This window comes from Streptomyces sp. NPDC017246, from assembly GCF_044331325.1.
Classification (GTDB): Bacteria; Actinomycetota; Actinomycetes; order Streptomycetales; family Streptomycetaceae; genus Streptomyces.
In genome coordinates this window covers 1-112,146 of the sequence record NZ_JBIRMW010000006.1, presented here as the reverse complement: position 1 = coordinate 112,146, position 112,146 = coordinate 1, and the positions used below count along the sequence as shown (strand labels likewise).

At 73.0% G+C, this 112,146-nt stretch carries 105 protein-coding genes and 1 riboswitch (1 of these 106 only partly in view); of the genes, 56 read left to right on the top strand and 49 right to left on the bottom strand.

The features are described from left to right. On the top strand, positions 1-445 hold the end of the coding sequence (locus tag ACH4MY_RS15810) for an AraC family transcriptional regulator (RefSeq protein WP_398003000.1). Its footprint begins 491 nt before the window's first position; only the last 445 of its 936 coding nucleotides appear in the window; the start codon falls outside the window, past its left edge; it ends in the stop codon at positions 443-445. Between the two features lie 295 nt (positions 446-740). Here the strand turns inward: ACH4MY_RS15810 and ACH4MY_RS15805 are convergent, their stop codons facing one another. Continuing rightward, complete coding sequence (locus tag ACH4MY_RS15805; RefSeq protein WP_398002998.1) at positions 741-1,550, bottom strand: NAD-dependent epimerase/dehydratase family protein; 810 nt, start codon at positions 1,548-1,550, stop codon at positions 741-743. Between the two features lie 240 nt (positions 1,551-1,790). Here ACH4MY_RS15805 and ACH4MY_RS15800 point away from each other — a divergent pair, with 240 nt between their 5' ends. Next, the gene (locus tag ACH4MY_RS15800; protein WP_398002995.1) at positions 1,791-2,723 is read left to right on the top strand and encodes a 5-dehydro-4-deoxyglucarate dehydratase; all 933 of its coding nucleotides are present in this window, start codon (positions 1,791-1,793) and stop codon (positions 2,721-2,723) included. 29 nt (positions 2,724-2,752) lie between these two features. Continuing rightward, positions 2,753-3,886: a hypothetical protein gene (locus ACH4MY_RS15795; protein ID WP_398003858.1), complete on the top strand. Its 1,134-nt coding sequence runs from the start codon at positions 2,753-2,755 to the stop codon at positions 3,884-3,886. Between the two features lie 58 nt (positions 3,887-3,944). On the opposite strand, the gene ACH4MY_RS15790 is transcribed toward ACH4MY_RS15795, so the two are convergent. The 9 genes from ACH4MY_RS15790 to ACH4MY_RS15750 form a co-directional block, all read right to left on the bottom strand. Continuing rightward, complete coding sequence (locus ACH4MY_RS15790) at positions 3,945-4,367, bottom strand: GntR family transcriptional regulator (RefSeq protein ID WP_398003855.1); 423 nt, start codon at positions 4,365-4,367, stop codon at positions 3,945-3,947. Positions 4,368-4,422: 55 nt separating this feature from the next. After that, complete coding sequence (locus ACH4MY_RS15785) at positions 4,423-7,194, bottom strand: SpoIIE family protein phosphatase (RefSeq protein ID WP_398002992.1); 2,772 nt, start codon at positions 7,192-7,194, stop codon at positions 4,423-4,425. Then, positions 7,191-9,281 (bottom strand): SpoIIE family protein phosphatase, encoded by a 2,091-nt coding sequence (locus ACH4MY_RS15780; RefSeq protein ID WP_398002991.1) that lies wholly within the window; start codon positions 9,279-9,281, stop codon positions 7,191-7,193. Before ACH4MY_RS15780 ends, ACH4MY_RS15785 begins: the two co-directional genes overlap by 4 nt. A gap of 118 nt (positions 9,282-9,399) precedes the next feature. Then, positions 9,400-10,593, bottom strand: a complete 1,194-nt coding sequence (locus ACH4MY_RS15775) for an MFS transporter (RefSeq protein WP_398002989.1) — start codon at positions 10,591-10,593, stop codon at positions 9,400-9,402. A gap of 129 nt (positions 10,594-10,722) precedes the next feature. Further along, on the bottom strand, positions 10,723-11,163 hold the full coding sequence (locus ACH4MY_RS15770) for a hypothetical protein (protein ID WP_398002986.1): 441 nt from the start codon (positions 11,161-11,163) through the stop codon (positions 10,723-10,725). A gap of 169 nt (positions 11,164-11,332) precedes the next feature. After that, positions 11,333-12,781, bottom strand: a complete 1,449-nt coding sequence (locus ACH4MY_RS15765; protein ID WP_398002983.1) for a peptidoglycan D,D-transpeptidase FtsI family protein — start codon at positions 12,779-12,781, stop codon at positions 11,333-11,335. Between the two features lie 92 nt (positions 12,782-12,873). Further along, complete coding sequence (locus ACH4MY_RS15760; protein WP_398002980.1) at positions 12,874-13,560, bottom strand: response regulator; 687 nt, start codon at positions 13,558-13,560, stop codon at positions 12,874-12,876. Next, positions 13,557-14,804: a sensor histidine kinase gene (locus ACH4MY_RS15755; RefSeq protein WP_398002977.1), complete on the bottom strand. Its 1,248-nt coding sequence runs from the start codon at positions 14,802-14,804 to the stop codon at positions 13,557-13,559. Before ACH4MY_RS15755 ends, ACH4MY_RS15760 begins: the two co-directional genes overlap by 4 nt. Continuing rightward, positions 14,801-15,829 (bottom strand): hypothetical protein, encoded by a 1,029-nt coding sequence (locus ACH4MY_RS15750; protein ID WP_398002975.1) that lies wholly within the window; start codon positions 15,827-15,829, stop codon positions 14,801-14,803. The genes ACH4MY_RS15755 and ACH4MY_RS15750 overlap by 4 nt, the downstream gene beginning before the upstream one ends. Positions 15,830-15,991: 162 nt before the next feature. On the opposite strand from ACH4MY_RS15750, the gene ACH4MY_RS15745 reads away from it, so the two are divergent. After that, entirely contained in the window at positions 15,992-16,489 is a 498-nt protein-coding gene (locus tag ACH4MY_RS15745) for a cupin domain-containing protein (RefSeq protein WP_398002972.1), read from the top strand. A 16-nt stretch (positions 16,490-16,505) separates the two neighbouring features. Here ACH4MY_RS15745 and ACH4MY_RS15740 read toward each other — a convergent pair whose 3' ends face one another. Continuing rightward, positions 16,506-17,276: an IclR family transcriptional regulator gene (locus tag ACH4MY_RS15740; RefSeq protein WP_398002970.1), complete on the bottom strand. Its 771-nt coding sequence runs from the start codon at positions 17,274-17,276 to the stop codon at positions 16,506-16,508. 150 nt (positions 17,277-17,426) lie between these two features. Between ACH4MY_RS15740 and ACH4MY_RS15735 the strand changes: the two genes are divergently transcribed. Continuing rightward, positions 17,427-18,944, top strand: a complete 1,518-nt coding sequence (locus ACH4MY_RS15735; protein ID WP_398002967.1) for an aldehyde dehydrogenase (NADP(+)) — start codon at positions 17,427-17,429, stop codon at positions 18,942-18,944. A 17-nt stretch (positions 18,945-18,961) separates the two neighbouring features. On the opposite strand, the gene ACH4MY_RS15730 is transcribed toward ACH4MY_RS15735, so the two are convergent. Continuing rightward, entirely contained in the window at positions 18,962-19,969 is a 1,008-nt protein-coding gene (locus ACH4MY_RS15730) for a zinc-dependent alcohol dehydrogenase family protein (protein ID WP_398002964.1), read from the bottom strand. Between the two features lie 101 nt (positions 19,970-20,070). On the opposite strand from ACH4MY_RS15730, the gene ACH4MY_RS15725 reads away from it, so the two are divergent. Further along, positions 20,071-20,985 carry an AraC family transcriptional regulator gene (locus ACH4MY_RS15725; RefSeq protein ID WP_398003852.1) on the top strand — a complete coding sequence of 305 codons (915 nt, stop codon included), beginning with the start codon at positions 20,071-20,073 and terminating at the stop codon, positions 20,983-20,985. Between the two features lie 52 nt (positions 20,986-21,037). Here ACH4MY_RS15725 and ACH4MY_RS15720 read toward each other — a convergent pair whose 3' ends face one another. Next, positions 21,038-22,417, bottom strand: coding sequence for an MFS transporter (locus ACH4MY_RS15720; RefSeq protein WP_398002962.1), 1,380 nt, complete (start codon positions 22,415-22,417; stop codon positions 21,038-21,040). Between the two features lie 70 nt (positions 22,418-22,487). On the opposite strand from ACH4MY_RS15720, the gene ACH4MY_RS15715 reads away from it, so the two are divergent. From ACH4MY_RS15715 to ACH4MY_RS15700, 4 genes are all read left to right on the top strand, one after another. Further along, positions 22,488-23,477: a GlxA family transcriptional regulator gene (locus ACH4MY_RS15715; RefSeq protein ID WP_398002959.1), complete on the top strand. Its 990-nt coding sequence runs from the start codon at positions 22,488-22,490 to the stop codon at positions 23,475-23,477. A 69-nt stretch (positions 23,478-23,546) separates the two neighbouring features. Continuing rightward, positions 23,547-24,023 carry a GNAT family N-acetyltransferase gene (locus tag ACH4MY_RS15710; RefSeq protein ID WP_398002957.1) on the top strand — a complete coding sequence of 159 codons (477 nt, stop codon included), beginning with the start codon at positions 23,547-23,549 and terminating at the stop codon, positions 24,021-24,023. A gap of 64 nt (positions 24,024-24,087) precedes the next feature. Next, positions 24,088-24,795, top strand: a complete 708-nt coding sequence (locus ACH4MY_RS15705; RefSeq protein ID WP_398002954.1) for a DsbA family oxidoreductase — start codon at positions 24,088-24,090, stop codon at positions 24,793-24,795. A 127-nt stretch (positions 24,796-24,922) separates the two neighbouring features. After that, entirely contained in the window at positions 24,923-25,981 is a 1,059-nt protein-coding gene (locus ACH4MY_RS15700; RefSeq protein WP_398002952.1) for an aminotransferase class V-fold PLP-dependent enzyme, read from the top strand. Positions 25,982-26,004: 23 nt separating this feature from the next. On the opposite strand, the gene ACH4MY_RS15695 is transcribed toward ACH4MY_RS15700, so the two are convergent. Then, positions 26,005-26,514: a MarR family winged helix-turn-helix transcriptional regulator gene (locus ACH4MY_RS15695; RefSeq protein ID WP_398002949.1), complete on the bottom strand. Its 510-nt coding sequence runs from the start codon at positions 26,512-26,514 to the stop codon at positions 26,005-26,007. Between the two features lie 116 nt (positions 26,515-26,630). On the opposite strand from ACH4MY_RS15695, the gene ACH4MY_RS15690 reads away from it, so the two are divergent. Next, entirely contained in the window at positions 26,631-27,698 is a 1,068-nt protein-coding gene (locus ACH4MY_RS15690; protein WP_398002946.1) for an alkene reductase, read from the top strand. A gap of 78 nt (positions 27,699-27,776) precedes the next feature. Here ACH4MY_RS15690 and ACH4MY_RS15685 read toward each other — a convergent pair whose 3' ends face one another. Then, positions 27,777-28,877, bottom strand: coding sequence for a pyridoxal-phosphate-dependent aminotransferase family protein (locus tag ACH4MY_RS15685; protein WP_398003849.1), 1,101 nt, complete (start codon positions 28,875-28,877; stop codon positions 27,777-27,779). A gap of 226 nt (positions 28,878-29,103) precedes the next feature. On the opposite strand from ACH4MY_RS15685, the gene ACH4MY_RS15680 reads away from it, so the two are divergent. Together ACH4MY_RS15680 and ACH4MY_RS15675 are read left to right on the top strand one after the other, a co-directional pair. Beyond that, positions 29,104-29,709: an integrin alpha gene (locus ACH4MY_RS15680; RefSeq protein ID WP_398002943.1), complete on the top strand. Its 606-nt coding sequence runs from the start codon at positions 29,104-29,106 to the stop codon at positions 29,707-29,709. Positions 29,710-30,024: 315 nt separating this feature from the next. Continuing rightward, on the top strand, positions 30,025-31,110 hold the full coding sequence (locus ACH4MY_RS15675) for an amidohydrolase family protein (RefSeq protein ID WP_398002940.1): 1,086 nt from the start codon (positions 30,025-30,027) through the stop codon (positions 31,108-31,110). A gap of 25 nt (positions 31,111-31,135) precedes the next feature. Here ACH4MY_RS15675 and ACH4MY_RS15670 read toward each other — a convergent pair whose 3' ends face one another. Both ACH4MY_RS15670 and ACH4MY_RS15665 read right to left on the bottom strand, forming a co-directional pair. Next, positions 31,136-31,699 carry a GNAT family N-acetyltransferase gene (locus tag ACH4MY_RS15670; RefSeq protein WP_398002939.1) on the bottom strand — a complete coding sequence of 188 codons (564 nt, stop codon included), beginning with the start codon at positions 31,697-31,699 and terminating at the stop codon, positions 31,136-31,138. Then, complete coding sequence (locus tag ACH4MY_RS15665; RefSeq protein ID WP_398002936.1) at positions 31,696-33,894, bottom strand: penicillin acylase family protein; 2,199 nt, start codon at positions 33,892-33,894, stop codon at positions 31,696-31,698. Before ACH4MY_RS15665 ends, ACH4MY_RS15670 begins: the two co-directional genes overlap by 4 nt. Before the next feature lie 113 nt (positions 33,895-34,007). Here ACH4MY_RS15665 and ACH4MY_RS15660 point away from each other — a divergent pair, with 113 nt between their 5' ends. Together ACH4MY_RS15660 and ACH4MY_RS15655 are read left to right on the top strand one after the other, a co-directional pair. Next, the gene (locus ACH4MY_RS15660; protein WP_398002934.1) at positions 34,008-34,727 is read left to right on the top strand and encodes a siderophore-interacting protein; all 720 of its coding nucleotides are present in this window, start codon (positions 34,008-34,010) and stop codon (positions 34,725-34,727) included. Between the two features lie 287 nt (positions 34,728-35,014). Continuing rightward, on the top strand, positions 35,015-36,004 hold the full coding sequence (locus ACH4MY_RS15655; protein ID WP_398002931.1) for an SCO1860 family LAETG-anchored protein: 990 nt from the start codon (positions 35,015-35,017) through the stop codon (positions 36,002-36,004). Positions 36,005-36,145: 141 nt separating this feature from the next. Here ACH4MY_RS15655 and cobC read toward each other — a convergent pair whose 3' ends face one another. Further along, entirely contained in the window at positions 36,146-37,828 is a 1,683-nt protein-coding gene (gene cobC, locus ACH4MY_RS15650; protein WP_398002929.1) for an Rv2231c family pyridoxal phosphate-dependent protein CobC, read from the bottom strand. A gap of 21 nt (positions 37,829-37,849) precedes the next feature. Here cobC and ACH4MY_RS15645 point away from each other — a divergent pair, with 21 nt between their 5' ends. After that, complete coding sequence (locus ACH4MY_RS15645; RefSeq protein WP_398002926.1) at positions 37,850-38,578, top strand: ZIP family metal transporter; 729 nt, start codon at positions 37,850-37,852, stop codon at positions 38,576-38,578. A 2-nt stretch (positions 38,579-38,580) separates the two neighbouring features. On the opposite strand, the gene ACH4MY_RS15640 is transcribed toward ACH4MY_RS15645, so the two are convergent. The 7 genes from ACH4MY_RS15640 to ACH4MY_RS15610 form a co-directional block, all read right to left on the bottom strand. Continuing rightward, positions 38,581-39,981 (bottom strand): cobyrinate a,c-diamide synthase, encoded by a 1,401-nt coding sequence (locus ACH4MY_RS15640; RefSeq protein WP_398002923.1) that lies wholly within the window; start codon positions 39,979-39,981, stop codon positions 38,581-38,583. After that, on the bottom strand, positions 39,975-40,583 hold the full coding sequence (gene cobO, locus ACH4MY_RS15635; RefSeq protein ID WP_398002921.1) for a cob(I)yrinic acid a,c-diamide adenosyltransferase: 609 nt from the start codon (positions 40,581-40,583) through the stop codon (positions 39,975-39,977). Before cobO ends, ACH4MY_RS15640 begins: the two co-directional genes overlap by 7 nt. After that, entirely contained in the window at positions 40,583-42,688 is a 2,106-nt protein-coding gene (locus ACH4MY_RS15630) for a putative cobaltochelatase (RefSeq protein ID WP_398002918.1), read from the bottom strand. Before ACH4MY_RS15630 ends, cobO begins: the two co-directional genes overlap by 1 nt. Before the next feature lie 55 nt (positions 42,689-42,743). Beyond that, positions 42,744-44,252 carry a cobyric acid synthase gene (locus tag ACH4MY_RS15625; RefSeq protein ID WP_398002916.1) on the bottom strand — a complete coding sequence of 503 codons (1,509 nt, stop codon included), beginning with the start codon at positions 44,250-44,252 and terminating at the stop codon, positions 42,744-42,746. Next, complete coding sequence (locus tag ACH4MY_RS15620) at positions 44,249-45,232, bottom strand: cobalamin biosynthesis protein (protein ID WP_398002913.1); 984 nt, start codon at positions 45,230-45,232, stop codon at positions 44,249-44,251. Before ACH4MY_RS15620 ends, ACH4MY_RS15625 begins: the two co-directional genes overlap by 4 nt. 34 nt (positions 45,233-45,266) lie before the next feature. Further along, positions 45,267-45,399, bottom strand: a riboswitch (cobalamin riboswitch). Positions 45,400-45,534: 135 nt separating this feature from the next. Further along, positions 45,535-45,756, bottom strand: coding sequence for a hypothetical protein (locus ACH4MY_RS15615; RefSeq protein ID WP_398002910.1), 222 nt, complete (start codon positions 45,754-45,756; stop codon positions 45,535-45,537). Positions 45,757-45,768: 12 nt separating this feature from the next. Continuing rightward, complete coding sequence (locus ACH4MY_RS15610; protein ID WP_398002907.1) at positions 45,769-47,037, bottom strand: anion permease; 1,269 nt, start codon at positions 47,035-47,037, stop codon at positions 45,769-45,771. A gap of 439 nt (positions 47,038-47,476) precedes the next feature. On the opposite strand from ACH4MY_RS15610, the gene ACH4MY_RS15605 reads away from it, so the two are divergent. Both ACH4MY_RS15605 and ACH4MY_RS15600 read left to right on the top strand, forming a co-directional pair. Continuing rightward, positions 47,477-48,607 (top strand): alpha/beta hydrolase, encoded by a 1,131-nt coding sequence (locus ACH4MY_RS15605; protein WP_398002905.1) that lies wholly within the window; start codon positions 47,477-47,479, stop codon positions 48,605-48,607. A gap of 100 nt (positions 48,608-48,707) precedes the next feature. After that, a complete protein-coding gene (locus tag ACH4MY_RS15600) occupies positions 48,708-50,129 on the top strand; it encodes a hypothetical protein (RefSeq protein ID WP_398002902.1) in 1,422 nt (473 codons plus the stop codon). A 31-nt stretch (positions 50,130-50,160) separates the two neighbouring features. On the opposite strand, the gene ACH4MY_RS15595 is transcribed toward ACH4MY_RS15600, so the two are convergent. Both ACH4MY_RS15595 and ACH4MY_RS15590 read right to left on the bottom strand, forming a co-directional pair. Further along, complete coding sequence (locus ACH4MY_RS15595; protein WP_398002899.1) at positions 50,161-50,562, bottom strand: VOC family protein; 402 nt, start codon at positions 50,560-50,562, stop codon at positions 50,161-50,163. A gap of 68 nt (positions 50,563-50,630) precedes the next feature. Then, positions 50,631-51,521, bottom strand: coding sequence for a neutral zinc metallopeptidase (locus ACH4MY_RS15590; RefSeq protein WP_398002897.1), 891 nt, complete (start codon positions 51,519-51,521; stop codon positions 50,631-50,633). A 265-nt stretch (positions 51,522-51,786) separates the two neighbouring features. On the opposite strand from ACH4MY_RS15590, the gene ACH4MY_RS15585 reads away from it, so the two are divergent. From ACH4MY_RS15585 to ACH4MY_RS15575, 3 genes are all read left to right on the top strand, one after another. Further along, positions 51,787-53,385: an ABC-F family ATP-binding cassette domain-containing protein gene (locus ACH4MY_RS15585; protein ID WP_398002896.1), complete on the top strand. Its 1,599-nt coding sequence runs from the start codon at positions 51,787-51,789 to the stop codon at positions 53,383-53,385. A 343-nt stretch (positions 53,386-53,728) separates the two neighbouring features. Next, complete coding sequence (locus tag ACH4MY_RS15580; RefSeq protein ID WP_005477683.1) at positions 53,729-53,950, top strand: helix-turn-helix domain-containing protein; 222 nt, start codon at positions 53,729-53,731, stop codon at positions 53,948-53,950. A 129-nt stretch (positions 53,951-54,079) separates the two neighbouring features. After that, positions 54,080-54,880 carry an enoyl-CoA hydratase/isomerase family protein gene (locus ACH4MY_RS15575; protein WP_398002893.1) on the top strand — a complete coding sequence of 267 codons (801 nt, stop codon included), beginning with the start codon at positions 54,080-54,082 and terminating at the stop codon, positions 54,878-54,880. 91 nt (positions 54,881-54,971) lie between these two features. On the opposite strand, the gene ACH4MY_RS15570 is transcribed toward ACH4MY_RS15575, so the two are convergent. Next, positions 54,972-55,691, bottom strand: a complete 720-nt coding sequence (locus ACH4MY_RS15570) for a hypothetical protein (protein ID WP_398002891.1) — start codon at positions 55,689-55,691, stop codon at positions 54,972-54,974. A 93-nt stretch (positions 55,692-55,784) separates the two neighbouring features. Here ACH4MY_RS15570 and ACH4MY_RS15565 point away from each other — a divergent pair, with 93 nt between their 5' ends. The 5 genes from ACH4MY_RS15565 (at position 55,785) to amaP (ending at position 58,219) form a co-directional block, all read left to right on the top strand. Beyond that, on the top strand, positions 55,785-56,261 hold the full coding sequence (locus ACH4MY_RS15565) for an Asp23/Gls24 family envelope stress response protein (RefSeq protein ID WP_398002888.1): 477 nt from the start codon (positions 55,785-55,787) through the stop codon (positions 56,259-56,261). Between the two features lie 52 nt (positions 56,262-56,313). Continuing rightward, on the top strand, positions 56,314-56,505 hold the full coding sequence (locus ACH4MY_RS15560) for a hypothetical protein (RefSeq protein WP_055602871.1): 192 nt from the start codon (positions 56,314-56,316) through the stop codon (positions 56,503-56,505). After that, the gene (locus ACH4MY_RS15555) at positions 56,502-56,870 is read left to right on the top strand and encodes an Asp23/Gls24 family envelope stress response protein (RefSeq protein WP_398002885.1); all 369 of its coding nucleotides are present in this window, start codon (positions 56,502-56,504) and stop codon (positions 56,868-56,870) included. Before ACH4MY_RS15560 ends, ACH4MY_RS15555 begins: the two co-directional genes overlap by 4 nt. Next, complete coding sequence (locus ACH4MY_RS15550) at positions 56,867-57,562, top strand: DUF6286 domain-containing protein (RefSeq protein WP_398002882.1); 696 nt, start codon at positions 56,867-56,869, stop codon at positions 57,560-57,562. The genes ACH4MY_RS15555 and ACH4MY_RS15550 overlap by 4 nt, the downstream gene beginning before the upstream one ends. A gap of 69 nt (positions 57,563-57,631) precedes the next feature. Then, on the top strand, positions 57,632-58,219 hold the full coding sequence (gene amaP / locus ACH4MY_RS15545) for an alkaline shock response membrane anchor protein AmaP (RefSeq protein ID WP_398002879.1): 588 nt from the start codon (positions 57,632-57,634) through the stop codon (positions 58,217-58,219). Positions 58,220-58,268: 49 nt separating this feature from the next. Here amaP and ACH4MY_RS15540 read toward each other — a convergent pair whose 3' ends face one another. The 6 genes from ACH4MY_RS15540 to ACH4MY_RS15515 form a co-directional block, all read right to left on the bottom strand. Next, positions 58,269-59,024, bottom strand: a complete 756-nt coding sequence (locus ACH4MY_RS15540) for an SDR family oxidoreductase (RefSeq protein ID WP_398002876.1) — start codon at positions 59,022-59,024, stop codon at positions 58,269-58,271. A gap of 4 nt (positions 59,025-59,028) precedes the next feature. Further along, entirely contained in the window at positions 59,029-60,819 is a 1,791-nt protein-coding gene (locus tag ACH4MY_RS15535) for a glycoside hydrolase family 15 protein (protein WP_398002875.1), read from the bottom strand. Between the two features lie 34 nt (positions 60,820-60,853). Then, a complete protein-coding gene (locus ACH4MY_RS15530) occupies positions 60,854-61,684 on the bottom strand; it encodes an SURF1 family protein (protein WP_398002873.1) in 831 nt (276 codons plus the stop codon). A gap of 107 nt (positions 61,685-61,791) precedes the next feature. Beyond that, positions 61,792-62,025 (bottom strand): hypothetical protein, encoded by a 234-nt coding sequence (locus ACH4MY_RS15525; protein ID WP_398002870.1) that lies wholly within the window; start codon positions 62,023-62,025, stop codon positions 61,792-61,794. 63 nt (positions 62,026-62,088) lie between these two features. Next, positions 62,089-63,075 carry a DEDDh family exonuclease gene (locus ACH4MY_RS15520; RefSeq protein ID WP_398002868.1) on the bottom strand — a complete coding sequence of 329 codons (987 nt, stop codon included), beginning with the start codon at positions 63,073-63,075 and terminating at the stop codon, positions 62,089-62,091. Further along, positions 63,072-63,740 carry a TetR/AcrR family transcriptional regulator gene (locus ACH4MY_RS15515; RefSeq protein WP_398002865.1) on the bottom strand — a complete coding sequence of 223 codons (669 nt, stop codon included), beginning with the start codon at positions 63,738-63,740 and terminating at the stop codon, positions 63,072-63,074. Before ACH4MY_RS15515 ends, ACH4MY_RS15520 begins: the two co-directional genes overlap by 4 nt. Positions 63,741-63,836: 96 nt before the next feature. Between ACH4MY_RS15515 and ACH4MY_RS15510 the strand changes: the two genes are divergently transcribed. The 8 genes from ACH4MY_RS15510 (at position 63,837) to ACH4MY_RS15475 (ending at position 71,552) form a co-directional block, all read left to right on the top strand. Further along, complete coding sequence (locus ACH4MY_RS15510; RefSeq protein ID WP_398002863.1) at positions 63,837-64,634, top strand: acetoacetate decarboxylase family protein; 798 nt, start codon at positions 63,837-63,839, stop codon at positions 64,632-64,634. Continuing rightward, positions 64,634-65,518, top strand: coding sequence for an SDR family NAD(P)-dependent oxidoreductase (locus ACH4MY_RS15505; protein WP_398002860.1), 885 nt, complete (start codon positions 64,634-64,636; stop codon positions 65,516-65,518). Before ACH4MY_RS15510 ends, ACH4MY_RS15505 begins: the two co-directional genes overlap by 1 nt. 10 nt (positions 65,519-65,528) lie before the next feature. Next, positions 65,529-66,815, top strand: a complete 1,287-nt coding sequence (locus ACH4MY_RS15500; protein ID WP_398002858.1) for an amidohydrolase family protein — start codon at positions 65,529-65,531, stop codon at positions 66,813-66,815. Then, positions 66,812-68,038: an amidohydrolase family protein gene (locus tag ACH4MY_RS15495; protein WP_398002855.1), complete on the top strand. Its 1,227-nt coding sequence runs from the start codon at positions 66,812-66,814 to the stop codon at positions 68,036-68,038. The genes ACH4MY_RS15500 and ACH4MY_RS15495 overlap by 4 nt, the downstream gene beginning before the upstream one ends. A gap of 24 nt (positions 68,039-68,062) precedes the next feature. Next, positions 68,063-68,800: a VIT family protein gene (locus ACH4MY_RS15490; protein WP_398002853.1), complete on the top strand. Its 738-nt coding sequence runs from the start codon at positions 68,063-68,065 to the stop codon at positions 68,798-68,800. 113 nt (positions 68,801-68,913) lie between these two features. After that, the gene (locus ACH4MY_RS15485; RefSeq protein ID WP_398002850.1) at positions 68,914-69,861 is read left to right on the top strand and encodes a sterol desaturase family protein; all 948 of its coding nucleotides are present in this window, start codon (positions 68,914-68,916) and stop codon (positions 69,859-69,861) included. Beyond that, positions 69,858-70,490: a lysoplasmalogenase gene (locus ACH4MY_RS15480; RefSeq protein ID WP_398002847.1), complete on the top strand. Its 633-nt coding sequence runs from the start codon at positions 69,858-69,860 to the stop codon at positions 70,488-70,490. The genes ACH4MY_RS15485 and ACH4MY_RS15480 overlap by 4 nt, the downstream gene beginning before the upstream one ends. A gap of 18 nt (positions 70,491-70,508) precedes the next feature. Next, entirely contained in the window at positions 70,509-71,552 is a 1,044-nt protein-coding gene (locus ACH4MY_RS15475) for a zinc-dependent alcohol dehydrogenase family protein (RefSeq protein ID WP_398002845.1), read from the top strand. Here the strand turns inward: ACH4MY_RS15475 and ACH4MY_RS15470 are convergent. Then, complete coding sequence (locus tag ACH4MY_RS15470; RefSeq protein WP_398002842.1) at positions 71,542-72,855, bottom strand: CoA transferase; 1,314 nt, start codon at positions 72,853-72,855, stop codon at positions 71,542-71,544. The two genes, ACH4MY_RS15475 and ACH4MY_RS15470, sit on opposite strands and share 11 nt — an antisense overlap. Before the next feature lie 95 nt (positions 72,856-72,950). Beyond that, the gene (locus ACH4MY_RS15465) at positions 72,951-74,492 is read right to left on the bottom strand and encodes a S8 family peptidase (RefSeq protein ID WP_398002839.1); all 1,542 of its coding nucleotides are present in this window, start codon (positions 74,490-74,492) and stop codon (positions 72,951-72,953) included. A gap of 273 nt (positions 74,493-74,765) precedes the next feature. On the opposite strand from ACH4MY_RS15465, the gene ACH4MY_RS15460 reads away from it, so the two are divergent. The 3 genes from ACH4MY_RS15460 to moaA all read left to right on the top strand — a co-directional run bounded on the left by ACH4MY_RS15460 (position 74,766) and on the right by moaA (position 77,932). Further along, the gene (locus ACH4MY_RS15460) at positions 74,766-75,140 is read left to right on the top strand and encodes a DUF485 domain-containing protein (protein WP_398002836.1); all 375 of its coding nucleotides are present in this window, start codon (positions 74,766-74,768) and stop codon (positions 75,138-75,140) included. Then, complete coding sequence (locus ACH4MY_RS15455; protein WP_398002833.1) at positions 75,137-76,777, top strand: cation acetate symporter; 1,641 nt, start codon at positions 75,137-75,139, stop codon at positions 76,775-76,777. The genes ACH4MY_RS15460 and ACH4MY_RS15455 overlap by 4 nt, the downstream gene beginning before the upstream one ends. A gap of 165 nt (positions 76,778-76,942) precedes the next feature. Beyond that, the gene (gene moaA / locus ACH4MY_RS15450; protein WP_055599884.1) at positions 76,943-77,932 is read left to right on the top strand and encodes a GTP 3',8-cyclase MoaA; all 990 of its coding nucleotides are present in this window, start codon (positions 76,943-76,945) and stop codon (positions 77,930-77,932) included. 43 nt (positions 77,933-77,975) lie between these two features. Here moaA and ACH4MY_RS15445 read toward each other — a convergent pair whose 3' ends face one another. Both ACH4MY_RS15445 and ACH4MY_RS15440 read right to left on the bottom strand, forming a co-directional pair. Next, positions 77,976-78,191, bottom strand: coding sequence for a hypothetical protein (locus tag ACH4MY_RS15445; protein ID WP_398002830.1), 216 nt, complete (start codon positions 78,189-78,191; stop codon positions 77,976-77,978). Between the two features lie 182 nt (positions 78,192-78,373). Further along, positions 78,374-78,718 (bottom strand): DUF3099 domain-containing protein, encoded by a 345-nt coding sequence (locus ACH4MY_RS15440; RefSeq protein ID WP_398002828.1) that lies wholly within the window; start codon positions 78,716-78,718, stop codon positions 78,374-78,376. Positions 78,719-78,888: 170 nt separating this feature from the next. Between ACH4MY_RS15440 and ACH4MY_RS15435 the strand changes: the two genes are divergently transcribed. Beyond that, positions 78,889-79,164 carry a GlsB/YeaQ/YmgE family stress response membrane protein gene (locus ACH4MY_RS15435; RefSeq protein WP_398002826.1) on the top strand — a complete coding sequence of 92 codons (276 nt, stop codon included), beginning with the start codon at positions 78,889-78,891 and terminating at the stop codon, positions 79,162-79,164. Between the two features lie 112 nt (positions 79,165-79,276). On the opposite strand, the gene tyrS is transcribed toward ACH4MY_RS15435, so the two are convergent. The 3 genes from tyrS to ACH4MY_RS15420 form a co-directional block, all read right to left on the bottom strand. Continuing rightward, positions 79,277-80,545 carry a tyrosine--tRNA ligase gene (gene tyrS, locus ACH4MY_RS15430; protein WP_398002823.1) on the bottom strand — a complete coding sequence of 423 codons (1,269 nt, stop codon included), beginning with the start codon at positions 80,543-80,545 and terminating at the stop codon, positions 79,277-79,279. A gap of 54 nt (positions 80,546-80,599) precedes the next feature. Continuing rightward, positions 80,600-81,991: a metallopeptidase TldD-related protein gene (locus tag ACH4MY_RS15425; RefSeq protein WP_398002820.1), complete on the bottom strand. Its 1,392-nt coding sequence runs from the start codon at positions 81,989-81,991 to the stop codon at positions 80,600-80,602. 82 nt (positions 81,992-82,073) lie between these two features. Continuing rightward, the gene (locus tag ACH4MY_RS15420) at positions 82,074-83,597 is read right to left on the bottom strand and encodes a TldD/PmbA family protein (protein WP_398002817.1); all 1,524 of its coding nucleotides are present in this window, start codon (positions 83,595-83,597) and stop codon (positions 82,074-82,076) included. A gap of 200 nt (positions 83,598-83,797) precedes the next feature. Here ACH4MY_RS15420 and ACH4MY_RS15415 point away from each other — a divergent pair, with 200 nt between their 5' ends. The 5 genes from ACH4MY_RS15415 to ACH4MY_RS15395 all read left to right on the top strand — a co-directional run bounded on the left by ACH4MY_RS15415 (position 83,798) and on the right by ACH4MY_RS15395 (position 93,898). After that, complete coding sequence (locus ACH4MY_RS15415) at positions 83,798-89,890, top strand: hypothetical protein (RefSeq protein ID WP_398002814.1); 6,093 nt, start codon at positions 83,798-83,800, stop codon at positions 89,888-89,890. 1 nt (position 89,891) lies between these two features. After that, positions 89,892-91,649 carry a hypothetical protein gene (locus ACH4MY_RS15410; RefSeq protein ID WP_398002812.1) on the top strand — a complete coding sequence of 586 codons (1,758 nt, stop codon included), beginning with the start codon at positions 89,892-89,894 and terminating at the stop codon, positions 91,647-91,649. Positions 91,650-91,839: 190 nt separating this feature from the next. Continuing rightward, the gene (gene fabG, locus ACH4MY_RS15405) at positions 91,840-92,544 is read left to right on the top strand and encodes a 3-oxoacyl-[acyl-carrier-protein] reductase (RefSeq protein WP_398002809.1); all 705 of its coding nucleotides are present in this window, start codon (positions 91,840-91,842) and stop codon (positions 92,542-92,544) included. A gap of 5 nt (positions 92,545-92,549) precedes the next feature. Continuing rightward, complete coding sequence (gene fabI, locus ACH4MY_RS15400; protein WP_327161292.1) at positions 92,550-93,326, top strand: enoyl-ACP reductase FabI; 777 nt, start codon at positions 92,550-92,552, stop codon at positions 93,324-93,326. A 161-nt stretch (positions 93,327-93,487) separates the two neighbouring features. Beyond that, positions 93,488-93,898 carry a hypothetical protein gene (locus ACH4MY_RS15395; protein WP_398002806.1) on the top strand — a complete coding sequence of 137 codons (411 nt, stop codon included), beginning with the start codon at positions 93,488-93,490 and terminating at the stop codon, positions 93,896-93,898. Here the strand turns inward: ACH4MY_RS15395 and ACH4MY_RS15390 are convergent. Beyond that, complete coding sequence (locus tag ACH4MY_RS15390) at positions 93,843-94,556, bottom strand: FadR/GntR family transcriptional regulator (protein ID WP_398002803.1); 714 nt, start codon at positions 94,554-94,556, stop codon at positions 93,843-93,845. The two genes, ACH4MY_RS15395 and ACH4MY_RS15390, sit on opposite strands and share 56 nt — an antisense overlap. Positions 94,557-94,619: 63 nt before the next feature. Here ACH4MY_RS15390 and ACH4MY_RS15385 point away from each other — a divergent pair, with 63 nt between their 5' ends. The 4 genes from ACH4MY_RS15385 to ACH4MY_RS15370 all read left to right on the top strand — a co-directional run bounded on the left by ACH4MY_RS15385 (position 94,620) and on the right by ACH4MY_RS15370 (position 97,044). After that, positions 94,620-95,996 carry a CynX/NimT family MFS transporter gene (locus ACH4MY_RS15385; RefSeq protein ID WP_398002800.1) on the top strand — a complete coding sequence of 459 codons (1,377 nt, stop codon included), beginning with the start codon at positions 94,620-94,622 and terminating at the stop codon, positions 95,994-95,996. A 17-nt stretch (positions 95,997-96,013) separates the two neighbouring features. Further along, positions 96,014-96,130: an SGM_5486 family transporter-associated protein gene (locus ACH4MY_RS15380; protein WP_398002797.1), complete on the top strand. Its 117-nt coding sequence runs from the start codon at positions 96,014-96,016 to the stop codon at positions 96,128-96,130. Positions 96,131-96,286: 156 nt separating this feature from the next. Beyond that, complete coding sequence (locus ACH4MY_RS15375; RefSeq protein ID WP_398002794.1) at positions 96,287-96,490, top strand: hypothetical protein; 204 nt, start codon at positions 96,287-96,289, stop codon at positions 96,488-96,490. Positions 96,491-96,525: 35 nt separating this feature from the next. Further along, on the top strand, positions 96,526-97,044 hold the full coding sequence (locus tag ACH4MY_RS15370) for a SixA phosphatase family protein (protein WP_398002791.1): 519 nt from the start codon (positions 96,526-96,528) through the stop codon (positions 97,042-97,044). Positions 97,045-97,198: 154 nt separating this feature from the next. Here the strand turns inward: ACH4MY_RS15370 and serB are convergent, their stop codons facing one another. Beyond that, positions 97,199-98,413, bottom strand: coding sequence for a phosphoserine phosphatase SerB (gene serB / locus ACH4MY_RS15365; RefSeq protein WP_398002788.1), 1,215 nt, complete (start codon positions 98,411-98,413; stop codon positions 97,199-97,201). A gap of 231 nt (positions 98,414-98,644) precedes the next feature. On the opposite strand from serB, the gene ACH4MY_RS15360 reads away from it, so the two are divergent. After that, complete coding sequence (locus ACH4MY_RS15360) at positions 98,645-101,218, top strand: FHA domain-containing protein (protein ID WP_398002785.1); 2,574 nt, start codon at positions 98,645-98,647, stop codon at positions 101,216-101,218. 86 nt (positions 101,219-101,304) lie between these two features. Here the strand turns inward: ACH4MY_RS15360 and ACH4MY_RS15355 are convergent, their stop codons facing one another. After that, positions 101,305-102,087 (bottom strand): transglycosylase SLT domain-containing protein, encoded by a 783-nt coding sequence (locus tag ACH4MY_RS15355; protein ID WP_398002782.1) that lies wholly within the window; start codon positions 102,085-102,087, stop codon positions 101,305-101,307. Between the two features lie 428 nt (positions 102,088-102,515). Between ACH4MY_RS15355 and ACH4MY_RS15350 the strand changes: the two genes are divergently transcribed. The 3 genes from ACH4MY_RS15350 to ACH4MY_RS15340 all read left to right on the top strand — a co-directional run bounded on the left by ACH4MY_RS15350 (position 102,516) and on the right by ACH4MY_RS15340 (position 104,694). Next, positions 102,516-103,661: a GAF domain-containing sensor histidine kinase gene (locus ACH4MY_RS15350; protein WP_398002779.1), complete on the top strand. Its 1,146-nt coding sequence runs from the start codon at positions 102,516-102,518 to the stop codon at positions 103,659-103,661. Next, on the top strand, positions 103,654-104,298 hold the full coding sequence (locus ACH4MY_RS15345) for a response regulator (protein ID WP_398002777.1): 645 nt from the start codon (positions 103,654-103,656) through the stop codon (positions 104,296-104,298). The genes ACH4MY_RS15350 and ACH4MY_RS15345 overlap by 8 nt, the downstream gene beginning before the upstream one ends. Positions 104,299-104,451: 153 nt before the next feature. Continuing rightward, positions 104,452-104,694: a chaplin gene (locus ACH4MY_RS15340; protein ID WP_329277313.1), complete on the top strand. Its 243-nt coding sequence runs from the start codon at positions 104,452-104,454 to the stop codon at positions 104,692-104,694. 107 nt (positions 104,695-104,801) lie between these two features. Here ACH4MY_RS15340 and ACH4MY_RS15335 read toward each other — a convergent pair whose 3' ends face one another. Continuing rightward, positions 104,802-105,593, bottom strand: a complete 792-nt coding sequence (locus ACH4MY_RS15335) for a hypothetical protein (RefSeq protein ID WP_398002774.1) — start codon at positions 105,591-105,593, stop codon at positions 104,802-104,804. Between the two features lie 146 nt (positions 105,594-105,739). On the opposite strand from ACH4MY_RS15335, the gene ACH4MY_RS15330 reads away from it, so the two are divergent. From ACH4MY_RS15330 to ACH4MY_RS15315, 4 genes are all read left to right on the top strand, one after another. After that, entirely contained in the window at positions 105,740-106,537 is a 798-nt protein-coding gene (locus ACH4MY_RS15330; RefSeq protein WP_398002771.1) for an ABC transporter ATP-binding protein, read from the top strand. Between the two features lie 75 nt (positions 106,538-106,612). Further along, positions 106,613-107,041, top strand: a complete 429-nt coding sequence (locus tag ACH4MY_RS15325; RefSeq protein ID WP_398002768.1) for an NfeD family protein — start codon at positions 106,613-106,615, stop codon at positions 107,039-107,041. 93 nt (positions 107,042-107,134) lie between these two features. After that, the gene (locus ACH4MY_RS15320; protein ID WP_398002766.1) at positions 107,135-108,070 is read left to right on the top strand and encodes an SPFH domain-containing protein; all 936 of its coding nucleotides are present in this window, start codon (positions 107,135-107,137) and stop codon (positions 108,068-108,070) included. Between the two features lie 92 nt (positions 108,071-108,162). Further along, positions 108,163-108,936, top strand: a complete 774-nt coding sequence (locus ACH4MY_RS15315) for a sulfite exporter TauE/SafE family protein (protein ID WP_398002764.1) — start codon at positions 108,163-108,165, stop codon at positions 108,934-108,936. A gap of 66 nt (positions 108,937-109,002) precedes the next feature. Here ACH4MY_RS15315 and ACH4MY_RS15310 read toward each other — a convergent pair whose 3' ends face one another. The 3 genes from ACH4MY_RS15310 to ACH4MY_RS15300 all read right to left on the bottom strand — a co-directional run bounded on the left by ACH4MY_RS15310 (position 109,003) and on the right by ACH4MY_RS15300 (position 111,049). After that, positions 109,003-109,509: an HNH endonuclease gene (locus ACH4MY_RS15310; RefSeq protein WP_398002761.1), complete on the bottom strand. Its 507-nt coding sequence runs from the start codon at positions 109,507-109,509 to the stop codon at positions 109,003-109,005. 167 nt (positions 109,510-109,676) lie between these two features. After that, complete coding sequence (locus tag ACH4MY_RS15305) at positions 109,677-110,213, bottom strand: YbhB/YbcL family Raf kinase inhibitor-like protein (protein ID WP_398002759.1); 537 nt, start codon at positions 110,211-110,213, stop codon at positions 109,677-109,679. Positions 110,214-110,266: 53 nt separating this feature from the next. Further along, positions 110,267-111,049, bottom strand: coding sequence for a sporulation protein (locus tag ACH4MY_RS15300; RefSeq protein WP_398002757.1), 783 nt, complete (start codon positions 111,047-111,049; stop codon positions 110,267-110,269). Positions 111,050-111,136: 87 nt separating this feature from the next. Between ACH4MY_RS15300 and ACH4MY_RS15295 the strand changes: the two genes are divergently transcribed. Next, positions 111,137-111,799, top strand: a complete 663-nt coding sequence (locus tag ACH4MY_RS15295) for a DNA-3-methyladenine glycosylase (RefSeq protein WP_398002754.1) — start codon at positions 111,137-111,139, stop codon at positions 111,797-111,799. Positions 111,800-111,946: 147 nt separating this feature from the next. Here the strand turns inward: ACH4MY_RS15295 and ACH4MY_RS15290 are convergent. Then, the coding region (locus ACH4MY_RS15290) for a hypothetical protein (protein ID WP_361405967.1) at positions 111,947-112,146 on the bottom strand (200 nt) is incomplete at its 5' end.

Below are 112,146 nucleotides of genomic sequence, written 5' to 3'. Positions count from 1 at the left end.
GCTGGCCCGGCACGAGCTGGTGGCCCGGCCCCTGCAGGAGGCGCTGCTCAACGGGCTGCTGCTGGCCGCGGAGCACCCCTGGCGCGAGGATCTGGCCCACCCGGGGGAGCCCCGGCGGCCGGCGCCGGTCAAGCGCGCGATGGACGCGGTACGGGAGCGCCCCGAGCACCCGTTCACGACCACCGAGCTCGCCGTCGTGGCGCGGGTGAGCGTGCGGCGGCTCCAGGAGTCCTTCCGCGAGTACGTGGGGATGTCCCCGATGGCGTTCGTACGGGAGGTCCGTCTCGACCGGGTCCGCGAGGAGCTGCGGGCGGCCGCGCCGGACGAGGTGAGCGTGAGCGAGGTGGCCTGGCGCTGGGGATTCGCCCACCAGGGACGCTTCGCGGCGCGCTACCGGGAGAAGTACGGCGAGTCTCCGTCCGGCACCTTGCGCGGCTGTGGCTGAGAACCGGTCCTGGCGGTCCGGCGTACGCCGGGGCGCGCAGGGGGCGCATATTTCGCTGACCGGCACACTTGCGTGCGTCAACCCACCGCGCATTCCGGACAGGTGCCGCGTTCAGCGGCTCGCGATGATCTTCCTCCGGGCCTACGGTGGGCAGGTCCGGTGCCGGCGTGCACTGTGACCCGGGCCCCGGCCGGCTCCCCCGTATCAGTCCGGCCGGGTCCTGCGTATCTCCCCGCTCGGGTCCGCCGACCCCTCCTGCCCCGACGACGGGACGCCCCGTCGTCCGGCGCGCCGCTCAGTGCGGCCAGCGCGGCGGGTTCACGCAGAAGTGGCCGCCCAGGTAGAGGTCGTCGGCGCTGCCCTCCGGCGGCAGGCCCTTCTCGGCGACGAGCTTCTCCGCGTAGACCTCCGAGTCGTCCTCCGGCTCGAAGCCGAGCGCCCGGGCCGTGGACAGGTCCCACCACGCGCGCGTGTTGGCGGAGGAGCCGTACACGATCGTGTGGGCCACGTCCTCCGCGGTGAGGCCGGCGTGCAGGAGACGGGCGCAGTCGGCGGGGCTGAGCCACATCGACAGCATCCGCACCGAGGTGGGCTCGGGGAAGCAGGAGCCGATGCGGACGGAGACGGTCTCAAGACCGTGCAGGTCCCAGTAGAGCTGCGCCAGATCCTCGCCGAAGCACTTGGAGAGGCCGTAGAAGGTGTCGGGGCGGTGCGGGGTGTCGGCCGGGACGAGCGGTTCGCCCTCGCGCGGACGGCGGGTGAAGCCGACGGCGTGGTTGCTGGAGGCGAGGACCACGCGCCGGACCCCCTCCTCGCGGGCGGCCTCGTACAGGTTGTACGTTCCGGCGATGTTGGCGGCCATGATCTTGTCGAAGGTCGACTCCAGGGAGATGCCGGCCAGGTGCACGATCGCGTCGACGCCCCGGACCGCCTCGCGCAGCGCCGCGCGGTCCGCGAGGTCGGCGACGATCGCGTCCGGCGCCCCGGGAACGGGGACGACGTCCAGGAGGCGGAGCTCGTAGCCGTACGGGGGCAGCAGCTCCCGCATCAGCGTGCCGACGCCCCCGGCGGCGCCGGTGAGCAGGAGTGTGCGGGGTGCGGGCATGGAGCGGGTCTCCTCCGTCGAGCGGCATGCGCTGGCATTCATCTGAGTGGCATTCACAACCATGGACACGCTAGGGAGCGGTCCGACGGAGCGTCAAGAGTGTGCGATCCGGCGCGTTCGCTCCTTGACCGGCGCTTCCGTGCTGTTCTAGCGTGCGGGGCGTCAGTGTTCAAGAATATGGATGACAGTCATAACTGTGCACGCGCTGGCCCTGCACGACGGACTTCCCTGGGAGCGACCGTGACCACTGCCCCGCTCGCCGGCCGGCTCGACGGCCTGCTGTTCTTCCCCGTCACCGCCTTCGCGCCGGACGGCTCCGTCGACCTCGACACCTTCCGCGCCCATGTGCGCGCGGGCGTCGACGCGGGCGCGGCGGCGGTGTTCGCCTGCTGCGGCACCGGCGAGTTCCACGCCCTCACCCCCGAGGAGTTCCGGGACTGCGTCGCCGCCGCCGTCGAGGAGTCCGCGGGCCGCGTACCCGTCGTCGCGGGCGCCGGCTACGGCACCGCGCTCGCCGTCCGGTACGCCCGGCTCGCCGAGGAGGCCGGCGCCGACGGACTCCTCGCCATGCCGCCCTACCTCGTCGTCGCCGACCAGGCCGGGCTGCTCCGCCACTACACCGAACTCGCCGCCGCCACCTCGCTCGACGTCATCGTCTACCAGCGCGACAACGCGATCCTCACCCCCGACACCGCCGTCGCCCTCGCCCGTACCGACGGGATCATCGGCCTCAAGGACGGCCTCGGCGACCTCGACCTGATGCAGCGGATCGTCAGCGCCGTCCGCGCCGAGGGCCTCGGCCTCCTCTACTTCAACGGCCTGCCGACCGCCGAACTCACCGGCGCCGCCTACCGGGGCATCGGCGTCACCCTCTACTCCTCCGCCGTCTTCTGCTTCGCCCCCGACATCGCCCTCGCCTTCCACCACGCCCTCACCACCGGCGACGACACCACCGTGAACCGGCTGGTCGACGTCTTCTACCGGCCGCTCGTCGAACTCCGCGCCCAGGGACGGGGATACGCCGTCTCGCTCGTCAAGGCGGCGGTGCGGAGGGGAGGCCTGGACGTGGGCGAGGTACGGCCGCCGCTGAGCGAGCCCGCACCCGAGCACGTCGACGAACTCATGCTGCTCGTCGAGCGCGGCCGGACCCTCCTGAAGGAGATCGGCGCATGACCGGGAACACGGGCGGAACCGCGAACGGCCTGCGCGCGGGCGCCTTCGTCTACCCCTGGGACGTCGACGGCGACCCCGCCGCCCCGGGGCTCCTCGCGGACCTCGGGATCGCGCAGGTCACCCTCGCCGCCGCCTACCACTCCACCCGGGCACTGACCCCGCGCCACCCGGCCCACCGGATCGTCACCGCCGAGCACGCCGCCGTGCTCTACCTGCCGGACCCGGACCGCTGGGCGGACCGCCCGCTCCGCCCGTACCCGGCGGGGGACTGGGCCCCCGGAGACGCCTACGGGCGGGCCTCCGAGGCCCTCGCCGCCACCGGCCTGGAGGTGCACAGCTGGGTCGTCCTCGCGCACAACTCCCGCCTCGGCGCCGAGCACCCGGAGACCTCCGTCGTCAACGCCTACGGCGACCGCTACCCCTGGGCCCCCTGCATCGCCCGCCCCGAGGTGCGCGCCCTGCTCGTCGGCCTGGCCGCCGAGGCCGCCGTACGGCCCGGCGCGGCCGGCACCGAACTGGAGTCCTGCGGCTGGTACGGCCTCGCCCACCTGCACGCCCACGACAAGACCGCCGGCGTCGCCCTGGGGGAGCGGGAGCAGTACCTGATGTCGCTCTGCTTCTGCCCCTCCTGCCGCCAGGGGTACGGGGACGGGGGCGCCGATCCCGACGAGCTCGCCGCCGCCGTGCGCGGCGCCCTGGAACCCGTCTGGGCCGGATCGGGACCGGCAGGGGAGCTCGGCGCCCCGGAGGCCCCCGCCCTCGCCTGGCGCGCCGGGACCGCCCGAACCTTCCAGGAGGCCGCCGTGGCCGCCGTACGGGCCGCCGCCCCGCCCGGCTTCCGGGTACTGCTGCACGCCGACCCCGACCCGTACCGCTGCGGCGCCGACACCGGCACGGACCCGGCGCACGTCCTGGGCCTCGCGGACGGGGTGGTCGCCCGCCCGCCCCGCGTCGCGGAGTTCGCCGCCCACGCCCGCCCGGGGACCGTCCTCGCGGCGAACCTGTCCGTCGTCACCGGGATGGGGGGCGCCCCCGACCGGCTGGCCGACTCCGCCGAGCAGGCGCGCGACACGGGCGCGACCGAACTGCGGCTCTACCACGCGGGCCTCGCATCGGACGAGGACCTGGCCGCCGTCCGGGCGGCCTTGAAGGCGCTCGGCTAGACAGCCCCCGGTCTCCCGAACAGGGAGACCGGGGCGCACCGTCCGCCGTCCGCCGCTCCTACTTCTGCTCCTGCTCCCGCTGTTCCTGTCCCGGTTCCCGCTCCCGCGGCGCGGACAGCAGGCGCGCGGCCGAGGCGCGGGTGTCGGCGACATGGGCGCGGGCCAGTGCCTCCGCACCGTCCTCGTCGCGGTCGCGGACGGCCTCGTAGAGCCGCTCGTGGGCCCCGCACATCGGCTCGCCGTCCGCGTGCGCCGAGGTCAGCCGGAACAGCCGGCGCAGCCGGGAGTCGAGCGGGGCCATCAGGTCCACCAGGAGCGGATTGCCGGAGAGTTCGACGATCCGCCGGTGGAAGTCGGCGTTGAGGGACACGGCCTCGCGGAGCCGTCCGGACTCCGCCGCCCTCCTGGCCCGGGCAAGCAGCCGCTCAAGGTCGCGCAGCTGGGCGGGGTCCGCGTGCCGGGCGGCGAGTCGCGCGGCCAGACCCTCCAGGTTCGGCCCCGCCCCACCCTTGCCCCGCTCGCCCTCGCCCCGTCCCTCACCAGGCGAGATCCTCCAGCGCGTCCAGATCCGGGACCGGCGTCGCGATCGGCTCCATGCCCTCCGAGCCCACCCTCAGCTCCGCCCAGATCGTCTTGCCGCGCCGGGCGTAGCGCGTGCCCCAGCGCTCCGCGTACTGCGCCACCAGATACAGCCCGCGCCCGCCCTCGTCCGTCGTCGCCGCGTGCCGCAGGTGCGGCGAGGTGCTGCTCGCGTCCGAGACCTCGCAGATCAGCGTCCGGTCGTGGAGCAGCCGGACCCGGACCGGATCGGCGCCGTACCGCACCGCGTTCGTGATCAGCTCGCTGAGCACCAGCTCCGCCGTGAACGCCAGGTCCTCAAGACCCCACTCCGTCAGCTTCGCCGCCGCCGCGTTCCGTACCGGCGAGACCGCCGACGGATCGCGCGCCACCTCCCACTCGGCGATCCGGTCCCGGTCGAGCATCCGCGTCCTGGCCACGAGCAGCGCGATGTCGTCGCGCGGCGACGGCGAGAGAAGGGTCGCCAGCACGTCCGCGCAGATCTGCTCCGGGCTCCGGTCCGGGCGCGCGAGCGTCGACCGCAGCAGTCCCAGACCCGTGTCCAGGTCCCGCCCCCGGTCCTCCAGGAGCCCGTCCGTGAAGAGCACCAGCTTGCTGCCCTCCATCAGCCGCAGCTCGGTCGTCTCGAACGGCACGTCGCCCAGACCGAGCCCCAGCGGAAGTCCCGGCGACAGCTGGGGGAAGTCGACCCGCCCGTCGGGACCCACGAGCGCCGGACCGGGATGCCCGGCGCTCGCCACCGTGCACAGCCCGGACGCCGGGTCGTAGATCGCGTACAGACAGGTGGCGCCGGTGATGCCCTCCTCACGGCGCCGTCCCTCGCCGTCCGGCCCCTCCGACTCCCGGTCGTCGATGCGGGCCGTCAGCTCGTCGAGATGGCCCAGCAGCTCGTCCGGCGGCACGTCCAGCGTCGAGAAGTTGTGGACCGCCGTCCGCAGCCGCCCCATGGTCGCCGCCGCGTGCAGCCCGTGCCCCACCACGTCGCCCACCACCAGCGCCACCCGCGCACCCGGCAGCGGGATCACGTCGAACCAGTCGCCGCCGACCCCGGCCTTCGCCGGGAGATAGCGGTACGACACCTCCACCGCGCTCTGGTCGGGCAGCACCCGGGGCAGCAGGCTCCGCTGGAGCGTCACCGCCATGGCGTGCTCCCGGGTGAACCGGCGGGCGTTGTCGATCGCGACCGCCGCCCGCGCCGCCAGCTCCTCCGCGAACGACAGGTCCTCCTCCCCGAACGGCTCCGGGGTGTCCGCACGCCAGAAGTTCGCCATGCCCAGCACCACCCCACGGGCCAGCAGCGGCACGGTGAGCAGCGAGTGCATCCCGAAGGCGAGGGCCCGCGCCGCCCCCTCCGGATCCTGCTGCCGCCAGCCCTCCGCCGCCGCCAGCTCCGTCTGCACCACCGCGTGCCCCGCGCCCAGGGCCGTCGCCATCGGGGTGCTCGCGACGTCGAACCGCACGGTGTCCCCGACCGGCTGGAGCGGCTGGTCGGGGCGGAGTCCGCTCAGCGCCGTCCGTCGCATCTCCGTGGTCGCCGGCGCGGAGGCCGGCGGCTCCTCCCCGCGCAGCACCGGTTCGAGCAGCTCCACCGTCGCGAAGTCCGCGAACCGGGGCACGGCCACCTCCGCCAGCTCCTCCGCCGTCCGCACGACCTCCAGGGTCGTCCCGATGCGCACCCCCGCCTCGTAGAGCAGCTGGAGCCGGCCACGGGCCACCGCCGCCCGGCCGGTCAGCGCCGCCAGCTCGGTGGTGTCCCGCATCGTCATCACACATCCGGACTCGCGCCCGGCCGGGAGCGTGGGCCGGACGCTCACCGCGAGCAGCCGGTCGCCCGCCCGGTGCACCTCGTCCGTCGCCGACCTGCCCGACTCCAGCAGCTCGACCGTCCGCGGATCGAGGCCGAGCTCCGAGACGTGCCGCCGCTCCGCGTCCGCCGTGAGCCCGAGCAGCCGCCGCGCCTCGTCGTTGGCGAGCAGCAGACGGCGGTCCGGGCCCACGATCAGGACCCCTTCGCGCACCGCGTGCAGGACCGCCTCGTGGTGCTCCTTCATCCGGGTCATCTCGGCCGGGCCGAGGCCGTGCGTCTGTCTCCGCAGCCGCCGGCTCACCAGCGCGGCCCCGCCCACGGCGATCACCAGGGCGCCCGCCGCGGCGCCCACCAGCAGGGGCAGCCGCCCCTCCACCGCGTGGGTGATGCTCTCCACCTCGACCCCGCTGGTGACCAGGCCGACGATCCGGCCCCGGTCGTCCACGACCGGCACGACGGCCCGCACGGCGTCGTTGGGAGCGCCCCGGAACAGTTCGGTGAAGGACTCGCCGTCGACCACCGCACGGGACAGGTCCCCGGTCGCCTTGCGGCCGATCAGCTCCGGTTCCGAGTCGGTGTACCGCACGCCGTCCCGGTTCAGGACCGCGATGAAGTCCACCCCCGTGGCCCGCCGGGTCGCCTCCGCCCGGGCCTGGAGCACGGCCGTCGGATCGGGCGAGGCGAGGGCCTCGTCGATGCCGGGCGCCTTCGCGAAGGCCTCCGCGACCGCGAGCGAGCGGACCTCGGCGTCCCGCTGGGAGTCGCTGCGCGCCTGGTAGAACGTGATGAACACGGCCGCCGCGATCACCAGGAGCGCGATCAGCGCCTCCAGGGCGAAGACCTGCCCGGCGAGGCTCCGCAGCCCGGTTCCGCGTTCGCGCCCGCCGGGGTCCTTCCCCTGCGGGCGGCCCCGGGCGGTCATCCCGTGCTCCGGGCGATGAGCAGGGCCACGTCGTCCGGCGCACCGGGCCGGCGCAGCGCCCGCAGCAGCTCGTCGCAGGTCTCCTCGAGCGGCCCGCGCGCCTTGTCGAGGAGACCCACGAGCAGCGCGAGCCGTTCGTCGATCGCGTCGTGCCGGGTCTCGATCAGTCCGTCCGTGTAGAGCACGAGCCGGTCCCCGGGCCGGAACGGCACCCGGACCGTCCGGAACGTCCCGCCGCCCACCCCCAGCGGCGCCCCCGGAGGCACGTCCACCAGCTCGGCCGGGCCCTCCGCCGGTACCCGTACGGGCGGCAGATGGCCGGCGTTCGCGATCCGGCACCGGCCGTGGACCGGGTCGTGCACGGCGAAGAGACAGGTCGCGATGTAGTGCTCGAGGCCCGCGGTGATCCGGTCCAGATGCCGCAGGACCTGGGAGGGCGGGAGATCGAGGTCGGCGAAGGCGCAGGTGGCGGTCCGCAACCGGCCCATCGTCGCCGCCGCGTCGATCCCGCTGCCCATCACGTCCCCCACGACGAGCGCCGTCTTGTCGTCGGGCAGCGGGATCACGTCGTACCAGTCGCCGCCGACCTCGCTGGACGCCTGCGCCGGCTGGTAGCGGGCCGCGATCTCCAGGCCCGCCAGTTCCGGGGGCGCGCCCGGCAGCAGACTGCGCTGGAGCGTCACCGCCGAGTTCCGCACGCTCTGGTACCAGCGCGCGTTGTCGATGCTCACGGCCGCGCGGGCGGCGAGTTCCGTCGCGAGGAGGACGTCGTCGCCGTCGAAGGGCAGGGCGTTGCGGTCGCGCTTGAGGTCGAGCGCGCCGAGGACCTCGCCGCGCGCGATCAGCGGCACCGCCAGGTACGAGTGCACTCCGGCCCGGGCGAGCAGCTCCGCCGCCTCGGGGCTCCGCGCGATCCGGGAGAGGTCGCCGGGGCCGACGTGCTGCACGAGGACCGGCAGACCGGTGTGCACACACCGGGTGACGAGCCGGTCCGCCCCGTACATGGTGATGGCCCCGGGCGGGTCCGCCGCGGGCAGCGCGTCCGTCCGGGCCGCGGCCTTCACCGCGAGCGCCCGGAACAGCTCGGGCCCCTCCTCGGGGGCGCCCGGTCTGCGCAGCGCCAGGACGGAGTCGAGGACGTCGACGGCCGCGATGTCCGCGAGCTCCGGCACCACCACGGAGGCCAGCTCGTCGGCGGTCTGCTCCACCTCCAGGGTGGTGCCGACCCGGGCGGAGGCGTCCGCGATGAGCGCGAGCCGTCGCCGGGACCGGTCGGCGTCCGCGTCCGCCCGGTGCCGCTCGGTCACGTCGATCACCGAGGCGGCGACGCCGAGGACCCGGTCCTCGGTCCCCTCCAGGCGGTAGAAGGACACGGACCAGGCGTGGTCGCGGTCCGGGTCGGCGGGGGTCCGTCCGACGGTGGGATGGTCGAGCAGGGGCGTCCCCGTGGCCAGTACGGTGCGCAGCGCGGCCTCCAGGGCCGCGGCGTCGACCTTCGGGAGCATGTCGCTGATCCGCCGCCCGATGTGCAGGGCGGCCGGGACGCCGTTGATCCGTTCCAGGGCCGGGTTCACCCGGACGTAGCGCAGGTCGGTGTCGAGGACGGCCAGGCCGATCGGTGACTGGGAGACGAGCCGGTCGGAGAGCGCCAGCTCGGTCTCGACCCGTTCGACGGCGGCGTGGTCGGCGGCGATCCCGAGCGCGTACAGACCCCCCAGGTCGTCGGTGAGCCGCATGTTGCGGAACTCCACCTGCCGGACGGTGCCGTTCTTGTGCCGTACGGGGAAGGTGCCGGCCCAGGTGGTGCCCTCGCGCAGCACCTCGCCGAAGAGACGCATCGCCTCCTCGCGGTGCTCCGTGCCGACGATCAGGCGGGCCACGTACTGGCCCAGGGCCTCGGCGGCGCCGAAGCCGAAGAGGTCCTCCGCCTGGGGACTCCACAGCACGATCCGGCCGTGGGCGTCCACGACGATGGCGGCGACACCGAGCACGTCGAGGAGACCCTTGCCGTCCAGGGGCATCCCGACCCGCCCCGTCGTCCCCGGGAAGGATCCGGCCGTCACACTGCCCTCCTCCCGCCGCGCCATGCCTCCTTCCATGCTCGCCGCCTGCCGGTCGCCCCGCACCGCGAGCGCCGCGCGCGAGGGGCCGCAGACGGGGCCGGGGCGGGGGGAGCGGGGGTGCCGACCCGGCCGCCGCCCCCGCTCAGCGGGCCGGGACGGCGGGGTCCGGGGTGCTCGTGCCCGGTCCTCGGGTCCGCCCCCGGACCGTGCTGCCGACCGCCCAGCCCGTCCCCGCCAGCGCGAGCAGCGGCAGCAGGACGCGGACGTCGACCAGGGCGACCAGGCCCGCGCCGAGGGCGAGGGCGAGCGCGTTCGGGGCGAGGACGAGGGTGTTCGCGGTCGCCGCGACCCGGCCCAGCGCCTCCGCCGGGGCCTCCCGCTGCACCGCCGTCATCACCGCGACCAGCACCCACGGCAGCCCGAGCCCGATCACCGCGCTCGCCGCCACGGCCGTCGCCTCGTACGGCAGCGCCCGTACGCCCACGGCGACCGCGAAGAGCGCCAGGCCGCCGGCGGCGAGCGTCCGCTCCGGGATCCGGCGGAGCAGCGGGCCGGTCACCAGGCCCGCGAGGACCGAGCCCGCGCCCTGGACGGCGTAGAGGACACCGGCGTACGCGGGGGAGTGGCCGAGGCCCCGGTCGACGACGGCGTAGATCGCAGCCCCGTTCACCCCGGCGAGCAGCATCGTGAACGCGCCCGTCGCGACGAGCGGCCGCAGGACCGGCGAGGCGCGGAGCAGTCGCACACCCTCGGCGGTCTCCCGCCACCAGTGCCGGGCCTCCGGCCGCGCGGGGCGCTCCTCCCGCACGGGCATCAGCGCGAACAGGCCCGCCGCGAGGGCGAAGCTCGCCGCGTCGAGGAGGGCGACGGTCCCGCCCCCGTACCGGGCGAAGAGCCCCGCCGCCACGAGCGGCGCGAGGAGCTTCGTCGACTCGTTCGCGGTCATCCGCAGTCCGTTGAAGGTGCCGAGCCGCTTCTCGTCCAGGGCGGTCGCGACCAGGGCCTGCTCCGCCGCCTCGTGGACGGCGCCCTGCGCGCCGTAGAGCACGAGGACGGCGAAGACCAGCCACACACCGTCCGCCGACTCCACCCACAGGAGCAGCGGGAGGAGCGCGGCCGCCGCCAGGTCGAGGACGATCAGGAGGGGCCGTCTTCGCACCCGGTCCGCGAGCGTGCCGAGCAGGGGCCCGAGGAGGACGGGCGCCCACAGGGCGAAGGCGGCCAGCGCCGCCAGGCTGTCCGAGCCCGTGAGGGACTTGACCCAGATCCCGGAGACCAGCCACATCGCCGTCGTGCCGAACCCGGACACGACGACACCTGTCAGATACCAGCGCATGGCCCTCAGGCTGGCCGCTGAGGTGGCTCCGGCGGATCGGTCATCTTCCCTAGACGGCGGCGGAAGAGCTGCCCCCGGTCGCGAGCGACGCCGTACGCGCCGCCTCGCACAGCGCGTCGTCGCGGGGCGTCAGGCGCCGGCTCCCTGCTCCTCGTACGGAGGCTTCGCGTGGGCCTTCTCGTGGCGCAGCGCCGCACCCGTCACCACCGCGCCGAGGCCCTCCCACAGGCCCACGCCGAGGAATCCGGCCGGGGCCCGGCCGCTGACGACCGCGAGGGTGAAGACGGCGCAGGTGAGGAGCCGGAAGGGGACCGTCCAGCGGAAGAAGGGCTTCCAGTCGGCGAGCGCGGCCAGGACGTAGTACACGCCCATGTTGAGCGCCGCCATGGAGGAGGCGGTGAGGAAGACCAGGGTGTGGTCGCCGTCCGCGCGCCCGCCGTCGGGCACCGGATCGAAGCCCATCACCGTGAGCAGCGCGTCCGGTACGACCAGGCCCACCACCCCCAGCGCGGCGGCGAGGACACCGAAGACCGCGATGGTCCAGCCGGAGAGGGAACGGGGCAGGCGCACGGCGGTCCTCCGCGAGGTGGGTGCAGGATCAGCGGTTCGAATGCGTGCTCGGGCACGAGCGTGACCCTGCATATCGCGTCACGGGCCCCGACGGCCAATCGGAGCCCCCGGCACGTCACTTCGGCAGGTCACCCCACCGCGCCGGGGCACCCCACCGCGCCGGATCACCTCACTTCAGCGCCGCCGCCATCATCTTCTGCGCCACCGGGGCCGCCAGGCCGTTGCCGCTGACCTCGGAGCGGGCCGCGCCCGAGTCCTCGATCATCACCGCGACGGCGACCTGCTTCCCGGTCGAGGGGTCCTTCGCGTACGAGGTGAACCAGGCGTACGGCGTCTTGCTGTTGTTCTCGCCGTGCTGCGCCGTGCCCGTCTTGCCGCCGACCTCGGCCCCGCTGATCGCCGCGTTGGTCCCGGTGCCCTCGTCGACCACCGTCCGCATCGCGCTGCGCAGCTGCTTTGCCGTCGAGGAGGAGACGATCCGCTCGCTGTCGCCGTCCTCGAAGGTCGTGAGCGGGTCGCCGTCGGAGTCGACGACCTCCGACACCATGTGCGGGGCGGCGAGCAGACCGTCGTTGGCGATCGCGGCCGACACCATCGCCATCTGCAGCGGGGTGGCGGTCACGTCGAACTGGCCGATGCCGGTGAGAGCCGTCTGCGCCTTGTCCATGCCGGACGGGTACACGCTCGCGTAGGCGCGGACCGGGACGTCCTGCTCCGCGTCGTTGAAGCCGAACTTCTCCGCCGTCGCCTTCACCTTGTCCTGTCCCAGGTCGGCCGCCATCTTGGCGAAGACGTTGTTGCAGGAGTACCGGAGCGCGGTGCGGATCGTGGCGTTCTCACAGGGCGCCGAGGCGTTCTCGTTCTTCAGCACGGTCCGGGTGCCGGGCAGGGTGTACGGATCGGGGCTCTTCGTCGCCGTGTCCACCGAGCCGTACAGACCGTCCTCCAGGGCCGCCGCCGCGACGACCAGCTTGAAGGTGGAACCCGGCGGCAGCGGCTGGCGCAGGGCCCGGTTGACCAGCGGCTTGTCCTCGTCGGTGGTCAGCGCCTTCCAGGCGTCGCCGTTCGAGGTCCCGGCGATCTTCGACGGGTCGTAGGACGGGGTGGAGACCATGGCGAGGATCCGGCCGCTGGCCGGGTCGACGGCGACGGCCGCGCCTTTCGTGTCCCCGAGCGCCCGGTAGGCGGCCTTCTGGACGTCCGGGTCGATCGTGGTGACGACCGTGCCCGGCTCCTGCTGCTTGCGGGTCACGGCGTCGAGCGGGTTCTTCAGCCGGTCGTCCGTGCCGTCGAGGACGTGGGAGTAGATGCCCTCCAGCTGGGTCGCGCCGTACGCCTGGGAGCTGTAGCCGGTGACCGCCGCGTACAGCTCGCCGTCCGTGTACGTGCGCCGGTACTCGAGGTCCGTTCCCTCCGTCTTCTTCGAGCCGGTGACCGGTGAACCGGCCACGACGATGTTCCCGAGCGGCTGCGCGTACTGCGCGATCGTCTTCCGCCGGTTCTTGCTGTCGTCCGCGAGCGCCTTCCCCTCGTACGCCTGCACCCAGGTGGCCCGGCCCAGCAGGGCGAGCACCAGGAGCAGCACGAAGACCGAGGTGCGCCTGATCGTCTTGTTCATCGCACTGAGGGGGACGAACGACCCGGTGCGGGACGTTCCGGATGTGGCCGGTTTCTCAGGGAACCTTCATGCGGGCTCGGGCGCGGCCGCCGTCACCCCGCCCGTACGAACCCCGACTCGTACGCCAGGATCACCGCCTGCGTGCGGTCCCGGGCGCCCGACTTCGCCAGGACCGAGGCCACGTGCGTCTTGACCGTGGCCGCGCCGACGCCGATCCGGGCCGCGATCTCCGCGTTCGTCAGGCCCGTCGCCACCAGGCGCAGCACCTCCGCCTCCCGCTCGGTGAGCCGCGCCACCCAGGGCGGCGCCACCGGCGGCCGGTGGCGGGCGTGCTCGGCGGCCAGGCCTCGTACCGCCGCCGGGTACAGCAGCGAATCGCTCCGCGCGACCAGCCGGACCGCGCTCACCAGGTCCTCCGCCGCCGCCCGCTTCAGCAGGAAGCCGGCCGCGCCGACCCGCAGCGCGTCGTACACGTACGCGTCGTTCTCGAAGGTGGTGACCACCACGATCCTGGGCGGCTCGGCCATCCCCGCCAGGATCTGCTCGGTGGCCCGGATCCCGTCGATCTCCGGCATCCGGACGTCCATCAGTACGACGTCGGGCCGCTCCGCCCGCACCACCGACACCGCCTCGGCGCCGGTGGACGCCTCACCGACGACCTCCAGGTCGGGTTCCGCGTCCAGGATGACCCGCAGGGCCGTCCGCACCATCCGCTCGTCGTCGGCCAGGACGACCCTGACGACCGGGGCGCTCGCCGGAGTGCCCGCGGGGGCGCTCATCGGGGGATCCTCACCGCGAGGCGCCAGACGCCGTCCGCGGGGCCCGCCTCGGCGGTGCCGCCGAGCAGCCGGGCCCGTTCGGCGATCCCGCGCAGGCCGTGCCCGCCGTTCGGACGGGCGACCGGGGGCCGCGCGGGCAGGGGGTTCTCCATCGTGATCTCCACCTTCTCGGTACGGGCGTCGAGCCGTACGCTGACGGGCTCCCCGCCCGCGTGCCGGGCCGCGTTCGTCAGCCCTTCCTGAACGATCCGGTACGCCTCCCGGGACAGCGCCTCCGGTACGGGGCCGACGTCCCCGGACACGGTCAGCGCCACCCTCGGTCCGGCGCCCCGCACCAGGGCCTCCAGGGCGTCGAGCCCCGGCCCGGGCCCCGGCCCCTCCTCCGAGTCCTCGCCCCGCCGCAGCAGGCCGAGGACCCAGTCCAGCTCGCCTACCGTGCGCCGGGTGGTCTCCTCGACCGCGGTCAGCGCCTCCCTGACGAACTCCAGGTCGGCCCCGTCGCCGCCGTCCAGGACCCGGCGGGCCGCGCCCGCCTGGAGGGTGACGGCGCTCAGCGCGTGACCGACCGAGTCGTGCAGCTCCCGCGCGAGCCGGTTGCGGGACTCCGCCTCCGCCGCACGCCGCTCGGCCGCCGCGAGCCGGTCCGCCGGACTCGGTCCGAGCAGCCGGGGAGCCTGCCGGGCCAGCAGGGCCCCGGCCGCGGCGGCCACGGCGGCGAGCGCGATCAGCATCAGGATCCCCGCCGGGATCGCGGCCCAGCTCCACCAGGGGCGGTCGAGGCCCCAGAGCCGGCCGAGCTCCGACTCCCGCAGCGCCGGGGAGAACGGCAGCGCCAGCACGGACACCGCGAACGGCGGAAGAGCCAGGCTCGCCCCGCTGATCAGCGCCCCGGCGCCCAGGTGCAGGGTGAGCCAGCCGGCGGTCCTGGCCTTCGCCTGCCTGCCCCGGGCCGGGCCGTCCGCCAGCGTGTCCGCCGGAATGCCGCACAGCGCCCGCGCCACCGCGACCGACATCGGCCGGGCCAGGGGGAAGAGCGCGGCGACGGCGACGAGCGGAAGCCCCACCGCGTACGCCCCGAACTGCGGCCCGAGGCTTCCGGTGAACAGACCGCCCTCGCCGAGCACCATCCCGGCGACCACGGTGCCGACCATCCAGAACGGCATGAACAGCGCGCCGCCCACGATCAGATGGAGCCAGCGTCGTCTGGCCCGCTGCCCGAGGAGGGCGACCGCGCACCGTCTCACGCCTCGGCGCCCCGGCGCCGCAGGACTACGGCCAGAGCGGCGGCGAGGAGGAGTCCGATGATCATTTCGCCAGCGTAGGACAGCTGCATCAGCGTCGTGACCCGCTTGGCCGGATCCGTCTCCGGCAGCAGCGCGACCAGCGACATGTAGGCGCCCCAGCAGCCCACCGCGCCCGAGCCGACCCAGGCCGCCGCGACGGCGGTCCGCACCTTCGGCGTGGCCGGCCGGCGCAGGACCAGGAAGAGGGTGGCGGCCACGCCGACGACGAGGAAGAGCAGCCCCTGGGCCTCCAGGACGACGGCGTCGGAGTCCCGCTCGACGATCTGCCGGGCGGACATGCCGTCGGTCGATCCGGAGAGCCATCGCACATGGAGGACGAAGGGGAAGAGCGCGAGGACGGCACCGGCCAGGGCGGTGGCCCGTACCCGGGGCCCGGGGACGCGGGCGGGGAGCCCGCCGAGCGGGCCGCGCCAGAGGTGGCCCCAGCGGTCGCGCGCGTACAGGACGAAAAGGGTCCCGAGGGAGAGGCCCTGGAGGATGAAACCGCCGTAGACGACGGCGAAGACCCAGGGATCCAGGAAGGGTTCGGCGGGAGCGGCGGCCCGTTCGTCCCCGCTGAGCAGGGAGACCGCGAGCTGGGTGGGATAGCCGGTCATGATCGGGGCGAGCAGCCCGGTCGCCGCCCACATGGGGAGCGCGAGGAGCCAGGCGGGCACCCGCAGGCCCCAGGGGCGGGTGAGGAGCAGGGCGAGGACGACCACGAGGGCGTCGGCCAGCACCGTGATCGAGTTGGCGACGGCCAGCAGCTCCCGGCGCTCCAGGAGCACGCTCCCGGCGGGGATGCCGATCTCGCCGCCCGCCACCCAGGCGATCTTGAGTGAGACGTACGGGACGCAGGCGAGGATCGCGACCACGCGCAGAGCCCGGCGTGCGCGGCCGGGACCGCGGCCGGCGGGGGTGAGGCCGGCGCCGTCGCGGTGGTCGGCGCCGGGCGCCGGGGCGGGGAGGTGAGCGGTCGGTGTCATGGCTCCACGCTCGCGGGTGGCGCCCCGGTGCCACCTCCTGCGCGCCGACGATCCGCCTCCGCCGCACGGCGGAGGCGGCAGGGATCGACCCATGATTGACCCACGTTTTTGTAGATCAATTGAACCCTGTCCAAGGGTCAATGGGGGCCTAGAGTAGTGATCATGAACGAGAACGCGCCCTTCGCCCCGCTCCTGACCCGCGCCGCCACCGCCGAGACCACCGCCGACCCCAGCAGCGTGATGACCCTCCTCGCCGACTCCGGCACCACCGGCGGACAGCTCACCAGCTACCGCTCCTCCTTCGCCGAGGGAGCGGTCGGCGCCCCGGCGCACTTCCACACCAAGGCCTCCGAGATGTTCTTCGTGCTCGGCGGTTCGCTCCAGGTCCTCGTCGACGAGGAGCTGACCGTCCTGGAGCAGGGCGACTTCCTCCTCGTCCCGCCGCACACCCCGCACGCCTTCGCGGCGGCCCCCGGTGCCGAGGCCGACGTGCTGTTCGTCTTCACGCCCGGCATGGCGCGCTTCGACTACCTGCGCCTCCTCGGCCGGGTCATGCGGGGCGAGGCGAGCTTCGAGGAGATCAAGGCGTCCTCGGAGCAGTACGACAACCACTACGTGGACAGCCCGGTCTGGCAGAAGGCACTCGCCGAGCGCGGCTGAACCCCCGGGCGGGGGCTCAGAGGCGCCGGGTCGCCAGCGTCAGCCGGTCCCGCGCGTCGAAGAGCGCGTCCTTGATCATCTGCTCGTGGGCCGGGGTGAGCCGCGCCACCGGCACCGAGCAGCTGATCGCGTCCCGCGCCGGGGTCCGGTACGGGATCGCGACGCCGAAGCAGCGCAGCCCGAGGGTGTTCTCCTCGCGGTCCACCGAGAAGCCCTGCTCACGGATGACCCGCAGTTCCTCGATGAGCTGCTCGCGGTCGGTGATGGTGTGCTCGGTCAGCGCCGGGAGGGTCTCCGGGAGCAGCTTGCGCACCTGCTCGTCGGTGTGGGTGGCGAGCAGCGCCTTGCCGAGCGAGGTCGAGTGCGCGGGCAGCCGGCGCCCGACGCGGGTGAACGGCCGCAGATAGTGCTGGGACTGGCGGGTCGCCAGATAGACGACGTTGATGCCGTCGAGACGCGCCAGGTGGATGGTCTCGGTGGTGTCGTCGGAGAGCCGGTCCAGGGTGGGCCGGGAGGCGGCCACCACCTCGTCGCCGTCGATGTACGAGGTGCCGACGAGCAGCGCCCGCACCCCGATGCCGTACCGCGTGCCGGTCGCGTCCGTCTCCACCCAGCCCAGCTCGACCAGGGTGCGCAGCAGCATGTACAGACTGGACTTGGGGTAGCCGACGGCCTCCTGGACGGCGGCGAGCGAGTGCATCCCGGGGCGCCCGGCGAAGTATTCGAGCAGCTCCACGGTCCGCACCGCGGACTTCACCTGCGCTCCGCCCGCGTCGGCAGTCGCCATGACCCTCGCCCCTTTTCCGTCGTCCGGTCGTCCGGTGGCCACCTCGCTGAACGGGGCCCCTTGTGGAGACGGCCGGGCCGTCCCTAAAGTCCCGTACAGATGCGTTCATCTACGGGAACTGTGTTCAGAATAGCGAACAGGGGCGTGGCGGTGGCGGCAGAACCAGTGTGGAGTGTGGACCCCCGGACGGGGAAGCCGCGCGAGCAGGTCGCGGTGGAGGCGGGGGCGGAGGACGTCGACCGGTCCGTACGGGCCGCGCACGAGGTCCGCGAAGCCCTCGCCGACCGGTCCGTACGGGCCGCCTTCCTCCGTACCGCGGCCGACCTCCTCGACGGGGCCGGAGAGCAGATCGTCGAGACCGCCGACGCCGAGACCGCCCTGGGGCCGGTCCGCCTCACCGGCGAACTCGCGCGCACCACGGCCCAGTTGCGGGCCTTCGCCGCGGTCGTCGAGGAGGGCTCCTTCCTCGACATCCGGATCGACCTGCCCGACCCCGGAGCCATCCCGCCCCGGCCGGACCTGCGGCGCTGGAAGATCCCGCTCGGCGTCGTCGCCGTCTACGCCGCCAGCAACTTCCCGCTCGCCTTCTCGGTCCCCGGCGGCGACACCGCGAGCGCCCTCGCGGCCGGCTGCCCGGTCGTGGTCAAGGCCCATCCCGACCACCCGGCCACCTCTGAACTCTGCGCCTCCCTGCTGCGCAGGGCCGCCGCCAAGACCGGCCTCCCCGAGGACGTCGTCGTCCTCGTCCACGGCTTCGACGCGGGCGTGGAACTCGTCCGCCACCCGCTCGTCGCAGCAGCCGGCTTCACCGGCTCGGTCCGCGGCGGCCGCGCCCTCTTCGACGCGGCCGCCGCCCGGCCCGTCCCCATCCCCTTCCACGGCGAACTCGGCTCCCTCAACCCGGTCGTGCTCACCACCGCCGCCGTCGAGGAGCGGGCCGAGGAGATCGGCGCCGGTCTGGCCGGCTCCATGACCCTGGGCGCGGGCCAGTTCTGCACCAAGCCCGGCTTCGTCCTGGCCCCCTCGGGAGAGGCGGGCGACCGCTTCCTCGACGCCCTCGCCTCCGGGGTCGCCGCGGCCGGACCGGCCGTGCTGCTCGACCACCGGATGCGCGAGGCCTTCGTCGCCGGCGTCGCCGAGCGCGCCGCGCTCGGCGGGGTGCGGAGCCCCGTCGCGCCCGGCGCGGGCGACGCCCACACGGTCGGCGCCGGTGTCCTCGCCGTCGACGCCGCACGGCTCACCGGCGGCGCGGGCGAGGGCGCGGACGACCACCACCTCCTCCTGGAGGAGTGCTTCGGACCGGTCACCGTCGTCGCCCGCTACGACTCCCGTACGGAGATCACCGAGGTCCTCTCCCGGCTGCCCGGCAACCTCACCGCCACCCTCCAGATCGCCGAGCGGGGCGAGGACGAGGACGCGGCCCCGCTCCTCGCCGCACTCACCCCGCTGGCCGGCCGCGTCCTCGTCAACGGCTGGCCCACCGGCGTCGCCGTCGCGGCGGCCCAGCACCACGGCGGCCCCTACCCGGCCACCACCTCCACCTCCACCTCGGTCGGCGCGACCGCGATCGAGCGCTGGCTGCGTCCGGTCACCTACCAGTCGACCCCCGGCCGGCTGCTTCCGCCGGAGCTCCGCGACGGCAACCCGCTGGGGGTGCCCCGCCGCTGAGCCCCGGCGGCCCGGGGTCACCCACCGACGCGCACCACGATCTTTCCGAGGTGCGCGTGGGACTCCATCAGCCGATGGGCGTCGGGGATCCGCTCCAGACCGTCGAAGGTCTCGGCGATCACCGGCGCGAGGGAGCCGTCGCGCAGCCCCGAGCCGATGAACCCGGCCGCGCGGCGGCGCCCCTCCTCGGTCCTGGCGAGCGCTCCGTTGGCGTAGGTGTGGACCGTCTGCGGCCAGTTCGTCGACAGGGCCACCGGCCGCGGGTCGTGCCAGCCGTACAGCACGGCCGTGCCGCCGGGCCGCAGCGCGTCCCCGAGCCGGGCGAACCCGGGCCCGCCGATCGCGTCGAACACCAGGTCCGCGCCCGCGCCGCCGGTGACCCGCCGCACCTCCTCGACCACGTCCTCGGTGTCCGTCACGATCACCTGCGCGGCCCCGAGCTCCAGGAGCCGCTTCCGCTTGCCCTCGCCGCGGGTGGTCGCGATCGGCACCGCCCCGACCCGCAGCGCCGTCTGGATCGCGGCCGTCCCCACCCCGCTGGACGCCCCCGTGATCACCACCTGGTCGCCGGGGCCGAGGCCGCCGGTCAGCACCATGCCGCCGAACGCCGTGAAGTACGTCAGCCAGACCGCCGCCGCCGTCACCGCGTCCACCCCCGCGGGCCGGGCCACCACGTACTCCTCCGGCAGCACCACCCGCTCCGCGTACACCCCGTGCACGCCGAAGTCGAAGTTGGCCGCCGCCATCACCGGGTCGCCCGGCGCGTACGCGGTGACCCCGGAGCCCACCGCCTCGACCACCCCCGCCGCCTCGTACCCGAGCCGCGAACCCGGCAGCGTGGGCGGGTAGTAGTAGGTGCCCGCGCGGAACAGCGCCTCGGCCCGGTTGAGCCCGATCGCCTCGACCCGTACGAGCACCTCGCCGGAGCCGGGGGCCGCCAGTGGCACCTCCGCCACGGTGAGGACCTCGGGACCGCCGAGCTCGTCGAAGAGAACCGCCTTGGTGGTCATGCCTGTCGTCGTCATGACTCCGACGCTAGGAGCGACCGGCGAGACGATCCATATCCCTTCGGCTCCCGACCATGTCCGATCGTCTCGCCGTCCTCGACAGGGAGTACGGTGCCGGGATGGACGTACTGAGCGATGCCATCGCCGCCATGCGCACCGGGCGGCCCCACTCCTCCCGCACCGTCCGCTTCGCCCCCTGGGGCTTCCGGTTCCCGCCGAGCGAGGGCGCCGGATTCCACGTCGTCCTCCAGGGCACCGCCTGGCTGCTGCCCCCGGACGGCGCCGCCCCCGTCAGACTCTGCCCCGGCGATGTCGTCCTCCTCGCCCACGGCACCGGCCACGGCCTCGCCGACCGGCCCGACACCCCTCTCGTCGACGCCCTGCCCGCCCCCGACGGCTCCTGGCCGAGCCCGCCCGACCGGGGGCCCGTCGGCGCCGAGGAGACCCTGCTCCTCTGCGGCGCCTACCAGCTCAGCCGCGCCCGCGCCCACCCGCTCCTCACCGAGCTTCCCCCGTACGTCCACCTGCCCGCCCGGGTCGGCGCCCACCCCCGGCTGCGCGCCGCCGTCGACCTGCTCGGCGCCGAACTCGCCGAACCCCAGCCGGGATCCGACGCGATCGTGCCCGCCCTGCTCGACACCCTGCTGCTCTACCTGCTGCGCACCTGGTGGCTCGCCGAACGCGCCGACCGCTCCACCGGCTGGTCGGCCGCCCTCGGCGACCCGGCGGTCGTGGAGGCCCTCCGCGCCCTCCACGGCGAGCCCGCGCGGGCCTGGACGGTCGAGGAGCTCGGCGCCCTGGGCGGTCTCTCCCGCGCCGCCTTCGCCCGCCGGTTCACCACCCTCGTGGGCCGCGCCCCCCTCGCGTACCTCACTTGGTGGCGGATGACCACGGCGGGCCGGCTGCTCCGCTCCGACGACCTCCCCCTCCGCGCGGTCGCCCAACGCGCGGGCTACTCGTCGGAGTTCGCCTTCGCCAAGGCCTTCAAGCGCGAGTACGGGGTGGCCCCGGGCCAGTACCGCAAGGGCGCCTGAGGGCCGGCCGGGGCGGCCCGGGCCCCGCTCGGGACCGGTGGCCCGGGCCCGCTCAGGACCGGCGGCCCGGCAGGCGCAGGGACACCAGCGCCGTCACGGTGAGGAGGGCCGCGCTGATCAGGAGGCCCGCGCGCAGGGCCGTTTCCATCGACTCGGCCGCCATCGAGCCGAAGACCGCGATCGCGAGGGCGCCCGCCGTCTGCCGGACCGCGTTCAGGAGCCCCGCGGCCGTGCCCGCCCGCTCCGCCGGGACCGCCTCCATCATCGAGGCGATCAGCGGGGGCAGCGAGAAGCCCGCCCCGAGCGCCAGCGGCACCAGGAGCAGCGCCTGCGCCCACCGCGCGGTGTCCGCGTCCACCGCGAGCAGTCCGAGCAGGCCCGCCACCGCGACCGCCTGGCCGACGACGACCGGCAGCCTCGCCCCGTACCGTGCCGCCGCCTTGGCCGACAGGATGTTCACCCCGGCGAGCAGCCCCGACATCGGCAGGAACATCAGCCCGGCGGCCAGCGCCGAGAGGCCGAGCACCTGCTGGAAGAAGAGGCTGAAGACGAAGAGCATCCCGTAGAAGGCCACGCTGTTCGCCGAGCCCGCCGCGACCGCCACCGCCACCGTCGTGTTCCGGAAGAGACCGAGCGGCACCACCGGGTGCCGCCGCCGCGTCTCGATCACCAGGAACGCGGCGAAGGAGACGCCCGCGAGCCCCAGCGCCCACCAGGCCTCCGTACCGCCCTCGATGGCGGCGAAGGTCAGCGCCCCGAGCGCCGCCATCGCCGTCAGCTGGCCCGGCAGATCGAGCGGGGCGGGCCTGCGGGCCGACCGGGCCACCCGGGTCAGCAGGGCGAGTGCGAGCAGGCCCAGGGGCAGGTTGACGAAGAAGATGCCCCGCCAGCTCCACGCCGTGGTCAGCGCCCCGCCCACGACCGGGCCGAGCGCCACCGCGACCGTGCCGCCCGCCGCCCACAGCGACACCGCGCGCGCCCGCCGCCCCGGATCGCCGTACGCCTCCCGTACGAGCGCCAGCGAGGCCGGCAGCATCACCGCCGCCGCCGCGCCCTGCACCACCCGGGCCGCCAGCAGCGACGGAAGCCCCGGGGCGAGACCGCAGGCGGCCGAGGAGAGGACGAAGACGACGACCCCGATCCCGTACGCCCGGCTCGCCCCGACCCGGTCGGCGAGCGCCCCGCTGGACAGCAGCAGCGCGGCGAAGGCCAGCGTGTACGCGTCGACCACCCACTGCAGTCCGGACATCCCGGCCCGCAGGTCGGCGCCGATCGCGGGCAGGGCGACGTTCACGACGGAGGTGTCGAGGGTGATGAGGGCGAAGCCGAGCATCGCGGCGGCCAGGGCGAGCCCGGCGGATCCGGGGTTCTCCGGGGTGCGGTCGGGGGAAGGGGTCGCAACAGGGGCTGTGGTGAGGTCGGTTGAGGACATGCCTCCAGCTTCTTGATCGGCGGGGCCGTACAGTAGTGGCCCGAATGCCATATGCCCGGAGGTTCTGGCCATGACCGTCCTGCCCCGCGCGGAACCCGCCCCCCGCGTCCGCCGCGTCGCCGTGATCGCCGCCCCGCCCGTCTCGATGTTCAACCTGGCCATCCCGGAGATGCTGTTCGGCAAGGTCGAGATCGGCGGCGCACCCGGGTACGAGACCGTCATCTGCGCCCCGGACCCCGGGCCCGTCACCACCGCCGGCGGCCTCGACCTGATGGTCCCGCGCGGCCTCGACGCCGTGGAGGAGGCCGACACCGTGGTCCTCGCGGGCGGCGGCTCCTCAGCCGATCCCGACCCGCGCGTCCTCGACGCCCTGCGCGCCGCGGCCGCCGCGGGAAAGCGGATCGCCTCCATCTGCACCGGCGCCTTCGCGCTCGCCGAGGCCGGGCTGCTCGACGGCCGGGCGGCGACCACGTACTGGGCGTACCGCTCCCTGCTCGCCACCCGTCACCCCGCCGTCGACCTCCAGGACGACGTCCTGTTCGTCCAGGACGGACCCGTGCTCACCTCCTCCGGGTACGCGGCGGGCATCGACCTCTGCCTGCACATCATCCGCACCGACCACGGCGCCGCCGTCGCCAACACCGTCGCCCGGCTGGCCCTCGTCGCACCCGTACGGCCCGGCGGCCAGACCCAGTTCACCCAGACCCCGCTGCCGCCCGAGCGCGGGGTCTCGTTCGCCGACACGCGCGCGTGGGCGATGGAACACCTCGACGAACCGCTCGGCCTCGCCGACCTCGCCCGGCACGCCGGGGTCTCCGTCCGCACCCTCTCGCGTCGCTTCCACGCCGAGACCGGGGTCAGCCCGCTCCAGTGGCTGCTGCACCAGCGAGTGGAGCGGGCGAAGGAGCTCCTGGAGGCCACCGCGCTCGCCATGGACGGGGTGGCCCGCGCCAGCGGTCTCGGTACGGCCGACTCCCTGCGCCAGCACCTGCTGCGCCGCACGGGCCTCACCCCGAGCGCCTACCGCTCCACCTTCAGCCGCCTGACGGCGCACCGCTGACCACGGCGCCCGACCGGGTGCCTCCGGCCGGCCGCAACCGGCCGGCCCTCCCGCGCGTCCTGAAGTTTCATGATCCGACCTGTCACCGCCGACGACCTCGACGCCGTCGCCGCCCTCCACACCGAGGCCCGCGCCACCTACTACCGCGGCCACATCCCCGACGCCGACTTCCGCGGCCCCGAGGAGCTGGCCCGCACCCGGGCCGGCTGGGCCGCCGCCGTGGACCGCGGGGCCGTCCTCTGCGCCGTACGGGACGGGGAGGTCACCGGCATCGCCGCGTACGGGGAGCGCGACGGCCTCATGCACCTCACCCAGCTCCATGTCCTCCCCGCCCGCTGGCGGGCCGGCGTCGGCACCGAGCTCCACGCGGCCTGTGTCGACGTCTGGCGCGCCGCCGGGGTGACCGCGGCCCGACTGGAGGTCTTCGAGAAGAACGAGCGCGCCCAGGCCTTCTACGCGGCCCGCGGCTGGACCCCCGACCCCGAGACCCCGCGCGACGGCGACCACCTCGTGCTCCGGCTCACACTGGGGCCGGAAACGGAATGAAAGCCGCCGGTGTGGTCGTTGTCGCCACGGAACACCCCACCGTCGAACCTCGGAGAGAAGTCACATGCGCGTCGAGATCTGGAGCGACATCGCCTGCCCCTGGTGCTACATCGGCAAGGCGCGCTTCGAGAAGGGACTCGCGGCCTTCGCCCACCGCGAGGACATCGAGGTCGTGCACCGCTCCTTCGAGCTCGACCCGAACCGCGCCAAGAGCGAGACCGGCCCCGTCCTGGAGATGCTGGCCGCGAAGTACGGCCGCACCCTCGACGAGGCGCGCGCCATGGAGGCGCACGTCGCGTCCAACGCGCACTCCGAGGGCCTCGGCTACCGCACCGAGGGCCGTGACCACGGCAACACCTTCGACATCCACCGGCTCCTCCACCTCGCCGGGGACCGCGGACTGCAGAACGAGCTCCTCGACCTGGCCTACCGCGCCAACTTCGCGGAGGAGCGCTCCGTCTTCGACCCGGAGACCCTGGTGACGCTCGGCGTCGAGGCCGGTCTCGACGAGGCCGAGGTGCGGGCCGTCCTCGCCGACGACTCCGCCTACGCCGACGCCGTACGCGAGGACGAGCGCGAGGCCGCCGAACTCGGCGCGAACGGCGTGCCGTTCTTCGTCCTCGACCGCCGCTACGGCATCTCCGGCGGCCAGCCCGCCGAGGTCTTCACCCAGGCGCTGGAGCAGGCCTGGCAGGGCCGGGTCCTCCAGCCGGTCGGCGGGGACGCGGCCGTCTGCGGACCGGACGGGAGCTGTGAGGTCCCGGGGGCCTGAGGGCCCGGGTCCCGCACCGCGGTCACCCGCCCACACCTCCTCCCACCTGCGGCGATAAGCGCGGCTTGGGTTTTCCCCACGATCGAACCCGATTGACGGGTGATCGTGGGGAATCCAGTCTTGGGGTATGGATTCCCTGGATAGCCCCCTCGGCGGCGCCGAGTTCGCGCCCAAGAAGACCTACCTCAACACCTCGGCGTGCGGGCTGATGCCCCGCCGGACCATCGAGGCGGTCACGCTCCTCGCCGAGGAGACCGCCGCCGGCCGCCCCGACGGCGCCGGAAGCTTCGACACCGTCGACGAGGCCCGCGCCACCTACGCCCGGCTCACCGGCGTCTCGCACGAGCGCGTCGCCGTGGGCAGCTCGGTCGCCGTGCACTGCGGAATGATCGCCCAGTCGATGCCCGCGGGGTCCGAGATCCTCTTCCCCGAGGGCGAGTTCTCCTCCGTCATCACCCCCTTCACGATCCGCGGCGACCTCAAGACCCGCTTCGTGCCCCTGGAGCGGCTCGCCGAGTCCGTCGGCCCCGACACCGCGCTCGTCGCCTTCTCCGCCGTGCAGTCGGCGGACGGCCGGACGGCCGACTTCGCCGCGATCCGCGCCGCGGCGGCCGCGCACGGCGCCCGGACGCTCCTGGACGCCACCCAGTCGGCCGGCTGGCTGCCGCTGCGGGCGGGGGAGTGGGACTACACGGTCGCCGGCGGCTACAAGTACCTGCTCTGTCCGCGGGGGGCGTCCTTCCTCACCGTCACCGAGGAGGCGCAGGACTCGCTCCTCGCGATCCACGCCGGCTGGGTCACCGGCGAGGACCTGTGGGCGAACAGCTACGGCCCGGTCCGCGAACTGGCCCGCACCGCCCGCCGCTTCGACGAGCCCGCGGCCTTCCTCTCGTACCACGGGGCGGCCCGTTCGCTCGCGCTCCTGGAGGAGATCGGCATCGAGCGGATCGAGGCCCACGACAAGGGGCTGGCGGCCCGCTTCCGCTCGGGTCTCCGCACGCTCGGCCACGAGCCGGTCATGGACGAGTCGACCGTCGTCGCCGTCCCCGGCCTCGGGGACCGCGCGGACGCGCTGCGCGAGGCCGACGTCCTGCTCTCCGCCCGCGCGGGCAATCTGCGGGCGTCCTTCCACCTGTACAACACGACGGCGGACGTGGACCGCGTCCTGGACGTTCTGGCGGGCTGAGACCCGTAGGGGTTCGGCCGGGCTCAGCAGACCCCGGGGGGCGGCGGGCACTCGCCCGCCTCGCCCGCCTCCTCGCGGAGGTTCTCCGCCACGAGGCCGAGGAGCCGGGCCAGCTCCGCCCGGTCCTCGGGGGCCAGCCCGTCCAGGGAGAGCCGCTCCAGGTCCGACCAGACGCCCTCGACGCCGGTGCGCAGGGCCCGCCCGTCGTCCGTCGCCTCGACGAGGACCGCGCGGCGGTCCGCCGGGTCCGGGCCGCGGTGGACATGGCCGCACTGCTCCAGGCGCTGGAGCATCTTGGTCACCGTCGAGGCGTCCAGGCCCAGGGACTGGATCAGCTCGGACTGGCGGACCGGTCCGCGGTCCCAGAGCCGCATCATCATCATCTCCTGGCCGGGGTAGAGCCCGAGCTCCCGCAGTCGGCGACCGGCGGCGATCCGGTGCATCCGGGCCACCCTGGCCAGGGCGATGCTGACGGGTCCGCCGTGGGCGGCGGACGGGGTCGGCTCGGTACAGACGGGGTCGGGTCCTGGCATCGGGGCTCCTCGGGAAGGCTCTTCCCCCAGATTACCTTGGTCGGCCAATCAATGGGTTACAGTGACATCCGGGCCAGATACTTGGCCGACCACATAAATCTGTGAAGGGGACAGCCATGACCACCGCCTTCGACCCCGTCGACCTCGCAGGGACCCGGCTCGCCAACCGCATCGCCATGGCGCCCATGACCCGCAGCCGGGCCGAGGCCGAGAGCCGCACCCCCACCGCGCTCGTCGCCGAGTACTACGCCCAGCGCGCCTCGGCCGGCCTCATCATCACCGAGGGCGCCCAGCCGGCCGCCATCGGCCAGGGCTACCCCAACACCCCCGGCCTGCACAGCGCCGAACAGATCACCGCCTGGCGCGAGGTCACCGACGCCGTCCACGAGCGCGGCGGAAAGATCTTCGCCCAGCTGATGCACGCCGGCCGGATCAGCCACCCCGTCGTCCTCGGCGACGGCCTCCACCCCGTCGGGCCCTCCGCCGTCGCCCCGGCGGGCCAGCTCTTCGCCGGCACCGGACTCATCGACTTCGTCGCCCCGCGCGAGCTCACCGCCGACGAGATCCGGGAGACGGTCGAAGGCTTCGCCGCCGCCGCCCGCAACGCCGTCGAGGCCGGCTTCGACGGCGTCGAGATCCACGGCGCCAACGGCTACCTCGTCCAGCAGTTCCTCGCCTCCGGCTCCAACCACCGCACCGACGAATGGGGCGGCTCCGTCGAGAACCGCATCCGCTTCGCCGTCGAGGTCGTCGAGGCCGTCGCCGCCGCGATCGGCCCCGAGCGCACCGGCCTGCGCATCTCCCCGGCCAACACCTACAACGACATCGCCGAGACCGACACCGAGGAGCTCTACCCCGCCCTCGTCGCCGCGATCGACCCGGTCGGCATCGCGTACCTGCACGTCACCGAGCCCGCGCCGGAGATCCGCTCGCTGACCCTCGCCCTGCGCAAGGCGTTCTCCGGCACCTTCATCCTCAACCCGTCCACCGAGGGACCGACCGGGGCCGACGCCCTGACCCTGATCGAGGACGGCACCGCCGACCTCCTCGCGTACGGGGCGCTCTTCCTCGCCAACCCCGACCTGCCCGCCCGGCTGCGGGCCGGCGGACCGTTCAACACCCCGGACACCGCGACCTACTTCGGCGGCGACCACCGCGGCTACACCGACTACCCGGCGCTGTGACAGGGGCACCCGGAGGCAACGGGCAGGGGCGGGAGTCCGGCACCGGACCCCCGCCCCACCCCGTACCGCCGTCCGCGATCAGGCCCAGGCCTCCGTGACCGCCCGGCGCGCGCCCTCCAGGTCCACCGTCCGGCCCGACTCGCCGAGCGCCGCGCCCAGAGCGGCCAGCGAGGACTGCACCGCACCCGGCGTGGCGTCCACCCCGTAGTGGTTGACCCGGATCATCTCCGCGGCCAGCGCCCCGCCGCCCGCGATCAGCGGCAGCGACGGATCGGCGGCCAGCGCCTTCGCCACCAGCTCGGAGGCGTCCACCCCGGCCGGCACCCGCAGCGTCGTCGCGACCGGGGCCGCGTCCCCCGCCTCGTACACATACGGTTCGAGACCGCCGCCCAGGGCCAGCGCGCCCGCGCGGGTCGCGGCCGCCGCGGAGGCGTGCCGCGCCATCAGGGCCTCCAGCCCCTCCGCCTCGATCCGCTCCACACAGGCCTCCAGGGCCAGCATCTCCAGCTGCGCCGGAGCGTGCAGCAGCGCCTTCCGGCCGCCGTCGATCCAGCGCTCCTTCCAGTCGAGGAGGGAGAGGTACGAGCGGCGCGGAGCGGCCGGGTTGGCGGCGAACCGCTCCCAGGCCCGCGCGCTCACCGACACCGCCGACACACCCGCGGGACCGCCCATCGCCTTCTGCGCGCCGATGATGCACATGTCCACGCCCCAGGCGTCCGGCAGCACCGGCTCGGCGCCGATCGACGCCACCGCGTCCAGGTAGAACAGCGCGCCGTGCGCCCGGACGACCTCGCCGATCTCCGCCACCGGGTTGGTGTTCCCGGTCGCCGCCTCCGCGTGCACCAGCGACACGAAGTCGATCTCCGGGTGCGCGCTCAGCGCCTGCTCCACCTGAGCGGCCGTCACCGCCGTGTGGAAGGGCACCTCCAGGTCGATCACGGTCGCGCCGCAGTCCCGCAGCCAGTTGCCGAAGGTCTGCCCGTACGGCCCCGTGACCACGTTCAGCGCGGTCGAACCGGCCCGCGCCCCACTGCGGATGCACCCCTCAAGGGGGAGCAGCGCCTCGCCCTGGGTGATCACCACGTCCTGCTCCGTGGAGAGCAGCGCGGCCACCCGGCGCTCGATCGACGCGAAGTGCGCGGCGGTCAGCGGGGCCAGGTCCAGGAGCGGATGTGTCACGGTCACGGCGGTGCCTTCTTCGACTCGGTGCGGTGCGGGCGGAACTCCGGTTCAGGGTACCGAGGCCCTCCCGCGGCGCCCCTTGGCCCACCTGTACAAAAGGGATCTTCCTTGCGGTGCAACCGTCAAGGGACATCAGGTGTCCAACAGGACGACGGACCGGGCACGGGCCCCGTCCGGCGCACCCCCGCAGCCGCCCGGAACCCTCCGACTCAGGAGCCGCTCCATGCGCAAGCACCGTTCCGCCGCCCTCGCCGCGGCGACGCTCCTCCTCCTCACCGGCGCGGGGATCGCGACCGCACCCGCCGCCTGGGCCGGCGTGCCCGGCGGCACCCGTGCCGACGACCGCAACTGCGACTTCGACGGCGACGGCTACGACGACGTCCTGGTCGGCTCGCCCGGCGCGGCCGTCGGCGGCAGGCGGGGCGCCGGCCTCGTCACCGTCCAGTACGGCTCACCCCACGGCATCGACACCCGCGCCGCCACGGTCGTCAGCCAGGACACCACCGGCGTGCCCGGCGCCGCCGAGGCGGGCGACTCCTTCGGCGCCGCCGTCGCCACCGGCGACCTCGACGGCGACGGCTACGACGACGCCGTGATCGGCGCCCCCGGTGAGGACATCGGCGCCCTCGCCGACGTCGGCGGAGTGATCGTCCTGTGGGGCTCCCCGCACGGACTCGCCGGCCCCGACAGCCTCTGGGTCGACAGCTTCCGCGGCGTGGTGGCCGGGGCCCGCTTCGGCTCCGCCCTCGGCGCCGCGCGATTCACCGCAGAGACACCGGGGGACCAGCTGATCGCGCTCGACCACCGGTCCGTGGAGCGGCATCTGTGACGGACGCTGCCGCCGCTTCGGCCTGCTCACCTCCGCCCCCGGCGAGGACACCGAGGACGGCTGCGTGTGGGTCTTCTCGGCCGGTACGGGCGGGCTCACCGCGACCGGCTCGTGGACCTTCAACGCCGGCACCTTCGGCGGCCCGTACCTCGACGCCCGCTACGGGGCCGCGATCGACGAGTGACCATCCGCGCGGGCCGGCCGGCCGGTGAGGGTCCCGCGCGGGCCGGCCGAAGGCGACGTCCCAGGTGCGACGGCCGACCGCCCCCCCGATCGGGGGTCCCGGCCGGGCACCCGTCCTCGTACAGTGCAGACATGAGCGATCACGCGGTGCTGCACGTGAAGGGACGGGTGCTCGTCGGCCCCGAGGACGTACGGGACGAACTGTGGTGCGTCGACGGCCGGATCACCTTCGACCGGCCCGCCGCCGAGGCGGTCACCGTCGAGGGCTGGGTCCTGCCCGGACTCGTCGACGCCCACTGCCACGTCGGTCTCGACCGGCACGGCCCCGTCGACGAGGCCACCAGCGAGAAGCAGGCCCTCACCGACCGGGACGCGGGCACCCTGCTGGTCCGGGACGCGGGCTCGCCCTCCGACACCCGCTGGATCGACGGGCGCGAGGACCTGCCGAAGATCATCCGTGCGGGCCGGCACATCGCCCGCACCCGTCGCTACATCCGGAACTACGCCCACGAGATCGAGCCCGTCGACCTCGTGGAGTACGTCGGCCGCGAGGCCCGGCGCGGCGACGGCTGGGTCAAGCTGGTCGGCGACTGGATCGACCGCGAGGCGGGCGACCTCACCGCCTGCTGGCCGCGCGCCGAGGTCGGGGCGGCCATCGCCGAGGCGCACCGGCTGGGCGCCCGCGTCACCGCGCACTGCTTCGCGGAGGACGCGCTCCGCGACCTCGTCGAGGCCGGGATCGACTGCATCGAGCACGCGACCGGCCTCACCGAGGACACCATCCCGCTCTTCGCCGAGCGGGGTGTCGCGATCGTCCCGACCCTGGTCAACATCGCAACCTTCCCGCACCTCGCCGACGGCGGCCAGGAGAAGTTCCCCCGCTGGTCGGCCCATATGCGCCGGCTGCACGAGCGCCGGTACGACACCGTGCGCGCCGCCTTCGACGCGGGCGTCCCGGTCTTCGTCGGCACCGACGCGGGCGGCTCCCTCGCCCACGGCCTCGTCGCCGAGGAGGTCGAGGAGCTGACCCGGGCGGGCATCCCGCCGATCGACGCGCTCGCGGCCACCGCCTGGGGAGCCAGGGCCTGGCTCGGCCGTCCCTCCCTGGAGGAGGGCGCCCCGGCCGACCTCGTCGTCTACGGCGAGGACCCGCGCGCGGACGTCCGCGTCCTCGCGGCGCCGCGCCGGATCGTGGTCAACGGGCGGGTGACGGGGTAGCCGGCCACCACCCGCCCCCGGACGATCAGCTGCGGGCGAGGAAGGCCAGCCGGGCCTTCTTCTCCGGGATGAAGACCTCCGGCAGGTCCACCTCGGGCAGCACGACCTCCGGGCCCAGCTCGAAACCGGCCCGCGTCATGCGCGCGATCGCCTTCTCGTTGTCGGCGTCCGGCTCGACGACGACCCGGGTGTGGTCCCGCAGGGTGAAGGCGACGAGCACGGAGAGGAGCCGGCCGGTGAAGCCCGGCTGCGGGGCCGCGTTCGGCGCGATGAGGAAGTGGGCGCCGATGTCCCCGGGCAGCACCTCGTAGCACTCGCTCACGCGGTCGGCCCCGGGGTCGTACGTCTGGAGGAGGGCGACCGGCTCGTCGTCCAGGCTGACCAGGAAGCCGTGGTGGGTGGTGAGCGAGTCGAGGTGGGCGTAGACGTCCCGGACCTGCTCGACGGTGGTGCCGACCATGCCCCAGAAGCGGGACCGCTCCTCGTTGACCCAGCCGTGGAGGAGCTCGGCGTCGCGGTCGGGCTCGATCGGCCGGACGCTGACGGTGCCGAAGCCCTCGACGGTCCGGACGTATGCGGCGGTGGTCATCCCTGCTCCTTGGTGAGGTACTGCCAGTCGGTGGTGACGGGGGCGAGTTCGCCCCTCAGCCACAGGGGAAGCTGGTCGCGGTGGTGCGGGTCGCCGGGGACACCGGACGCGCCGAACGGCACGACCCACCCGCTCCGTTCGCGGTCGGCGAGGTCCCAGACGTAGCGCGCGGCGGAGGCGCGGGCGCTGCGGTCGGTCCACCCGGGCACGCTGGAGGTGGAGAGCACACAGTCGTGGTCCCCGCCGAGCCCCGGCCACTGCGCGTCGTCCGGGTCGGGGAGTGCCTGCCAGGGAGCGAGCCGGTGCGTCACGCCCCAGGCGGCCGGCGGCTCGCCGGCGCCGACCTCTTCGAGCGCCTCGCGCACGATCCGGTCCACGTCCCCGGCGGGCACGGGCCCGGCCACGAGCAGGGTCTCCAGGGCGTAGGCGACGCGCGGGCCGAGGGCCAGCCAGGGTCGGAACACCTCGGGATACGGGGCGGGTTCACGCAGCGCCGCGAAGGCCTCGTGGGCGGCGAGCCGGCGCACCACGGCTCCGCGCACGGCCGCGTACAGACCGGCGTCGGTGCTCTCCGCGTCCATCCGCCGGTCCCAGGCCAGCAGCCGGTCCCGGACGGCGCGGGCGGCGGGGGAGAGGCCGGCGACGGTCTCGTCCGTGGTGGTGCCGTCGGCGACGGTGCCTTCTCCGGTCTCGTCCGTCGTGGTGCCGCCGACGACGGTGCCGTCCCCTGCCTCGTCCGTCGTGGTGCCGCCGACCCGGGCCACGGCCGCGAGGAGCCGTGCCGCGGAGGGGTTGTCGGTGTCCCGGTGGACCGAGGTCACGGTCTCCGGGGTCCACTCCGCGGAGGCGCCGAGCAGCGCGTCGATCCGCTCCGCCCGGTGCGGCGGGGCGAACTCGATGCCCAGGGGCGCGGCCAGGCCCCGGGCGTTGGCCATCACGGCGTGGCCGGCCACCTCGGCGCGGGGCAGCGGCGCGGGGGCCGCCTCCCAGGCGTGCGCCGGATCCCAGGCGGGCACGATCCGCAGCGAGTTGGCCCGGTCCCGTACGGGGACGTGGCCGGCGACCCGGTGCAGCAGACCGCCCCGGGTGTCGGCGGCCAGGACGACGTTCACCGGTTCGACCCAGCCGTCGAGGGCCGCGTCCACCTCGGCGACGGTCCGGGCGCGCAGCAGCGCCGGCAGCACCCCGAAGCCGAGCTCGCCGGTGACGCGCGGCGGGTGGCGGAGACTGACGGCCTCCCAGGGGGCGCTCTCCGAAGCGCCTCCCCCGGGTTCGTCCTCCACCCCGATGATCACCGGCCCCCGGTCCGTCTCGATCACCTCGATCGCGACCGGTTCGCCGCCGGAGACCTCGACGGTCTCCGTGCGGGTCGCGGCCGGGCGCCATCCCTCGGGGCCGTACGCCTCGATCCCGCCGTCCGGGAGCCGCCGCAGCCGCTCCCGGTAGAGGTCCTGGTAGTCCGCCATGGCGTTGGTGATCGCCCAGGCGACCGGTCCGGTGTGGCCGAAGTGGGCGAGTCCGGGGATGCCGGGCACGGCGATGCCCACCACGTCGTACTGGGGGCAGGCGAGCCGGATCTGCTGGTAGACGCCGGGCGCTTCGATGAAGCGGTGCGGGTCGCCGGCGACCAGGGCCGCCCCGCTCGCCGTCCGTCCGCCGGCGACCAGCCAGCCGTTGGAGCCGGAGGTGCCGGGTCCGTCGGTCGCGAAGAGTTCCGTCCACTCCTCGCCGAGGCGCCGGGCGACCTCCTCGCGCCACAGCTTGGTGGGGAAGCCGGCGAAGAGGATGTGGGTGGTGAGCCAGACGGCGAGCGGGGTCCAGGGCTCCCAGCGGCCGGGGGCGAGGCCGGTCTCCGCGAACTCGGGGGCGCGTCCGGCCCCTTCCTCCAGGCCGTCGTTGACCCCGTCCACGTAGGCGCGCACCCAGGCGGCGGTCCGGGGATCGTCGTGTTCGAGCCGCTCGAAGCAGCGGCGGGCGGTGTCGGCGAGCCGGGACCGCCGGGCGAAGGTGTCCCAGGGGAGTTCGGCGGGGCCGAGGAAGGCGGCGGTGGTGCCCTGGGCCCGGTGCCGCTCGACCTCCAGCTGCCAGGCCCGGTCGCGGGCGGTGGCCCGGCCCTGGGCGAAGGAGAGTTCGTCCGGGTCCGCGGCGCGCAGATGGGGGACGCCCCAGGCGTCCCGGTAGACCTCGATGCTCACGGAGACCCCGATCCCGTCCTTGTGTCGCCATGGCTTTTCGCCATGTCCACTGCCGATTTCTTAGGTTAGGCTGACCTAAATTAATCTACAGGAGTTCAGGGGAGGGGATTGCGGTGGGTCACGGCTGGCAGGGTGCCGTTCTCAAGTTGTTCCGCGGCAAGGACTTCACGTTCACCGTGACGGGGGCCGAGCAGGTCACCGAGGACTACCGCCGGGTGAGCTTCACGGACGGCGGGCTGCTCGCCGCCGCCGGGATCCATCCGACGATGTGGGTGCGTCTCTGGTTCGAGAGCGCGGGCAAGCCGCACCAGCGCGCCTACACCCTGGTCGACCCCGACCTGGAGGCCGGCACCTTCAGCCTGGAGTTCGCCCTCCATGACGGCGTCGCCAGCCACTGGGCCCGCACCTGCGCCCCCGGCGACACCGTGGACGCGACGCTCCAGGGCACCGGTTTCGACGCCCCCGCCCCGCTGCCGGGGCGGCTCCTCCTGGTCGGCGACCCGGCCTCCCTGCCCGCCGTCAACTCCCTGCTGGACGCGCTTCCGGGCGTCCCGGCCACTCTCTGGTTCGAGACCCAGCACGCCTCCGACGAGGACCTGCCGTTCCGGCTCGACCCCGAGCACCACGAACTGCGCCGGGTGCCACGCGGGAACGACGGCGCCGACCTCGTCGCCCGTGTGAAGGCCGAACTTCCCGCGCTCGCCGACTCCGATCCGTACGTCTGGATCGCCTGCGACACGGCGACCACCCGCACCCTCGCCGCCTATGCGCGCAAGGAGCTCGCCCTCCCCAAGGAGCGCGTCCACGCCCTCGGGTACTGGCGACCGAGCTGAACGTGCCGGGTTGACGATCCGTTACCCCGACGCGGAGCTGATCGTTCACACTCTTCCCTCGCGTACCCGTGCGTGCGAAAGACGCGGGACACCCGGGAACGGTTGTGTCGAGAAAATTCGAAAATGAACACGGAAACCCCCCTTTGGAGTGAACTCACGTCAGGCGACTGCCGGTTCACTCTCCGTGCGTAAAGATTCCGGTGTCTCAAGTCGCCGAGGCCGCGCCGACCCACCGTCCCCGTGGTGAGCGGCCGGCGACGCCATGTCTCTTGTGGGGGTTCCACATCTTGAACAGCAACACCTTCGCCATGCCCGTACGCCGCACCGCCGCCGCCGCGACCGTCGCCGCCCTGGCCGTCGGCCCCGTGCTCCTCGCGGCCCCGGCGGCGCACGCCACGGGCGGCGAAGGGCGCGCCACCGCCGTCGTCCTGCGGACCGGCCTCGACGTCTCGCTCCTCGGCAAGACGGTCGACGTGCCGGTGCGGGCCTCCCTCAACGAGGTCAAGGCGCCGGAGACCGAGAGCGAGACCGCGCTCACCGTGAAGGTGCAGGGGGCCGAGGAGGGGAAGCCGATCGACATCCTCGCCGCCGACGTCGCCACCTCGAAGGCCACCGTGGACGAGAAGAAGGCGGAGGGGTACGTCAACCTCGTCAAGGCCCGGGTCCACGTCCCCGGCATCCCGCTGCTCTCCCTCGTCGAGGTCGAGAAGGTCACCTCCAAGGCACTGTGCGAGGTGGGGAGGAAGCCGGTCGCCGAGTCCAACGTCCTCGGTCATGTCATCGTCTTCGGGAAGAAGACCACCCTCTCCACCGGAGGCCGCACCCACGTCGAGGTGCCGGGCGTCGGCGAGGTCACCCTCGACCTCTCCCGTACGTCCACCACCTCCCGCACGGCGGCGGCGACGGCCCTCGAACTCAAGGTGGAGGTCGACCCGCTGAAGCTCGGCGTGGCCGCGGTCAACGGCACCGTGACCCTCGCCGAGGCCACCTGCGAGACCCCCGAGGGCCCGGCCCCGACCGAGAAGCCCACCGAGAAGCCCACGCAGCAGCCGACCGAGCGGCCCTCCGAGCAGCCCACGCGGCAGCCCTCGGCCGAGCCGAGCGACGCCGGCGGCGGCGTCACCACCAACAACGGCGGTACCACGCCCACGCAGAACCTCGCCGAGACCGGCGGCAGTTCCACCACCCCGTACATCGCGGGCGGAGCACTCGCTCTCCTGGTGGCCGGCGGCGGCGCCCTCGCGCTGACCCGCTCGCGGGCCCGCTCCCGAGGCTGACGGCCCGAGGGGGACGGCCGAGGGGGACGGCCGAGGAAGCGGCCCGAGGGGGACGCGCCGGGGGGCGTGGCTCGGGAGGCATGAACGGGTCCGGGGAGGGCGACGGTGACGACGTCGCCCTCCCCGGACCCGTGTACGCCGTCAGCCGCCCATCAACAGGGCCTGGTCCAGGGCCTGGAGGAATCGGTTCGTCGTCACCCGGTCCCGGACCGCGATCCGCAGCCAGTTCCGGTCGAGCCCCGGGAACGTGTCGCCCCGGCGGGCCGCGAAGCCCAGCGACCGCAGCCGCTCCCGGACCGCGTCCGCCCCGTCGATCCGCAGCAGTACGAACGGGCCCTCCGACCCCTCCACCGTCCGCACCTCGTCGAACTCCGCGAGCCCGGCCAGCAGATGGGCCCGCTCCACTCCGATCCGGTGCGCCGCGTGCTCGGCCTCCGCGAGCGCCACCCGCGACATGCAGGCCTCCGCCGCCACCAGGGCCGGCGTCGACACCGGCCACAGCGGCTGCGCCCGCTCGAGCGCCTCGACCGTCTCCGGCTCGGCCAGCACGTACCCGATCCGCAGCCCGGCGAGCCCCCAGGTCTTGGTCAGGCTGCGCAGCACCACGAGCCCCGGCACATCGGTCCGCCCGGCCAGCGACTCGCGCTCGCCCGGCACCGCGTCCATGAAGGCCTCGTCCACCACCAGCGTCCGTCCCGGGCGGGCGAGCGCGGCGATCGAGGCGGCGGGATGCAGCACGGAGGTGGGGTTCGTGGGGTTCCCGATCACCACCAGGTCCGCGTCCTCGGGGACCGCCGCCGGATCCAGCCGGAAACCGTCCTCCTCGCGCAGCAGCACCCGGCCCACCTCGTGGCCTACATCGCGCAGCGCCGCCTCCGGCTCGGTGAACTGCGGATGCACCACGACGGGTCTGCGCACCGGAAGCGCCCGTGCGAGCAGCACGAAGGCCTCCGCCGCGCCGGCCGTGAGCAGCACCCGGTTCGCCTGCAGATCGTGGCGCTCGGCGACCGCAGCCCGCGCGGCCCGGCCGTCGGGGTAGGCGGCGAGTCCGGTCAGGGAGTCGGCGATCCGCTCCCGGAGCCAGTCCGGTGGGGTGTTCGTCCGGACGTTGACCGCCAGATCGATGAGTTTCTCGTCCCGGACCTCGGCGTCACCGTGGTGGCGCAGGTCGTGGGCGTCGGTACGCGTGTGCATGTCCATGGCCGCCGTCGTGTGGGGGGTGGGGATGGTGGGGGGTGAGCCAGGCTCGCCAGCGATGTACCCGTGAGTCAGGTGCAACAACCGTACGCCCGGGGCATCTTCGTTCGGACACAACGGGACGGAAGCGGCGAGAGCGCACGTTACGCGCCGGGATTTCCGCTTCGGTACGACCAGTACGGCCCGGGCACCCGACCCGGGACGATCCCCCGCACCCGCCGGCGCCCGCGCACCCCCGTCCGCCGGCGCCCGCGCACCCGTCCCCGCCCGCGCACCCCCGTCCGCGGACGCCCGCGCGTCCCTCCCCGCACCGGAGCCCCCGCCCGCCGCGAGCAGCGCGGCCGCCTCCGCCACCGACGCCGTGCCCGTCGCGGCCAGCGGCAGCGCCGACGGATGCGGTACGGACACGGCGGCCAGCTCCTCGGCCGTGAACCCCCGCACCGGTACGCCGAGCGCCGCCGCCGCCCCCGTGACACCCGGCTCCGCCGCGCGCGCGTCGAGCGTGCCGAGCGACCGGACCTCCGCGCGCGTCAGCCCCGCCTCCTCCAGCACCGCCCCGACCAGGGCGAGCACCTCGTCCACCGGAGCGCCCGGCCGCGCCCCGACGCCGAGGTGCGCGGACGCCACCCGATCCGATACCAAAGGCCCATGGCTGTAGTCGTCGCGCTCGGCGCGTTCCTCATGACGCTCTTCGGAGGCTGGGTCGCGGGGCGCGTCACCGACCGACGCCACCTCGTCCTCGGCCTCGCCGGCGGGCTCATGCTCGGCGTCGTCGGACTCGACCTGCTGCCGGAGGCCCTGGAGGCGGCGGGTGACAAGGTCTTCGGTGTCCCGGAGGCCCTGCTCCTCTTCGTCGGCGGCTTCCTCTTCGCCCATGTCGTGGAACGGCTCCTCGCCGTACGCCAGGCCGCGCACGGCGTGGCGGCCGACGAGCGGGTCCCGCAGGTCGGCATGACGGCGGCCGCCGCGATGGTCGGTCACAGCCTCATGGACGGCGTCGCGCTCGGGGTCGCCTTCCAGGTGGGCGGCGGCATGGGCGCCACCGTCGCCCTCGCCGTCATCACCCACGACTTCGCCGACGGCTTCAACACGTACACGATCACGAGCCTCTACGGGAACGCGCGGCGCAAGGCCGTCGCCATGCTCGTCGCGGACGCCCTCGCCCCGATCGTCGGCGCCGCCTCCACCCTGCTGTTCACCCTTCCGGAGGAACTCCTCGGCAGCTATCTCGGCTTCTTCGGCGGCGCCCTGCTCTATCTGGCCGCCGCCGAGATCCTGCCGGAGGCCCACCACGACCACCCCGCCCGCTCCACCCTGCTGTGCACGGTGGCGGGCGTCGGCTTCATCTGGCTCGTGGTGGGAGTCTCCGGCGGCTGACCTCACGCGACCGGACCGCCCGCGCAGTGCTCGACGAACCGCGCGGCCACCTCGGGAGCACCCGCCCAGTGGGTGTGCACGTAACTGGCGTGCACCCCCCGCTGCACGAAGCCCTCGACGCGCCGCTCGGGCTGCCGCAGCCCCCAGGCGGCCTGCGCCCCGGCACCCGGCTCGATCACGGTCCGGTGGAACTCGTGCCCCCGCATCCGCGCCCCGGCGGGCGCGAGCACGCTGTCGCTGACGGCGACGGCGTCCCGGTATCCGAGCGTGAGCCGCTCCGACATCCGCGCGTCCGCGTCGAGCACGCCGCACATGGGCGTGCCGTCGAGCGACCGGGCCAGATACAGCAGCCCGGCGCACTCGGCGGCGATGGGCGCCCCGGACGCGGCGAGCGCGGCGACGGCCTTCCGCAACGGCTCGTTGGCGGAGAGCTCACCCCCGTACATCTCCGGGAACCCGCCGCCTATGACGAGCCCGGAGGTCCCCTCGGGCAGTGCCTCGTCCCGCAGCGGGTCGAAGGTGACGACCTCGGCCCCGGCAGCGGTCAGCAACTCGGCGTGCTCGGCGTAGGAGAAGGTGAACGCGGCGCCCCCGGCCACAGCGACCCGCGGTGGCGGGCACCCGTCCCGCGGGGCGGCACGGGTGGGCACCACGGGGCCACCGGCGCGCGGCCGCCCGGCGACCTCTGGCGACCAGGCCTCGGCGTGCAGTTCCGGCGCGCTGCGCGCCAGCGCGAGCAGCGCCTCCATGTCGCACCCGGCGAGCACCTGCTCCGCCTGCGCGGCCACGGCGGCCACCGCCGCGGCCTGCCGCTCGGCCACCGGAACGAGCCCGAGGTGCCGCGAGGGCGTGGCCACGGCCGGCGCCCGCCGCAGCACCCCGAGCACCGGAACCCCCGACTCCCCGAGCGCCTCCCGCAGCAGGTGCTCGTGCCGGTCGGTGGCGACCTTGTTGAGGATCACGCCCCCGATCCGCACCTCCGGATCCCAGGACGCGAACCCGTGCACGAGCGCCGCCACCGACCGCGACTGCGACGACGCGTCGACGACGAGCACCACCGGCGCCTTGAGCAGCTTCGACACCTGCGCGGTGGAGGCGAGTTCGCCCTGGTCGGCGGCCCCGTCGTACAGGCCCATGACCCCCTCGACCACGGCCAGGTCGCACCCGCGCGCGCCGTGCTCGAAGAGCGGCGCGACCAGCCCCGTCCCGCACATGTACGCGTCGAGGTTGCGGCCCGGCCGCCCCGTCGCGAGCGCGTGGTAGCCGGGGTCGATGTAGTCCGGTCCGACCTTGTGCGGGGAGACGGCCAGACCACGGCCGGCGAACGCGGCCATCAGGCCGGTCGCGACCGTGGTCTTGCCCGCGCCCGACGAGGGCGCGGCGATGACGAGACGTGCTACCACTCGATGCCCCGCTGGCCCTTCTGACCGGCGTCCATCGGGTGCTTGACCTTGGACATGTCGGTGACGAGATCCGCGAAGTCGACGAGCTCCTGCGGCGCGTTGCGGCCGGTGATGACGACGTGCTGGTGGCCGGGACGGTCGCGCAGCACCTCGACGACCTCCGCGGTGTCGATCCAGCCCCAGTGCAGCAGATAGGCGAACTCGTCGAGGACGTAGAACTTGTACTTCTCCTCGGCGAGGTCCCGCTTGACCTGCTCCCAGCCCTCGCGGGCCTTCTCCTCGTGCGACTGCTCGCCCTCGGCGACCTCGCGCTGGATCCAGGACCAGCCCTCACCCATCTTGTTCCAGGTGACCGTGCCGCCCTTGCCGGTCTCGCCGAGCGCCTTGAGGGCGTTCTCCTCGCCGACCTTCCACTTGGCGGACTTGACGAACTGGAACACCCCGATCGGCCAGCCCTGGTTCCAGGCGCGGAGCGCCATGCCGAACGCGGCGGTCGACTTCCCCTTGCCGACGCCCGTGTGCACCATCACCAGCGCGCGGTTGCGGCGCTGACGGGTGGTGAGACCGTCGTCGGGTACGGCGGTCGGCTGTCCCTGCGGCATTAAGCGGCCCTCCTGGCAGTGGTCTTCCGGTTTCCCTGTACGTCCCGGACGAGGCCGGCGATCGAGTCGGCGCGCAGCTCGTCCAAGGTGACGGCGGTGCCGCCGAGTTCACGGGCGAGTTCCCGGGCGAGCCCGAGCCGGACGGGTCCGGTCTCGCAGTCCACGACCACACAGGCCGTGCCCTCGGCGGCGTGCAGCCGCGCCGCGCGGGCGGCGAGCGCCACCGGGTCGGCGCCGCCGCCGGTCGCCCGGCCGTCGGTCACGACGACGAGCAGCGGGCGGCGCGAGGGGTCCCGCAGACGCTCGATCCGCAGGACGTCGTGGGCCTTGAGCAGCCCGGCCGACAGCGGGGTCCGGCCGCCGGTCGGAAGCTTCTCGAGCCGGGCGGCGGCCGCGTCCACGGACGAGGTCGGCGGCAGCGCGACCTCGGCGTCGCGGCCCCGGAAGGTGATCAGGCCGACCTTGTCGCGCCGCTGGTAGGCGTCGAGCAGCAGGGAGAGGACGGCGCCCTTCACCGCGCTCATCCGCTGCCGCGCCGCCATCGAGCCGGAGGCGTCCACGGCGAAGAGCACGAGGTTGCCCTCGCGTCCCTCCCGGGTCGCCTGCCGCAGGTCGTCCCGGCGGACGACCAGGCCGGGCCCGGTCCGCCCGCGGGTCTTCTGGTGCGGCGCGGCGGCCTGCACGGTCGCGGCCAGGTGCAGCTTGGTCAGCGCGCCCCGGGGGCGTACGGAGCCGGTGGTACGGCCGTGCTCGGTGCGGGCCCGGGAGCGGCGCCCGGCCGCGCCCTGGCCGAGACCGGGCACGCTGAGCACCTTGGTGCGGAAGGGCTCGGAGGCGGCGACGGCGGCCCGCTCCCCGGAACCGGCTGTCCGAGGCGCGGGCGAGGGCGCCTCGTCGGGCGAGGAGGGAGCCTCGGGAGCGGGCGGGTTCTCCACGGCGGGTCCGTCGGCCTGCGGCGGAACACCCCCGCCGGGACCTCCGTCACCGGGACCCCCGTCCTCGGGACCCCCGTCCTCGGGACCGTTGTCACCGGGGCCGCCCCCGTCGGGACCGCCGTCCCCGGGCCCCTCGGGCTCGGGGTCCTCCTCCGGGTCTCCCCTGAACTGCTCAAGGGTCTCGTCGAGCTTGTCCTCGTCGAGGCCGGGCGCGTCGAAGGGGGAGCGCCGCCGCCGGTGGGGGAGGGCGAGGAGCGCGGCCTGCCGCACGTCCTCGGAGGTGACCTCGGTGCGGCCGGCCCAGGCGGCGAGCGCGGTCGCGGCCCTGGCCATGACGATGTCGGCGCGCATGCCGTCCACCTCGAAGGCGGCGCAGGTGGCGGCGATCTGGAGCAGCACGGCGTCGCCGAGGGTCACCCGGGGCAGCAGGGCGCGGGCGGCGGTGATCCGGCCGCGCAGCGCGGTCTCCTCGTCGGCCCAGCGGGCGGCGAAGGCGGCGGGGTCGTCCTCGAAGGCGAGGCGTCGCCTGACGACCTCGACCCGCTGCTCGGGCTCGCGGGACGCGGCGACCTCGACGGTCAGTCCGAACCGGTCGAGCAGCTGCGGCCGGAGCTCGCCCTCCTCGGGGTTCATCGTGCCGACGAGCAGGAACCGTGCGGCGTGCCGCACGGAGACGCCTTCGCGTTCGACGTAGGAGGAGCCCATGGCGGCGGCGTCGAGCAGATGGTCGATGAGGTGGTCGCTGAGCAGATTGACCTCGTCGACATAGAGAATGCCCCGGTGGGCGGCGGCGAGCAGTCCGGGCTCGAAGGCCTTGACCCCCTCGCTGAGCGCCTTCTCGATGTCGAGGGAGCCGACGAGCCGGTCCTCGGAGGCGCCGACGGGCAGCTCGACCATACGGGCGGCCCGCTCGCTCCCGGGCCCGGTCTCGTGGGGCCCGTCGGGGCAGCCGGGGTCGGGCGAGCCCGGATCGCAGCTGAACCGGCAGCCGGTGACCACGGGCACGGCGGGCAGCAGCTCGGCGAGCGCCCGGACGGCCGTGGACTTGGCGGTGCCCTTCTCGCCACGGACCAGCACACCGCCCACGGCCGGGCTGACGGCGTTGAGCAGCAGCGCGAGCCGCAGGTCGTCCATACCGACGACGGCGGTGAACGGATACCGGGTGCTCATCGGGTGGTCCTTTCCTCGAGTTCGATTCGCTGATGTCCCGAAGGACGGCCCCGCGTCACGGCGCTCCCGGCGGCACGAACGGCAGCCCCGCCGGAGCCCCCTCCTCGATGAGCCGCAGCAGCGCGTCGGTGTCCGCGTGCTCCTCGATCAGGTCGCCCAGCCGGTCCAGCTGTTCCTCCCGCAGCGCCTCGAACGACGTGTCCGGCGCCGGGACGAACCGCCGTCCCGCAGCCGCCGCGACCTCCCGCAGGAACGCCCGCCGGAACCCGTCGCTCTCCAGGGAGCCGTGCCAGTGGGTGCCCCAGACGGACCCCACCCGGCACCCGTCGAGGAAGGGCTCCCCGCCCCGCACATCGGCGACGCCGTGGTGGATCTCGTATCCCTCGACCCGTTCCCCGAGCGCCGAGCCGACCGGCCGGGCGAGGGTCTTCTCGCGCGCGAAGCGGACCCGTACGGGCAGCAGACCGAGCCCGTCGACGGCTCCGGCCCGGGACTCGACCTCGTCCTCGATGTGCTCGCCGAAGATCTGGAAGCCGCCGCAGACGCCGAGCACGGGCCGTCCCTCGGCCGCGCGCCGCGTCAGCGCGTCGGCGAGACCGCGTTCCCGCAGCCAGGCGAGGGCCTTGACCGTGCCGCGCGTGCCGGGCACCACGACCAGATCCGCGTCGACGAGCTCCTCGGCCCGGTCGACGAACCGCACGACCACACCCGGCTCGGCCGCCAGCGCGTCCACATCCGTGAAGTTGGACATCAGCGGTACGGCGCAGACCGCGACCCGCAGCACGTCCGCGCCGACCGGCGGTGCGACGACGGACTCCCGCACCGCGCCCCGGAGGGAGACCCGCAGGCCGTCCTCCTCGTCGATGCCGAGCCCGTGCGCGTACGGCAGCACGCCGAAGGTCCGGCGCCCGGTGAGCCCGTGGAGCATGTCGAGTCCGGGCTCCAGCAGGGTCACGTCGCCGCGGAACTTGTTCACCAGGTAGCCGGCGACGAGCTCCTGGTCCTCGGGGGCGAGCAGCGCCGTCGTGCCGAAGAACTGGGCGAAGACCCCGCCCCGGTCGATGTCCCCGACCACGACCACGGGCAGCCGGGCGGCCCGTGCGATGCCCATGTTCACGATGTCGGTGCGCCGCAGGTTGATCTCGGCCGGGCTGCCCGCGCCCTCGCAGATCACGGCGTCGTAGGTGCTCCGCAGCTCCTCCAGGCACGCCATCACCGGCTCGAAGAGCTCCTTCTGCCGGCCCCCGTGGTACCCGCGGGCGCTCAGTTCGCCGACCGGCTTGCCCATCAGGACGACCTGGCTGGAGCGGTCGCTGCCGGGCTTGAGCAGCACCGGGTTCATGAGCGCGGTCGGCTCGACGCGGGCGGCCTGCGCCTGCATGGCCTGGGCCCGCCCGATCTCGGCGCCCTCGCGGGTCACGAAGGAGTTGAGGGACATGTTCTGTCCCTTGAACGGCGCCACCTTGATGCCCTTGCGGACCAGCCAGCGGCAGATGCCGGCCGTCACGACGCTCTTGCCGGCGTCGGACGTGGTGCCGGCGACCAGCAGCCCCCCACCCCTCATGCGTTCCTCCGCTTCCGGGCCCCCAGGGCGCCGATGATCATGCGGCCGCCCACACAGGCGGCCAGAGTGAGTCCGGTGATCCGCCGCGACAGCCGTACCGCCCGGTCGATGTCGGCGACCTCGACGGGCCGCCCCGCCCCGTTCAGCACCGGCCGGTGTTCGACCCGCCCGCCGTACGAGAGGGTGCCCCCGAGCCGTACGCCGAGCGCGCCCGCGAAGGAGGCCTCGACCGGGCCCGCGTTGGGGCTGGGGTGCTGCGCCGCGTCCGCCCGCCAGGCCCGTACGGCTCCGCGCGGGTTCCCGCCGGCGACGGTCGCGAGGGCGGCCGTCAGCCGGGCCCCGGGCCAGCCGGCCACGTCGTCGAGCCGGGCCGAGGCCCAGCCGAAGCGGCGGTGGCGGGGCGACTTGTGGCCGACCATCGCGTCGAGGGTGTTGACGGCCCGGAAGGCGACGAGGCCGGGCACGCCGGCGACGGCGCCCCAGAAGAGGGCGCCGACCACGGCGTCCGAGGTGTTCTCGGCGACCGATTCGACGACCGCGCGGGCCATCGCCGGTCCGTCCAGGGACTGCGGATCGCGGCCGCACAGATGCGGCAGCCGCTCCCGGGCCACGTCCAGGTCCCCGGCGGCGAGCGCCCCGCCGATGGCGCGGGCCTCCCGGCCCAGGGTCGTACCGCCGACGACGGCCCAGACGGAGGCGGCGGTCAGGGCGACGGCGGCGGCCGGCCGGTTCCGTACGGCCCGTGCGGCGAGCACGCCCAGGGCCGCGGTGGAGCCGGCGCAGACGGCGGTGTGCAGGGCGCCCCAGCCGCGGTGGTCGTGGTGGAGGCGCTCCTCGACGGCGGCGGCGGCCCGGCCGAACACGGCGACGGGGTGGCCGCGGCGGGGGTCGCCGACGAGCTGGTCGACGGCGAGGCCGAGGGCCGCGCCGTAGGCGAAGACACCGGTGGCTCTGGATACGCTGCGGCCGCGGCCGGGCATGGCGCTATGTCCTCACTCAGGGTCCGCGCCCTGGATCGACGTGACCGGCGGCGAGAGTTCCTGACTCCCGGACCCTTCGGATCCGGTCACAGTGGCGGGACCGCGCCGGATTCGCACCGGACTTCCTCTACTGCCGCCGTAATGGCCTCGGCAGTCCACCACGGCCCGAGAACACCCGTCAACTCACCCTTGACCTGCGTCGGGTCACTGTGCGAAGCACCACAAACACGGCGCGGGACATGCGACGGCCGGGCGGCCCGCACCCGAAGGTGCGGACCGCCCGGCCGGGATCCCGAGGACCGTCAGGCGACGATCAGGTAGATGCCGTACGCGACCGCCGCGAGGCAGAGGCCGAAGCAGGCGTAGGCGCCGGTGCGGGCCATCGCGGCGGAGCCTCCCTGGGCGGCGGCCTGCTCCTGCTTGGAGAGGCCGATGATGCCGAGGGTGAAGAGGCCCACGAGCGCGAGGGTCGCCACGAGGCTGACTCCGAAGACGGAGCCGAGAGCTGCCCAGTCGATCTTCATGTGGTTCGTTCCTTACACCGCTGCGGCGGGAGCCGGGGGAGCGGCCGGGTCGGTGGGAACCGGCGCGGGGATGGTGGTCTTGAGGTCCTCGTCCGCGACGGCGGCGACGGAACCGGCGGCCGGCGGCGGGGTGACGGCCGCGATGGCGGTGGTCACGACACCCGCAGGCTCGGCGTCGAGGTCGTCGTCGGTGACGTTGTTGTGGTCGACCGGCTTGCGGCGGGACAGCGACCAGATGACGCCCGAGCCGCCGACCAGGAGGACCGCGACGGCGGCGATGCCCCAGGGGCCCTGCTTGGTGAGGAACTCGGCACCGGCGCCGACCAGACCCGCGGCGGGCAGGGTCAGACCCCAGGCGACGAACATCCGGGTCGCGGTCGACCAGCGGACGACACCGCCCTTGCGGCCGAGACCGGCGCCCATCACGGCACCCGAGCAGGACTGGGTGGTGGAGAGGGAGAAGCCGAGGTGCGAGGAGGCCAGGATGACCGTCGCGGCGCTGGTCTGGGCGGCGAAGCCCTGCTGCGGCCGGAGGTCGGTGAGGCCCTTGCCCATGGTGCGGATGATGCGCCAGCCACCGAGGTAGGTGCCGAGGGCGATCGCGACACCGGCGGAGACGATGACCCACAGGGGCGGGTTGGAGCCGGGGGCGAGGACGCCGCCGGTGACCAGTGCCAGGGTGATGATGCCCATCGTCTTCTGGGCGTCGTTGGTGCCGTGGGCGAGGGAGACGAGACCGGCGGAGGCGATCTGGCCGACCCGGTAGCCCTTGGCGGTGTGCTTCTCGTCGGTCTTGGCGCCGATCCTGTACGTCAGCTTGGTGGCCAGCATCGCGGCGAGGCCGGCGACCAGCGGCGCGGCGACGGCGGGGATGAGGACCTTGGTGACGATGGTGGAGCCGTTCACGGCCGACCAGCCGGCCGACATGACCGCGGCGCCGATGAGGCCGCCGAAGAGGGCGTGCGAGGAGCTGGACGGCAGTCCGAGCAGCCAGGTCAGCAGATTCCAGAGGATGGCGCCGACCAGCGCGGCGAAGATCACCTCTGTACGAATGCCCTCTTCGTTGATGATCCCGCCGGAGATCGTCTTGGCGACCTCCACGGACAGAAACGCGCCGACGAGGTTCAGCACGGCGGACATGGCCACCGCCGTCTTCGGCTTGAGCGCACCGGTCGAGATGGTCGTGGCCATCGCGTTGGCGGTGTCGTGGAAACCGTTCGTGAAATCGAACACGAGAGCTGTCACGACCACAATGGCGAGCAGCAGCGTGATGTGTTCCATTTACCCAGGCAATCGTTTGACGTCAGTGGCAAGCCGAACGTAAGCAACCTGGGTGAACGGAAGGTGAACTGGGCCGGGCGGCGTGGTGTCCCTATCCGGTGTCAAGTGATTCCGCTTAGCGTCCCGGAGGGCCGGGTGTCCACGATGCGGTCACCCCGCAACCCCGGGTAATACGGGCCATCACAGGGCACGTGCGACCTGCCCCGGTTCCTCCGCCGTCACCCGGTTCCGCTCCCTGGAACGAACCATCCGACCGGGGGACCCCGCCGAGGAGACCCATGTCACTCCCCAGGGGGTCCCCGAGGTACCCGCCGACGCCCCCGGCCGGCCCCCGTCCGACTCCCGGTCACCCCCCTCGCCGGCCCCCGTCCGACTCCCGGTCCCCCCCGGCCGGGTCCGTCCGGTGGCAGGTCGCCCCCACCCTGCCGAGACTGGGAGCGTGCGCCCGGCTACAGCGACGGCAGCGGCCGTCACCACTCTGCTCGGTGTCGGCGCGGCCGTGATCGCGGCCGGCCGGTACGCCAGCGACGTCGCCCTCAGGGCGCCGTCCGGACGTCCCCTGCCCGGGGATCCCAAACTCACCGTGCACGCGACGGCCCCCGAGCGGATCACCCTCACCCGCAGCCTCGCCTCGCTGCGCCCCGGTACGTACGGGATCGAGGGCCACGGCCTGCACGCCGTCGTCGGCCCCGTCCTCGACCGGGTCCCGCACACCGCCGACACCGCCGTCCGGCGGCTGGAACGGGTCGAGCTCGGAGTGCTCGGCCCCGGCGCCCGCGTCCGCTTCACCCCCGGGCTGCACGTCGGCACCCCGATCAGCGCCCTCGGGCTCGCCCACGAGGACGTCGAGATCCCCGGCGAGCTCGGCCCCCTGCCGGCCTGGCTGGTGGCCGCCCCCCGCACCACCTGGGTGATCGCCCTGCACGGCCTCGGCACCACCCGCGAGCACCCGCTGAACGTCGTCCCCTTCTTCAACCTCCGCAAGATCCCCGTCCTCGTCCCCGCCTACCGCGGCGACGAGGGGGCACCCGCCTCCCCGGACGGCCTGATCCACCTCGGCGACTCGGAGTGGCGCGACGTCGACGCCGCCATCCGCTACGCCGTCCGCAGGGGCGCGACCAAGGTCGTCCTGCACGGCTGGGGGACCGGGGCCTCGATGGCCCTGCGCGCCGCGGCCGAATCGGGCGTACGCGACCGGATCAGCGGCCTCGTCCTCGACTCCCCGGTCCTGGACTGGGAGGCCACCCTCCGCAACCTCGCCGCGGCCCGTCACGTCCCCGGCCCGCTGCTCCCGCTCGCCGTCCGCGCGGCCCAGGGCAGGATCGGGGCCCACGGCGGCGACCTGCTCCAGGACGTCTCCGAGCCGGGCGCCCTGCGCGTCCCCGTCCTGCTCTTCCACGGCCCCGACGACACGGTCTCCCCCTGGGAGAAGTCCGTCGAACTCGCCTCCCGCCGCCCCGATCTGGTCACCCTCCAGACCGTGCGGCACGCCCCGCACGCGGCGATGTGGAACGCCGACCCGGTCCGCTACGAGGAGGCTCTCCGCCGCTTCCTCACCCCCCTCCTCTGAGACCTCACGCCCTCCTCTCTCCCGCCCGTCCCCCCGCCCGTTCCGACGGGGCGGCCGATTCCGATTGGGCTTTCGGGCCGTCAGCGGGAAGACTGCCCCCGTGACGTCTCGAAAGCCCGATGAACCATTGGCGCGCAACTCCAGACTCCGACTCGTCCGCCCGCGGGCCCTGGCCACCGCCCGACGGGCCGTGACGACCCGGCGCACCCGGCCGGCGCCGCGGCCGCCCGAGGGCACTCCGCCCCGCGCGGAACTCGCCCGCCAGGCCCGGCACGTCCTCGCCGACGCCGTACGGATCGCCCGCTGGGCCGCCGTCGAGCGCGGCGCCGGAGCGGCCCTCCGCAGCGGCCCCGGACCCGTCACCGCCCAGGAACGGGCCGCCGCCGCACTCGACCTGACCCCCGGCCAGATCAGCGCCGGCTGGGACCGAGCCCGGCTCGCCGGACTCGTGGAGCTCCACGGCGACACCGCCCGCCCCGGCTGGCGGCTGCACGCCTGGGACCGCGACGACTCCGCCGTGCTGCGCGGCTGGGTCGCCCTCTTCGACGCCTGGTCCCTGGTGCACCCGGCCCCCGAGGGGGTCGCGCCGAGCGCCGTCGCCGAGGTCGTCGAGGCCGTCCCGCAGGTGCTCTCGCTGCTTCAGCTCTCCCAGGGCCCGGTGCTCGTCCCCGCCCTCCTCGACCTGCTCGGCCAGCGCGTCGAGGAGCTGCGGGAGGAGCGCTGCGAGGTCCCGGTCGCCGGACCGGCCCCCGAGGCCGCGGGCGTCCCCGGCCCGGACCACGGCACCGACGGGCTCCCGGCCCTCCTCGACTGGGCCCTCGAAGGCCTGGCGGCCGTCGGCGCGCTCACCCTGGACCCCGGCGCGGAGGGGCGTCACGCCACCCTGACCCCGCTCGGCAACTGGGCGGTCTGGGTCAAGCTGGAGCAGATCTGCGTCGCCGCGCAGAGCCCCGCCGGGAACATCGAGCAGTCCGCCGAGGACATGCTCCGCGGCTGCGCCCGGCTGACCCCCGGCCCGGCCCGCGCCGAGTACCGCGCCTGGCTCGCGGCCCGCACCCTGTCCAGCGCCGTGGCCGAGCTGCTCGCCGTCGCCCGGGGCGAGGACGCGCTGCTGCGCGGGCTCGCCTTCGAGGCGCTCCGGGTGGTCGGCGCCCCCGCCGAGGCGGAGGTGCGGGCCACCGTCGCTGAGCCGTCCCTGCGCCCGTACGCGCTGCTCTGGCTGGCGGAGTACGAGGGCGCCGACCCCGACGACGCCCAGGAGGTCCTCACCCGCGAGGAGTCCACCTGGCTCTGGGTGGACACGGCGGCGGCCGTCGCCGACCACGGTGAGAGCGCGCTGCTCGTCCGGCACCTCGACTCGGCGGTGCAGGGCACCGTCCCGGCGCTGCTCGACGAGGTCCGGGCCGTCGGTCATCCCCGTACGGTCCAGGTCCTGGTCGCCCTCGCCGCCGCCCATCCGGACCCGGCCCTGGCCAAGGCGGTCCGCAGGGCCGCGTTCCAGGTCCACACCGGGGGAGCGTGACGAGGGGCGTGCGCCCCCGCCCGGCGCCCGGCTACTCCGCGGCGCCGGGGGTGTACGTCCCGAAGCTCCAGATGTTGCCCTCGACGTCCCGGGCCGTGTAGTCCCGCGAGCCGTACTCCTGGTCCTTGGGCGGCATCACGATCTCGACGCCGTGGGCCACCGCCCGCGCGTGATGCTCGTCGACGTCGTCCACGTGCACGAAGACGCCCGCCGGGCCCGCGCCGGCCATCAGCTTGTCGAACTCGCTGCCGGTGCCCTTGCTGCCGAGCATCACCATGCCGTTCCCGTACGCGAGCTCGGCATGCGCGACCAGCCCGTCCTCGCCCTCGTACACGGCGGTCGCGGTGAAGCCGAAGCCCTCCGTGAGCTGGGTGATCGCCGCCTTCGCGTCCTCGTACGTCAGCGCCGGACAGATGTGGGGGGCCTCAGCCATCCCGATCACTTCCCTTCGAATCAGCCGGATGTGACGCGGGTCTCAGTCTGGCAGTCCCCACCGGCAACTCAGCGGAAGGTGTCGCACCGGGCCATGTCGCCGGTCCGGTAGCCCTCGGAGAACCACTGCCGGCGCTGGGCCGCGGAGCCGTGGGTCCAGTTCTCCGGGGTCACCCGGCCCTGGAACCTCTCCTGGATACGGTCGTCGCCGACCGCGGCCGCCGCGTCCAGGCCGTCCCGGATGTCCGCTTCGGTCAGCCGGGTGAGGAGGGGGCGGCCCGTCCGGTCGTCGGGCGTGGTCGTGGCGTGCCGTGCCCACACCCCGGCGTAGCAGTCGGCCTGGAGCTCGACCCGTACGGCGTTGGAGTTCGCTCCGGTCCGTCCGTCCTGGGCGCGGCTCAGCGTCCCCATCAGGTTCTGGACGTGGTGGCCGTACTCGTGCGCCACCACGTACGCCTGGGCGAAGGGTCCGCCGGTCGCCCCGAACGTGCTCCGCAGCTCGTCGAAGAAGCCCAGGTCCAGATAGACCTGCCGGTCGCCCGGGCAGTAGAAGGGCCCCACCGCCGAGGTCGCCGAGCCGCACGCGGTCGGGACCCGCTGGCTGAACACCACGGTGGCGGCGCTCCCGTAGGTGCCGCCCCGGCGCGCGTACTCGCCCCGCCAGAAGTCCTGGACGCTGTTGACGACGGCGACGATCCGGCAGTCCTCGCGGGTGTTGGCGTCCGAGCCCTTCTTGCAGCTCCGGTCCACCTGCGCCGCCGAGGAGGAGCTGGCCACCGGTTCGTCGCCGCCCCCGGAGAGCCCGAGCTGGTCCGGCCCCACCCCGAAGAGCACGCCCAGGACCAGCGCGATGAGTCCGATGATGCCGCCGCCGACGGTCGCCCTGCCGCCCGGGACGCGGCTGCCCCGGACGTCCTTGACCTCCGAGGTGTCCAGATCGGCGTCGTCGTCGAACTGCACGGTCCACCACCCTCCGCGTCACTGCCGCGGCAGAGGCCGCCGCCCTGCGCCGAGTATCGGACGGTCTTCCAGCCCTCGCCCGTTTTGTCAAGCATCAGCGGATATGTGAGAAAACTCTGATCGCGCCCCTGAGCCCCCTTGTGGCCGAAAAGCAGTTGCAGGGGCCCGTTAGACTGGCCGTATGGCCATTCTCCCCGTGCATTAGCGGCGTCGAAGCCTTCATCAGCCGTCCTTCCGCCGTTTCCCACCGCCCTGGAGTCTGTCCGTGATCACCGCTTCCGGCATCGAGCTGCGCGCCGGCGCCCGTGTCCTCATCGAGTCCGCTTCCTTCCGTGTCGCCAAGGGCGACCGCATCGGCCTCGTCGGTCGCAACGGAGCGGGCAAGACCACGCTCACCAAGTGCCTCGCGGGCGAGGGCGTCCCCGCCGCCGGCCAGATCGCCCGCTCCGGCGAGGTCGGCTACCTCCCGCAGGACCCGCGCACCGGCGACCTCGACGTGCTCGCCCGCGACCGCATCCTCTCGGCCCGCGGCCTCGACGTCCTCATCAAGAAGATGCGGATGAACGAGGAGCGCATCGCCACCGGCTCCGGCGGCACCCGCGACAAGGCGATGAAGCAGTACGAGCGCCAGGAGACCGAGTTCCTGACCAAGGGCGGGTACGCGGCCGAGGCCGAGGCCTCCACCATCGCCGCCGCCCTCGGCCTGCCCGACCGGGTCCTCGGCCAGCCGCTGCACACCCTCTCCGGCGGTCAGCGCCGCCGTGTCGAGCTCGCCCGGATCCTCTTCTCGGACGCCGACACGCTCCTGCTCGACGAGCCGACCAACCACCTCGACGCCGACTCCATCGTCTGGCTGCGCGACTACCTGAAGAGCTACCGCGGCGGCTTCATCGTGATCTCCCACGACGTCGACCTCGTCGAGACCGTGGTCAACAAGGTCTTCTACCTGGACGCCAACCGCTCCACGATCGACGTCTACAACATGGGCTGGAAGCTCTACCAGCAGCAGCGCGAGGCCGACGAGAAGCGCCGCAAGCGCGAGCGCCAGAACGCCGAGAAGAAGGCCGCCGCCCTCAACTCGCAGGCCGACAAGATGCGCGCCAAGGCCACCAAGACCGTGGCCGCGCAGAACATGGCCAAGCGCGCCGAGCGACTGCTCTCCGGCCTGGAGGCGGTGCGGGCCTCCGACAAGGTCGCCAAGCTCCGCTTCCCCGAGCCGGCGCCCTGCGGCAAGACCCCGCTCACGGCCGAGGGACTCTCCAAGTCCTACGGTTCGCTCGAGATCTTCACGGATGTGGACCTCGCGATCGACAAGGGCTCGCGCGTCGTCATCCTCGGGCTCAACGGCGCGGGCAAGACGACGCTGCTCCGGCTGCTCGCCGGCGCCGAGAAGGCCGACACGGGCGAGGTCACCCCGGGCCACGGCCTCAAGCTCGGCTACTACGCCCAGGAGCACGAGACGCTCGACCCCGAGCGCAGCGTCCTGGAGAACATGCGCTCGGCCGCGCCCGACCTCGACCTCGTGCAGGTCCGCAAGACGCTCGGTTCGTTCCTCTTCTCCGGCGACGACGTCGACAAGCCCGCCGGGGTCCTCTCCGGCGGCGAGAAGACCCGGCTGGCCCTGGCCACCCTGGTCGTCTCCTCGGCGAACGTGCTGCTCCTGGACGAGCCGACGAACAACCTGGACCCGGCCAGCCGCGAGGAGATCCTCGGGGCCCTGCGGACGTACAAGGGTGCCGTCGTCCTCGTCACCCACGACGAGGGCGCGGTCGACGCGCTGGAGCCGGAGCGGATCATCCTGCTCCCCGACGGCGTCGAGGACCTGTGGGGCCCGGACTACGCGGACCTGGTCGCGCTCGCCTGACCCCGTGACGGCCGAGTGATCATTCAGGACTGGATCATTCGGCTCATGGGTGATCCTTCATCTGAGTGAGGGCGTCTCGTACCCCCCGGCGCGGTGCTCTGCCGAATCCTTCCGGCAGACCCGCGCCGTACGTGTGTTCCCCCCCGTATCGCTGACCTGGTACTTCCCGTGCCGCACGGTACGGAGGGGTGTTTCCGGCTCACCGGAATTTGAGCTTCCGGTCGTGACGGTGGCGCGCTCGTCCACAAACCCGGCGGCATGGACCTTGTCGAATGGGTGGCCAGGACGGACGAGAGGGGTGATCATGAGAAGTCCAGAGCGCACTTCCCATGAGGAGGCACGGGTGGCCGAGACTCTGAAGAAGGGCAGCCGGGTGACCGGCGCCGCGCGCGACAAGCTCGCGGCAGACCTGAAGAAGAAGTACGACTCCGGTGCGAGTATCCGGGCGCTGGCCGAGGAAACGGGCCGCTCCTACGGATTCGTCCACCGGATGCTGAGCGAGTCCGGAGTCACGCTGCGTGGACGCGGCGGAGCGACACGGGGCAAGAAGACCGCCTCGGCCTGACATCGGGGCGGCTCGACCGGGCCACCGGGTCTCTCGGTGGCCACCCGGTCGGTCTTCGGACCGGCCAGGTGGTTACTGTGCAGTCACTTAGCATCGGATGCAGTGCTGCACCGGAACCGGAGGCGCCCCATGACTACGCTCGACGACTCTGAGCTCGTATTCGACAAGGACGGTGTACGGCTCACCGTCGAGGACGCCGTTGCCACGGTGACCCTGACCAATCCGGCGAAGCGCAACGCTCAGTCTCCCGCTCTGTGGCGGGCGTTGTCAGAAGCCGGACGGTCGTTGCCCGGCAATGTGCGGGTCGTCGTTCTGCGCGGTGAGGGACAGTCCTTCTCCGCCGGACTCGACCGGCAGGCGTTCACGCCCGAGGGCTTCGACGGAGAGCCGTCCTTCATCGATCTCGCGCGCGGTTCCGACGGGGACCTCGACGCGGTCATCGCCGAGTACCAGGAGGCGTTCACCTGGTGGCGCCGTAGCGACATCGTGTCGATCGCGGCCGTACAGGGGCACGCCATCGGCGCGGGCTTCCAGCTCGCTCTCGCCTGCGACCTGCGGGTCGTCGCCGAGGACGTGCAGTTCGCCATGCGCGAGACCAGCCTGGGCCTCGTCCCGGACCTGACCGGGACGCAGCCGCTCGTCTCGCTCGTCGGCTACGCACGCGCGCTGGAGATCTGCGCCACCGGACGCTTCGTCCACGCGGAGGAGGCCGAGCGCATCGGTCTCGCCAACCTCTCCGTGCCCGCCGACGAGCTCGACGCGGCGGTACGGGACCTCGGCGCCGCCCTGCTCGCGGCGCCGCGCGACGCGGTCACCGAGACCAAGGCGCTCCTCCGGGGCGCCTCGGGCCGCTCGTACGAGGAGCAGCGCGTCGCCGAGCGCGCCGCGCAGGCCCGTCGCCTGCGCGACCTCGCGGGCCTCGGCGACTGACTCCGGCGCGCGTGCGCACGTGCGCCCATGACGACCGGCGCCCGCGTACCGGCATCCGCCCATACGCGCACCGGCGGCGTCCCGACGCGCACTAGCGCAGTTCCGACACCACGACCGTGACCGCGGCCCCCTCCGGGGCGACCGCGGTCACCGCCGTGCGTACGGAGCGGGCCACGTCCAGCGGGCGGGCGCCGGACGTCACGGCCACCTCCACCCGCACCCCGTCGGCGCTCCGGCGCACCGGCGGCCCCAGCGTGTCCGTCACTCCCGCGACACCCGCGACCCCGAGCGCCGCGAGCGCGGCCGGGTCGTCCGTCGCCGGGGAGGTCCGGCCGGGCGGGGGAGCGGCGGGGGCCGGCTCCGGCGCCGCGTCGAGAAGATCCGTCACGCGCAGGTCCACGGCCGCGACCACGAGCCCGATCCCGTCCTCGGCCGCCGTGATCAGCACCGCCCGCAGCTCCTCGCCGAGCTCGGGGAGCGCGCGCCCGGCCACCGCGCCGAACGAGACCGAGACGCGTACGGCCCCCGACTCGGCCCCCGACTCGGAGCCCGGCTCCGCGCCCGCATCCGCCCCCCGGAGCCCGCCCGGCTCCGCGCCCCGGTCCCCGTCCGGCGCGGGCTCCGGGTCCGCCGGACGGATCCGTAGGTCACCCGGCACCACACCCCGTACCGACGCCGCCGCACGCGCGAGTACCCCGCGCACCGCGCGCTCGGTGATCCACGCCTCCTCCGCCGCCGCTCCGAGCGGCAGCAGCCTGCCCGGAGCGAGGCGGTCCCGCACCGCCGCCGTCCAACCGTCACCCGTCGTCATTGCCCCAGCCTGCCGTATCCCCGGGGCGAGACGGGGTAAGCGCCCTTAGTGTGGGCGAAGAACCCCGAAATATCCCAGAAGGGGCGAAACGTAATGACGGAAACCATTCACTCCAGCGACTCCGGCGGCGACGAACCGCGCCGGACCTCGATCACCAAGCGGGGCGGCGGTGCTCCCGCCTCCCGGGGCCGGACCACGATCGCCGACGGCGTCGTCGAGAAGATCGCCGGACTCGCCGCCCGTGACGTCGAAGGCGTCCACGCGATGGGCAGCGGCCTCTCCCGTACCTTCGGGGCCGTCCGCGACCGGGTACCCGGCGGGGGCAGCAGCAAGTCGAATGTCACCCGAGGGGTGAAGGCCGAGGTCGGCGAGGTCCAGACCGCGCTCGACCTGGAGATCGTCGTCGATTACGGCGTCTCCATCGCGGACGTCGCCGGCGACGTCCGGGAGAACGTCATCACGGCCGTGGAGCGCATGACGGGCCTCGAGGTCGTCGAGGTCAACATCGCGGTCAGCGACGTGAAGCTGCCCGACGAGGAGGAGGACGAGCCGGAACCGCGGCTGCAGTAGCCGCTGACAGCTCTGTCCAGGGAGCTCAGGAGGACTCGGAAAGGGGTCAGGAATGAGCATGGCTGTGGTCGGCCTGGTGGCCGGTATGGCTCTGGGTTTCGCCGGATACTTCGGCGGCTTCGGAGCGTTTGTGCTGGTCGCGGCCTTGGGGGCGATCGGCTTCGTGGCCGGCCGCTTCCTCGACGGCGACCTCGAACCCGGTGATCTGTTCCGGGGCCGCGACCGCGGCGACCGGCGGCGGTGACGGGGGTGGCAGCCCGCCTGGCCGCCCGGGGCCCGGTGCGCGACCGGGGGGCGACCAGGATCGCCGACCGGGTCGTCGCGAAGATCGCCGCGCAGGCGGCGAGGGAGGCCGCGGGACCCGTCCCGGAGGGCGGGTCGAAGCCGCACGCCTCGGTCGTCGTCCACCGGGACGTGGCCCGGGTCGCGGTGAGTCTCGAACTCGGCTACCCCACGGACCTCGGGCGCCGGTGCGGGGCCGTGCGCGGCCGGGTCCGCTCCCGCGTGGAGGAACTGGTGGGCATGGAGGTCCACGAGGTCACGGTCCACGTCGAACGCCTCCACTCCGCGCTCACCCGGCAGGGAACGTCGAGGGGGCGCTTGTCATGACGAGCCCCGCCCCCGGCCCGGGCCCGGACATCCCCGGGCCCGGCCCCGACGACCTGCCCGCGACCCCGGACCCCGGCCCCGACCCCGGTCAGGACGGCGCCTCCGGCCCCGGTGACGTCCCCGTCCTGACCGACGCCGTCCCCTCGTCCCGCGTCCGCCGCTTCTGGGCGGTCCGCCGCATCCCCGCGGCCGTGCTCGCCGCCCTGGTCCTCGGCGGAGCCGGGCTCCTGCTCTACGACGTGGCCGCCGTACGGGCCGACCGCGACGCCATGGCCTGGCGGCGTGAACTCGCCGACGGCCTCGCGACCCGGCCGCTCGACGACACCTGGGTCGTCCTCGGCGCCGCCCTCGCGGTCGTCCTCGGCATCTGGCTCCTGGTCCTGGCCGTGACCCCGGGTCTGCGTGAGGTCCTCCCGATGCGCCGCGAGCACGCCGACGTACGGGCGGGACTCGACCGGGAGGCCGCCGCCCTCGCCCTGCGGGACCGGGCCATGGAGGTCTCCGGGGTGCAGTCCGTCCGGGTCCGCGTCGGCCGCGCCAAGGTCGCGGTCAAGGCCGTCTCGCACTTCCGGGCGCTCGACGAGGTCCGCGCCGACGTGGAGACGGCCCTCGCCGACGGCGTCGACGAACTCGGCCTCGCCCACCCGCCCGCGCTGGCGGTACGGGTGGCCCGGCCGCCCAGAAAGGGATGAGCCGGTGACGGTCGTCGTCCTCGAAGGGACGATCCCCCCGAGGGTCGTCCTCCGGAAAGGAGTGAGCCGGTGAGGGTCGTCCTCCGGCGCGTCAACCGCGTCCTGCTCGGGCTCGCCGGGCTGCTTCTCGTGGTCGGCGGCGGGGCGGTCCTCGCCGCCGCGCTCGACCTGTCCGTACCGTCCTGGTGGCCCTGGTCGGGCCCCGCGGACGTGCTGCTCTCCACCGCCGACCGGCAGCGCCGGCGGGACGAGGGCTGGTGGTGGCCGGTGGTCATCGCCGTCCTCGGGCTCGTCGTCCTGCTCGCCCTGTGGTGGCTGGTCGCCCAGTTCCGGCGGGCCCGGCTCGCCGAGGTCGTCGTCGACACCGGCGACGGCGAGGAGGCGATCCTGCGCGGCCGGGCCCTGGAGGGCGTCCTGGAGGCGGACGCCACGGCCCAGGAGGGCGTCGCCCGGGCCAGGGTCTCCCTCACGGGCCGCCGCGGCGCCCCCAGGACCCGGGTCGCGCTCGACCTGGAGCCGTACGCCTCACCGGGGGACGCCCTGACGACGCTCAGCACCCGGGCGCTCGCCCATGCCCGTACGTCCACGGGCCTGGCCGCCCTGCCCACCGAGGCGCGGCTGCGGGCGGTCAAGCACCGGGCCCGCCGGGTGACCTGACGGCGGGCCGGGGTGCGGGGGCCGGGGAGTGCTCCGGCCCACCGCGCCCTCAGAAGCCGTTGCGGGCCCCGCCGTCCACCGGGAGCATCAGCCCGGTGAGGTACGAGGCGGCCGGCGAGAGCAGGAAGGCGGCCGTCCGCCCGAACTCCGCCGGGGTGCCGTAGCGGCGCAGCGGGATGGTCGCCTCGTTGGCCGCGCGGGAGGCGTCGGCGTCGCCGGAGAGGGCGTCCAGCGAACGCACCCGGTCCGTGTCGATCCGGCTCGGCAGCAGCCCGACGACGCGCACCCCGCGCGGGCCCAGGTCGTTGGCGAGGGACTTCGCGAAGCCGGCGAGGCCGGGGCGGAGTCCGTTGGAGATGGTCAGGCCGGGGATCGGCTCGTGGACCGAACCCGACAGGACGAAGCCGATGACCCCGCCCTCGCCGAGCGTCTCGGCCGCCGCGCGGGCGAGCCGTACGGCCCCGAGGAAGACGGTGTCGAAGGCGGCCGCCCACTGCTCGTCGGTGTTGTCCGCGGCGAAACCGGGGGCCGGGCCGCCCACGCTGATGAGGATGCCGTCGAAGCCGCCGAACCGCGTCCGCGCCTCGGCGATGAGCCGCGCCGGGGTCCCGGGGTCGGTGTTGTCGGCGGCGAGCCCGGAGGCGCCGGGCCCCAGCTCGGCCACGGCCTCGGCGACGGTCTTCTCCTCCCGCCCGGTGACGAGCACCTTGGCCCCCTCGGCGAGCAGGGCTTCGGCCGAGGCCCGCCCGAGCCCCCGCGTCGCCCCGGTCACCACGTACACACGGTCCTTCAGTCCAAGATCCATGGGCCTATCCTGCCGGGTCGTCTTCCTCCGCGGCCAGTGCGAGCGCCGTGCCCACCAGGCCGATGTGGCTGAAGGCCTGCGGGAAGTTGCCCAGCTGGCGGTCGGTCACCGGGTCGTACTCCTCGGCCAGCAGGCCCACGTCGTTGCACAGGGTCACCAGCCGCTCGAAGAGCTCCCTGGCCTCCTCGGGCCTGCCAATCAGCCGGAGCGCGTCCGCCAGCCAGAAGGAGCAGACCAGGAAGGTGCCCTCCTGGCCCGGGAGGCCGTCCAGCGCTCCCGAGTCGGCGCTGTAGCGGCGTACGTAGCCGCCGTGCAGCAGCTCCGCCCGGACCGCGTCCACCGTGCCCACCACCCGGGGGTCGTCCGGCGGCAGGAAGCCGACCTGAGGGATCAGCAGGGTCGCCGCGTCCAGCTCCGGCGAGCCGTACGCCTGGGTGAAGGTGTTCCGGGCGGGGTCGTACGCCCTCGCGCAGACCTGGGCGTGGATCTCGTCCCGCATCGTCCGCCACCGCGCCGCGTCCCCCGGCAGCGAGGGGTCCGCCTCCAGGGTGCGGACCGCCCGGTCGGCCGCCACCCAGGCCATCACCTTCGAGTGGGTGAAGTGGCGGCGCGGCCCGCGCACCTCCCACAGGCCCTCGTCGGGCTCGCGCCAGGTCGATTCGAGGAAGCCGAGCAGGCTCAGCTGGAGGTTCCAGGCGTGCCGCTCGGCCGGGATCCCGGCCTCACGCGCGCGGTGGAGCGAGTCGATGACCTCGCCGTACACGTCGAGCTGGAACTGGTCCACGGCGGCGTTCCCGGTCCGGACCGGAGCCGAGTCGGCGTAGCCCCGCAGCCACGGCAGGGTGGTCTCGGGGAGCCGGCGTTCCCCGGCCGGTCCGTACATGATCTGCAGATCGGCCGGGTCCCCCGCGACGGAGCGCAGCAGCCAGTCCCGCCAGGCGCGGGCCTCGTCGACGTATCCGGCGGCGAGCAGCGCGCCGAGGGTGAGGGAGGAGTCCCGCAGCCAGCAGGCGCGGTAGTCCCAGTTCCGTACGCCGCCGACCTCCTCCGGCAGGGAGGTGGTCGGGGCGGCCATGATGCCGCCGGTCGGGGCGTAGGTGAGCGCCTTGAGGGTGATCAGTGAGCGCATCACCGTCTCCCGGTACGGGCCCCGGTAGGTGCAGCGGGCCGCCCACTCCCGCCAGTCCGCGAGGGACTGCTCCAGGGCTTCGTGGGGGTCGACGAGGTCGGGGCGCGGCTCGTGCGAGGGATGCCAGGTCAGTACGAAGGCGACCTTCTCGCCGGCGGTGACGGTGAAGGAGGAGCAGGTGGAGAACTGCTGGCCCCAGGTCTTCACGGGCGGGTCGCTGCGCAGCCAGACCGCGTCGGGCCCGGCGATCGCGACCCGATGCCCGTCGGAGCGGCGCATCCAGGGGACGATCGAGCCGTAGTCGAAGCGCAGTCGCAGGACGGCGCTCATCTCGACGCTGCCGCTGACGCCCTCCACGATCCGCATCAGATCCGGGGCTCTGTCCCGCTGCGGCATGAAGTCGACGACCTTGACGGTGCCGGTGCGGGTCTCCCAGTAGGTCTCCAGGACGAGGGAGTCCTCGGCGTACCGCCGGGTGGTGCAGGTGGTGGCGCCCTTGGGGGCGATCCGCCAGTGGCCGTTGTTCTCGTCGCCGAGGATCGCGGCGAAGCAGGCCGCGGAATCGAAGCGGGGCAGACACAGCCAGTCGACCGACCCGTCGCGGCCGACGAGCGCGGCGGTCTGGAGATCGCCGATGAGGGCGTAGTCGTCGATACGTTGCGTCACGCTTTGGGCTGTTCCCGGAAGAGGCGACGGTCAATCAGAGGGACGGAGTGGCCTGGATCGCTTCGGGGTCCCGTTCCGGGGTTCCGGAGGCGCCGTCTCCCGGCGTGCCGGACGAGGCGGCGGCCTTCCGGTCCAGCTTCTCCCGGCGGACCAGGATCACCCAGCCGACGGGCACCCCGCCCGCGAAGAGCCACCACTGCACGGCGTACGCCATGTGGGCGCCGATCGAGTCGTGGTCGGGCTCGGGGATCAGCTCGGGGGTGTCTCCCGCGGGGGAGGGTTCGACCTGCTCCAGGTATCCGCCGAGTACCTCGCCGCCGATGAGCTCGGCCTGCTGCCGGCTGTTGATGAGCATGACCTGGCGGTCCGGCAGACCCTTCAGGTCCTTGATGCCGCTGGCGCCGGTCGTCTCGTCGGCCTTGAGGCGGCCGGTGATCGTGACCTCGCCCTTGGGGGCGGGCGGTACCGGCGGGAAGGAGTGCTGATCGGCGGCGGCCGGCACCCAGCCGCGGTTGACCAGGACGATCCGGCCGTCCCGGAGGACCATGGGGGTGAGGATGTGCACGCCGACGCGGTCGTCGGAGGAGGTGCGGCGGCGGACGACCACCTCGTGGGCGGTGTCGAAGGTGCCGGTGGCGGTGGCGGGCCGCCAGTAGTCGGAGCGCGGGACCGTGTGGCCGGGGGAGGTGAGCTCCTCCACCGGGCGCGGCTTCGCCGCGATGTTGTCCGCGATCAGGGCGTTCTGGGCGACCCGGCGTTCGTGCCGGTGGAATTGCCAGAAGCCCAGCTCGATCATCGTCGGGACGAGGACGAGGGCGATGAGGGTGAGGATCACCCACTGCCGGGACAACAGGAAGCGGTACACGCCGTCGACGGTACAACGTGGCGAAAGGCCCCCTCGCGGCGGGTGCCGAAGGGGGCCGAAAGCGGTCAAGGGATCGTTTCCTCACGGGGGACCGGAGCCGTGTCCGGTCACACCCTGTCCACGATGCCCGCCTTTCCCTCCGCGCGGGCGCAGTGGCCGCCGCAATACCAGCTGCCGTCGACCTCTACGCCCTGCCCGATGATCTGGACCCGGCAGTGCTCGCAGATGGGCGCCATGCGGTGAATGGCGCAGGCGAAGCAATCGAAGACATGGATCGCGCCCTGTGCATGAATCTCGAAGGACATGCCGTAATCGTTTCCGCAGACCTCACAACGTGCCATGCGCCACAGGGTGGGGCTCCCGGCGGGCGCGCGCAGCTCGGCACGCCCGCAGGGCCGGCGGTGTCACCCGTCTGCCGGGGCCACGTCCCTGAGCAGCTGGGTGTAGGCGGCCTCGTCGACGATCGGCGTGCCGAACGACTTGGCCTTGACGGTCTTGGAGGTGGCGGAGTCCGGGTCGTTGGTGACCAGCAGGCTGGTCAGCCGGGAGACGCTGCCCGCGACATGGAGCCCCGCGTCGACGGTGCGGTCCTCCAGGAGCTCCCGGTCGACGGAGGTGTCCCCGGAGAAGGCCACCCGCATGCCCTGCTTGAGTGGTTTGTCCGTCTGGTACCGGCCGGGGTTGGGATGCGGGCACGCCGGACGCTTCCGCGAGGGACGCCAGCTGTTCGCCCGGTAGGAGGACCCGTACGAGGACTGCTGGCCGATCCGGGGCTGCGCGGGTGAAGCGGCCCACTCGGTCAGCGGCCGGCACTCCAGGAGCGGCAGCCGTACGTTGCGCTCGGCCGCCGTGTGCAGGCTCGGCCGGAACGCCTCGGCCAGCACCCGCGCGTCGTCGAGGGCGTTGTGCGCGCGCTGCTGCACGACGCCGAAGTGCGCGGCCAGCGACTCCAGCTTGTGGTTGGGCAGCGGCAGCGACAGCTCCTTGGCGAGCGCGATCGTGCACAGCCGCTGCCGCACCGGAGCGGCGGACTCGGCGCGCGCGTACTCCCGGGCGATCATCTGCCAGTCGAACATCGCGTTGTGCGCGACGAGCACCCGCCCGTCGAGCCGGGCCGCGAACTCCGCCGCGATCTCCGGGAAGAGCGGCGCGCCCTCCAGCACGTCCGTGGTCAGCCCGTGGATCCAGACGGGTCCGGGATCACGCTCGGGATTGACGAGGGTGTACCAGTGGTCCTCGACGTTCCCCTGGGCGTCCAGCCGGTAGACGGCGGCCGAGACTATCCGGTCGTCGCGGGCGAGTCCGGTGGTCTCCACATCGACGACCGCGTACCCCTGCGGGTAGGCGGCCGGCCACGTCGCTGCTGTCGTACGGTCGTCAAGCACGGTCACTGAGAATACGGCCCGCGACCGACATCTCCGTCCCCGGTGTCCCCGGGGGCCCCGGCGAGGAGCCCGTCCACCAGGGCGCGCACCGAGTCGACGAACAGCCGCTCGGTGTCGACCGGGGCGGCCAGGACCCGGGCGAGGGGGTCGTCGGACTCGGCGTCCTCGCCGCGCCACAACTCCTCCTCGGCGGGCGACTGCGCGGGAGCCCGCTCACGATTGCGCTCCACCAGGACGTAGCCGACGACCTGGAACTGCACCGCGCGGACCACCCGTGCCGCCTGCGCCCCGCGCAGCCCCGCCGCGTGCGCCTCGTGGACCAGGGCGCGCTGGGCGGGCAGGAACATCCGCTCCGTCAGGCCGCGCTCGTGGACCATCGCGACCAGGTGCGGGCGCTCGCGCAGGGCGCGACGCAGGGACCGGGCGACGGAGACCAGCCGCTCGGCGGGGGTCGCGCCGTGCGGGCGGATCGTGTCCAGGTCGGCGACCGTCCGCTCGACCAGCGCGTCGAGCAGGGACTCGCGGTTGCCGACGTGCCAGTAGATCGAGGTGACCGCGGTGCCGAGCTCGGCGGCGAGCCTGCGCATGGTGAGAGCCGTGGGGCCGTGCTGCTTCACCAGCGCGGCGGCGGTCTCCAGGACCTCCTCGCGGGTGAGTGCGGTGCGCGCCATCCGTTCCCCCAACTCTGCTCCGTGCACGCCTATTTACCCTTCATCGCCGTCGGTGTAACTCTGTTACAGGCCCGACCCCCTGAAGGGTGGTACGTCATGGCACGAGTACGGTACGGGGCGCGCACCGACGCCGAGATCACGGCGGCCCGCACGAAGAGCGCGAAACTCCCCGACATCTGGTCCACCGGAGTGGTCGCCGTCTGGGAGACCGATCCGGACGTCGTCGCGGCGGTCCTGCCGCCGCCGCTGAAACCCACCGCGCGTCCCCTCGTACGCGCCAACATCTCCCAGGTCGACCTGCCCGGCTATCCGCTCGGCGCCGGCTCGGTCGCCGTCGCCGCCGCCCACGGCGACCAGGAGGGCTGGTATCCGCTCGTCATGCCGATGACCCACGAGCGGGCCCTGGTCGGCGGCCGCGAGGTCTTCGGCGAACCGAAGAAGCTCGGCGAGGTCGTCGTCGAACGCGACGGACTCGTCGTCCGCGCCTCGCTCGGCCGGCACGGCATCGCCTTCGTCGAGGTGCGCGGCGCGGTCTCCGGCCCGCTGCCGCCGCCCGAGCCCGCCGAGAAGACCGACTTCTACTTCAAGTTCCTGCCTGGCGTGGACGGCACCGGCTTCGACGCCGACCCCGTCCTCGTCCACTGCGTCCGGAACGAGAAGGTGCGGAAGCTGGAACGGATCACCGGGGACGTCGTCCTGCGCGAGTCCATGTACGACCCCGTCGCCGACCTCCCCGTCCGCCGGATCGTCGAGATCACCATCGGCGAGAAGACCACCGACCAGAAGGGCCGCGTCGTGGAACGGGTCGCCGCCCAGGCCCTCCTGCCGTACATCCACCAGCGCTACGACGACCCGCAGCAGATCCTCGACGGCCCCCCGGAAGGGAGCCTGTGATGGAGCTGCGGGAGGGACAGGTCGCCGTCGTCACCGGCGCGGCGAGCGGCATCGGGCTCGCGATGGCGCGCCGCTTCGCCGCCGAGGGCCTTGCCGTCGTCCTCGGGGACGTCGAGGCGGGAGCGCTCGCCGCGGCCGCCGAAGGGCTGGCGGAGAGCGGGGCGCGGGTCCTCGCCCGGACCGTCGACGTCTCCGACCCCGACGACGTCCGGGCGTTCGCGGACGCCGCGTACGACACCTTCGGCGCCGTCCACGTCCTCTGCAACAACGCCGGCGTCGGCTCCGGCGCCGAGGGCCGCATGTGGGAACACGAGCCCAACGACTGGAAATGGGCCTTCTCCGTCAACGTCTGGGGCGTCTTCCACGGCATCCAGGCCTTCGTCCCCCGCATGCTCGCCGGCGGCGAGCCCGGCCACGTCGTCAACACCTCCTCCGGAGACGGCGGCATCGCCCCGCTGCCCACCGCCTCCGTGTACGCCGTCACCAAAGCGGCCGTGGTGACCATGACCGAGTCGCTGTACGCCCATCTGAAGGCGGAGCACGCGCGCGTGGGCGCCTCCGTGCTCTTCCCCGGCCCGCACATGCTCCGCACCGGCCTCTGGGAGTCGCACCGCAACAGGCCCGACCGGTACGCCAAGGAGCGGCCGCGCAGGACCCCGTACCGCAGCCTCGACCAGTGGGAGGCCGCGATGAAGGAGGCCGGGCACGAGGTGGCCTTCACCCCGGTGGAGGAGGTCGCCGAGCACGTCGTCGACGGCATCCGCGCCGACCGCTTCTGGATGCTGCCGGAGAGCGAGCACAGCGACCGGCAGATCCGGGCGCGCTCGCGGTCGATGCTCGACCGCGCCGACCCGTCGTACCTGGAGAGCTTCATTCTCGACTGAGGAGGCCCCGATGGCCGATCCGAACGACCCGTATCTGATCATCTCCTCCGACTGCCACGCCGGGCTGCCCACCGAGGAGTACCGGCCCTATCTCGACTCCCGCTTCCACCGCGCGTTCGACGAGTTCCTCGCCGGACGCGAGGCGCGCCGGGAGGCCATGACCCGGCTCGGCGTACGCAACGAGGCCTTCGCCGACCGGTGGTTCCACGACAACGAGGAGGGCCTGCGCGGCGGCTGGGACTCCGTGCAGCGGCTCAAGGAGCTCGACGGCGACGGGGTCGCCGCCGAGGTCGTCTTCCCCGACGCGGACGCCGTCGACAGCCGGACCGCCGCCCCCTTCGGCGTCGGCCTCGGTCTCTCCGGCGACCAGGACCCGGAGCTCGGCATGGCGGGCGCCCAGGCGCACAACCGCTGGCTCGCCGAGTTCGTCGGACAGAACCCCGAACGGCACTGCGGGGTGGCGCTGCTGCCCATCACCGCCGAGCCGTCGAAGGTCGTCGCCGAGATCCACCGGGCCAAGGAGTCCGGGCTCGGGGCGCTGATGATCCCCTCCATGTGGGTGGACAAGGAGCCGTACCACGACCGGCGCTACGACCCGGTCTGGGCGGCCGCCGCCGAGACCGGCATGCCGCTGGTCACCCACTCCGGCGCGGCACCCCGCGAGGAGTACGGCGACCACCTCGGCATCTATGTCTCCGAGGTCACCTGGTGGCCGGCCAGGCCGCTGTGGTTCCTGCTCTGGTCGGGCGTCTTCGAGCGCCACCCCGGACTGCGGTTCGGCGTCGCCGAGTCCGGCTGCTGGTGGCTGCCGAACCTGCTCTGGTTCATGGACCGGCTCTACCTCGGCGCGCACGGCGGCAAGAAGCTGTCCCCGTTCGCGGAGCTGAAGCGGCCGCCCAGCGAGTACCTGGACCGGCAGGTCTTCATCTGCGCCACCAACACCAAGCGCCGCGAGCTCGCCCAGCGGTACGAGATCGGCGTCGACAACATCCTGTGGGGCTCGGACTTCCCGCACCCGGAGGGAACCTGGCCGGACACGCGCGCGTGGCTCCGGAAGACCTTCCACGACATCCCGGTGGCGGAGACGCGCCGGATGCTGGGGCTGGCGGCGGCCGAGGTCTTCGGATTCGATACGCGAATATTGGATCCGATCGCCCGGCGCATCGGCCCCACCCCCGCCGACCTCGGCCAGCCCGCCGACCAGGCCGCCGTGGAGGCCTCCTGGGCCCGCTCCCGCGAGGTCGGCCGCCACTGGCTCACGGACCACGACTTCCCGGTCCTGGGGGTCACGCCATGACGGACCGCTACACGGTCGTCTCGGCCGACTGCCACGCGGGCGCCGACCTCCTCGACTACCGCCCGTATCTGGAGACGAAGCACCACGAGGCCTTCGACGCCTGGGCGGCCTCCTACGTCAACCCGTACGAGGACCTGCTCGCCGACACCGCCGACCGCAACTGGAACTCCGAGCGCCGGCTGCGCGAGCTGGAGGCCGACGGCATCGTCGCCGAGGTCGTCTTCCCCAACACCGTCCCGCCGTTCTTCCCCAAGGCCTCCCTGATGGCCCAGCCGCCCGGCCCGGCCGAGTACGAGCGGCGCTGGGCCGGACTCCAGGCGCACAACCGCTGGCTGGCCGACTTCTGCGCGGCCGCGCCGGGGCGCAGGGCGGGAGTGGCGCAGATCCTCCTCAACGACGTGGACGCGGCGGTCGCCGAGATCCGCCGCACCCGCGCGGCCGGGCTCACCGGGGGCATCCTGCTGCCCGGGGTCCCGCCGGGCTCGCCCGTGCCCGAGCTGTACTCGGAGGCGTACGACCCGATCTGGGCGGTCTGCGCCGAGCTCGACATCCCCGTCAACCACCACGGCGGTTCCGCCTCGCCGCCCCTGGGCGACGAACCGGCCGCCCGGGCGGTCTTCATGGTGGAGACCACCTGGTTCTCGCACCGGGCCCTCTGGCACCTGGTCTTCGGCGGGGCCTTCCGGCGCCACCCGGGGCTCAAACTGGTCCTCACCGAGCAGGGCTCGGGCTGGATCCCGGGCGTGCTCGACATGCTGGACTACTACCACGGCCGTCTCGTCGCGGCCTCGACCAGGGCGAGCACCGCGGAGTCGAAGTTCGGCGCGGGGCTCGCCGCGTCGATGGGCAAGGGGCCCAGCGAGGTCTGGCGCGACAACTGCTTCGTCGGCGCGAGCTTCATGCGCCCCCACGAGGTGCCGCTGCGCGACCGGATCGGCCTCGACAAGATCATGTGGGGCAGCGACTACCCGCACGACGAGGGCACCACCCCGTACTCCAGGGAAGGCCTACGGATCGCCTACGCGGGGCTGCCCAGGGAGGAGGTCGCGGCGATGGCCGGCGGCAACGCGGCCCGTGTCTACGGCTTCGACCTGCCGTATCTGGACTCGCTCGCGGCTGTCCACGGGCCGACGGTCGAGGAGATCGCCGAGCCGCTGAAGGAGGTCCCGGCGGGTGCCACCAGCCCGGCCTTCGCCCCGGGCGGGTCGGTCCGCGTCTGGTGACCCGCCGGGTGCGACGCTCCTGAGGTGACCGCACCCCCAGCACCGGACGAGGCACCGGACGAGGCCCACGACGAGGCCCACGGCGGAGGTCTCGGCTCCCGTCTCAACTGGCTCCGGGCCGCCGTGCTCGGAGCCAACGACGGGGTCGTCTCCACCGCGGGCCTCGTCGTCGGCGTCGCCGGCGCCACCGAGTCCCAGGCCGCCCTGCTCACCGCCGGCCTCGCGGGGCTGCTCGCCGGCTCGATGTCGATGGCGGCGGGGGAGTACGTCTCCGTCTCCACCCAGCGCGATTCCGAGGAGGCCGCCCTCGCCCAGGAGAAACGCGAACTGCGCGAGGACCCGGAGGCGGAGCTCGACGAGCTGACCGGCCTCCTGGCGGCTCGCGGACTCTCCGCCGACGTGGCCCGCGATGCGGCCGAGCAGCTCACCGCCCGCGACGCCCTGCGCGCCCACGCGCGCGTGGAGCTGGGGATCGACCCGGACCAGCTCACGATCCCCTGGCACGCGGCCGCCGCGAGCTTCCTCGCCTTCACCGTCGGCGCCCTGCTCCCGCTCCTCGCGATCGTCCTCCCCCCGGCCTCCGCCCGCCTCTGGGTCACGGTCGTCTCCGTCCTCGCGGCCCTGGCCCTCACCGGCTGGTGGAGCGCCCGCCTGGGCGAGGCCCCCGCGGGCCGAGCGATCCTCCGCAACGTGGCGGGCGGCGCCCTGGCGATGGCGGTCACCTACGGCGCGGGCTCGTTGCTGGGAGCGACGGGGATCTAGCCGATCCGGAAGGCCTTGTCAGAAGGTGCCAAGGCTTGCTGACAAGTCGTCTCGCATACTTGTTGGTAACCACGTCTAGCCGCACCCCGACCGGCGCCCCTACCGTCATCGGCATGCCGAACCTGCCCGATGTCGTGCTCTGGTCCATACCGGCGTTCGTCCTGCTCACCGTCGTCGAGATGGTCAGCTACCGCCTCCGTCCCGACGACGACGCCGCCGGATACGAGGCCAAGGACGCGGCCACCAGCATCGGCATGGGACTCGGGAGCCTCTTCGTCGACCTCGTGTGGAGGATCCCGATCGTCGCGATCTACGCCGCCGTCCACGAGCTCACTCCGCTCCGCGTGCCCGTCCTGTGGTGGACGATCCCGCTGATGCTGCTCGCCCAGGACTTCCTCTACTACTGGCAGCACCGCGGACATCACGTCGTCCGCGTCCTGTGGGCCAGCCACGTCGTGCACCACAGCAGCCGCAGGTTCAACCTCTCCACCGCCCTGCGCCAGCCCTGGACCGGCTTCACGTCCTGGCCGTTCTATCTGCCGATGATCGCGCTCGGCGTCCCCCCGGCAGCGCTCGCCTTCTGCTCCTCCGTGAACCTCGTCTACCAGTTCTGGATCCACACCGAGCGGGTCGACAAGCTGCCCCGCCCCTTCGAGTACGTCCTCAACACCCCCTCCCACCACCGCGTCCACCACGCCTCCCAGGGCGGCTACCTGGACCGGAACTTCGGCGGGATCCTCATCCTCTGGGACCGGATGTTCGGCTCCTGGGTCGGTGAGACCGACCGCCCCGTCTACGGCCTCACCAAGAACATCGAGACCTACAACCCGCTGCGCGTCGCCACCCACGAGTACGCCGCCATCGCCCGCGACCTCAGGGCCGCGCACGACTGGCGCGAGCGGGGAGGCCGGGTCTTCCGCGGCCCCGGCTGGCAGCCGGCCCCCGCCGGCACGGCGACCGCCACGGCAGCCGGCACAGGATCCCGTACCGAAGCGGGCTCCACCCCCGCCCCCGTCTCGGCCCCCGTCTCCGCGCCCGTCACCCCGGAGCGCGCCGCGTGAAGACCTCCTCCCGCGTGCTGCTCGCCGCCTTCGGGCTCGCGGCCGCCGTCGACCTGATCTCCCTGCTCGCCGGCGCCGAGCTCGGCCACCGGATCGCCAAGCCGTGCCTGATGCTTCTGCTCGCCGCGTACGCCGTCACCCGGGGCGCCCCGAAGCCGCTGACCGCCGCGCTGCTCCTCGGCTGGGGCGGCGACGTGTTCCTGCTCTCCGGCGCCGACGGGGCCTTCCTCGTCGGCATGGGCTGCTTCGCCGCCGGGCACGTCTGCTACCTGGTCCTCTTCGGGCGACGGCGTACGTCCCCGGCACTGGGCGCCCTGTACGCCGCCGCCCTCGTCGGCACCGTCGTGCTCCTCTGGCCCGGCCTCCCCGCCGACCTGCGGATCCCGGTCGCCGGATACTCGCTGCTCCTCACCGCCATGGCCTGCCGCGCGAGCTCCCTCGGGCTCCTCGCCGGACTGGGCGGCGCCCTGTTCCTGCTGTCCGACACCCTCATCGCCACCAAGATCGCCGAGTGGCCCCAGCTGCCGGTGTCCGACTTCTGGGTCATGCTGACCTACATCGCGGCGCAGTACCTGCTGACGGCGGGAACACTCCACGCGATGTACGGTGAACGTCGTACAAACGTCTGACAGCAAGGACCGTCCGCCATGCGCGCCACCACCATCCACGCCCCGTTCGACATGCGCGTGGAGGACGTGCCCGACCCGGTGGTGCAGGACCCCACCGACGTCGTCGTCCGCGTCCTGCGCGCCTGCGTCTGCGGCAGCGACCTCTGGGCCTACCGCGGCGAGTCCGCCCGGCAGCCCGGCCAGCGCATCGGCCACGAGTTCCTCGGCATCGTCGAGGCGGCCGGCTCCGAGGTCACCGGCTTCGCCGCCGGCGACCTCGTCGTCGCCCCCTTCGTCTGGTCCGACGGCACCTGCGACTACTGCGCCGAGGGACTCCAGACCTCCTGCCCGAGCGGCGGCTTCTGGGGCTCGGTCGGCTCCGACGGCGGCCAGGGCGAGGCCGTCCGGGTCCCCTTCGCCGACGGCACCCTCGTCAAGCTCCCCGCCGACGCCGCCTCCGACGACCGGCTCCTCACCGCGCTGCTCGCCCTCTCCGACGTCCTGGGCACCGGCCACCACGCCGCCCTCGGCGCGGGCGTGAAGCCGGGCTCGACGGTCGCCGTCGTCGGCGACGGCGCCGTCGGTCTCTGCGGTGTCCTCGCGGCCAAGCGCCTCGGCGCCGAGCGGATCATCGCCCTCGGCCGGCACACCACCCGTACCGACATCGCCCGCCTCTTCGGCGCCACCGACGTGGTCGCCGAGCGCGGCGAGGCCGCCGAGGCCGCCGTCCGCGAGCTGACCGGCGGCCAGGGCGCCCACGGCGTCATCGAGGCCGTCGGCACCGAGCAGTCCATGCGGACGGCCGTCGCCATCGCCCGCGACGGCGGCTCCATCGGCTACGTCGGCGTCCCGCACGGCAGCGGCACCGGACTCGACCTCTCCGTCATGTTCGACCGGAACATCGCGCTGCGCGGCGGCGTCGCCCCCGTGCGCGCGTACATCCCGGAGCTGCTCCCGGACGTCCTGGACGGCACGATCGACCCGTCCCCGGTCTTCGACCTCACCGTCGGTCTCGACGGCGTCCCGGGCGGCTACAGGGCCATGGACGAGCGCACCGCCCTCAAGGTCCTCGTCAAGCCGTAGTCCACTCCGGGGCATCGGCCCCCGGCAGGCCCGGCGGACGCGACCAGCCCGCCGGGCCGCCCTCGTACGCCACGGGCGACAGCGCGTGCCGCAGCCGGCCCAGGGGCCCCTCCGACTCGGTGACGTACCGCTCGGGCCGGTACGGGGGCAGGGTGTGGGTCAGCCAGTGGCCCGTCTGGGCGAGGGCGAGCCGGACGAGCCGCGTGCCGCCGTCCCGGTCCTGCTCGGTCAGGGACCGCAGCACCGCCGCCGCGAGCAGATAGCCGGTGCCGTGGTCCAGGGCCTGCGCGGGCAGCGCGCCCGGCTGCTCCACCGAGCCCTCGGTGACACCGATCCCGGTCGCCACCTGGACCAGGCTGTCGAAGCCCCGCCGTCCGCCCCACGGCCCGTAGTCGCCCCAGGCGGAGAGCCGGGCGGTGACGAGCCCCGGGCGGTGCAGGTCGAAGCGGTCGAGCGCGCCCGGCCGGTAGCCGGTGACCAGCACATCGGCGGAGTCCAGGAGTTCGCCGAGGGTGCGCCGGTCGGACGGACGGTCCAGGTCGAGCGCGGCGGTCCGCTTCCCGACGTTCGTGTCCGCGTGCTGGTCGGGCAGTTCGGGATTGCCGGGCGGGTCGATGCGCAGCACGTCCGCGCCGAGCAGGGCGAGGGTCCGGGTCGCGACCGGCCCCGCGATCACCCGCGTCAGGTCGAGGACCCGCGGGGGGCCCGTACGGCGCCGGGGCGGGGCCTCGTCGAGCCGCTCGCGGGTCAGGAGCGGCCGGGCCGCCACCTCGCGGCCCTGCGGGTGCGCCGCCCACTCGCCGGGCGTGCGCAGGGCCACGGCCAGGCCCCCGGCCGCGTACACCGCCGTCTCGGCCTCGACGGCCTTCCGCTCGCCGATCGCCGCGGCGACGGCCTCCACCGACTCCTCCACCGACCCCTCCCGCACTCCGAGCGCGGTGAGCAGGGCGGCCCGGTGGTGCGGGTAGTTGGCGTGGGTGCGGACCCAGCCGTCGGCCGCCCGCCAGAACCGGGACAGCGGCGCGAAGGCCACCGGTACCCGCCCGTCGACCCGCAGATGACGCTCGCTCACGAAGGCGGTGGCGACGGCTCCGTCGTCCACCCGTACGGGACCGGGAAGCCCGGCCCGTTCGACGGCGGCGAGCCCGGCGACCGCCACGGAGGCGCGGGCCAGTTCCATCACCGGCAGCCGGGCCGGCAGCAGTCCGGCGGACCCGCCGTACTCCACCCGGTCGACCAGGGCGGGAGCACCGCCGAGGGCCGACCACAGCAACTCCGTACCGGTGCGCACCGTATGCGTCATGCCGTTGTTCATACCCCGCACTATGGCACTCGGTGCCATGCGAAGGGCCCTGGCGTGGCACACCACACCAGGGCCCTCGTTCGGTCACTCGTCGACTAGCGGCGGACAGCGTCCAGCGCGTCGATCAGACCGGCTCCGTAGAAGCCGTTCTTGTTCTTGCCACCCTCGCAGACGGCGTCGATCGTGCCGTCGCCCTCGATGTCGTACGGGTTGGTGCACGCACGCTTGTCGGCCTGCGCGTACAGCAGCGCCTTCAGGGCCGCCGGGCTCGCGTGGGGGTGCGTCGACTTGATGAGCGCCAGGACGCCCGCCACGTGCGGCGAGGCCATCGACGTGCCGGCCTTGTAGTTGTAGCCGCCGTTGACCGTGGTCGACAGGATGCGGCCGTTGACCGCCGGGGCGTCCGGGGTCTGGTACTCGGTACGGTCACCGCCGGGGGCGGCGATGTCGATGACGCCGAGACCGTAGTTGGAGTAGGACGCCTTCAGGTCCTTGGCTCCGGTCGCGGAGACGGTGACGACGCCCGGCAGCATGGCCGGGTAGTCGAAGCACTCCTTCGGGTCGATGACCCGGTCGCCCGGCGTGGTGTCGTTCGGGCTGCTGTTGTCGAGGATCGAGTCGGCCGCCAGGTCGAACTTGGAGTTGCCGGCCGCCGCGACGTTGACCGTGCCCTTGCGCTCCGCGTAGCGGGTCGCGCGGGTGACCGCCTCGATGAGGGCCTTCTGGTCCGCGTCGTTCTTGCACGCGAACATCCACGGGTCGGTGTAGTAGCTGTTGTTCGTGACGTCGACACCGTGCTCGGCCGCCCACACGAAGCCGCAGACGACGGCCTCCGTGTAGAAGAAGCCGTCCGGGGTGGACACCTTGATGCCGGAGACCTTCACGCCCGGGGCGACACCGGTGACGCCGATGCCGTTCTTGGCGGCGGCGATCGTACCGGCGACGTGGGTGCCGTGGTCGCTCTCGCCCGGGTTCGGGCGCCACGAGCCGGCGGTGGTGTCCGGCTTGCCGGACACGCAGTTGGCGGAGGCCTTGGCGTCGAAGTTCGGCGCCAGGTCCGGGTGCGTGTCGTCGACACCGGTGTCGATGACACCGACGGTGACGCGCTTGCTGCCGAGCGTCTTCTGGTGGGCCTTGTCGGCCTTGATCGCCGGGAGGTCCCACTGCAGGGGCTCCAGCGGGTCCTGCTCGTCCGTCGCCCTGGCCGCGGCGGCCTTGGCCTCGGCCGCGGTGAGCGTCTGCGCGCCCTCGTTGACGGCGTCGTCGGACTGGACGGAGAGCGGGGCGGTACGGGTCGAACCCGCCGACACCACACCGCGGGCCGTGCGGATCGTCTTCGCGAACTCGGGGTTCTGCGAGTGGACGACTATCACGCCTATCTGGTCGTACGAGATGACCACCTCGCCGCCGGCGGCGGCTATCGCCTTCTTCACCGAGGCGGCGGTCCAGCGGCCACCCGCGACGTTCACGACGTACGACAGCTTCGGGCCGTTCGTCGCCACGGTCGCCGCTGCCGGTGCGTCGCTCAGTTCCGCGGCGGAGGCAGCGCCGGAGGGAAGGAAGCCGAGCGAGGCCGTGAGCGCGAGACCAACCGGCAGAGCAAGAGCTCGGCCGCGCCTCGATCCCAGATGAGCCATGGGTTCTCCACATCATCCGTATGTACTGCCCGCACGCGGGTTTGCGCGCGGACAGGTGCATGACGAGTGAAGCTATCGCTGATCTTCCCGGCCCATCAATGAGTTGAGAAGACTTCATGAAGATCTGACCGAAGAAATCCCTCCCGTGAACCACTTCCCGTTCTGCTCCGTGCCGTTGGACAGGGGAGGGGCTCCGACCGGAGCCCCTGTTCCCGCACCCCTGGTGAGGCCCCCTTGACCATGCCGTCCGCCCCCGCGTCACGAGGAGATTCCGTGGCTACCGAAGCACCGCCGCCGCCCAGAAACGGGACGGAGGCCTCATCAGCTCCCGTATCGCCCACGACGGAACAGTTCGTCGAGGTGCAGGAGGGCGAGGAGTTCGGCGAACTGCGCCGTACGTACCGCTCCTTCGCCTTCCCGCTCACGCTGGCCTTCATCGCCTGGTACCTGCTGTACGTGCTGCTCTCCAACTACGCCGGCGACTTCATGGGCACCAAGGTCTTCGGCAACATCAACGTGGCGCTCGTCCTCGGCCTCGGCCAGTTCGTCACCACCTTCCTCATCGCCTGGCTCTACTCGCGCCACGCGGCGAACCGGCTCGACCCCAAGGCCGAGGTCATCAGAGAGCGTATGGAGGGCGACGCATGAGCACCCCCGTCCTGCTCGCGGCGGGCAACGCCACCAGCGAGCACCGGCCCCTGATCATCGCCCTCTTCGGCGCCTTCGTCGTCGCGACCCTGGTCATCACCGTCTGGGCCGGCCGGCAGACCCGCAGCGCCGCCGACTTCTACGCCGGCGGAGGCCAGTTCACCGGCTTCCAGAACGGCCTCGCCATCTCCGGCGACTACATGTCCGCCGCGTCCTTCCTCGGCATCAGCGGTGCCATCGCCCTCTACGGCTACGACGGCTTCCTCTACTCGATCGGCTTCCTGGTCGCCTGGCTCGTCGCCCTGCTCCTGGTCGCCGAACCGCTCCGCAACTCCGGCCGCTTCACCATGGGCGACGTCCTCGCCTACCGGATGCGCCAGCGGCCCGTCCGTACCGCCGCCGGCACCTCCACCATCGTCGTCTCGATCTTCTACCTGCTCGCGCAGATGGCGGGCGCGGGCGTCCTCGTCTCGCTGCTGCTCGGCATCACCAGCGACGGCGGCAAGGTCGCGATCGTCGCCCTGGTCGGCGTCCTGATGATCGTCTACGTGACGATCGGCGGCATGAAGGGCACCACCTGGGTGCAGATGGTGAAGGCCGTCCTGCTCATCGCGGGCACCCTCCTCATCACCTTCCTCATCCTGCTGAAGTTCGACTTCAACCTCTCGCAGCTGCTCGGCGCCGCCGCCACCAACAGCGGCAAGGGCGACGCCTTCCTGGAGCCCGGCCTCAAGTACGGCGCCTCCGCCCTCTCGAAGCTGGACTTCCTCTCCCTCGGCATCGCGCTCGTCCTCGGCACCGCCGGCCTGCCGCACATCCTGATCCGCTTCTACACGGTGCCGACCGCCAAGGCCGCCCGTAAGTCGGTCAACTGGGCCATCGGCATCATCGGCGGGTTCTACCTGATGACGATCGTCCTCGGCTTCGGCGCCGCCGCCCTGCTCAGCGGCGACACGATCAAGGCGTCCAACAAGGCGGGCAACACGGCCGCCCCGCTCACCGCCCTGGAGGTCGGCGGCGGCGCCGGCTCCACCGGCGGCGCGATCCTCCTGGCCGTCATCTCCGCCGTCGCCTTCGCCACGATCCTCGCCGTGGTCGCCGGTCTGACCCTGGCCTCGTCCTCGTCCTTCGCGCACGACATCTACGCGAACGTGATCAAGCGCGGGAAGGCCACCGAGAAGGAGGAGATGCGGGCCGCCCGCTGGTCCACCGTCCTCATCGGCATCGTGTCGATCGGGCTCGGCGCCCTCGCCCGCGACCTCAACGTCGCCGGCCTGGTCGCCCTCGCCTTCGCCGTCGCCGCCTCGGCCAACCTGCCGACGATCCTCTACTCGCTCTTCTGGAAGCGGTTCACCACCCAGGGCGCGCTCTGGTCGATCTACGGCGGACTGATCTCCTCCGTCGTCCTCGTCCTCTTCTCGCCGGTCGTCTCCGGCGGGCCGGCGTCGATGTTCAAGGGCGTGGACTTCCACTGGTTCCCGCTGGAGAACCCCGGCCTCGTCTCGATCCCGCTCGGGTTCCTCCTCGGCTGGCTCGGCTCGCTCCTCTCCAAGGAGGAGCCGGACGCGGGCAAGTACGCGGAGCTGGAGGTCAAGTCCCTCACCGGGGTCGGGGTCGCCGCCGCGGTCAAGCACTGACCGGAGCGCGACCGGTCGTATACGTTCCGCAGCGATTCACCGGCCGCGTCGTAGAGTTCTACGACGCGGCCGCGCCGGTCCTCGTGACAATCTGCCCTGCTCCTTGTCCGTGGGCTCACGTAGGCTCGAACCACACGCAACCACACGACGGGGAGGGGGCCCACAGTGCTCATCGACACCTACGGCCGCGTGGCCACCGACCTGCGCGTCTCGCTCACGGACCGCTGCAATCTGCGCTGCACGTACTGCATGCCGGAAGAGGGCCTCCAGTGGCTCGCCAAGCCGGATCTCCTCACCGACGACGAGATCGTCCGGCTGATCCGTATCGCGGTCACCGACCTCGGGGTCACCGAGGTCCGCTTCACCGGCGGCGAGCCGCTGCTCCGACCCGGCCTCGTCGGGATCGTCGAGCGCTGCGCGGCCCTGGAGCCCCGCCCCCGGATGTCCCTCACGACCAACGGCATCGGGCTGAAGCGCACGGCCGCCGCCCTCAAGGCCGCCGGCCTCGACCGGGTCAACGTCTCCCTGGACACCCTGCGCCCCGAGGTGTTCAAGACCCTCACCCGCCGCGACCGTCACCAGGACGTCCTCGACGGCATGGCGGCCGCCCGGGACGCCGGCCTCACCCCGGTCAAGGTCAACGCCGTCCTGATGCCCGGGCTCAACGCCGACGAGGCACCCGATCTGCTCGCCTGGGCGGTCGCCGAGGGTTACGAGCTCCGCTTCATCGAGCAGATGCCCCTCGACGCCCAGCACGGCTGGAAGCGCGACGGGATGATCACCGCCGGGGACATCCTGGAGTCGCTGCGCACCCGCTTCACCCTGACGCCCGAAGGCGCCGACGAGCGCGGCTCGGCCCCCGCCGAGCGCTGGGTCGTCGACGGCGGACCGCACACGGTCGGTGTCATCGCCTCCGTCACCCGCCCGTTCTGCCGGGCCTGCGACCGCACCCGGCTCACCGCCGACGGCCAGGTGCGGACCTGTCTGTTCGCCACCGAGGAGACGGACCTGCGGGCCACGCTCCGCTCGGACGCCTCCGACGCGGAGGTCGCGGAGCTCTGGCGGAAGGCGATGTGGGGCAAGAAGGCCGGCTCCGGCCTCGACGACCCGGAGTTCCTCCAGCCCGACCGCCCGATGTCGGCGATCGGCGGCTGAGCGGGAAGGCCTCGGGCCTCCCGGCCGAGCGGGGGAGGGGGCCTCAGGCCTCGGCGGACTCCCAGTCGGCCAGCGGCACGACGTCCTTGAGGAAGCCCCGTACTCCCAGGAACTGGGAGAGGTGTTCGCGGTGCTCCTCGCACGCGAGCCAGGTCTTGCGACGCTCGGGCGTGTGCAGCTTGGGGTTGTTCCACGCGAGCACCCAGACGGCGTCGGCGCGGCAGCCCTTGGCGGAACAGTTCGGCTTCTCTTCGCTCACCCGATCATTGTCCAACAAGGGCGATGCCGAGCAGCCACGGGGGGAGCTGCCCGGCATCGGTCCGTCGCTCCGACGGGGGATGCGGAGCGCGTAGGCAGTATGTCACGGCACATGGGGTCGGGTGCACTGGAACTTCACGATTGATCTGAGCTTTTCTTGAGGTTTCCGGCCACTGTCCGTGATCAGTTCCGGCCGTACGGCCGTTCCGTGTCCGGGTCCCCCGAGGCCTCCGCGGCACCGAGCGCGGGCCGCACCGGAGCGGGTACGAAGGTGGAGGGAAGGGACGGAGCCGACTCGCGGCCCGCGTTCGCGATGACCACCGCGACATAGGGGAGCAGGATGCCGAGGGCGAGCGCCACGACGGCCACATGCCGCTCGACGTTCCACAGCACCGCGGCCGCGATCACGGAGAGCGTCCGGACCGTCATCGAGATGATGTAGCGCCGCTGGCGCCCCCGGACGTCGTCCGCGAGCCCCTGCCGGGCCCCCGTGATCCGGAAGACCTCGCTCCCGCCCTGCTTCGGCATCGCCGTCCACCACCCACCGGTCGCGCCGGACTCTCCCCGGGTCCGGACCTCGCTCCACCGTACGCCCGCCCTCCGGCGCCGACGAGACCGGGGCACGGATGGAGCTGTCCGACATGCGCCGTATGGCCGATGGGCCGAGACTGGGCGCACATGGGTACAAGGAGGCGACGATGAGTTGGTTGTGGGCGATCATCGTGGGATTCGTCCTCGGTCTGATCGCGAAGGCGATCCTGCCGGGGAAGCAGCAGATCCCGCTCTGGCTGACGACCGTGTTCGGCATTCTCGGCAGCGTGCTCGGCAACGCCGTCGCGACCTGGATGGGAGTCAACGAGACCAAGGGCATCGACTGGACCCGCCACCTGCTCCAGCTGATCGGCGCCGTCCTCGTCGTGGGGGTGGGCGACATGCTGTGGGCCTCGATCAAGGGCGGCAAACAGCGGGCCTGAGCGCCCCCTCGGTTCCCCGGAAGTCCGGAAGACCTGAAGCCGGGAAGACCGAAAGACCGGGGGCCCGGTACGGCACATCAGTGCCGTACCGGGCCCCCGGTCCTCGTCTGCGTCACGCGCCGGCGAACTCGATCGCCGCCAGGTTCTTCTTGCCGCGCCGCAGCACCAGCCAGCGGCCGTGCAGCAGCTCCTCCGACGACACCTCGGCGTCCTCGGCGGTGACCTTCACGTTGTTCACGTACGCCCCGCCCTCCTTCACCGTGCGGCGCGCGCCCGACTTGCTCGGGGCGAGACCGACCTCGGTGAACAGGTCCACGACCTGGCCGAGCTCGGTCACGCGCGCGTGCGGCAGCTCGGACAGGGCGGCGGCCAGCGTCGCCTCGTCCAGCTCGGCCAGGTCGCCCTGACCGAACAGCGCCTTGGAGGCGTTGATGACGGCCGCGCACTGCTCCGCGCCGTGCACCAGAGCGGTGAGCTCCTCGGCGAGCGCCCGCTGGGCGGCACGCGCCTGCGGCCGCTCGGCGGTCTGCTGCTCCAGCTCCTCCAGCTCCTCGCGGGACTTGAAGGAGAGGATCCGCATGTACGTCGAGATGTCCCGGTCGTCCACGTTCAGCCAGAACTGGTAGAACGCGTACGGCGTGGTCATCTCCGGGTCGAGCCAGACGGCCCCGCCCTCGGTCTTGCCGAACTTGGTGCCGTCCGCCTTGACCATCAGCGGGGTCGCGAGGGCGTGCGCCTCGACACCCGGCTCCAGGCGGTGGATCAGGTCGAGGCCGGCCACCAGGTTGCCCCACTGGTCCGAGCCGCCCTGCTGGAGCGTGCAGCCGTAGCGGCGGTACAGCTCGAGGAAGTCCATGGCCTGGAGCAGCTGGTAGCTGAACTCGGTGTAGCTGATGCCCTGCTCGGACTCCAGACGCCGGGCGACGGAGTCCTTGGTCAGCATCTTGTTGACCCGGAAGTGCTTGCCGATGTCCCGCAGGAACTCGATCGCCGACATGCCGGCGGTCCAGTCCAGGTTGTTCACCATGACCGCGGCGTTCTCTCCCTCGAAGGAGAGGAACGGCTCGATCTGCGTCCGCAGCCGGTTCACCCAGTTCGCGACCGTCTCGGGGTCGTTCAGGGTGCGCTCGGCGGTCGGCCGCGGGTCACCGATCTGGCCGGTGGCCCCGCCGACCAGCGCCAGCGGCCGGTGACCGGCCTGCTGGAGCCGGCGGACGGTGAGGACCTGGACCAGGTGGCCGACGTGGAGACTGGCCGCGGTCGGGTCGAAACCGCAATAGAAGGTGACCGGACCGTCCGCGAGAGCCTTGCGCAGTGCGTCCTCATCGGTGGACTGGGCGAAGAGCCCACGCCACTTCAGCTCGTCGACGATGTCCGTCACGGTCGTCCGTCTCCTTGATTGATTGCGGTGATGCCGTGGCCCAGTCTAGGTGGGTCAGACCCCCTTGCTGACCGAGCTCATGTTGAAGTCGGGCACCCGCAGGGCGGGCATCGCGGCCCGGGTGAACCAGTCGTTCCACTCGCGCGGCAGCGTCTTCTCCGTCCGGCCCGCCTCCGAGGCCCGCGACAGCAGGTCCACCGGCGACTCGTTGAACCGGAAGTTGTTCACCTCGCCGACCACCTCGCCGTTCTCGACGAGGTAGACGCCGTCCCGGGTCAGACCGGTGAGCAGCAGCGTCGCCGGGTCGACCTCGCGGATGTACCAGAGGCAGGTGAGGAGCAGCCCGCGCTCCGTCGCGGCGACCATCTCCTCCAGGGAGCGCTCGCCACCGCCGTCCAGGACCAGGTTCCCCGCTCCGGGGGCCATGGGCAAGCGAGTGAGTTCCGCCGTGTGCCGGGTGGTGACCAGCCGCTCCAGCTTCCCGTCCCGCACCCAGTCCGTCGGCGCGATCGGCAGACCGTTGTCGAAGACGGACGAGTCGTCGCCCGAGGAGTGCGCGATCACGAACGGCGCGGACTCCAGGCCCGGCTCGTTCGGGTCGCTGCGCAGGGTCAGCGGCAGCGGGGAGAGGGTCTCGCCCAGTCGGGTGCCGCCGCCGGGCTTGGAGAAGACCGTACGGCCCTCCACCGCGTCCCGGGCCGTGGAGGACCACAGCTGGTAGATCAGCAGATCGGCCACGGCCGTCGGCGGCAGCAGCGTCTCGTACCGCCCGGCGGGCAGCTCGATCCGGCGCTCAGCCCAGCCGAGGCGGGTCGCGAGCTCGGCGTCGAGCGCGGCCGGGTCGACGTCCTTGAAGTCCCGGGTCGAGCGCCCGGCCCAGGCGGACCGCGAACGGTCCGGGGACTTGGCGTTCAGCTCCAGGGTCCCGTTGGGCTGGTCGTGCCGGAGCCGTAGCCCCGTCGACGTGCCCAGATAGGTGGAGGTCAGCTCGTGGTTGGCGAAGCCGTAGAGCTCCCGGCCGCCGGCCCGGGCGCGGGCGAAGGCCTCGCCGAGCGCCGGGGCGAAGTCCGCGAAGACGGCGGAGGAGGTCTCCGCCGGGGCGTCCGTGAAGTCGGGGGACGAGGGCACGCCCGTCACCAGCGGCTGGGCGTCCTCGGCGGGCCCGGCGGCCCGGGCGGCGGCCTCGGCGGCCCGCACCAGCGGCTCCAGGTCGTCGGCGGTCACGGCGGACCGGGAGACGACACCGGAGGCGGTGCCCTGCGCGCCGTCGACGGTCGCGATCACGGTGAGCGTACGGCCGCGGGTGACGCCGTTGGTGGTGAGCGTGTTGCCCGCCCAGCGCAGGTTGGCCGAGGACTCCTCGTCGGCGATGACGACACACCCGTCGGCGCGGGACAGCTCAAGGGCCCGCTCGACGATCTCGTACGGCTTGCTGACGCGGCTCATCGCCCGGCCTCCTGCGTCGTGTTGAGACTGTGCATGCCCGGGGGACGACCCCCGGACCCCCGGCAAATCTGGTGGCGGGCGCTCATCGTCCGGCCTCCTGCGTCGTGTTGAGGATGTTGACGCCCCGGAAGAGGGCGGAGGGGCAGCCGTGGGAGACCGCGGCGACCTGGCCCGGCTGGGCCTTGCCGCAGTTGAACGCGCCACCGAGGACGTACGTCTGCGGGCCGCCGACCTGCTCCATCGAGCCCCAGAAGTCGGTGGTCGTCGCCTGGTAGGCCACGTCCCGCAGCTGGCCGGCGAGCCGGCCGTTCTCGATGCGGAAGAAGCGCTGCCCGGTGAACTGGAAGTTGTAGCGCTGCATGTCGATCGACCAGGACCGGTCGCCGACCACGTAGATACCGCGCTCCACCCCGCCGATGAGGTCCTCGGTCGACAGACCGCCCGGGTCCGGCTGGAGCGAGACGTTCGCCATCCGCTGCACCGGCACGTGCGCCGGGGAGTCGGCGAAGGCGCAGCCGTTCGACCGGCCGAGGCCCGTGAGCTTCGCGATCCGCCGGTCCAGCTGGTAGCCGACCAGCGTGCCGTCCTTCACCAGGTCCCAGCTCTGCGCCTCGACGCCCTCGTCGTCGAACCCGACGGTCGCGAGCCCGTGCTCGGCCGTCCGGTCACCCGTCACGTTCATGATCGAGGAGCCGTACGCCAGCTTGCCCAGCTGGTCGAAGGTGGCGAAGGAGGTGCCCGCGTAGGCCGCCTCGTAACCGAGGGCCCGGTCCAGCTCGGTGGCGTGCCCGATCGACTCGTGGATCGTCAGCCACAGGTTCGACGGGTCCACGACCAGGTCGTACCGTCCCGCCTCGACGCTCGGCGCCCGCATCTTCTCCGCGAGGAGACCCGGGATCTCGTCGAGCTCCTTGTCCCAGTCCCAGCCGGTGCCGGTCAGGTACTCCCAGCCCCGCCCGGCCGGCGGCGCGATCGTCCGCATCGAGTCGAACTCGCCCGTCGTCTCGTCGACGGCGACGGCGGTGAGCTGCGGGTGCAGCCGGACACGCTGCTGCGTGGTCACGGTGCCCGCGGTGTCCGCGTAGAACTTGTTCTCGTGGACGGTCAGCAGCGAGGCGTCCACATGCGCCACGCCCTCCGCCCGCAGCAGCCGCGCGCTCCAGTCGGCGAGCAGCGCGCTCTTCTCCTCGCCGGGGACGGAGAGGGGGTCGATCCCGTACGAGGAGATCCAGGTGCGCTCCTCGTGCACCGGCTCCTCGGCCAGCTCCACCCGCTCGTCGGAACCGGCCGCCGCGATGACCTTCGCCGACAGCTTGGCCATGGCCACCGCCTGCGAGGCGACCCGCGCGGCCCCGTCCATGGTCAGGTCGACCCCGGACGCGAAGCCCCAGGCCCCGCCGTGCACGACCCGCACCGCGTAGCCGAGATCCGTGGTGTCCGAGGAACCGGACGGTTTGGCATCGCGCAGCCGCCACGAGGCGCTGCGCACCCGCTCCAGGCGGAAGTCGGCGTGCTCGGCACCGAGCGCGCGCGCTCGGGCGAGCGCCGCGTCGGCGAGCGCCCGCAGGGGCAGCGCGACGAACGAAGGGTCGATCTGATGGACCACGAGCGGCCTCGCTCTCGGTGATCGGACGGCGGCGGTTGATCTGTTCCGGAAGTCAATCACGGGACGGGCCGCCGAGTCGGCGCATTGCGGTGCGCCCACGGCGGAACACGCTCCAACAGACCGGAGCGCGAAGCGTATTGAGGGAGCGGAATCAGGCATGGGCATGGTTCCGGTGATGATGGGATGAGATGATCCACGCCATGCACGGGTGGGTGAACGGAGTCAGGTCCTGGCTGTCGTCCTTGGACGAGGACGCACTCAAATCCCTGCTGACCTGGCATCAGTGCTTACGGGGCGACAGACACGCGCACACACTGGACCGCCCCTCACGCCCGGTACCCCCCTCACGGCGGGAACTCCACGCGGCGCGGGTACGTCTCGCCAAGGCGCAGCAGGGACAGCTGACCAGCATCACCGCCTGCGGACTCGTCTGGGCGGTGAAGGCGCTCCACACGGAGTACGGGTTCTCGCAGCGCGCCCTCACGGACCCCACCCTCGACGAACTCCTCGCCATGCTCACGGTGCTCGACCCGCCCCTCGCACGCTGTGCCCTCTACGGGATGCTCCTGCCCGGCACGAGCCGGCTGCCGGTGGGACCGCTGGCCCGGGAGCACGAGGCCGCGTTACAGGCGGCGGCGGACAGCGGCCCGCCGCCCGACGCACACGAGATAGGCCCGCGCTTCGAGGCCCTGGAGGCCGCGCCGGGCGAGGACCCGGGTGGCGACGCCCCCGCGGAAGCCCGGCCCGACTCCCCGACGACGAACCCCGAGTGTGAGGACGCCGCTCCTGTGCCAGCTCCCGCTCCTGTACCCGCCCCCGTTCCCGTGCCCGGACCCGAATCCGCTCCCGCCTCCGTGCCGGCGCCGGCGGGCGTGCCCGGATCCGCCGTCGGCCTTCCCGCCGCGCTCGCCCGCCTGAAGGCCGACGGCGAGCGGCTGGCCGGCGTCCTGCGCGCCGCCGCGGACGCGGTCGAGGCCGGGCGGCTCCCCGCGGACGCCCCCGGCGAGGGGATCACCGCCTGGACGGAGGACCGCGAGCGACTGGCCGCGGCACTCGCCGCCGAGGGGCTCAGCTGGGAGCCGGACCTCGGATACGCCGAAGCCGGGGCCGAGTTGGCCCGTCTGCGGGAGGCGCGGGCGGAACAGATCGACGCCCTGCGCCGCAAGGCGGGCCGCTACGCCGAACTCCTGGAGTGGGCCGACGACGAGGAGGAGGCCGCCGACCTCCGCCGCCATCTGGACCGCACCGAGTCACAACTGCGCGAACTCGGCACCCCGACGGGGCAGGAGCCCGCCGCCGAGCCCTCCGGGGCGGGCCCGGAGGACGGCACCGGGGAAACGGCCCCCGAGAGCTCGGCCGAGCCGGGTGCCCGGGGTGGTGGCCCGGGGGAGGAGGCCCCGGCCGGACGGACCGAGCACGGCACCGGAGACGCGACCGCGATGACGGGCCGGGTCCGGGTGGGAGCCTCCGCGATCGAGGCCGTCCGCCGGGCGGTGGAACCGCCGCCGCCGGCCCCGCTGCCCGCCCCGGCACCCGTACCCGCCCAGACCGCCTCCCCGCCGGAGCGGACGGCACGGCCGACCACACCCACCGCGCACCCCACCGCGGCCCCCGAGCCCCTGCCCGAGCCCGGCCCGGCGCCCGAGCCCCTTCCGCTCCCCGTCCCCGCGCCCACCGCCGAGCGGACCGCTGCCCTCGTACCGGCCGCGCAGACCCACGCCCCCACCCCCGTACCGGCCGAGCCCCCCGTCCCCGCGCAGCCCCCGGTCCCCGTCCCCGCGCAGCCCCCGGTGCCCGCCACCGCCCCCGTACCCCTCCCCGTCGAGGACGAGCCCTGGCCCTCCGGGGTCGACGCGCCCGACTGGGACCCCTGCGCGCCCTGGGACACCGGCAGCGAGCCGCCCGTCGCCAGGCTGCTGCGGTACGGGCGGGTCGCCGAGGCCTACTGGATGACCGTCGCCTCCCGCGAGAGCGACGTCCGGGCCCGCACCCTCGCGTTCGCCGCCGCCGCGTTCGGCTGTGTCTCGGACAGCGAGGCCACCCCCGTACAGATGGCGCACGAGCTCGACCCCGCGCTCGCCGGACAGGACCGGGAGGCCCATCTCGTGGCCCTCGCGGCCGCCCTGCGCACCGGGCTCACCGCGCGCTGGCCGCACGGCCTCGTCAGCGGCTTCGTCATGCCGTCCGGGCTCACCGGCCCCTGGCAGCAGCTGCTCACCGTGCTCGTCGCCGCCGTCCGGGACGGCCGGGCCTTCGAACCCGGCATGCTCCAGGGCAGCGCCGAGGGCCTGGAGGCCGCCACCCGCGAGGAGATCGGGCTGACCGCCCGCCAGCTGCTCGACGACCTTCCGCGCCGCAAGATGAAGTACCAGCGGGCGTCCCAGGTCCTCCAGTACCTCGTCGGCCCCTCGGGCCCGGTGCGCCAGGCGCTGATCGAGGTCATCGAGTGGTCCGCCCAGAGCCCGGCGCAGTACACCGACACGCCCGGCTTCCGGGCCCTGGGCGAGCAGTTGTGGCGGGCGGAGGACATCGACCGGCTCATCGAGGACACCGACGCCCTGTTCCGTACGTCGAAGCAGGCCAAGGAGCCGATCACCGCCGGCGCGCTCCGGCAGCTGCACACCGCCTGCCGGTCCGTCGGCGAGCTCCTCATGCGGGCCGAGGCCGCCCACACCGCGGCCCGGCCGCACCTGGGAGTGAGCGACCGGGGCATCCCCGAACTGGCCTCGGTCCTCCAGGACGTGGCCGAGGAGCCCGCCCCCGCCGGCACGGGAGGCGCGGCGCTCGCGCTGCTGCGGGCCTGGCTGACCGGCGAGCATCTGCGGACCGCGGACACGGCGGCCGACCAGCTGCGCGCGAACGGCGGCTCCGTGCCGCCCGCCGACTCCCTGCTGCGGCTGCCCGACCTGCCCCGGGACGCCCTGGGCGACCCGGACTTCGCCGACCCCAGGGCGGCCCGCCGGATCGCCGCCCTGCTGACCCCCGCGGACGCCGAGTACGCCCTCGTCCGCTACCTGGAGGACGGCGACCTGCACCTCGCGAGGGCGCTGATCGCCGCCGTGGAGAGCGAGCCGGAGGAGTACGGGTGCACCGACCCCGAGTGGGGCGAGTCGGCGGCCCGGCGGCTCACGCAGGGGCACGAGGACTGGCGGCGCACCGTCGCCGGACACCACCGCGCGGCGGCCGGACTGCTCGCCCAGATGCGGACCCTCAACCAGCTCGCGGCCGATCAGGAACGGGAGTTCGTGGGCCGGCTCCAGGAGTTCGCCGACGGAGAGGAGTCGGGCCGCTACCGCTTCGCCGTGGAACAGCTGCGCACCCTCCAGGACGAGCTGGTCACCCTCGTCGAGGACTACACCCGGCAGCTCCGCGAGAGCCTCGCCCAGCTCCGCTCCCGCCCCGACCAGCCGCTCTCCACCGGGGACCACGACCGGATCTCCCGCCTCATCGACGAGGGGGACACGGTCACGGCCCAGGAGTTCCTCGCCCTGGCGACGAGCCACACGCCGCTGCCCGAACAGGGCGCACGGTACGACGACGGTTCGGAACTCGCGGCCTTCCTCACCGGCGTCACCGCGCCCGGAGCGCCGAAGGCCGGCGGCGAGGGCGTCGACGCCGACTGGTGGGCGAAGCACTACGGGGACCCGGCGTCCTCGCTCACCCCGGCGGCGGTCAACGGCCTGGAGGCCTGGGCGGCGCTCTGCACCCCGCGGGGCCGGCGCGGCGAACTGCCGCAGCACCTCTCCCGCCTGCTGCGGCTGCTCGGCCTCGACGTCTCCCCGGGTCAGGTCACCGCCGAGCGGGTGGCCCTCGGCCAGGGCATGCGCCGCTTCAAGGTGCGTGCGCAGGTCGCCGAACGGGCCGGGTACGTCGCCGCGCTCGGCTCCCGGACCTCCTCGTACACCGTGCTCCTCATCTGGGAGGAGCAGCCGGCCGACGGCCCGCTCGCCCATCTGGAGGACGCCGACGTCGGCGCCAACATCGTGCTCTATCTGCATCCGCTCGGCCTGGAGGGCCGGCGCGGGCTCGCCGAGTCCGCCCGCTCCTTCGCCCAGCAGTCGCTGGTCGTCGACTCCGCGGTGATGGGCTGGATGGCGGCCCGCGCCTCCGGCTCCTTCCGCTCGCTCCAGCGCGTGACCCTGCCCTGGGCGGCGTACAACCCGTACACGCCGTTCGTGGCGGGCCTCGTCCCGCCCGAGGTGTTCTACGGCCGCGACGAGGAGATGCGGGAGGTGATGGGCCGCGAGGGCGGCATGTTCCTCTACGGCGGCCGGCAGCTCGGCAAGTCCGCGCTGCTGCGCCGGGTCGCCGAGATCTTCCCGAGCCGCACCGACACGCACGTCGCCGTCTATCTCGACCTGCTGAAGGCCGAGATAGGTCATGCCGAGGCACCCGACCGGATCTGGAGCCGGCTCGTCGAGGACCTCAAGCGCAAGGGCGTCTTCAACAACAAGATGTCGGAACAGGCCGGTCCCGACGTCGTCGTGCGCAACATCCGCACCTGGCTCGACCAGGACGACACCCGCCGGATCCTGGTCCTCGCGGACGAGGCGGACGCGTTCCTCAACACCGACTCGCGCCGCGCCTACCGCGTGGGGAGCGAGTCGACGTTCCCCAACGTCATGCACTTCCAGCGGCTCATGGAGCACACCGAACGGCGCTTCAAGATCGTCTTCGCGGGTCTCCACCAGGTCCAGCGCTTCGGCCACCTCTCCAACGTCTCCACCGTGCACGGCGGCCCCGACGTCCTCGTCGGCCCGCTCGGCACCCAGGCCGCCGTCCGGCTCGTCACCGAGCCGATGGCCGCGCTCGGCTACTTCTTCGAGCGCCCCGAGCTGGTCTGGCGGATCCTCGCCATCACCAACTACCAGGCCAACCTCGTGCAGATCTTCTGCCGCGAACTCGTCCGCGTCCTGCACGACAGGCCGTACACCTTCTCCGGGGGCCCGGTCCGGATCAGCGAGGAGGACGTCCAGAAGGTCGCCGCCTCGGAGACCGTGCGCCAGCAGATCGCCGAGCGGCTGCGCTTCACCATCAACCTGGAGGACCGCTACCGGGTCCTCGCCCTCGTCATCGCCCTGCTCAGCCTCGCCGACAACTACCGCGGCGACTACTCGGCGGGCGAACTCCTCCAGGAGGCCAGGGAGGCCTGGCCGGAGGGGTTCGAGATGCTCAGCGCCAAACAGGCGCAGATCTTCCTCACCGAGATGGTCGGCCTCGGTCTGCTCATCCAGCTCGGCGACCGCTCCCGCTTCGCCGTCCGCAGCCCCAACGTCGTCAATATGCTCGGCACCCGCGAGGAGCTCGAACTCGAACTGCGCGAGACCGAGTTCGGCCTGCCGTACGACTACAACCCGCATGCCGCCCGGCGCATCCTCGGCCGCGACGCCCGGCATGTGCAGACCTACAGCCCGCTCACCGAGGAGCAGCTCCACGAGACCGCCCAGTCCGGCGTCAGCCTCATCGGCACCACGGCGCTCCACCGGCCCGAGCTGGTCCGCCGGGCGGTCACCGCGTTCGCCGAGAACCGGGGCGTCGACGTCGTCCCGTACGCCCACGGGGACGACCTCACCGCCCTGCTCGCGAGCCGGGGCCGCAAGGCGCACGTGATCATCGCCGACCTGCGCGGTGCCACCCCGGCCGAGCTGCGCGACGCGGTCCGCTCCATGCTGATCCACGCCGGCCCCGCCGCCGACCGGCTCGTCCGGCAGACCGAACCGCGCAGCGGCGGCAACGAGAACCGCTCCGTCGTGGTCGTCGCCGACGCGGCCGGCCTCGCCGAACTCGCCGCCGACGACGGGCAGGACGAGCTGGCCGTCCGCTGGCTGCGCCCGGAGCGGTGGACCGCGGACGCCCTGCGCGCCTGGTCGGAATGCCCCTTCGTCTCCCGCGAGGACCGCGACCGGCTGGTCGCCGCGACCGGCGGCTGGCCCCGCTGGATGGAGGCCGCTGTGACGGACGTGTCCGTGCACGGCGCGACCCTGGACAACGCCGTCGAACGGATACGCGCCCTCATCGCCGGCTCCCGCAACATCGCGGAACACCTGCGCCTCTCCGGGCTCGACGCACGGGACCTGGACCTCCTCACGGCCTGGACCGGATACGTGGAGGAGGGCCAGGGCGTGCCGCGCGACGACGTGGGGGCCGCGGTCGAGCTCTCCGACGCGGACACCGACGCCTGGCTGCAGCACCTGGGCCGGCTCGGCGTCCTCGACGAGACGCCCGAGGGCTTCGCGGTGGAACCGGTGACGTACCGCGCGGTGCGGTCCCGGGCGGCCGCCGGGGAGAAGTGAGGTGACGGGGGCGGAGACGCGGACGGGGGCGTACGTCGTCCGTCCGGGAGAGCTGCCGGGGGTACGCGCGCAGCTGCGCGGGACGGCCGCCGATCTGGCGGCCGGACTCAACTGCCTCTGGCTGGTCACGGACGCGATGGTGGAGTCGGGGTTCGCGGACGAGCTGTACCGAGGGGTGCTGTCGGCCACTCCGGTGCATGTCGACGTACCGCCTCCGCCCCCGCCTCCTGCCCCGCCACGCGCGCGCGTGGCGGAGCCCGAGCCGGCTGTGGCGGAGCCCGAGCCGGCCGTGGGGGAGTCCGACCCGTGGGCGGAACCCGACGGGAGGGCGGACACCGACGGGCGGGCGGACACGCAGGGCAGGGCGGACACGCGGGGCCGGGCGGACACCGACGGCTGGGCCGACACCGACGAACTGCCCTTCCTCGACCTGTCCGACGACGGCTTCGACCTCGACCTCGGCTGGTCCCTGGACGGCGCCCCGCCCCGCGTTCCGGCACCCCGCAAGGAGCCCACCGGCTCCCGGCACGACCCGCACGGCCTCCTCGCCCGCCTCGGCAAGGAACTCTCGGTCGACGCCGACGAGGCCGTGGCGACCCTGGTCGCCCCGGGCCGGGACCGCCGCCCCGTCGTCGGCATCCGCGCCTGGGCGGAATCGGAACACGACAGAGGTACGAGTACGAGTACGAGCACGGGCGCGGGCACCGGCACGGGCCCGGGCACGGGAGCCGGCACGAGTACGAGCACGGGCGCGCGTACCGGCGCCCCCGACGGCCCGCCCGGCACCGCGGTCGAGCGTCTCTTCCGCTCGCTCGCCGCCGCCGTCAAGAGCGCCGGACTCCCGCCGGCCGAGCGCCCCCGGCTCCTGGTCGTCGCCCGCCTCCGCGACCTGCCGGAATCACTCCCCGACGAGCTCCGGCACGGCCTCGGCGACACGGCCGTGCACTGGTGGTGGGGAGCGCTCGACAGGCTCGACACCGCCACCGCGATCGCCCCGATCCTCGACCACACGCCCGACGCCTCCCGCCGCGACCGCCACCGCCACCGTGACCCGCTCGCGGAGCGGATCCGCCGCGCGGTGCGCTCCGAGACCGTCGTGGAGGTCTGCGGCCCCGACCTGGAGCTCGCACGGCTGCTCGCCCTGGAATGGGACGGCACGCGGCACACCCTGGGCAGCACGCTCGGACACTGCCTCGCCCGGACGCCGGGCCCCGTCCCGGCCGACTGCCCGCCCCTGCGGCGGATCGGCGCCCTGCTGCGGCCGGGCGCGGAACTGCGCCAGGCCTGGGCCAGGGGCGCCGTCGTCTCCTGGGAGGGCCGGCTCCGCGCCCACGTGGCCTCCTGGCACCCGGCGGCCCCGGCCGCGACCACCGGTGAGGCGGAGGACCGCCTCACCGCACTGGTCTCCCAGGCACAGCACCGGATCCTGACGCCGTGGATCGAGGAGGCCCGCCAGCGTCTCGCCGTACGGGCACTCGGTCACCTCAACCGCCCGGTGGCCACCCTCGTCGCCGGCTACGCCGCCCGTCCCCCCGCGTACCTGGGCCGTGATCCGGAGCGGGCGTTCCTGGAGCTTCAGGTGGGCGAGCTGCTGAGCGCCCACATCGGCGGAGCCCTCGCCCTGCCGCCGCGCGACGCGGCGCTGCTGCGGCTCCTCGTCGACGCGCGGAACGTGCTCGCGCACCGGTCCGTGCTGTACGACCGGACACTCGACGAGCTCTGCGCCGAGCTCTCCCAGGCGGATCTGCGCGCCCCGTAGCACCACGGAGGGCCACGTCAGAGAGGGTGCGGGACGACGGCCGGGCCCCCGGGGAGCCACCCCGCGCCGCCCCCGAGCTGTAGGGACCCGACAGCGACACCCGTACGCCACTGTCGGAGCTCGATTCCTCATGTCGGTGGCTGTACCGATAGGTTTTCGGATACCAGACCGCTATCGAAAGGGTGATCCGTTGAGCCGCTCGGTTCTCGTCACCGGAGGAAACCGGGGCATCGGCCTCGCCATCGCCCGCGCGTTCGCCGAGGCCGGCGACAAGGTCGCGATCACGTACCGGTCGGGTGAGCCGCCGGCCGGCTTCCTGGCCGTCAAGTGCGACATCACCGACGGTGAGCAGGTCGATCAGGCGTACAAGGAGATCGAGGAGCGGCACGGTCCGGTGGAGGTCCTCGTGGCCAACGCCGGCGTGACGAAGGACCAGCTCCTCATGCGGATGTCCGAGGAGGACTTCACCTCCGTCGTCGACACCAACCTCACCGGCACCTTCCGGGTCGTCAAGCGTGCCAACCGCGGGATGCTGCGCGCCAAGAAGGGCCGCGTCGTCCTGATCTCCTCGGTCGTCGGTCTGCTGGGCTCCGCGGGCCAGGCCAACTACGCCGCCTCCAAGGCCGGCCTGGTGGGCTTCGCCCGCTCCCTCGCGCGTGAGCTGGGCTCCCGCAACATCACCTTCAACGTCGTCGCCCCTGGTTTCGTCGACACCGACATGACCGCGGTGCTCACCGACGAGCAGCGCGCGGGCATCGTGTCCCAGGTGCCGCTGGGCCGTTACGCCCAGCCGGAGGAGATCGCCGCCGCGGTGAAGTTCCTCGCCTCCGACGACGCCTCGTACATCACTGGAGCCGTCATCCCGGTTGACGGCGGATTGGGCATGGGTCACTGATCACCATGAGCGGAATTCTCGAGGGCAAGCGCATCCTGATCACCGGTGTGCTGATGGAGTCCTCCATCGCCTTCCACACCGCGAAGCTGGCCCAGGAGCAGGGTGCGGAGATCATCCTCACCGCCTGGCCGCGTCCGTCGCTGACGGAGCGCATCGCCAAGAAGCTTCCCAAGCCCGAGAACGTCAAGGTCCTCGAGCTCGACGTCTCCAACGACGAGCACCTCGCGCGTCTGGAGGGCCAGGTCCGCGAGCACCTCGGTGACCGTCTCGACGGCATCGTGCACTCGATCGGCTTCGCCCCGCAGGACGCGCTCGGCGGCAACTTCCTCAACACGCCGTTCGAGTCGGTCGCCACGGCCATGCACGTCTCCGCCTTCTCGCTGAAGTCGCTGACGACGTCGCTGCTGCCGCTGATGACGGAGGGCGGCGCCGTCGTCGGCCTCACCTTCGACGCGCAGTACGCCTGGCCGCAGTACGACTGGATGGGTCCGGCCAAGGCCGCCCTTGAGGCCACCAGCCGCTACATGGCCCGCGACCTGGGCAAGCAGAACATCCGCTGCAACCTGATCTCGGCGGGTCCGATCGGTTCGATGGCCGCCAAGTCCATCCCGGGCTTCAGCGAGCTGGCCGCGGTGTGGGACAGCCGTTCCCCGCTGGAGTGGAACCTGGCCGACCCGGAGCCGGCGGGCAAGGGCGTCGTGGCGCTGCTCTCCGACTGGTTCCCGAAGACGACGGGCGAGATCGTCCACGTCGACGGCGGTCTGCACGCGATCGGCGCGTAACCGCTTCTCCACGACACGAAAGGGCCGTGTGCCGCTCCCTCGGGGGCAGCACACGGCCCTCGTCGTTCCGCAACTCCTGCCCGACTCGAAAAGTCGCGCGAATCACCCCAGACTGAGGCAGAGCGTGATGTTCCTGCTGCTGATGGGGAGGAGGTACGGGCATGCGCGCGATACGTCACGGGTTCGGCGCGTTCGCCTCCGTCGCCGTTCTGCTCACCGGGATCGCCGTCGCCGCCGAGGTGCGGGCCGCCCCGGCTCCGGCCGAGGAGCTCCCCGTCACCACCCCGCCGGCAGAGGAACGGGAGAACTTCGGCGCCTCCTGCCGCACCGTCGTCCAGGGCTCCCGCGTCACCGCCCACTGCCAGAACCCCTACCCGGGCACGGACCGGGTCCGCCTCCACGTCGAGTGCGAGCGCTGGTGGGACGTCGACAGCGACAGCGCCCCCGTGGACGTCGGCCCCGCCGACTACGGCACGCTCACCGGCCGCTGCTGGAAGGAGGTCCGGTCCGCCTGGCTCACCCACCAGCCGGCGGACCGGCCTCCGGAGCCGGCTCCGGTACGGGGCTCCTGAGGCACAGGAAGGGGTAACCGGCCGCTTCCGTACCGGCCCGCTCCGCGTCGCCGTCCCGGATCGCGTCCACCAGGCGCGCGTGGTCCATGTGGTTCTCGGGCCGCAGTACCTGCCCCACGTCGTCCCGGAGCCAGTCCCGCAGCAGATCGCCCAGGTCCGCGTAGAGCTCCGTGAGCACCTCGTTGCCCGAGGCGGCGACGACCGCGTGGTGGAAGGCGGCGTCGACGGTCACGAACCGCTCCGCGTCGCCGGACTCCCACGCCTCCTCGCGCCGTACGAGCAGGGCGTTCAGCTGCTTCAGATCGCGCTCGGTGCGCCGCCCGGCGGCGAACCGGGCGGCCGCGGACTCCAGGGTCGAGCGCAGCTCGGCCACGTGCCGGGGGTCGGAGCCGGCGAAGCGCCGGTGCATGACGCCGGCCAGTTCGCTGGTGGCGACGACGTACGTCCCGGAGCCCTGGCGGATGTCGAGCAGCCCGTTGTGCGCGAGTGCCCGTACCGCCTCGCGCACGGTGTTGCGGGCCACTCCCAGCTGTTCGACCAGCTCGGGTTCGGTCGGGATGCGTGAACCCACCGGCCACTCGCCGGAGGTGATCTGGTTCCGCAGCTCGGTGATCACCTGATCGGAGAGGCCTGCGCGCCGGGGGTGGCCGAGGGCCATGAAGCACCTTCCCATTCGTTCGAGATTGGACAACCAATCATCCCATGATTCTATGATGGCCTCATGCCTGACGAGCCCAAGACCCTCGAACCCACCGCACGACCTGCCGGAACCCTCGCTCCGGCGGCCACCGTGGCGCCGCCCGGAGCGGCCGCCACCGCCGGAGATTCTCCCGCACCGGGCCGGGCGCACCGCTGGACCCTCGGCCTCGTCACGCTCGGACTCGTCCTGGCGGCGCTGAACCTGCGCCCCGCCATCACCAGCCTCGGCGCGCTCCTCGAAGAGGTCAGCGCGGACCTCCACATGAGCGGCACGGTCGCCGGCGTCCTCACCTCCGTACCGCCGCTCTGCTTCGCGGTCTTCGGCATCACGGCCCCGCGCCTCGCCCGGCGCTTCGGCCCCGCGGCCGTCGTCTGCGCCGGCATGGCCGCGATCTTCGCGGGCCTCGCCCTGCGGCCCTTCGCCGGCGGCACGGTCGGCTTTCTCGCCGCCAGCGCCCTCGCCCTCATGGGCATCGCCGTCAGCAACGTCCTGATGCCGGTCATCGTCAAGCGGTACTTCCCCGACCGCATCGGCAGCATGACCGGCCTCTACTCCCTGGCCCTCGCCCTTGGCACGTCCATCGCGGCGGCCGCGACCGTCCCGATGACCCAGGCCCTCGGCGGGGACTGGCGCATCGGCCTCGGCGTCTGGGCGGCCGTCGCCGCGCTGGCCGTCCTGCCCTGGATCCCGCTCGTCCGCGACCGCGCCACCGCCGGTACGGGCATGCGTACGAGCACCGGCACCGGCACCGACGTCGGGAACAAGAGCAAGGCCGGAGCCACGGCCGGGACCACGGCCGAGAAGACCGCCGCCGCCCCGCTGCGCATCACCCGCAGCCGCACCGCCTGGGCCCTCGGCTGCTTCTTCGGACTCCAGGCCACCGGCGCCTACATCACCATGGGCTGGATGCCGCAGATCTTCCGCGACTCCGGCGTCCCCGCCTCCACCGCGGGCGTGCTCCTCGCCGTCACGATGGTCATGGGCGTCCCGCTCGCCTTCGTGATCCCGCGCCTCGCCACCCGGATGAGGAACCAGGGTCCGATCGTCGTCGCGCTCGGCCTGTGCGGCCTCAGCGGCTACACCGGCCTCTTCCTCGCCCCGGCCTCCGGAGCCTGGGTCTGGGCCGTGCTGCTCGGCATCTCCAACTGCTCGTTCCCGCTCGCCCTCACCATGATCGGCATGCGCTCGCGCAGCGGCGCCGGAGTCGTCCGGCTCTCCGCCTTCGCGCAGAGCGTCGGCTACCTCATCTCCATCCCCGGACCGCTCCTCGTCGGCGTGCTCTACCAGCACAGCGGAGGCTGGGGACTGCCGATCGCCCTCATGGGCGGTCTGATGGTGCCGCAGATGATCGTCGGCACCCTGGCGGGCAGGGACCGGACGGTCGAGGACGAATGCTGAGATGCGAGACTGTCGCCATGCCAGTTCTCGAACCCAATCCCCCGAACGGCCAGAAGAAGCTGCTCCTCGTCTTCGGCGCGATGATCGGCATCACGCTCGTCATCTCCGTGATCGCCTCGATCGCCTCCCCGTGAGACGGGCTCACCCCGACCCGGGGTAGGGCTGACCCCCGTATCCCCTAGGGGGCGGGTGTCAGGGTGAAGTGGGTGGATCACCGGATGGGCCGACGAGCCCGCGATCCCTAGGTTGGAGACAACAGGGAAAGCGAGCTCTCACCCACGGAGGCGGTCATGACGGCCCGTACGTACACCCGCGTCCGACCGGCCGCGACCGGCGTCGACACCCGGCTGCCCTGGTGGGCCCTCGCCCTTCCGGCGGCCGCTTTCCTCGCCCTTCTGCTGCTCATGACCGGGTCGGGTGAGGTCCATGCGCCCCTGGGTGACGCCGGGGCCGGCCGGGTCCTGGAGCGGATCCGGCAAACGCTCTCTCTCTGAGTCGGTGTGAGCCGTTTCGTGCGAAGCTGATGACCATGAGCGTCGACACACCCCGCAGGATCGTGCTGCTTCGACACGCGAAGGCGGACTGGAACCAGGAGTCCGACCACGAGCGCCCCCTCGCCGACCGGGGCCGCGCGGACGCCCCCGTGGCGGGCCGCAGGCTCGCCGAGACCGGCATCGCCTTCGACCTGGCCCTCTGCTCGACCGCCACCAGAACACGCGAGACCTGGAAGCTGGCCGTGCAGGCACTGCCGGAGCGCCCCAAGACCGTGTACGAGGACCGGCTGTACGAGGCCTCGCTCGGCGAGCTCATCGCCCTGCTCAACGAGACCTCGGAAGACGTCTCCGACATCCTGGTCATCGGCCACAACCCCGGGATGCACGCCCTCGCCGACGCCCTCGCCGGCGACGCGGAGGGCGACCTCCTGGCCCGGATGAGCCGCAGCGGCTTCCCGACCTCCGCCTTCGCCGTCCTCACCTTCAACGGCTCCTGGAAATCCCTGGAGCACGGCGCCGGACGACTCGTCGACTTCTGGACCCCGCACGCCTGATCGGCACGCCCGACCCGTGCGGCTCGGCCGTGCGAGGCGACTCGGCCGTTCGAGGCGTCCGGCCGCACGAGGCGCCCGGGCAGTACGAGGGGGCCCCAGCCGTACGGGAAAGGGCCCGGTCGTCAGCGGACGACCGGGCCCTCTCCTCTGCGATTCAGTGCAGCAGGTCCTCGCCGCCGTCCGCCGCCTCGACCTCTTCGCGGGTGATCCCCAGCAGGTACAGCACGGTGTCCAGGAAGGGCACGTTCACCGCCGTGTCCGCCGCCCTGCGCACCACCGGCTTCGCGTTGAACGCCACGCCGAGACCGGCCGCGTTCAGCATGTCCAGGTCGTTCGCCCCGTCGCCGATCGCCACGGTCTGCGCCAGCGGCACGCCCGCCTCCGTGGCGAACCGGCGCAGCAGCCGCGCCTTGCCCGCCCGGTCCACGATCTCGCCGGTCACCCGGCCGGTGAGCTTGCCGTCCACGATCTCCAGGGTGTTGGCCGAGGCGAAGTCCAGCCCGAGCCGCTCCTTCAGATCGTCCGTGACCTGGGTGAACCCGCCGGAGACGACGCCGACCTGGTAGCCGAGGCGCTTCAGCGTACGGATCAGGGTCCGGGCCCCGGGCGTCAACCGCACCTCGGCACGGACCTTGTCGACCACCGAGGCGTCGAGTCCGGCGAGCAGCTCCACGCGCGCGTGCAGCGACTGCTCGAAGTCCAGCTCGCCGCGCATCGCGGCCGCCGTCACCTCGGCGACCTTGTCCTCGCAGCCGGCGTGCGCCGCGAAGAGCTCGATCACCTCGTCCTGGATCAGCGTCGAGTCGACGTCCATGACGACGAGCCGCTGGGCCCGCCGGTGCAGCCCGGCGGAGACCACGGCCACGTCGACGCCGATGGTGTGCGCCTCGGTGGCGAGCGCGGTCCGCAGCAGCTCCGTCTCACAGCCGGAGACGGCGAACTCGACGGCGGTGACCGGGTACTTCGCCAGCCGGAAGATACGGTCGATGTTGCCGCCGCTCTCCGCGATCCTGGCCGCTATGGCAGCCGTCTGCTCCGCGGTGATCGGGTTGCCGAGCACGGTGACGTGAGAGCGGCCCTCGCCCCGGGGACGGTTGTCGCCCGTGCCGGAGATGATCTCCGCCTGGAGCTTCAGCGACTCGGCCCAGCTGTGCACGGTGGCCCTGAGCTCGCCCTGCGAGGCGACGGTCGGCTCGGTGACGAGCGCGCACAGGACGAGGCGGCCCCGGGAGACCACCTGCTCGATGTCCACGACGTCGACGGAGTAGGCGGCGAGGGTGTCGAAGAGTCCCGCGGTGATCCCGGGACGGTCCTTCCCGAAGATCTTGACGAGAAGGGTGGGAACGTCTGAGGTCTGCGATGCGCTCATGGTGCTTCCACCGTATCGGGCACCGCGTGCCACCCGACCCCCCGTCCCGCCCAGCGGACACCCGAGTGGTCGCGGCCTCGCCCGAAAGCACCCCGAAACGGTTCCCGGGGCTTGTCCGCCGGGTCTTCACACGGCCCGACTTTCCGATACGGGACCGGGCCTGAAATAGTTCCCCAGGATGATTCGCCATCCCTGGACTCCCAGCGACGGGGGTACATCGGGGGACAAGTAGTGGGGCATGGAGTGCCAGAACTCGTACTGGAATTGAACGGCAGGACCTGGACGCTCGATCCGTCCAGGTCGTACACCCTCGGCCGCGACCCGCAGGGCGACCTGGTGATCGACGACGCCAGGGTCTCGTGGCGTCACGCCACCATCAGCTGGGGCGGTCGGAGTTGGGTCATCGAGGACCACGGCTCGACCAACGGCACGTTCCTGCAGGGGCAGCGGATCCACCAGGTGGAGATCGGCCCCGGTTCGGCCGTCCACCTCGGCAACGCGACCGACGGCCCGCGGCTGAATCTCGCTGGTGCCCCGGCCCAGCAGCAGGCGCAGGCGGCCCACCAGCAGGCCGCGCCCCAGGCGCCGGCCCATCAGGTCCCCGCCCATCAGGCCGCAGAGCAGGCCGAGTGGATCACGCACCAGGCCCCGCCGCAGCATCAGGCTCCGCAGCAGCCGAACTGGCAGCAGCCGGCCCCGCCGCACGTGCCGCGGCAGGCGCCCCAGCAGCAGGTCCCGCACCAGCAGGGACACGGCCGGCCCGGCGCCCCCGCGGGTGCGTCGTCGGCGTACGCCGACCGCAGCCCCACCACGTTCCACCAGCTGGCACTCGGCCATGTCATGCGCATCGGCCGTGCCCTCGAGAACGAGCTGGTCGTCTCCGACCTCCAGGTCTCGCGGCACCACGCCGAGTTCCACGCGACGCCCGACGGACGCTTCGAGATCCGCGACCTCGGCTCGCACAACGGCACGTACGTCAACGGCCAGCCGATCACCAAGGGCGGCACCGCCCTCCTCGGCCCGCAGGACATCGTCGGTGTCGGTCACTCGACCTTCCGGCTCGTCGGCGGCCAGCTCGAGGAGTTCGTCGACACCGGCTCGGTCTCCTTCTCGGCCCGCCACCTCACGGTCACGGTCGAAGGCGGCAAGCAGATCCTCAAGGACGTCACCTTCGGCGTCCCGGAGAAGTCGCTCATCGGCGTCATCGGCCCGTCCGGTTCCGGAAAGTCCACGCTGCTCAAGGCGCTGACCGGCTACCGCCCGGCCAACGAGGGCGATGTCCTCTACGACAACCGAAGCCTCTACAAGCAGTTCGCCGAGCTGCGCCAGCGCATCGGTCTGGTCCCGCAGGACGACATCCTGCACAAGGAGCTGACCGTCCAGAAGGCGCTGCGCTACGCGGCCAAGCTCCGCTTCCCCGGCGACACCGCCGAGGTCGAGCGCGAGGCCCGGATCGACGAGGTGCTGCGCGAGCTCAAGCTCGACATCCACCGGGAGAAGAAGGTCACCTCCCTCTCCGGTGGTCAGCGCAAGCGCGTCTCGGTCGCCCTGGAGCTCCTCACCAAGCCGTCGCTGATCTTCCTGGACGAGCCGACCTCCGGCCTCGACCCGGGCATGGACCGCGATGTCATGCAGCTGCTCCGCGGGCTCGCCGACGACGGCCGTACGGTCCTCGTCGTCACCCACTCGGTGGCCGAGCTGGGCCTCTGCGACAAGCTCCTCGTGATGGCCCCCGGCGGCTCGGTGGCGTACTTCGGTCCGCCGGAGGAGGCGCTGAACTTCTTCGGCTACTCCACCTGGGCCGATGTCTTCTCCGCCTTCGAGAACTACCGCGACTACGACTGGGCGGGCCGCTGGAAGGGCTCGCAGCACTACCAGATGTACGCCGCGGACATCGACGCCGTCGCCGCGCAGCCGGTCCAGATGCCGCAGCAGGCGATGTCCCGGCCGCCGAAGCCGCAGGGCTGGGGCTCCCAGCTGTGGACCCTGATCCGCCGCTACGTCTCCGTCATCGCCTCCGACAAGGGCTTCCTGGGCCTGATGGTCATCCTGCCCGCCGTCCTCGGCGCGGTCTCGGTGGTCATCCCGGCCGACTTCGGCCTCGGCTCGCCCAAGGCGCCGTCCCGCTTCAACGGCGACGCCGGCACGATCATGCTGATCCTCGCGGTCGGCATGTGCTTCAGCGGCGCGGCCAACTCCGTCCGAGAGCTGATCAAGGAACGGGTCATCTACGAACGCGAGCGGGCCACCGGCCTCTCCCGCTCGGCGTACCTGATGTCCAAGGTCATCGTGCTCGGCCTGATCACGGCCTTCCAGGGCGTCATCATCTGCGGCATCGGCTTCTCCACCCGGGCGCTGCCCGAGGAGGGCCTGTTCATGCCCCCGGCCGTCGAGCTGTGCATCCAGGTCATCGCCCTGGGCCTCACCTCGATGATGTTCGGCCTGGTCATCTCCGCGCTGGTGAAGACCGCCGAGAAGACCATGCCGCTCCTGGTCATGTTCGCGATCATCCAGGTCGTGTTCACCGGCATCCTCTTCCAGGTCTACAGCTCGCCCGGCCTGGAGCAGTTCGCCTGGCTCATGCCCTCCCGCTGGGGCATCGCCGGTGCCGGCACCACCCTCGACCTGGCCCGTCTGATGCCGCCGTGGGACCCGAAGAACCCCACGGACACCGACCCGCTCTGGGAGCACACGGTCGGCCAGTGGAGCCTCGACCTCGGCATCCAGCTGTTCATGGCGGCCGTCTGCTGCGTCGCCGTGGCGCGACTGCTGCGCCGCCACGAGCCCGAGGTCATGCGCAAGTGATCAGCTGAGAGACCGGTACGCCGAAGGGCGGCACCCCCAGTGCGGGGGGTGCCGCCCTTCGGCGTAGGACAGCGGACCGAGTGCGATCAGTACGCGCTGTTGACGTTGTCGATCGAGCCGTAGCGGTCGGCCGCGTAGTTGGCGGCGGCGACGATGTTGGCGACCGGGTCGTACTGGTCGAACGCGGTGCCGGCCACGTGGTAGGTCTTGAAGGTCGGGTAGATGACCTGGAGCAGACCCTTGGACGGGATGCCGTTGATGGCGTTGATGTCCCAGTTGTTGATGGCCCGCGGGTTACCGCTGGACTCACGCATGATGTTCTTGTGCAGGCCGTTGTAGCTGCCCGGAATGTTGTGCTTGTCCATGATGAACAGCGCCTCGCGGATCCAGCCGTCGAGGTTGTTCGCGAAGACGGGGGTACGGGCGACGGAACGGCTCGCGGCCGTCTTCGCCGCGGCACGCTTCTTCGCGTCGGCCTTCGCCTTCGCCGCGGCCTTCGCCTTGGCGTCCGCCTTCGCCTTCGCGGCGGCCTTGGCCTTCGCGTCCGCCTTCGCCTTGGCGGCGGCGGTGGCCTTCGCCTGTGCGTCGGCCTTGGCCTTCGCCGCGGCCTCCTGCTTGGCCTTCAGGCCGATGGTGGTGTGCTGCTCGGTGACGCTGGCCGCGAGGGCCTTGGCCTGCGGGCTGTTCGCGTTGTACGACCAGGCCACCTGCTGCGTACCGGAGAGAGCCTGCGGCTCGGTCTCGGTGGAGCCGTTGCCGGGCACGAGGGAGAGGGTGAGCGCAGCGGCGCCCAGGGCGGCGACGCCGGCGATCATGGCCTTGTGGGTCTTCTTGAGACCACGACTGTGGCCAGGGGTGTTCGCAGACATAACGGACTACCTCTTCGAATCGCTGGGGGGTCGCTCCACCGGGGCGGTGTCTCGCCAGCTCGGCGGCGACGGGGGCAATTCTTAGCGGCCGCAAAATGCCCTGGCAAAGGTGTGACGTACGATCCCGGGTAGTGGATCAGGGGCCCGTGCACGGACCACAGAGGCGCCCTTATGTCGGGCTCACCCCAGCATGACCACCCCTCCGGGGGTCCACTAGGGGACTTCGTAAGTGACCTGGGTCCTATGCGCGGGCTCACATCGGGCACGTAACAAACTGACCAGCCGTTGCCTGAGCAATGCGCACAGTAAGTCCCCTCCTCTGGAAGGGGGACAGGTGCCCGGGGCACTACGACCTAGGTCCCCGGACCCCCTCCGGCGCGGTCTCCGGACGGATACGGACCGTCACGGCCCGCCGGTACGGTGAACACATGAGCCATCGACCGAGCTCCGGCCTGGCCGCCGTGAGCACCGCCCTCCTGGCGATGAGCCGCCATCTGGAGGTCCGCGACGTCCTCAAGACGATCGTCGCCTCCGCCCGCGAGCTGCTGGACGCCGAGTACGCGGCCCTGGGCGTCCCCGACGACCACGGCGGCTTCGCCCAGTTCGTGGTCGACGGCGTCAGCGACGCCCAGTGGAGGGCGATCGGCCCGCTGCCCCGGCAGCACGGCATCCTCGCCGCCATGCTCCACAAGGCCGAGCCCGAGCGGCTCGCCGACGTCCGCGAGGACCCCCGCTTCGAGGGCTGGCCGGCCGCCCACCCCGAGATGTCCGACTTCCTCGGTCTCCCCGTCAGGGACGGCGACGAGATCCTCGGCGCCCTCTTCCTCGCCAACAAGCGGTGCCCGAAGGAGACCGGCGGCTGCGGCTTCACCGCAGAGGACGAGGAACTCCTCTCGATCCTCGCCCAGCACGCGGCCATCGCCCTCACCAACGCCCGTCTCTACGAGCGCAGCCGCGAGCTCACCATCGCCGAGGAGCGCTCCCGCCTCGCCCACGAGCTGCACGACGCCGTCAGCCAGAAGCTCTTCTCGCTCCGGCTGACCGCCCAGGCCGCCGCGGCCCTCGTCGACCGCGACCCCGCCCGCGCCAAGGGCGAGCTCCAGCAGGTCGCCGCGCTCGCCGCGGAGGCCGCCGACGAACTGCGCGCCGCCGTCGTCGAGCTCCGCCCCGCCGCGCTGGACGAGGACGGCCTCGTCCACACCCTCCGTACCCACATCCAGGTCCTGGACCGCGCCCACACGGCCCGGGTCACCTTCGAGAGCCCCGGGACCCGCGCCCTGCCCGCCGCACAGGAGGAGGCCGTGCTCCGGGTCGCCCAGGAGGCTCTGCACAACGCCCTGCGCCACGCGGACGCGGAGTTCGTCACCGTCTCCCTCGCCCGGGCCGGCCAGGGCGCGCGGCTCACCGTCGCCGACGACGGCAGGGGATTCGACCCGCGTACGGTCCGCAGTGCGGGGCGCCATCTCGGCCTGGTCTCCATGCGGGACCGGGCGAGCGGCGTAGGCGGATCGCTCACCGTGACCTCGGCCCCCGGCGAGGGCACCACGATCGAGATGGAGGTTCCCGGTGGCTGACAAGCGGATCCGTGTCCTGCTGGTCGACGACCACCAGGTCGTCCGAAGAGGTCTGCGCACCTTTCTGGAGGTGCAGGACGACATAGAGGTGGTGGGGGAGGCCTCCGACGGCGCCGAGGGCGTCGCCAGGGCCGAGGAGCTCCGCCCCGACGTGGTCCTCATGGACGTGAAGATGCCCGGTACGGACGGCATCGAGGCGCTGAAGCGGCTCCGCGGGCTCGACAACCCCGCGAAGGTCCTCGTCGTCACCAGCTTCACCGAGCAGCGCACGGTGGTCCCCGCGCTCCGTGCGGGCGCCTCCGGATACGTCTACAAGGACATCGACCCCGACGCCCTGGCCGGCGCGATCCGCTCCGTCCACGCGGGGCACGTGCTGCTCCAGCCCGAGGTCGCCGGCGCGCTCCTCGCCCAGGAGGACTCGCACGGGGGTACGGGGCGGGGCTCGACCCTCACGGAGCGGGAGCGGGAGGTACTCGGCCTGATCGCGGACGGCCGCTCCAACCGGGAGATCGCCCGCGCGCTCGTCCTCTCCGAGAAGACGGTCAAGACGCATGTCTCGAACATCCTCATGAAGCTCGACCTCGCGGACCGCACCCAGGCGGCCCTCTGGGCGGTCCGGCACGGCCTCACCGACTGACGCGCCCCCCTCGCGCGCCGGGCGCACGACCGTTCAGTCCTTCATACCGTCGTGTGTATGTCCCCCGTTCGGCGCAACCTCGCGAGGGGTGCGGCGTTCTCCATGGCGTGCTGCGGCTGACCGGCCGCAGCGATGACCAGGAGGATGTACCAAGTGAAGAACCTCAAGAAGGCCGCTGCCCTCACCATGGTCGCCGGTGGCATCGTCGCCGCCGGTGCGGGTGTCGCCTCCGCCCACGGCGCCGAGGCCACGGGCGCGGCCCTCAACTCGCCGGGCGTCGCCTCCGGCAACCTGGTGCAGGTCCCGGTCCACGTCCCCGTGAACGTCTCCGGCAACACGGTCAACGTGATCGGCCTGCTCAACCCGGCCTTCGGCAACCACGCCCTCAACGGCTGAGCCACACCAAGACCCACCGGCCCCTGGGGGATCCCCAGGGGCCGGCCCCTTTTCCGGCCACAGTCCGCGCACGGCTCGAAGAGCCGCGGGAAGTGCGCGACCGGACCTCAGAACCCCCGGTCCCGCTCCCTCTCCTCCACGTACGCGTTGTACGCGGCCACCTGCGCCCGTCGCGCCACCCGCTCCACCGGCCGCAGCGCCTCCCCCCGCGCCGCCATCTCCGAAGCGCTCACCGCGCCCCCGTGGCCGTGGTCGTACGCCAGGTCCACGAGCAGTCCCACCCGCTGCGCCAGCTCGAGGACCCGGACCGCGCGCGGCGGGTATCCCGGTGCCAGCACCTCCCGGCCCACCTCCGCCCGCGCCCGGTACGCCTCGCGGGCCGCGTCCGCCGCCGGGCCCGAGGCCGCCACGTCCAGCCGGGTCAGGACCGACGTCGCGTCCCGCAGTGCCTCCGCCAGCTCCCGCTCGGCCTCGCCGAGCGACGGTACGTCCGCCGGCGGAGCCTCCCGTACCGCCAGACAGCGCCACACCACTTCCACGTGCACGTCGCCCACCGGCCCCGCCTCCGAGACCTCGGGCACGAGACCGTACGGCGCGCCGTGGCCCACCGCCGCCTCCTCCGCCTCCAACGCGCGCGCGTTGAAGTCCGGCGGTCCGCTCAGCCCCAGCGGATGCCCGGGCGCGGGCAGCGCCACCCGCCACCCGGTCACCCCGAGCCGCCGCAGCCGGCCGAGCGCCAGCGTCAGCCCCACCGGCCGCGCCTCACCCGGCAGCCCCTCCACGCGGTGCACCGCGTCCTCCCCGACAATGGCCAGCGCCGCCTCGTCCGGCGACACCGCCCCGGCCAGCAGGGCATTGCCCCATGCGGCCAGGCGTCCTGAGCGTGGTTCCGAAAGCATCCCCCAAGACTAGGGCGCGTCCGGGGACTCAAAGGAAGCCCTAGGGACCGGCCCGCTCCGTCGATAACGTAGGTTTTCCCCTGGACGCCGCGCCCACCGGCGCAAGGCGACGACACGACTCGACCGCAAGGGGAGACAACGCGCTCATGAGCGATGTACTGGAGCTGGTGGACGTATCCGTGGTCCGCGACGGACGGGCTCTGGTGGACGAGGTCTCCTGGTCGGTCAAGGAGGGCGAGCGCTGGGTGATCCTCGGACCCAACGGCGCCGGCAAGACCACCCTTCTGAACATCGCCTCCAGCTACCTCTTCCCCACCAAGGGCACCGCCCACATCCTGGGCGAGCGGCTCGGCGGCGTCGGCACGGACGTCTTCGAGCTCCGTCCCCGCATCGGCATGGCCGGCATCGCCATGGCGGAGAAGCTCCCCAAGCGCCAGACCGTCCTGGAGACCGTCCTCACCGCCGCGTACGGCATGACCGCCACCTGGCACGAGGACTACGACCCGGTCGACGAGCAGCGCGCCAAGGCCTTCCTCGACCGCCTCGGCATGAACGACTACCTGGACCGCAGGTTCGGCACCCTCTCCGAGGGTGAGCGCAAGCGCACCCTGATCGCCCGCGCGATGATGACCGACCCCGAGCTCCTCCTCCTCGACGAGCCCGCCGCCGGTCTCGACCTCGGTGGCCGCGAGGACCTCGTCCGCCGTCTCGGCCGTCTCGCCCGCGACCCGTACGCCCCCTCCATGATCATGGTCACCCACCATGTCGAGGAGATCGCGCCCGGCTTCACCCACGTCCTGATGATCCGTCAGGGCAAGGTGCTCGCCGCCGGCCCGGTGGAGATGGAACTGACCTCGCGCAACCTCTCGCACTGCTTCGGCCTGCCGCTCGTCGTCGAGCGTGTCGGCGACCGCTGGACCGCCCACGGCCTGCCCCTGAAGTAGCGGACGGAGCGCCGGCGTCCCGCACAGCCGCCCGCGCCCTGTCCCGGAGCACCCCACCCGCCCTACCATGACCATGTGGACATCGACGCATGGCTCTGGTGGCTGATCGGCGCGGTGGGGCTCGGCATTCCGCTGGTCCTGACCGCGATGCCCGAGTTCGGCATGTTCTCCGTCGGAGCGGTCGCGGGGGCGGTGACCGCCGCCCTCGGCTTCGGCATCGTTCCCCAGGTGCTCGTCTTCGTCGTCGTCTCGGTGGCACTCATCGCGGTGGTTCGCCCGATCGCCGCCCGTCACCGCGACGACAGGCCCCGACTCGCCACCGGAATCGACGCCCTGAAGGGCCGTCAGGCCGTGGTCCTGGAACGGGTCGACGGCGACGGGGGCCGCATCAAGCTCGCCGGGGAGATCTGGTCCGCGCGCACGCTCGACATCGGGCAGAGCTTCGAACCGGGCGAACAGGTCGACGTGGTGGACATCGACGGGGCGACCGCCGTGGTCATGTGACCGAACCTCGCCCATGACGCTCCGCCATCTGGGAAACTCGATCATCGAAAGCAACCCGGCAGACAACCGGCAGCGAAGGGCACGGGGAACACGATGTCAGCAGTCATCATCGTCCTGATCATTCTGGTGGTGCTCGTCTTCATCGCCCTGATCAAGACGATCCAGGTCATTCCGCAGGCGAGCGCGGCGATCGTGGAGCGCTTCGGTCGCTACACCCGCACGCTCAACGCGGGACTGAACATCGTCGTCCCGTTCATCGACTCGATCCGCAACCGGATCGACCTGCGGGAACAGGTCGTCCCGTTCCCGCCGCAGCCGGTGATCACCCAGGACAACCTCGTCGTCAACATCGACACGGTCATCTACTACCAGGTGACCGACGCGAGGGCCGCGACGTACGAGGTCGCCAGCTACATCCAGGCGATCGAGCAGCTCACCGTCACCACCCTGCGCAACATCATCGGCGGCATGGACCTGGAGCGGACCCTGACCTCCCGCGAGGAGATCAACGCGGCCCTCCGCGGCGTCCTCGACGAGGCCACCGGCAAGTGGGGCATCCGCGTCAACCGCGTCGAGCTCAAGGCGATCGAGCCGCCGACCTCCATCCAGGACTCGATGGAGAAGCAGATGCGCGCCGAGCGCGACAAGCGCGCCGCGATCCTCACCGCAGAGGGCACCCGCCAGTCCGCGATCCTCACCGCAGAGGGCGAGAAGCAGTCCGCGATCCTGCGCGCCGAGGGCGAGTCCAAGGCCGCCGCCCTGCGCGCCGAGGGCGAGGCCCAGGCCGTCCGCACGGTCTTCGAGGCCATCCACGCCGGCGACCCCGACCAGAAGCTGCTGTCGTACCAGTACCTCCAGATGCTCCCGAAGATCGCCGAGGGCGACGCCAACAAGCTCTGGATCGTGCCCAGCGAGATCGGCGACGCCCTCAAGGGGCTCTCGGGCGCCTTCGGCAACAAGGACGGCAGCGTCCCCGGCTTCAACACCAAGGGCGGGACCGAAAGGCGAGACGAACCGCCGGTTGACTGACACGTACACGTAATCCTCGTGCATGATCGGTGCGAGCCCCTCGACCCCGGCGACGCCAGGGCGGGGAGGCGACTCACTGACCATGTAAGGAGATGGCGTTGTCCATCTGGGAAGCCCTGGCAGTCTTCGGCGCCGGCATCGGCGCCGGCACCATCAACACCATCGTCGGATCGGGAACGCTCATCACGTTCCCGGTCCTTCTCGCGACCGGACTCCCGCCGATCACCGCGAACGTCTCCAACGCCCTGGGCCTGGTGCCCGGTTCCATCAGCGGAGCCATCGGCTACCGACGCGAACTCAAGGGCCAGAAGCGCCGCATCCTCCGCCTCGGCGCCGTCGCCCTCCTCGGCGGCCTCATCGGAGCGATCCTGCTCCTCGCGCTGCCGTCCGAGGCCTTCGACGCGATCGTCCCGATCCTCATCGGCCTCGCGCTCGTCCTGGTCGTGTTCCAGCCCCGGATCTCCGCCGCGGTCAAGCGCCGCCGCGAACAGACCGGCACCGAGGCCCACCCCGACGGCGGCCCCGTCCTCCTCGTCGGCCTCTTCCTCGCCAGCATGTACGGCGGATACTTCGGCGCCGCACAAGGCGTGCTCTACCTGTCGCTGATGGGCCTGCTGCTCCACGACACCCTGCAGCGGATCAACGCCGTCAAGAACATCCTCGGCGCCCTGGTCAACGGCGTCGCCGCCGTCTTCTTCCTCTTCGTAGCCGACTTCGACTGGACGGCCGTCCTGCTCATCGCCGTCGGCTCCACCATCGGCGGCCAGATCGGCGCCAAGGTCGGCCGCAAGCTGCCGCCCACCGTCCTGCGCGGAGTGATCATCGCGGTCGGCATCGTGGCGATCGTCCAGCTGACCCTCCGCTAGCCCCCACGACGGAAGGGCCCGCCTCCCCTCACCGGGGAAGGCGGGCCCACACCGTACGAGACCGGGTCACGCGGCCGCCTTCGCCAGCCACTCCGGGAGCTCCGAGCGCTCGCTCGCCCGCATCGCCAGCAGCATCGCGTCCGCCGGCGTCGGCTCGAACGGCTGGAAGAGCAGCGGCATCCCCGCCTCCTCCGGCGTCCGGGCGGCCTTGCGGTGGTTGTCCTCGGCGCAGGAGGCGACCGTGTTCAGCCAGCTGTCCGCACCGCCCTGGGCGCGCGGCACCACGTGGTCGACGGTCGTCGCCCGCCGCCCGCAGTACGCGCACCGGTGCTGGTCCCGGACCAGCACCCCCCGTCTCGACCACGGTGCCTGTCTTCGGAACGGCACCCGTACGTAGCGGCAGAGCCTGATCACCCGCGGCACCGGAAGATCGACGGCGGCACCTCGCACCCGCAGATCGGGATGGGCGTGCTCGACGACGGCCTTGTCCGTCAGGACGAGCACCACCGCACGGTTGAGCGTGACCGTCGACAGCGGCTCGAAGCTCGCGTTGAGTACCAGTGTGTCCCGCATTGTGCCCACCTCCCGTGTGCAGGCCCGGCCCCGGAGCGGGGCGGTGGGGCCTGGATCAACGATGGCCGGGCCGGCCGGGGTCGGACAACGCAATATTTCCCGCGCAACAAAAGATGCCCGCTTCTGATCTCTCCAAGACCAGAAGCGGGCAAACAACAAACGAACGATCAGACTGCCGCGGGAGCCGCGTACTCGCCGATCAACTGGGCACGCCCCAGCGTGTGGAACCGCAGGTTGAACCCGACCGCCGCCGGCGACACATCACCGTCGGGACCGAGCTTCTCGCTGTCCACCGCGTACACCGTGAACACATAACGGTGCTCCTCTCCCGCCGGGGGAGCGGCACCACCGAAGTCCCGCGAGCCGTAGTCGTTCCGGACGTGCACGGCCCCGGCCGGCAGCCCCTCGAACGACCCCGACCCGGCACCGGCGGGCAGCTCCGTCACGGACGCCGGGATGTCGAACAGCACCCAGTGCCAGAACCCGCTGCCCGTCGGGGCGTCCGGGTCGAAGCACGTCACGGCGAAGCTCTTCGTCCCCGCCGGGAACCCCTCCCAGCGCAGCTGCGGCGAGGTGTTCCCCGCCGCGTACACCTGAGCGTCCTTCAGGACCCCGCCCGGCGCGATGTCGTCGCTCACCACGGTGAACGCCTCCACCGGCGGATGGAAGTCATGGGGGAGAGGCGCCCTCTTGCCCTCGGACACGTCGAAACCTCCGTATCGCCCGTACTGCCTCAGCGGCCTTTACGGGGCCGAGCCTAGAGCCAGTTGCGACGGCCGCCGACCTCGGCGAGCCACTGGTTCAGGTATGCCGCCCAGTCGGTCGTGTGGAAGTCGTGCAGACCCACCTTGAAGGCGCGGAAGGAGTCACTGCCCTCACCGAACAGACCCGGCTTCTTGTCCATCTCCAGGACGACGTCCATCTCACGGTCGTCCGCGACGAAGCTGACCTCGACCTGGTTCAGACCCCGGTACTGCTGCGGCGCGAAGAACTCGATCTCCTGGTAGAAGGGCAGCTTCTGGCGCGTCCCCCGGATGTGCCCGCGCTCCATGTCCGCGCTCTTGAAGCGGAAGCCCAGCTGCAGGAACGCGTCCAGGATCGCCTGCTGCGCCGGCAGCGGGTGCACGTTGACCGGGTCCAGGTCACCGGAGTCGACGGCGCGGGCGATCTCCAGCTCGGTGGTCACCCCGATGTGCATCCCGCGCAGCTGCTGCCCGGAGACGGAGGTCACCGGCGTCTCCCAGGGAATCTCCAGACCGAACGGCACCACGTGCACCGCGCCGGCCTTGACCTCGAAGGCACCGCCCAGACGCACCTTGACGAATTCGATGTCCTGCTTGTGCTCCTGGTCGCCGCCTTCCACCTCGACCCGCGCCTGCAGCCCGACGGAGAGCCCCTCGATCTGCTGGTCGACACTGCCGCCCTGGATGCGCACCTCACCCTGGACGACACCGCCCGGGACCACGTTCTCCTCGGTGAGCACCGTCTCCACGGTGGCCCCACCGGCACCCAGGCTCGCGAGCAGCTTCTTGAATCCCATGACCTTCACTCCTTCTCAGTCCTGACCCCTACATACGCGCGACGACCGTAGCCGGTTCCCCACCGGGTCCCACTACGCTCGGGCGCCATGAGCGACAGCCCCGACCGTACGCCGCTCCCGCGGGCCTTCTTCGACCGCCCGGTCCTCGATGTCGCCCCCGACCTGCTCGGCCGCACACTCGTCCGCCGTTCACCCGGAGGACTGATGGAACTGCGCCTTACGGAGGTGGAGGCGTACGCCGGCGCGATCGACCCCGGCTCGCACGCCTTCCGCGGACGCACCGCACGCAACGCCGTCATGTTCGGCCCGCCGGGACACGCGTACGTCTACTTCACCTACGGCATGTGGCACTGCCTGAATCTGGTGTGCGGCCCGGAGGGAGAGGCGAGCGGGGTTCTGCTGCGCGCGGGGGAGATCCTGAGCGGCACCGAGCAGGCACGTCCCCGCCGCCGCTCCGCCCGGCACGACCACGAGCTGGCCAAGGGCCCCGCCCGCCTGGCCACGGCCCTCGACATCGGCCTCTCCCTGAACGGCACCGACACCTGCGCGGGCCCGGACGCACCCCTCACTCTCCTTACGGGCACCCCGCCGGCCCCGGCACACATCCGCAACGGCCCCCGTACGGGCGTCGGCGGTGACGGCGCCCCGCGCCCCTGGCGCTTCTGGATCGGCGACGACCCCACGGTGAGTCCGTACCGACCCCATACGCCCCGGAAACGCCCACTTGACTCGGGCCGTCCGACCGCCTAACGTAGCCCGAGCAGCTGGTTACGGGCCTGCTTGTTCAAGCACCCCGCAGCTGCCACCCACTACTCAAGATGTCCCCAGCAGGGGCTTATTTCGGCATGCCGGAATTCGAATTCGAATGACTCGATTATGAGTCGCCGATGAAATCAGCTAACGTAGTGAACACGCCGAGAGGCAAAAGGCAGCCAACAGGCCACCGGATACAAACTCCGAACCGGAAACGGAACGGAAAACGATCTGGTAAGGTTGGAAACACGAAGGGAAGCCCGGAGGAAAGCCCGAGAGGGTGAGTACAAAGGAAGCGTCCGTTCCTTGAGAACTCAACAGCGTGCCAAAAATCAACGCCAGAT

Bases quoted from the DNA above. Each gene is read 5' to 3' on its own strand.
- ACH4MY_RS15455 (WP_398002833.1), top strand. From the start codon at position 75,137: ATGAGCACCCCCGTCCTGCTCGCGGCGGGCAACGCCACCAGCGAGCAC.
- ACH4MY_RS15485 (WP_398002850.1), top strand. From the start codon at position 68,914: ATGCCGAACCTGCCCGATGTCGTGCTCTGGTCCATACCGGCGTTCGTC.
- ACH4MY_RS15805 (WP_398002998.1), bottom strand. From the start codon at position 1,550: ATGCCCGCACCCCGCACACTCCTGCTCACCGGCGCCGCCGGGGGCGTC.
- ACH4MY_RS15570 (WP_398002891.1), bottom strand. From the start codon at position 55,691: ATGACGACGGGTGACGGTTGGACGGCGGCGGTGCGGGACCGCCTCGCT.
- ACH4MY_RS15690 (WP_398002946.1), top strand. From the start codon at position 26,631: ATGACCACCGCCTTCGACCCCGTCGACCTCGCAGGGACCCGGCTCGCC.
- serB (WP_398002788.1), bottom strand. From the start codon at position 98,413: ATGAGCGCATCGCAGACCTCAGACGTTCCCACCCTTCTCGTCAAGATC.
- ACH4MY_RS15310 (WP_398002761.1), bottom strand. From the start codon at position 109,509: ATGCGGGACACACTGGTACTCAACGCGAGCTTCGAGCCGCTGTCGACG.
- ACH4MY_RS15710 (WP_398002957.1), top strand. From the start codon at position 23,547: ATGATCCGACCTGTCACCGCCGACGACCTCGACGCCGTCGCCGCCCTC.
- ACH4MY_RS15505 (WP_398002860.1), top strand. From the start codon at position 64,634: ATGGAGCTGCGGGAGGGACAGGTCGCCGTCGTCACCGGCGCGGCGAGC.
- ACH4MY_RS15395 (WP_398002806.1), top strand. From the start codon at position 93,488: ATGCGCGCGATACGTCACGGGTTCGGCGCGTTCGCCTCCGTCGCCGTT.
- ACH4MY_RS15435 (WP_398002826.1), top strand. From the start codon at position 78,889: ATGAGTTGGTTGTGGGCGATCATCGTGGGATTCGTCCTCGGTCTGATC.
- ACH4MY_RS15425 (WP_398002820.1), bottom strand. From the start codon at position 81,991: ATGAGCCGCGTCAGCAAGCCGTACGAGATCGTCGAGCGGGCCCTTGAG.
- ACH4MY_RS15705 (WP_398002954.1), top strand. From the start codon at position 24,088: ATGCGCGTCGAGATCTGGAGCGACATCGCCTGCCCCTGGTGCTACATC.
- ACH4MY_RS15370 (WP_398002791.1), top strand. From the start codon at position 96,526: ATGAGCGTCGACACACCCCGCAGGATCGTGCTGCTTCGACACGCGAAG.
- ACH4MY_RS15745 (WP_398002972.1), top strand. From the start codon at position 15,992: ATGAACGAGAACGCGCCCTTCGCCCCGCTCCTGACCCGCGCCGCCACC.
- ACH4MY_RS15620 (WP_398002913.1), bottom strand. From the start codon at position 45,232: ATGCCCGGCCGCGGCCGCAGCGTATCCAGAGCCACCGGTGTCTTCGCC.
- ACH4MY_RS15380 (WP_398002797.1), top strand. From the start codon at position 96,014: ATGCCAGTTCTCGAACCCAATCCCCCGAACGGCCAGAAGAAGCTGCTC.
- ACH4MY_RS15670 (WP_398002939.1), bottom strand. From the start codon at position 31,699: ATGACCACCGCCGCATACGTCCGGACCGTCGAGGGCTTCGGCACCGTC.
- ACH4MY_RS15630 (WP_398002918.1), bottom strand. From the start codon at position 42,688: ATGAGCACCCGGTATCCGTTCACCGCCGTCGTCGGTATGGACGACCTG.
- ACH4MY_RS15780 (WP_398002991.1), bottom strand. From the start codon at position 9,281: ATGGCGCGGCGGGAGGAGGGCAGTGTGACGGCCGGATCCTTCCCGGGG.
- ACH4MY_RS15560 (WP_055602871.1), top strand. From the start codon at position 56,314: ATGAGCATGGCTGTGGTCGGCCTGGTGGCCGGTATGGCTCTGGGTTTC.
- ACH4MY_RS15440 (WP_398002828.1), bottom strand. From the start codon at position 78,718: ATGCCGAAGCAGGGCGGGAGCGAGGTCTTCCGGATCACGGGGGCCCGG.
- ACH4MY_RS15625 (WP_398002916.1), bottom strand. From the start codon at position 44,252: ATGAGGGGTGGGGGGCTGCTGGTCGCCGGCACCACGTCCGACGCCGGC.
- ACH4MY_RS15355 (WP_398002782.1), bottom strand. From the start codon at position 102,087: ATGTCTGCGAACACCCCTGGCCACAGTCGTGGTCTCAAGAAGACCCAC.
- ACH4MY_RS15740 (WP_398002970.1), bottom strand. From the start codon at position 17,276: ATGGCGACTGCCGACGCGGGCGGAGCGCAGGTGAAGTCCGCGGTGCGG.
- ACH4MY_RS15475 (WP_398002845.1), top strand. From the start codon at position 70,509: ATGCGCGCCACCACCATCCACGCCCCGTTCGACATGCGCGTGGAGGAC.
- ACH4MY_RS15375 (WP_398002794.1), top strand. From the start codon at position 96,287: ATGACGGCCCGTACGTACACCCGCGTCCGACCGGCCGCGACCGGCGTC.
- ACH4MY_RS15775 (WP_398002989.1), bottom strand. From the start codon at position 10,593: ATGCGCTGGTATCTGACAGGTGTCGTCGTGTCCGGGTTCGGCACGACG.
- ACH4MY_RS15765 (WP_398002983.1), bottom strand. From the start codon at position 12,781: ATGAACAAGACGATCAGGCGCACCTCGGTCTTCGTGCTGCTCCTGGTG.
- ACH4MY_RS15335 (WP_398002774.1), bottom strand. From the start codon at position 105,593: ATGCTTTCGGAACCACGCTCAGGACGCCTGGCCGCATGGGGCAATGCC.
- ACH4MY_RS15350 (WP_398002779.1), top strand. From the start codon at position 102,516: ATGAGCCATCGACCGAGCTCCGGCCTGGCCGCCGTGAGCACCGCCCTC.
- ACH4MY_RS15330 (WP_398002771.1), top strand. From the start codon at position 105,740: ATGAGCGATGTACTGGAGCTGGTGGACGTATCCGTGGTCCGCGACGGA.
- ACH4MY_RS15315 (WP_398002764.1), top strand. From the start codon at position 108,163: ATGGCGTTGTCCATCTGGGAAGCCCTGGCAGTCTTCGGCGCCGGCATC.
- ACH4MY_RS15760 (WP_398002980.1), bottom strand. From the start codon at position 13,560: ATGAGCGCCCCCGCGGGCACTCCGGCGAGCGCCCCGGTCGTCAGGGTC.
- ACH4MY_RS15300 (WP_398002757.1), bottom strand. From the start codon at position 111,049: ATGGGATTCAAGAAGCTGCTCGCGAGCCTGGGTGCCGGTGGGGCCACC.
- ACH4MY_RS15540 (WP_398002876.1), bottom strand. From the start codon at position 59,024: ATGGATCTTGGACTGAAGGACCGTGTGTACGTGGTGACCGGGGCGACG.
- ACH4MY_RS15615 (WP_398002910.1), bottom strand. From the start codon at position 45,756: ATGAAGATCGACTGGGCAGCTCTCGGCTCCGTCTTCGGAGTCAGCCTC.
- ACH4MY_RS15730 (WP_398002964.1), bottom strand. From the start codon at position 19,969: ATGACGACGACAGGCATGACCACCAAGGCGGTTCTCTTCGACGAGCTC.
- ACH4MY_RS15715 (WP_398002959.1), top strand. From the start codon at position 22,488: ATGACCGTCCTGCCCCGCGCGGAACCCGCCCCCCGCGTCCGCCGCGTC.
- ACH4MY_RS15390 (WP_398002803.1), bottom strand. From the start codon at position 94,556: ATGGCCCTCGGCCACCCCCGGCGCGCAGGCCTCTCCGATCAGGTGATC.
- ACH4MY_RS15470 (WP_398002842.1), bottom strand. From the start codon at position 72,855: ATGACGCATACGGTGCGCACCGGTACGGAGTTGCTGTGGTCGGCCCTC.
- cobO (WP_398002921.1), bottom strand. From the start codon at position 40,583: ATGCCGCAGGGACAGCCGACCGCCGTACCCGACGACGGTCTCACCACC.
- ACH4MY_RS15750 (WP_398002975.1), bottom strand. From the start codon at position 15,829: ATGACACCGACCGCTCACCTCCCCGCCCCGGCGCCCGGCGCCGACCAC.
- ACH4MY_RS15515 (WP_398002865.1), bottom strand. From the start codon at position 63,740: ATGGCGCGCACCGCACTCACCCGCGAGGAGGTCCTGGAGACCGCCGCC.
- ACH4MY_RS15785 (WP_398002992.1), bottom strand. From the start codon at position 7,194: ATGACCGCCCGGGGCCGCCCGCAGGGGAAGGACCCCGGCGGGCGCGAA.
- ACH4MY_RS15320 (WP_398002766.1), top strand. From the start codon at position 107,135: ATGTCAGCAGTCATCATCGTCCTGATCATTCTGGTGGTGCTCGTCTTC.
- ACH4MY_RS15695 (WP_398002949.1), bottom strand. From the start codon at position 26,514: ATGCCAGGACCCGACCCCGTCTGTACCGAGCCGACCCCGTCCGCCGCC.
- ACH4MY_RS15675 (WP_398002940.1), top strand. From the start codon at position 30,025: ATGAGCGATCACGCGGTGCTGCACGTGAAGGGACGGGTGCTCGTCGGC.
- ACH4MY_RS15645 (WP_398002926.1), top strand. From the start codon at position 37,850: ATGGCTGTAGTCGTCGCGCTCGGCGCGTTCCTCATGACGCTCTTCGGA.
- ACH4MY_RS15720 (WP_398002962.1), bottom strand. From the start codon at position 22,417: ATGTCCTCAACCGACCTCACCACAGCCCCTGTTGCGACCCCTTCCCCC.
- ACH4MY_RS15680 (WP_398002943.1), top strand. From the start codon at position 29,104: ATGCGCAAGCACCGTTCCGCCGCCCTCGCCGCGGCGACGCTCCTCCTC.
- ACH4MY_RS15465 (WP_398002839.1), bottom strand. From the start codon at position 74,492: ATGGCTCATCTGGGATCGAGGCGCGGCCGAGCTCTTGCTCTGCCGGTT.
- ACH4MY_RS15525 (WP_398002870.1), bottom strand. From the start codon at position 62,025: ATGGCACGTTGTGAGGTCTGCGGAAACGATTACGGCATGTCCTTCGAG.
- ACH4MY_RS15725 (WP_398003852.1), top strand. From the start codon at position 20,071: ATGGACGTACTGAGCGATGCCATCGCCGCCATGCGCACCGGGCGGCCC.
- ACH4MY_RS15510 (WP_398002863.1), top strand. From the start codon at position 63,837: ATGGCACGAGTACGGTACGGGGCGCGCACCGACGCCGAGATCACGGCG.
- ACH4MY_RS15595 (WP_398002899.1), bottom strand. From the start codon at position 50,562: ATGGCTGAGGCCCCCCACATCTGTCCGGCGCTGACGTACGAGGACGCG.
- ACH4MY_RS15700 (WP_398002952.1), top strand. From the start codon at position 24,923: ATGGATTCCCTGGATAGCCCCCTCGGCGGCGCCGAGTTCGCGCCCAAG.
- ACH4MY_RS15295 (WP_398002754.1), top strand. From the start codon at position 111,137: ATGAGCGACAGCCCCGACCGTACGCCGCTCCCGCGGGCCTTCTTCGAC.
- ACH4MY_RS15565 (WP_398002888.1), top strand. From the start codon at position 55,785: ATGACGGAAACCATTCACTCCAGCGACTCCGGCGGCGACGAACCGCGC.
- ACH4MY_RS15385 (WP_398002800.1), top strand. From the start codon at position 94,620: ATGCCTGACGAGCCCAAGACCCTCGAACCCACCGCACGACCTGCCGGA.
- ACH4MY_RS15415 (WP_398002814.1), top strand. From the start codon at position 83,798: ATGCACGGGTGGGTGAACGGAGTCAGGTCCTGGCTGTCGTCCTTGGAC.
- ACH4MY_RS15575 (WP_398002893.1), top strand. From the start codon at position 54,080: ATGACTACGCTCGACGACTCTGAGCTCGTATTCGACAAGGACGGTGTA.
- ACH4MY_RS15610 (WP_398002907.1), bottom strand. From the start codon at position 47,037: ATGGAACACATCACGCTGCTGCTCGCCATTGTGGTCGTGACAGCTCTC.
- ACH4MY_RS15495 (WP_398002855.1), top strand. From the start codon at position 66,812: ATGACGGACCGCTACACGGTCGTCTCGGCCGACTGCCACGCGGGCGCC.
- ACH4MY_RS15550 (WP_398002882.1), top strand. From the start codon at position 56,867: ATGACGAGCCCCGCCCCCGGCCCGGGCCCGGACATCCCCGGGCCCGGC.
- fabI (WP_327161292.1), top strand. From the start codon at position 92,550: ATGAGCGGAATTCTCGAGGGCAAGCGCATCCTGATCACCGGTGTGCTG.
- ACH4MY_RS15500 (WP_398002858.1), top strand. From the start codon at position 65,529: ATGGCCGATCCGAACGACCCGTATCTGATCATCTCCTCCGACTGCCAC.